This is a genomic window from Lactiplantibacillus dongliensis, assembly GCF_005405105.1.
GTDB lineage: Bacteria > Bacillota > Bacilli > Lactobacillales > Lactobacillaceae > Lactiplantibacillus > Lactiplantibacillus dongliensis.
Map to the genome: position 1 here is coordinate 1 of NZ_BJDK01000011.1, position 81,944 is coordinate 81,944.

Consider the following 81,944-nt stretch of genomic DNA (forward strand, 5'->3'; position numbering starts at 1 on the left):
AGCCCCCGGTAAAATACCGAGAACTCGCCGTTCAAAAAGCAGCTTAACAATTTGTCCAATTTTAAGGGTTCACTTCATGACGGTACAGCCGCATCAGGTCTTTTTTGGTAAAACGATGGATCGCAGGCTAATCGTGCAACGTCATCATCGCATTACTGGTCATTGACGATATCGTTAGCACGTTCGATTAGCGCGACAAATTGTAATACACTGTCCGTTTGCGCATCGGTTAAGCCTCCCATTTTAAATGAGAGGTCATCAGAAAGTCCCAGTAAATAATCCGCAGAGGTGTCTAAAATTGTGCAGATTTCCACTAGGGTTGCTAAAGCTGGGTAGGATAAGCCTTGCTCGTAAGCCGAGACGGTTCCTTTGCTGACCTCTAAGCGCTTCGAGAGGTCTAACTGTGTAAGGCGCTTGGCCTTGCGCATGGCTTTAAGTCGTTCACCAAAAAAATCTAAATTCATGTGATTTCACCCTCCGTACAGGGTAACAAAACAATGTACGGAAAATTATTGTACTAAGTACATGTAATATTGATGCTTTTATAGTAATTTGATAATATTAGGGGTATGGGGTATTGATTTAGTTAGTATTTTCAAGAATAAGGATAAGTTGAAAGAAGGGAAAACATGCAAGTAGAACACTTTAAACTCAAACCAGCTTGGATAATCGGCATCGTTGGTCTTATTGTGGTGATCGGCGTCGGCGTCATGTTATTACGACCGAAAAAGTTGACCGGGAGTTACTCCACGGACGTTACCGTGCTGTTTGCAACGTCCAAAGACACGATGAAATTCACACGGGATAATCAAGTCGTCGAGTATTCAGACGGCGAGAAGACGAATACGGGGACTTATAAAATTGATGGCGACCAGCTGGTACTTAAGCTTGGTAAGACTGATATTTCAGCTAAGTTGGCTAAGGATAATCAGTCCTTTAAGATCACGTCTGCTAGCGGGATGACCGCTTTCGCTAAAAGGCTGACCTATAAGTTGGACGACTAGTTTTAATGACCGTGGCTGTACCACTAGGAGGAGTATCAAGCGTGATGACTACGTTGGTGGCTGGCGCGGGATTAGTTGGGGGTTAATCAGTTTAATGCGAACGCGGCGACAACGTATTTGTCATCAGGTTACATACAAGTCAGCAAACAACGAAACAGCAATTTTGGTATTTTAGGTTTGACAGGGATACATCGTCAGTACAGACATTTCAGTTGATGAAAAATTTTAGTAAAAAGGATGGCGTTATAGTCATGAGTAAGGAAGATATTTTAAAGTTTTTGGGAACCAAGCGGGCGTTAACCGCGGATGTTCAAGATGCTCGGCACGCCCGGTATGTCGCAGAGACCAATTATGAGCAGATACGTAAACAAGCTAAACACCGTTTGATTTGGGCGATTGTTGGAATTTTTATTTTACCAATTGTGGTCGTTGCAATCAGTCCAATACTCAGTGCAGTGGTCTTCTGGGGTGGCATTGCCGGGACTATTTATTTAGCGTATGTGCAACATGGACAGAAGCGTCAAGCGAGTGACCTGATTGAGCAAGCTAATCAACAAATTAATGCGGCCATGGCAGTACCAGCCTATGTTCAAGGAATGCAAGACTTTCCACAAAAGTTTTATAGTTATTGGACGATTGATCGTTTGATGCACTTGATTAGTGAGAATCGGGCAACCACGTTACAAGAAGCCTTTAACGTTGCTGAAACGCAAGACTTTCAAAATGACCAATTGTCGATGCAACAAGAAAATCTGGCAGTGGCCAAATCGACTAATTCGGCGGCTAATATTTCAGCGGTGGCGAATGTCTTTACAGCGTTTAACACCCGCAAATAAGTAAACAGGCAAAAGGAGTTTAGCTTTAATGAAACGACTGACTAAATTAAGTTTAATGGTATTAGGAATGACGGCCCTAATTGGTGGTAACTTGAACATGACTGCGCAGCCCAGTCAAGCGGCCAAACATAAGACGACTAAAAAGGTTAAGTGGCACAAAGGAACCCCGAAAGCGCTTCGGGGGAAGTATCAAACGAAGCATTTTGGTGCTGATTTAATGTCGCAGTACAAGATTGGCCCGAAGTCTGTCTGGTACTGGAGTTCAGGCATGCCGGTTGTAACGGGCTCACACGTTTATTATCGGTCTCTCGGTCACCATCGGTATATCCTTCGGTATAATGCTCACTGGGTTGGCGGCAAAGGTGGCGAGAAAAATCAGAAGTCGAGTTTTCATAAGATCGGTAAGAATTTTAAGGCTTCTGGCGATAAAATGATGTTTCATCCCTATAAATAAATCTGGACTATAAAAATTGGAAGTGTTAATAATGAAAGTTAAGCATGCACTGATTTCAACATTAGCTGTTTTGAGTGCCATGACGATGAGTCTGATCGTGACGACAACGACTGGTACAGCTGAGACTAAAGTTGCCAGTGTAATCAGGATGACTAGAATCAAACGAACTAAATACTATCCGAATGGCGGTCGTATTTATAAGCGCACGCAGTTAACCAAGAAAGCCCCGGCGTTCAAGTATGTGAAAACACGGCTATATGCGACTAAGTTAGCGAAACTAAAAAAGCCGAATGGTAAAAAGGCGACTTATTACTACGTTAAGAATAAGAAAGGCACGCTTAAAGGCTGGATCTGGCAAGGTTATCTGAATAAGAGTAAAGATTACGCGCAACGTCGTTCAGATTTTAGGCGGATCAAGGCGGCGGTTCAGTATCTTCCTGAGCCTAAGCAGACTAAAGGGATGCAGACTTACAATGAGCGTGTCAATGCAGATTTTGCCGTTAAAAGGTTCAGAATGAAGACGGCTTATAATCGCCAACCGCAAAATGTGCTTGGCATAGCTCCAATTGGAATTCCAGATATTGTCATTAATATGTATGCGTTTACACCGACTGGCTCCAAAGCGATTTTAGGGGCTTACGATACTTTTAAAGGACGTTTCAACAGTAAGACTAATGCAAAACTAGCGAAATTAAGAGGCCGGCTTTTAAAAGCAGTTTCTAAGTATAACGCCGCTGAAAATAGTCGTGACGATAATATTTATGTTACCAGTCAAGCCTTGGTTGATGCATTATATAAAGCAATTCAAACTTTAGCTTAGGGCTGAAGCGAATTAGTTAAAAAATTGGAGGAGTTACAAATGAACACAAAGAAAATTATGATATCAGCGTTAACGGTTCTAAGCGTAACGACGATGGGGGTGGCAGTTACTACAAATAAGACAACCACGGCGTTTGCCAAGGCGAAAGCCGCTAAGGTCGTTAAAACTACGACGTATAAGGCTAAGCATAAAGTGCATGTTCAGGGCGGTTGGATGTATGCCAACGCAAAGTTAACGCATAAAAAGTATCACCTGACTAAGCATTTATATACCAAGTTTTATGCTAGCAAGAAAGTTACGGTTCGCAAAACTAATGGTAAAAAAGTGACACTCAAGTACTTAACTTCTAAGAATAGTAAAGTAAAAGGCTACGTCTATGCCAATAATGTCAGAAATCAATGGGGTTATGGCAAATATAGCGTCGCGGCTTATCGGAAGAGAGCAGTTCGTGATATTAATCATGACCGGGCTACTCGGGGACTCAAGCCGTTAACGGAAACGAAAAAGTTAGATCAAATTGCGCAACGAAACAGTAATCGGATGCTCAAAGATGGGCGTAGTTTCAAGGTAAATGTAGAAGGTACGCCCCATGCTGGTTGGATTGTTGATGACTATTTGGCACCAAAATCTAACCCAATTGTTCATTATGAAAACGGGACACAGTGGGGTCAAGGCTCGGTTAACTCTTGGATGCGGCGGAGTGACCTTAATCGCGACATCGGCGCTATCCCATATCTGATGAGTGCTAAGCATACCCGGATCGGTTTAGGTGGGACGCAGCATGGACAAGCTATTTACATGTTTGTACTCTTGTCGAATGATTAATTGAAATGAATATAGAGGCCCTGATTATGAACAGATTGATTAAAAATCGTTACTGGGTAATGGTTTTTGGACTAACGGCAGTACTGGGTGTTGGTGTGATGATTAATTTAACACCGACAACGGCGCATGCTCAAACAGCAGCGAAGACCAAGTCGTTAAAAGTAGCGCCTAAAAGTTTACGTGGAACTTGGTACCATTATTATAAAGGTCACGGTTTGTATAAGGTGGTTATCAAAAAACATCGCGTTAGCCAGGGCCCTGTTAATGGCAAGCTAATAACGATACCAAGTCTAATGATTGATAAGTTTTATAAGAAAAATAAACGAACTATTTATGCGTTCAATAGCAAGACTGAGCCCACCGATGCGACGGCGTTTGTAAAATATACGAAGAAGATTAAGGGGAAAAAGCGGCACGTCTTAGTCATGCCACAACAAGGTGCTGGTGAGAAGCCCACGGTATTCACGCATTTTAAGGTCAAACGGGCTTATTTTGCCCCGTTATCAGTACAAACACATATGGCTTAGTGGGCTAAAGAAGGTTTAATAATGAAAAAGTTAATAACAATGACACTGGTGGTATTGGGGGCGTTGGCGACTTTTAGTATTGTGGCGATCCCTGCTGCTGCGAGTAATGATCCAGCCCCAGCGATTGGCACACCAACGATAGAAAAAATCACGCCTGGCTATCGACGCATCGAGATTTGGAAGATTGACAGTCGTTATAAGTATAAAGTTGCCAATAAACATGCCAAAACGTATCGGATCAGTGGGACGAAAAAGCAGACGAAGTTGAAGGTTAATCATTACCTAAAGAATTATAAAAAAGCGACGTGGACGCGCAAGAAGATTACCCAAATCAAGCATAAAGGCAAGTGGATGATGTACTACTATATCACTACAAAAAAACATCATGCGGGTGGTTGGGTCAAATTAACTGATGTTAGAGTAGTCAGTCCACGGCCATCTAAGGCACATGGGCACAATATGGCTGATTTTGATACTTGGTATCGAGGATTGTCTCAAGCAGGTCGTAACTGGTACCGGGGATTTGCACAAGCTGGTGGTGCGGCTGACCTGGATGTAAATGGTGAACAAGTACCCACACAATTTTAAGCTTTTTACAATCTAAAATACTAAGAAATATGAATAATGGTGTCGGTTTGATGCCATTGGAAAAACGTGATCCGTTGCATAAGTAACGGTTCTTAACACTTGATTGAAATAACCCGGTAAAGCCAAATTGGTTTTACCGGGTTATTTGTGGTGAGCTTTAGTCGTTAACTAGTTTTAATAATGATTTGCTAGATGGTAACCAAGGGTAGTCTTCAAGATCATCTTGTAAAATAGTGTTGTCATCTCGGGCAAATATTAAGGTTAGGGTTTGATCATTAGCGAAAATCCGTATTCGATCGACCTGCCGGGCAATTCGAGGTAGGTTATTTAATGATTGCCGATACCGCTTGAAAATTAGGTTAGTCGGTACGCCATGGCCACCTTTAGCCACTCGTTGACTGACCCGTTTAACGGCAATAGTTGGATCTGCTAGTGCAACGTAAAGTAGGGTTACGCTAAAGCCGAGATCATGGGCCATGTTGATATAGTTTTGTTGAGTGTGACCGTTGCCAGCTAAAGTTGTTTCTACGTGCAATGATTTTTTGGTATTGAGTGCAGCCCTAATTTTTTTAACTTCAATGCGCATCGCTGCTAAATTATCTTTAGGTACTCGCCAATCACCGTTTAGTTGTCTCAAAATTTCGTCAGCATTAAGTCGTAAGGTTTGACCAAATAAGGTTGGGTAGACTTCATAAAGCGTGCTTTTTCCGGCGCCGTTTACACCAGCAACGATAAGATAGTCTAACATCAGCGGATAAATGTTCTACGGTTGATGATTTTGAGTTGGCGTTTTTTTAAAGCGGCGTCTAATTGTCGCTTATAGTTGGCTTTTTTATGTGGATTGGTTTCATATAAAGTGCCATGCATGAGATTATCAATTGTAGTTGGCTGTGGTCGACTAATCGTCCTATTGGTTGAATTGCTCATTACAATCACCTAACTTTCTTGAAATAAGTATACAAGAATAGAGGTTAAAATGTAAGCAAACGGACTGATTGTTAGGTCTTAGCAGTCTATTCTTAGATTTAGTATTTAGAATTAACTGAGGGTCATAATTGATAAGCGAACTAGCTGTAATCTGATCGGTGTCAAAGTAATTCCAATGATTGGCAATGGATAAGTGAGTCGCTTATGTTAAAGGAAACATGTGGTGCTAAAATAACTAGCCAGTTAAGAATGTTAAAAATGAAAACGATCCTTGTAGGTGATTTACATTTAAAAGTGCGCTTGATTTTGCCGCTTGTCACTCAAGCCACGTCACAAGTTGGTCAAAACAAGTTATTTTGTTGGGTGACTATTTAGATGATTATAACTGTAACCAGGATGCCCAATTATACTGGGATGAACTAAATTTTCTAATTGACTGGAAGCGTCTGATGACGGCTACTGGGGTCAATGTGATTACGTTATTAGGCAATCATGAGGCGCCTTATCTAACTGGGAAATTACACAATTACTCGTTACACGCAGGCATCGAAAACAATGCTCGATCAATTGATGTTGCGGATACGGTTGCTGAAAAATTAATGACGTTAAAGGATTCCATGAGCTTAATTATCACAAACGTAAATTTATCCTGTTTCATTATCCAAATTTAGAGTGGAATGGTTATTATCACCAGGCCATCCAATTATACGGGTATGTGCACGATACGCGGACTAATTATTTTAATGGTCTTTGGGGGCCGAATGCCGTTAACGTTGGTGCTGATATGATTAATTATCGGCCGCTTAGTATCGATGAGGTAGTTGACCTCGTGAATCAGCGTGAAATGACCTGGTTATGATCATGCTCAGTAGTCTGGAACTTGTTTCCAGGTTTTTTTCATACAGCGGTCTTAAAGTGTAAAGAATACTTTACACATAGTGTCAAATGTGTTTTACTTTAAGTGTCAAGAACTTTTGACATTGAGAAGGTGGAAACGATGCAAAATAGCATTGCCGTTCGGCGGAAGAAGTTAAAATTATCGCAAGCAGAAATTGCTGAGTTAACTAAGGTGACTCGGCAAACGATTAATGCCATTGAAAACGATAAGTATGATCCATCGCTGGCCTTAGCCTTTAAGTTAGCCACAGTCTTAAATACCAAGGTAGACACGCTATTCGACTACCAGCCAAAGGAGGAGTCAAAATGACACGGGCACAAAGAATTGTTCGTTTAACCTTTTGGGACAATAACCTGACTGTTGTTCTCTTAGGAGGATTATTTTTTGGGGTGGCGATGCCGTCCTGGTTGAGCTTGATCATTGTTGCATTAATTAGTGCGAATCTCGGGGGGCTGTGTTGGTATCTGTCGAAGTACTTAGGCGTCAAGACATTCAAGGGGCTTTATTTTGTTGATGATGAACGAGATAAGGTGGTTGCGTTGCGCGTGCATAATGTGTGTATGAACACGTTGCTCAGTAGCATCTATGCACTGATGGCCATTGTCTTTGTGCTCATGGGATCAGGCTGGCACCTCACAGTAGTGTTATTTGGAAACATTATTTTAGGGTTACTGTTAGTTGTTATAGTTGTTAGTAATTGTCAGTATTACTACCTTTGGCATAAGTATGATAAAGCTTAACTGAGTTTAATAAATGAAGCGTCGTCAAAAGTCTGGAAAATACTTTCAGGCTTTTTTAATGCGCAGAAATCGGTTCGACTAGCGTTTTTTCAGAAAAGTCGGTATGATGGAGCTTAGGATTAGTCACGGGGGTCGTAGCCAAGTGCTATGGCTGTGAAAGGAAGATTTAATTATGGCAAACATTCAATGGTTGAATGGTACTCCGGCTCTGAGAAAAAACTAGGATCGATGATAAAATAGGAATTAATTGACCAAAAAAGCCCGTTTTAACGGGCTTTTTTAATACAATAAATTAAATGAATAGTGCGTACTAGTTTCTACAAAAACGTACTTGTTTGAGCAATGCTAAGCAATAATTAGCAAATTTGGGCACCTTTTTGGGCACACGGATTTACTGAATGGACATATGAAGACAAGACAATCTTTTTATTTTCTTGGGACGGCCAGTAGGTCAACCAGTTTCTCTATGGCTGCCAATGTTTCTTGGTCTGTGATCAAATCTAGTTTACTATCGATTCGTGTCTTAACGTGATTGCTATCAGGAAATGAAAAGATGGACGCATAATCGACTCCAAGGGCTGTAACAATTTTTTCAAGTGTGTCTAACCGAATATTTGAGCGTGAGCCACGTTCGATTCTCGATATGACTGATGCATCGATATCAGCACGTTCAGCCAACTGTTCTTGTGTCATTTTCTTTGCCAATCGTAATTGGAGAATCCGTTCGGCTACTTTACTTCCCATACTAGTATCCAATGAGCTCCCTCCCTATCTAGTATCAAGCGTAGTAAAACGGTAGAAAAGGAAACAGGGACAATAAGCCTATTTTTAATCTAAAAATTGACTTAATGACAACATTAGTGTTAAAATTTAATTGAAACATTAGTTTTACTCGATTATAATATAGGGGAATTATTACATTCAGAATAAGGGGGAGTGGGTCAATGAATAATACCAATGATAAAAAATTCGAGTGGTCGATCGAAGGAGATATATTAGCTGTATACCTACATAAATATCAAACTGACGGTCTTAATCACAATACAAGGACAGAGTATGCTCAACTTCTTGGAACTACTAACAGTGGACTAAAGGCACGTGTGAGACAAGTAACTGGAGTAGATGCTAACGATCCTAGTAAGGGATTAGCCAATCCGACAATCAATACTGTTACTGCCTCAAAGCTTCTTAATGAGGTGGATAATCAAGAAGCTTGGGCAAACTTTATTAATACACTGTGGCCTTAACCCGCCGCCACTAATCCCGATGCCTCAAATTCAGCCACTACTGACGCTGTGAGCCTCACTGCGACCCAACTACCGACCTCCAGCTCAGCCATATATCCTAAACTCGCACCAACGGCTACTGAGACTGCTAAGCCGGTAGCTAATTTCTTGAACCAATTGGATGCTGATACGAAGACCAGTCAAACGGCTACCGTTTATGAAGGGACCTTTCAACAGACGATGACCGGTGGTGAATTAGTGGGTCATCCCACAACTAGTTCAACTATTCGACGCATTGCCGTATCCGAAAATTATGTCCGGCAAAACAATCTGATTCATGGCGATGAAGTGCGCTTTGAATTACCGCACCCGAAAGACCCGGTCATTATTAGTAAAGAACGACCAGAGCATTCCCAAGCTAGTCGATATCGTGATATTGAAGTCACCGTTAAGCAACGTAATTATGTCTTATATGCGGATACGACCGTGACTGGCGAACCACTAGTCAAAGTCTCACCATTCAAAAAGTATCTGATTCCCAAAGCCTATGCGACCGCCACGGGGGTCACGTTAGGTGATGTCGTGACCTTGCGGTATAACACGACCGCTGAATATCCTAGTTTTCGCGTGGTGTGGCTCGACTTTAGTCATCGCCGCATGAGTCATTAATTGTTATGCTTTCAAACGGGCGTCCCGGAATACTCCGGGACTCATTGGGGGTAAACCCCCAATACCCCTTCCTTACCAAATGGCCCGGTGCTGCGCACCGCTGCCGTCCATGGGGCTAAAACCGCCCCATGCCCCAACTAATTCATGTAAGAAGAATCGTGGACCCGGTCGGAAAGTAGGGGAAACGTCAAAAATGAAAATCAAAAAGGGAGTTTTTAAAATGAAGAAGTTAAATCAAGTAGTTGTCGCCTTAATGGCTGTTGGGATGTTGGGTGGCACGATTATGCCTGCGGTCACAGCATCAGCCGCTAGTACCGGATATAGCCGGAATCGAAAAATTAGTACCCGGCATGCGACTTATCGGGTGAAAAATACTAAAGGCAAGACGTATACCATTACCGGTCCGGCTAAAAATGTAAAGCTAAAGACGAATCATTATTTGAAGAACTATAAGAAAAACAAGTGGATTCGGACAAAAATTACCCAAGTTAAACATCATGGCAATTGGCTAGTTTATTACTATATGAAGCCAGTTACCAAGAAGAAGCATACTGGTGGGTGGGTTAAATTAACTGATATGAAACCAGTTAAAACATATAAAGCTGGACCTCATAATGATGCGGATTTTGATACTTGGTATCGAACATTAAATAGTGATGGCCGAAATGCATATTCAGGATGGACTGATAGCGGCGCACTTGATGCTAATGGTGACCCATCTCAATTTCCATATAATCGTGAACAAACAAAAGCTTATTTACTTGGAATTAAAATGCGTTGATTATTACCAAACTAAAGTCAATTGACTTTGGTTTGGCCTGCGATTCGCCTACGCGAATCGCTATTATTGGAGCTATCGCCCCACACTCCATCGGGAAGATATGTCAGACCAAGTTTGTTTAGATACATTAGCTCAATTATAAGTATATTTTAACCAATTCAGTCAATTGGGGATTAACGTATCAACCGACCACAACATCATGAAGCTATTGATTTAAATCAGCCCGTATCACAAGCCATCTTTGATAATTAAGCAAAAGACCAATAATCACTATTTTCATTCAGCGATTATCGGTCTTTTATGCTACACAGCCCAAAACCGGGGGTGTGGACAGTCTCTCAACTTGAAAATCACCTATATCTATCGTATACTTACCTAGATAGCAGGGGTAAGACCCTAGATAAAGGAGGAGTACCTTATGGCAACTGTAAATAATGTAAATTCTATTACGTTAGAGCCAGCTGAAATGGAAACATTACTGTCGGATTTAAATAATCCAAATGTATCATATACAGGATTCACTGGGACTGCAACTCCTTTTGGTTCAGCTAGTGACTTAGACCGAATTGTTAAACAGAATATGTCTAGGTTGTCCAAAAAGTAGTGGCCTCGGATACGATTAGTCCCCAGACATTATAAATCTAACACACAAAATTATGACACTTTAATTGCATTCAAAAAATTTAAAGCTCCTAATCAAGGTTAGATAATATTTAAACTTCATTACTAAAAAGACCAATTCCATTATATAAGAATCGGTCTTTTATTTTATCATCTTGCTCTTCATCATTTTGTTGCTACAATGGCGGTGATAGGGGCTACTACACCTTTCAAGACCCATTCTGGGATAATTACCGGGTCTTGAAACCCACGATTCGCATACGCGAATCGCTAATCTTGGGGCATTCGTCCCACACCCCCATTAATTTACGTTTAATCAGTCAATCTTATCTATAACATTCTAATTTTAAGCGACCTATTCATAGATTTCTTTTTTTATGCTTTGAAAAACTGGGAGGTTTTAATATTGAACAGAAATTATCAATATCATGTGGTCAATGTTATTTATGATACTAAAATGAAAACTTATATGACCGGTGACCTCAATAAAACTTTTAGCAAACATGGCCAGTATCAGTCATTAGACGACTGGCTAAACACTTGTATTCCATCAAATGCAACCTTAATTAGTGTGACTGAATCTTTTAATAATATCGATATTGTTGAATATTTAGTGACCTATGCCAGTTAATTTCGCCATCTTAATCGTTATATCATTACTTTATAGGAGGATATTGTTATGGCAAAATTTTTAATTGTCGACCCTATTTGTATCATGGGCAAAAGTGATTGGAACCATGTTAATGTAATTGGTGACCAACTTTGTGATGAACAAGCTGAAGCCCAAATGACTGCCATTGAACAAACAAAATATGAAACTGCTTGTGAAGACCAAGCATTCAAAAACTTTTTCATGACTTTATCAGCCAATGTTACCGTTGGGTCTATTTTTAGTAATTATTTAGCTTATGTCACATCAATCAAAAACCACTCACCCCAAGTTCAAGTTGAAGGTCCGGCTTTTTACTTACGTAATAATTATCTGATTGCTAAATTAACACCCGCGCTACTAAATTATATTGAGCAAGTTGGCCCCAAGACATCTACGTTAACAAAATTAAATGTTCTAACTAATAAATCAACTAGTTTATTGGATACGTTAGTCCAAGGTCATTGCGCTCAGTTATTAACGGTACCTGATAATCAATCATCTTTTAGTTTAACAATTCCCGCTGACGGTGAAACGCGAACTTGGGACAATAAACAGCTTGTTTCTGACAAGACTGTTACTATTCAATGTGCCTAATTCAACCATCTTGTGCTTTCTCATTATCTCCGTTACAATAGCTGATAATGGGGGTCTACCAAAATGAGCCTCTTCTGGGAGGGCCATTTTAGACCCGCGATTCGCCTACGCGAATCGCTAACCTTGGGGCATTCGCCCCACACCCCCATCTAACTCATGTAAAAATTTTCGTTGACCTTTCTATTATCAACTTAAATTTTTACGTTCCATTTCCAGTCGGACCGGAATCAGACCGGCACCGGACTAATATGTCACCTTCAGACTACCTATAGAATGGACCGATGCAAAATGGCAAAATTGACGCTTTGGGACAATGGGGTAACGGGCTTAACCTTCACAGGGGCCATCACGTTAACGGCCTTTGACCCGCATACCCAAGATTTCACGTTACAACTACAGCGCCATGGCTTGCAGTCGCAATTGCCAGCTAAGTTTAAGCTCACGGATTTACCTACGTTTTCGATTGCCCGGCTGGATTTAGATGGCCAAACTATCTTACCCACGTGGCGTCCTAATCGTTATGGTCAACCCGCAGATGATAATGCCTTTCAAACAGTCACCTTAACTCATGATTTGATTATCATTCAAGTCGATGCCAAGGGGACCCCGGAATCGGTCTTTGACCGGTATACCCCATATGAAGTTGTTGGGCAATCCGGCCGGAAACAGCTACTTGATTATCAGCAAAGACTTAGACAAACTGTCTTGATTTAACAGAACTACATCTCATAACTAACAGATTTAACCGATCTCCATCAACTCAGGAGACCGGCTTTTTTTTTGCTGATTATTACTGTAAGATGAAGCCACAAATAGAAAAGGGAGCTGAGTATAATGAGATTTACTGCTCATGTCACATTTATTGATTCACCGGAGACCCAACAAAAACAAGCTAAAAGTTTGCAAAATCAGACGCCACTAAATAAGAAAACGGATTCTTTTCAGAAGTCTGTAAATACAACGCCAATAGATAGTACAGGTAATAAGGTGAAAAATAGTTAACACATATGTTTTATCAACTAGTTCCAACACAATTCTAGTTTTCCAAGTATGTACAAAATAAGTCATTAAAAAAACACGATTGGCTGTCAAAAAGTCATCGTGCTTTTTTTAATAACTGTATAATTATGATTAACATAATTTTTTAATAAAAAGCAGTAGCCTCGCGTACGCGAGGCTCTCTCTCTTGGGGTAAAGAGCACCCCACGCCCCGACTAATTCATGTAAACACTTCTATTAATTGGTTCCTTGCAGTCACTAGCATAAAGCTAAAGACAGTACTTGTCAAGTTCTCTTGCTGTTATTGAATAAGATATAGCTGTCCCTAAATAGTGTAGTAATGACCATTGAATTTTTTTAGAAAGCCTGAAAGGAGAGATAAAAGCGTCTAAAAAAACAGAGAGGTGTTTGCATAGAAATTAAGCTCTAATTCAAAGCGGGACAGATTATAAGCGCATAGCTAGGCTAAGAAGCCTTGCTATGCGCTTTTTTTGTTTATCTAATTTTGATGGCTAAGGTCACCTGGTACGGGTAAAACTCTTTTCTGTCCATTTTGAGTTGCAAGCAGAAGGGGTGCACTAACATGGGAAAACTGGAACAAGACAATATTAACCGGCTGGTTAGCGGGTTAGATAATAAGGAGTATTGGCAAAGAATTTTGAATAAACTTGATCGTCCACGTTTAAATGCAGAACGTCAGGACCGAAGACACAATACTATTCGAGGTGAAGAATACTTCAATGATGGTTATGAAGTGACGGTTTTTGACACAATTTATGTGGAACACCAAGATCCCGAAAGCATAATAATTCAGTGCGAGGAATCTCGTCAACTCTCAAATGCCTTAAGTAAATTAAGCGAGAAGGATGCTTTTGTTGTGCTGGAATTGTTTTTACATTTTAAAACGTTAACAACAGTTAGCCGTGAAATGGGCATAACAGTTCCAGCGGTCAGAAAAAGAAAAATTAAAATATTAGCGATATTACGAACTTTGCTGATAGAACAGGGATTCTGCCAGCCTTTAGAATGGTGAAAAAAAGTTTTTTAAACTTTTTTTCAAAAAATGGTATAAAAAGTGCCAAAAAATGTCCTGAGTAGTAGAGAGTAAAATAATTTGCTCAAAGAAGGGTGGCGATAATTCATGATGATTCATGTTCGTAGTCCGGCATGCATTCTTAGTCGACCGTCAAAAACTCACAAAATTAAAGGGGAAACAGCTATGAAAACACGTTTTAGAAAGTCCGGGTACTCAGATGCAACTGTTATTAAGTACATTGATCCTGAAAATCCGATTTATTTGCTAAGTACGGAGTCTGAAAAGCAATTCAAGTATGTGGACGGCAAACGTACTGATGAGGTGACGGGGTATCGTTCTTGGTACACGCAAGAAGGCTTACCACCTTTTATGGTTAAGTTTGAAAAAGACGTGAAGCTACCTAAGTATCTATCATTGGTTAAGTTCGAAAATTTACAAGGTATCGAAATTCGATACGATGTTTATTTTAAAGCTGACGATGTTACTGAGGTTAAATAATGCAAGCTGTAGAGCTAGCACAGTACTTGCTACAAGCTTTAAATATGGCTTTAGGTCAACTGATGCAAGGCGAAACGAGTTACACAAATAGTTTTGACATAAAAGTTATTAATGGTGGAATAATTTTTATTCCGCGACTTCCAGCCGGATATATTATCGATGATGAACTTTATCAAAAGATATTTTTGATTGCTAATGCAGCGCTATATCCACGGTACACGCTATTAAAGCAAAATTCGGCATACTTTGTGCCACTGAAAACAGATGACATTCATGTGCAACGCGGCCTTTTCTTTCCAATGAAAGTTGGTATATCGGAGCGATTGATCATTCCCAATTTGAGTCGATTTGTTGACACACTATCTGGTGATGTCGTCCCGATTATGAAAAACTTAACCGTCAAGTACGATAAGGTAACATCCATAGCTATTTGTGGAAATTCAGGCTCTGGGAAATCGTACGCGCTCACTTACTTTTTAAGTGTGCTAAAACCGATATCGGAATTAATTATTGTTGATCCGAAGTTTGATACACCTAGCCGATGGGCACGGGTGAATGAGGTTCCGGTGATTCATCCTCAGAAAAACCGATCGAAGTCAGACTTTCTTTCAGAAGTTAATTCAGCGCTAAGTAAGTGCTTAAAGCGGATCCAAGATCGACAGGAAATTTTATATGATGACCCTGCCAAAAGTTTTAAACATATAACCATTGTGATTGACGAGGTTTTGGCGCTGTCTGAGGGAGTCAACCGGGCTATCAAAGATTCCTTCTTTTCGCTGTTATCACAGGTGGCCTTGCTTGGCCGTGCGACTAGTGTTCACTTACTGCTGGTCTCTCAACGATTTGACCACACCAGTATACCTGTAAGTGTGCGCGAACAGCTGAATGTTCTATTGCAAGTTGGAAATATCAATAAGAAATCGACACAATTTTTATTTCCTGACCTTGATCCGGAGGGAATTGTCATTCCGATTGGTAAGGGGACTGGGTTAATTCAAGTTATTGATGCCGAGCATCCCTATCAGGTTTTACCGCTACTTTGTCCAACTTATTACACTCAGAAAGGGATCTTATGATGAAAAAAACACTGTTTATGAAGCTTTACCGACCGATATATATAGGCTTTTGGCTGGATATTGCCTTGCTGGCCGCATGGTTTATCCTAGAAATCTTTGCGTACATGCTAGCTAAGTCTGCCTTGGCTGGAACAACAAGTTTGGTTTCATGGGTTTCAGTGGCCATTGTTGCGACTGAAACTGTCGGTCTCGGCCTAATGCTTCTTCTGCTTTTTACAACCTTCATACTGTATGCAGACCGTCTCCCTGACGCGAGTATCTCGTGTACGACTCAATCAGTGAAGCAGACACTTAGTCTGCATCGATTTCTAAATCGTCGAGATGTAACCGTCACTCAATTAATAGTAGGCGTACCAGCCAACACTAAAAATAGTCGAGTAACGAGTGCATTTAATCGTGCGGTTAAAAAGAGTGTGGTAGATATTCAGAGCGATAAAGTAATAGTTTTGGTTCAGTTACCCTACACTCAACAGTCACAAGAAATTTTCAAGACTATTGACTCGCAGCTAAAAGAGTACCTTGCCAATCAAATGCCGGATTACTATTTCTCTGGGGCTACCCGTGATAGAAACGTACTTTGGTTTGAAGGTCGGAAGCGATAGATACCAATTGAGTGCGCCGCGGCTTACGAAGTAAGAGCCGCGGCAGCACTCTTTTTTTAATTAACTCTTATTGATCCTATGGGGGCTACTACGACCCCCCATAGGATCAATAATCAATAATCAGGGAGGAATAACATATGGTTAAAGACAAACGTTCAAATAAATGGGCATTCTTGATGTATCAAGAAAGTGCACCTGAAAATTATATGGAAGTACTAAACGGTATGCAGGTACCGTACATTCTTAGTCCATGGCACGACAAAGACGTGAATTTTAAGACTGGCGAGCTGAAAAAGGCGCATAAACATGGTGCGCTTTTCTTTGAAAGTTTGAAGAGCTACACGCAAGTTTCAGACTTGATTAGCGAAAAACTTAATGGTCCGACTCATGTCGAAGTTGTTATGTCTCCCAAAGGTATGTATGACTATTTTACCCACGCTGAGAATCCAGAAAAAACACCTTACAAAGTCGAAGATATCGAAAGCGGTGGCGGCTTTGAGTTGGATAAGTTTTTAGTAGAACAAAACTCCGACACATTTATGAATGACGTGGTCGATGTGATTGAAGACAAAGATATCACAGAGTTTGAAGATTTGGTTTATTACGCACGTGATAACGATTATGCTTTGCTATCACTGATTGTGGATCATACCTTCTTTTTTTCAAAGTATTTAGATTCACGACGCAACAATCCCAACCGTAAATCACGACTGGAAGTAGACGATGCAACAGAAGATCCAGCACATGATGACTAACGCTATGTTTAAAATATGGCACTTTACTGATGATATGCAATAAGTATTTAAAGAATGGAGATTATTATAATGAAAAAAATGATTAATGATGACGAACGTGCGGCCGTTGCAGCCTTGGTAGTTAACCTAGAACAACAATTGCGGCAGCTTACTCAATTTTCCGCACAGAACAATAAAGTTATTGCGCATACCATTACAAACGATAATGGTACTACCATGCCTGAGTATGCCGATCTCTTGAAAAATTGTGAGTCTCTGGAAGCCTTTGTGGAGGCTTTTCATGATCAGGTGCAAAATGACGTTCAATTCACGCTCCCGTACTCTGAATGCCCAACTCATCACGTTGAATTCTGAGTAATTTGAGGTAAGAAAAAATAAACTTATCAATGATTACTCTGTTACCGATGTTCAGACCGAACATATATGTATACCGAAACATAAACAAAAGAATGGAGAACTTAAACATGAATAAAAAGATGAACAGAAGCAATAACTCGAATGCTGATATTTTTGGAATCTCAATTCCTACTATTGAAGTATCTAAGACTAAGCTTGACAGTCATAGAACTGTTGCCATTGCCTTGTCTGAACTGGAACAGCAACTCGATTACTTGGCTAAGACAATGACGCGAAGCAATAAGATTATGAAACATTTAGTTACAAAGAACGGCAAGGCTATTAGTCCAGACTATGCCGACCTTCTGATGGACTATAGCGACTTTGCAGAATACCTGAACACTTACCGACTATCAGTTCACCATGATTGTCTAAATGCTAACTTTTTCTTACTTCTTGAAGGCAAGGCCTAAGGAGAGGAACTATGACGAAAGAAATTTTTGAAAATATAAAATTGTTAGAAGAAGCAGCTACTGAACTGCTTCAACTGGTTACTACAATCGCCGATGTTAGAGAAGAATTATCTAGCACCTTACCAAATGGCAAGTTAGTGAAGATTCCAACATTGTTGGTTTCTTTAGAAAGCCAACTCATGTCGATAGCGAATAAACTTGATGATTACGCCGATTATCTAACTACCGAATCGTTACCAACCAAAAATAATACAAAGGGGTAGAAAAGATGAAGATAACTTATGTTCCAGTTTCCAACTCACATGCTGAATGGGGAGATAAAAAAGCAATTATAAAGCGATATGAAGGGCTGAACATCTACACCCTAAATCGTTGGTTAACCGAAATGCGGAATAATCGACGATTTAGAAGCGGTGTTATTAACCCCACACACAAATTGGTCTGGATTAATTTCCAGACTTTTGAAGAATTTCTTTACTGGAAGCAGCACCACTATCTAAAGTAGCTCATAAAATGGTAAAATTGGAGGTGAGTCAATAAATCCTATTTTATCTTTTCTTTTACAGTGAGCTGAGAAAGGATAAAATTATGCATTTTGAAAAAAGAACACGAAAGAGCGGCACAGTTAATGTTGCCATTGAAAGCTTCACTGATCCATTAACAGGTAAACGGCGGCGAGCGACTGTTGTTTTTGAATCAGGAACGCCACGTGCAAAAGCTCAAGCACGTCGAGAACTTGATGATAAAATTTCGAGCATCATTGATGACTTAAACAAAACCCAAGATGAAAAGATTCAAAATTATACTTTCGGTGAGTTGCAGGAAGCATGGTTTAAGCAGTGGACTACTACTGTTAAGCCACAGACCGTTCAACGGGAACTGCTAGTCATCAATCGATTATCGAAGCTAATTGCTGATGATATCTTGATTAAAAAGATTACGCCATTGATGGTAAAGCAGTGTCTTGACGATTATCGACAGAAATACCACTCGACTTTTTCAACGATGCAGCATATCAAGTCAACTTTCAACAAGATCTTTGATTATGCCGTCTTATATAACATCTTGCCGTTTTCACCTTCACAGGTGGTCAAGCTACGTGCATCAGTTGATGAAAAGATAGCTAAAAAGGAGCGGTTAAACGATAAATTCTTGAATGCAGCTGAAATTAAAGCATTAATTTCAGAACTCAAAAAGAGACGTAACCCTTCATATCTTGACTTAGCGTTATTCTTGTTGGGAACGGGTTGTAGAATTGGTGAGGCAGCCGCACTTACGGTTGATAGCATCGATTTTCAAAAGAAAACGGTGACCATTGATCGTTCTCTACAGTCACATGACCTAACCGTTGATAATTACTACCTAGATACCACGAAGACACCTGCTGGTGAACGAGTTGAAGAACTACCCGACTTTGTTATAGAGGCTTTAAAACGGAGCATAGAGCGCAATAAGATGGTCGACCAGTTGCACAGTGAGTGTCCTAGCGACGCCTTTCATTTCTCTAAAGTAATTTTCAGGACTGAATATGGGTCACCAATCACGTCACATAGTTTTCGAGAACTATTGAGTAGAATCAGCAGTTACTTGCGAAAGAATTGTGAAGCTGTTTACGGATTCAAGTGGACAAAGAACGTTGTCCCTCACAGTTTCCGGCATATTCATGTTTCCATTCTTAGAAGTGACTCGTCCATTTCTCTGAAAGAAGTTCAAGAACGTGTAGGCCATGTGGAAGAAGAAACTACTGACGGCTATACACACCGTTTTTCACATTCACAAGCCAAGTCAGTGAAGGCAGTCGATGCTTTTGCTGATAAGATAGGTATCACCAACTAACTTTAGGTGCCCGAAACCGCCGGGACATATGACCACTTTTGGGCACCTTTTTGAAGATTACGATTATCAACGTGCTAAAAACGTTGATATATCAAAGGAGAGAACACTATGAGTACAATTCAATGGTATCCTGGGCATATGGCCAAGGCCATTCATCAGATTCAAGATAATTTACATTTAGTCGACATCGTTTTCGAACTTGTCGATGCGCGGATTCCAGAAGCCTCACGGAATCCTGATATTGAAAAAGTGATCCAACAAAAGCCCCATTTACTCATTATGACCAAAAAAGATTTAGCCGATCCTCAAAAGACGGCGGACTGGGTTGCACATTACGAAGCCCAAGGACAAACAGCTATTGCGGTCGATTCACGTAACCGGACAACGGCTAAGCAGATTACCCAAGCCGCAACTGAGATGTTAGCGGATAAGCTGGCTAAGATTGCGGCCCGTGGGATTACCAATCGACCGATTCGAGCGGTCTGCGTCGGAATTCCCAATGTTGGCAAATCGACGTTGTTAAACCATATTGTCAACAAGAAGATTGCTAAAGTCGGTGATCGACCAGGGGTGACGAAAGGCCAACAATGGCTTAAAGCGTCTAATAAACTGGAATTGCTAGATACCCCTGGGATTCTTTGGCCAAAATTTGAAGACCAAGTCGTTGGGACGAAACTAGCCGTAACGGGCGCAATTAAGGAAAACATCTATCCGAACGATGATGTGGCGTTATTTGCATTGAACTTCTTTAAACAAGTCTATCCCCAACGCTTAATCGAACGCTACCACGTGACCGATGATCAGTTGGCGTTAGAAAATCCAGAGCTACTCATTGCAATGACCAAAAATATGGGGATGCGCGATGATTGGCAACGGTTCTGTGTGGCCTTCTTACTCGATATCCGCAAAGGTCGGTTGGGTCGGTTTACCTTGGATTTAACAGGAGCGCAGCCGGATGCCTGAGTATACAATTGCCGAAGTGAAAGGCCTATTGGCGGCTCAGCCCACGCCTGAATTCTTACAAGCTGTTCAAGCAGATACCCGCAAAGGGGTGCAACTGGCTTACCGGCATTATTTACGGCAAGCTGAAAAGCAAGCAGCATTAGTGGCACGGTTTAATCAGCATATGCAATTTGAACGGCGCTTTTGGAGTCAAGGCGGGCAATACGTGGCCGGTATCGATGAAGTTGGTCGCGGGCCATTAGCTGGCCCCGTCGTTACGGCGGCGGTAGTCTTGTCACCAGATTTTGATTTAGTCGAAGTCAATGACTCTAAGCAATTAACGGCTAAGAAGCGTTTGGAATTAATGCCTAAGATTTTAGAGCAAGCCATTTCGGTAGGCTTAGGGGTTGCCAGTGCGCCGGTGATTGATCAACTTAATATTTATGAAGCAACGCGGGTGGCGATGAAACAAGCCGTCGAGAATTTAACGGTGCAACCAACGCGTTTGTTAGTTGATGCGATGCAGATTCCAGTGCCCATCAAACAAACCCGTTTGATTAAAGGTGATGCCAAGAGTGCCAGTATCTCAGCGGCTAGTATTGTGGCCAAAGTGGCACGGGACCACCTGATGGAAATGTATGATCAAGTCTATCCTGGCTATGACTTCGCTGACAATATGGGTTATGGGACGGCCAAACATTTAGCTGGCTTGAAGCAATTTGGGATCACCCCAATTCACCGCCATTCATTTTCGCCAGTGCGTGACGCGGAATAACTGACCAATTACGGAGTTGTCACTGAAGAGGTGACCAACGATGCAATTACGCAGTTTATTGATTCGTCTGCACTTAGCTGAAGGAATCGGCTATGCGGGCACGACTAAAGTTTTACGGCAATGTATCCGGCACAAGACGGTTGTCACCACGGTGACTGAAATCTTAGCTTGGGCGCAGTTACCTGGACCCGCGGCGGCTAAGCTGGCGGCGGACTGGGATAGTCCCCGGTTCCAACAAGCCATCCAGCAACATCAAGCGATTGATATTTTAACCATCCTAGATGCGGACTATCCAATCACGTTAATGGAAAGCTACCAACCACCCTTAGTCTTATTCTTAAAGGGTAATCGTAAGTTGTTGCAGCAGCCACAGTTAGCAGTCGTCGGCGCGCGGCAAGCGACGCCCTATGCCCGTCGGTGTTTAAGTCAGCTACTGACGCCCTTAGCCGAACAACCGTTAGCCATTACTAGCGGGTTAGCGGCGGGGGTCGATGGCGCGGCCCATCAGCTAGCCTTACAATTAGGACTACCGGCGATTGCGGTGATCGGTACGGGGTTGGATGTGAGTTATCCGCGGGTCAATACGGACTTACAAGCACGAGTTAGTCAGTTAGGTTTGTTAATTAGTGAATATCCACTTGGTAGTCGCCCGGCGCGGCACCATTTCCCGATGCGCAACCGAATTATCGCTGGCTTGTGCCACACGTTATTAGTCGTCGAAGCCCGTGAACACTCGGGAAGTCTGATTACAGCTAATCTCGCTCTACAGAACAATCGCAATGTCTTAGCCGTCCCCGGCGCCATCGATGCCGCCTTGTCAGTTGGGTGCAACCAATTGATCGCTGCAGGGGCCAAACCGGTCTTAAATTACCGACATATAATAGAAGAGTTTTCACCAATCATTTGACAAGCGTTTACTTTTGAAATATGATTACATGGATTTGCAAAAGCAATGTACCAGAATAATCATGATCAAAAGCGTAAGGAGCTGATCAAGTGGCTGCTAGTACAACGAAACCGAAGCAAGCGGCAGGAAAAAACGCCGGCGCCAAGAAGCGTCCGGCTAAAAAGACCGCTACTAAGCGGCGGACCCGGGCAACCGGTAAAAAATTGGTGATTGTTGAATCGCCATCCAAAGCAAAAACGATTGAAAAATATTTAGGCCGATCCTATAAGGTCGTGGCCAGTTTAGGCCATATCCGCGACTTACCTAAAAGTAAGATGGGCGTGGATGTTGAAAATAATTATGAACCCCATTATATTTCGATTCGGGGGAAAGGTGATGTGATTAAAGGCTTACGGAAAGAGGCTAAAAAAGCCAAAGCCGTTTACCTCGCATCTGACCCGGACCGTGAAGGGGAAGCCATTGCGTGGCATTTATCTTATCTACTCGGATTAGACCCGAAAGATAAGAATCGCGTGGTCTTTAACGAAATTACCAAAGATACGGTTAAGAATGCCTTTAAAGAACCGCGTTCGATTGATATGGACTTAGTTGATGCCCAACAAGCACGGCGGATTTTAGACCGCTTAGTTGGGTATTCGATTAGTCCATTATTGTGGAAGAAAGTCAAAAAAGGCTTATCCGCTGGTCGGGTGCAATCCATTGCGTTGGATTTGATTATCAAACGTGAAAATGAAATCAAAGCCTTTGTGCCTAAAGAATATTGGACGATCGAAAGTGAATTCAAAAAAGGTCGTTCTAAGTTTATGGCGAGCTTCTATGGCGTCCGTGGCAAAAAGCATGCCTTAGACAATAATGAAGCCGTTCAAAAAGTCTTAGCGCAGTTGGACCGCAACGGCAAGTTTGACGTCACGAAAGTAGTTAAAAAGGAACGTAAACGGTTCCCAGCCCCGCCATTTACCACGTCAACGATGCAACAAGATGCCAACCGGAAGTTAAACTTTCGGACACGCAAGACGATGATGGCGGCGCAACAACTGTACGAAGGGATTAACGTTGGTGGAAAAGAAGGCAGTGTAGGGTTAATTACCTATATGCGGACCGACTCCACTCGGATCTCGTCGATTGCTAAGCATGAAGCCTCTAAGTTCTTGCATGAAGAATACGGTGGCGAGTATGCGGCAACAAAGCCAGTTAAAGGTAAGTTGCCAGAAGGCGCGCAGGATGCCCATGAAGCTATCCGGCCGTCATCAGTCTTCCGGACGCCGGCTAGCATCAAAGAATACTTGTCAAAAGACCAGTTCCGGTTATACCAATTGATTTGGTCGCGCTTTGTGGCTAGTCAGATGACGCCGGAAGTCTTAGATACAATGGCAGTGACGATTGATCAAAACGACGTTCAATTCCGGGCAAATGGGTCAAAGACCAAGTTTGCTGGGTTTACGAAGATCTATGATAAGACGGAAAAGAATAATGTCTTACCGGATCTGAGTGAAGGCGATGCCTTGGCGTTGAGTAAGACTGATCCACAGCAACATTTTACCCAGCCACCGGCCCGTTATTCGGAAGCCAACTTAATCAAGGCGTTGGAAGAAAACGGTGTTGGTCGGCCCTCAACCTACGCCCCCACCTTGGATACGATTCAACGGCGCTACTACGTAAAATTAGAAGCACGTCGCTTTGTGCCAACTGAGTTAGGCGAGATTGTCAATGATATTATTCAGGAATATTTCCCGGATGTCGTCAACGTTGGGTTTACGGCAACGTTAGAAGAACAGCTGGATGCGACAGAAGAAGGCCAAGAAGATTGGGTCAAAGTTGTCGATACGTTCTACCAGCCCTTCTCTAAGGAAGTCGAAAAAGCTGAAGCCGGGATGGAAAAGATTCAGATCAAAGATGAATTAGCCGGCTTTAACTGTGATATTTGTGGCGCCCCGATGGTCATTAAGATGGGCCGTTATGGTAAGTTCTATGCCTGCTCGCGTTTCCCAGATTGCCGCAATACCAAGCCAATCGTTAAAGAAATTGGCGTGGTTTGTCCGCAATGTAAGAAGGGGCAAGTTATTGAACGGAAATCGAAGAAGAACCGGGTATTTTATGGTTGTTCACGTTTCCCAGATTGTGACTTTGTCTCCTGGGATCAACCGATTGGCCGAGATTGTCCCAAAGATGGGCACTTCTTGGTTGAGAAGAAGGTCAAGGGCGGTAAGCAGGTCCTCTGTCCAAATGGAGATTATAAAGAAGACGTTCAAAAATAAAGCAAAGCAGTCCGCTAACGATGGTTGGCGGGCTTTTTTTAGGAATTAGCTCAAGTTTGGATTTGTGTAATCGCTTTATATCCGGTATGATGGCCACAGTGCTATCAAGGGTACGTTTAATTAGAAAAGAGGAATTTAACTATGGCATCAATACCAACAGTTAACGTGATTGGCGCCGGCTTAGCCGGTTCAGAAGCGGCATGGCAGATTGCAACTATGGGCGTCAATGTCCGCCTTTATGAAATGCGGCCGACTAAAATGACGCCGGCGCATCATACGGAACGGTTTGCGGAACTCGTTTGTACGAACTCGTTACGCGCGAACCAACTAAGTAACGCGGCCGGCTTGTTAAAAGCCGAAATGCGCCAACTAAATTCCGTCGTCATTCAATCGGCGGAAGCGCACGCGGTACCAGCCGGGGGCGCATTAGCCGTCGACCGGGACACTTTCTCCCAAGAAATTACCGATCGCTTGACGAGCTTACCAAATGTGGAAGTGATCAATCAAGAAATGACGACCCTCCCTGAGGGGCTCACCGTAGTTGCAACCGGGCCACTGACGGCGGCGTCCATGGCGCAGTCGATTCAAGCGTTTAACGATGAAGACGACTTGCATTTCTTTGATGCGGCCGCGCCTATCTTGACTAAAGACTCGATTGATTTAGATAAAGTTTACTTAAAATCACGCTATGACCGTGGTGAGGCAGCTTACTTGAATTGCCCGATGACCGAAGCTGAATTCGACGTCTTTTATGAGGCGTTGATTCATGCCGAAATGGCTGAAGCCCATGATTTCGAAAATTCTGAAGTCTTTGAAGGCTGTATGCCGATTGAAGTAATGGCACAACGCGGCCGGCAGACGATGTTATTTGGTCCGTTGAAGCCAGTTGGTCTCGAAGATCCTAAGACAGGCCGCCAGCCGTTTGCCGTGGTGCAATTACGGCAAGATGATGCTTCTGGTGACTTATATAATATCGTAGGGTTCCAGACGCACCTTAAGTGGGGTGAACAAAAGCGCGTCTTTAGCCTGATTCCTGGGCTAGAACACGTGGAATTTGTCCGGTATGGCGTGATGCATCGTAATACCTTTATGAAGTCACCAAAACTACTCTTACCGACCTACCAGACGCAACAACGGCCAGACCTGTTCTTTGCTGGTCAGATGACCGGTGTTGAAGGTTACATCGAAAGTGCGGCGAGTGGGATTGTGGCGGGGACGAATGCGGCCCGGTTAGCGCTTGGACTAGACCCAGTTGTCTTTCCAAAAGACACGATGATGGGAGCGATGGCCCATTACATTACGCATACCAATGCCAATCATTTCCAACCGATGAATGCTAACTTCGGTATCGTGCCGAAACTTAAGCAGCGGATTCGCGATAAGCGGGAACGAAACACGGCTTTATCGGAACGAGCCCTAGCTGAACTCGCAGATTTTAAAGCCACAACGTTAAATTTGACTAAAGTTGACCAATAATCAAGGCGCTTAATTGTGTTTTCCTCCAGACTTTGCTAAAGTAGCAACGTATGGAGGTTTTTTGAATGGAAGCACAATACTTGGACCTATTTTTAAAATATATTCGGGTGGAACGGCAGTATTCGGAAGAAACTGCCCAAGCCTACCGTGAAGACATCCAAGCGTTTACGGATTTCTTAACGGAGAATGGCGGCGCTAAGGCCTATGCGGACGTTGATCATTTAGATGTGAACGTTTACTTAAGTGCCTTATATGACCGGCATTTGACACGGAACTCCATTGCGCGGAAAGTCTCCAGCTTGCGGTCGTTTTATAACTTTTTAGTCAAAAACGACTTGGCCAAGTTAAACCCGTTCGTCTACGTGCAACTAAAGAAGCATGCCGCGCGCTTACCGCGATTTTTCTATCAAAAAGAATTGGACATCTTGTTCAAGACTGTTTATGCCGATGACTCACTGATGAGTACGCGGAATGTGGCGTTGCTAGAAGTCTTATATGGGACTGGGATTCGTCTCAGTGAATGTGTAGACTTACAACTTAGCGACGTCGACTTCGACCTCAAGATGATGCTGATTCGTGGGAAGGGCGATAAAGAGCGGTATGTGCCCTTTGGCCGCTATGCCGCCCATGCGCTGCGACAGTATTATGAGAGTTGCCGGACGCCGGTAATGGCTAACTATCATCAGACCCACCAGACCGTGTTCATTAATCGGCATGGTGGTGCGATTACCGGTGGTGGGATTGAATACGTGCTCAATCAGATTGTTAAAAAGAGCAGTCTGACGGCAGATATCCATCCCCATATGCTCCGGCATACGTTTGCCACGCAGATGTTGAATAACGGGGCTGACTTGCGGACGGTCCAAGAATTATTGGGCCATACCAGTTTGTCGACCACGCAGATCTATGCGCATGTCACTAAGGAACACCTCCAACAAGATTACCGCAACTTTTTCCCCCGTGCGACGCGGGAAAATAATTAAAGGAGCTTATTATGCCAGTAAAATTTGAAGCAACAACTATTTGTGCCGTTCGCCAAAATGGTCATAATGCCATGGCTGGCGACGGTCAAGTTACCATGGGCGAAAAGGTCGTTATGAAAGGCACCGCCCACAAGGTTCGGCGTATCTATAATGATCAAGTCGTCGTCGGCTTTGCCGGCAGTGTCGCCGATGCGTTCAACTTGGAAGATCGTTTTGAAAAGAAACTCAATGAATATTCCGGTAACTTACAACGGGCCGCGGTGGAACTCGCCCAAGAATGGCGTAGCGACCAAGCCTTGCAAAAGCTGGAAGCGTTATTGATCGTGATGGATAAAGATGAAATGCTACTGGTTTCTGGGAGTGGTGAAGTGATCACGCCAGATAATGACGTGTTAGCCATCGGTTCTGGCGGCAACTTTGCTTTAGCGGCTGCGCGGGCGATGCAGGAACATGCCAAAGATATGAATGCGCGTGAGATTGCGGAAGCTGCAATCAATATTGCGGGAGACATTGATATCTTCACGAACCATAACGTTATTTCAGAAGCTTTATAAAAAGGAGCAATCTAATGGAACAAATCGATAAAACCCCTAAACAGATTGTCGCCGCCTTAGATAACTATGTCATTGGTCAAGGCGCGGCTAAAAAAGCGGTTGCAATTGCCTTACGTAACCGGTATCGGCGGATGGAATTGTCCGCTGATATGCAAGAAGAAATTACCCCTAAAAACATGTTAATGATCGGACCAACCGGGGTCGGGAAAACTGAAATTGCCCGCCGATTGGCTAAGATTGTGCAAGCACCCTTTGTAAAAGTTGAAGCGACGAAGTTTACCGAAGTCGGCTATGTGGGTCGCGATGTCGAATCGATGGTGCGCGATTTAGTCGATATTTCGATTCAAATGGAAAAGGCCCAAGCCTACTCCGGTGTGCGGGCTTCCGCTGTGCGTGAAGCTGATAAGCGTTTAGTGAAGTTGTTAGTCCCAGTGGTGAAGAAAGAAAATAAGAGCCGCGGCAATGGCAATGACTTCCAGAATATGATGAACATGTTGAGCCAGATGCAACAAAATGGCCAAATGCCTAATATGGATGCTAATCAGGATGAAGAAGTCAGCGATGACGTGCGCAATCAACGATTATCGGTCAGTGACCAATTAAAGAGCGGCCAACTGGAGAATGCGGATGTCACGATTGAGATGGATGATCCCCAACAAAAAGCGGCCGGTAATAACAATATGCTCGGCCAAATGGGCATTGATCTGGGTGATACCCTGGGGTCAATCATGCCCAAGAAGCGGATCAAACGGACGATGCCCGTTAGCGAAGCCCGCGAAATCTTAGTTAAGGAAGAATCTGAAAAGCTGGTTAACAGCGCTGATATTTATCACGATGCGATTGTCCGTGCTGAAAATACCGGGATTATCTTCATTGACGAAATTGATAAGATTACCGGTGGCGGCCAACAAAGTTCCGGTGAAGTTTCCCGTGAAGGGGTTCAACGCGATATCTTACCAATCGTAGAAGGGTCGCAGATCTCAACGAAGTATGGTCCCATCAATACGGATCATATCTTGTTTATCGCTTCCGGGGCCTTTGCGGAAAGCAAGCCTAGTGATTTGATTGCTGAATTACAAGGACGTTTCCCAATTCGCGTGGAATTAGATGACTTGTCTAAAGATGATTTCGTGAAGATCTTGACCGAACCCAAGAATGCCTTGATCAAGCAATACATTGCCTTGATTGGAACGGATAATATTAAAGTAACCTTCACGATTGAAGCGATTGAAGCCATTGCGGCGATTGCCTACAAGGTGAACCACGAAACTGAAAATATCGGGGCCCGGCGGTTGCATACCGTCCTAGAGAAATTGCTAGAAGAATTACTCTATGAAGGTCCCGATATGGAAATGGGCGAAGTGACGATTACTGAAAACTACGTCAATGAACGGATCGGCAATATCGCTAAGGATAAGGATTTGAGTCGTTACATTCTTTAATAAAATGACTAAAGGAGCTGGGGTTCATGACAGTTGAGTTGAAAAATGACTACCTCACCGTGCAGATTAATGAAGCCGGTGCGGAATTAAGCAGTGTTAAGGCCAGTGATGGTTTGGAATATATGTGGCAAGCCGATCCGAAATTTTGGGGTCGCCATGCGCCCGTTTTATTCCCAATCGTGGGTCGGTTAAAGGATGACCAATATACAGTTGCCGGTCAGGCTTACCCAATGGGACAACATGGGTTTGCTCGCGACCATGACTTTCGGGTGGTCAGTCAAACTGATACGACGGCAACGTTAGAATTAACGGACAGCGCTGAAACACGCAAGATTTATCCGTTTGCGTTCCGGTTACGGTTGCACTATACGTTGACAGATCATGAGTTGACAGTCGGGTATGAGGTGCATAATCCCGCTAATCAGGACCTGTACTTCTCCATCGGCGGACATCCAGCGTTTAACGTGCCGTTAGCGGCTCCTGAAGGCGACTTAGCGAACTATCAAGTCACAGTCGCCCCCAAGCAAACGTATCGGCATATCCCGCTACAAGCGCCATATAACGATATCGCCAATAGCACGACTATGGATCTAACCAAGCCGTTGCCATTAACGCGGGAGTTATTTAAAGACGATGCGGTGATCTTAGACTTGAAGCATCAAGAAACCACGCTACTACTTAGCTCCGACTTAAATGATCATGGGGTGGCCATGACAATCGACGATGCGCCATACGTTGGCATGTGGTCACCATATCCCAAGCAAGCGCCGTTTGTCTGCTTAGAACCATGGTGGGGCATTGCGGATAACGTCGACGCTGATGGTCAATTCAGCCATAAAATGGGCATTAACCAATTGGCAGCTAATCAAACGTTTAATGCGCATTATGCGGTGAAATTCTTCTAGAATCTTAAAAAGGTGATGATGGTGGACAGCGACTGGCTGGCTGCAATCATCACCTTTTTTATATGTTTTTTTATAGCTGGTATATGTAAAGTGTTACTTTAACTTTGTTCAATAAAACTAACACCCACAGCTCTCAGCTTACCGAAACCCACGAAAAAAGTCACCTCAAATTTGAGATGACTTTTTTGATTACGCTTGATGCTGACGATGTCGCCAGCCGAGACCGAAGTGGACCATTGATTCAGTTCCAGCTTTAATCCGGGTGATATTGGCTTTGTGACGATAGAAGATAAAGATGGTTAGGATAACCGCAATGACCGATAAAATCCAATCTTGGTAATAGAAAATGGCAATAAGACTGACGAGTGAGAGTGATGCCATACTAGCGACACTAACCATACTCGTGACGTAGACCAAGGTAAACATGATGGCACTGGCAATTAAGAAGAAGTGCCAATTGTAGGCCAGTAAGATCCCAGCACTTGTCGCGACGGCTTTGCCGCCTTTAAAGCCAATAAAGATGGAGAACGTATGACCTAAGATAGCGGCGAGTCCAATCAGTAGCGCATTGACGGGAAGGTGTAATAGGGCTGGTTGTGCCGCTGCGAGCGTGCCCTTTAAAATGTCCATCGCCATGACGATGGTGCCCGCCACGGGTCCCAGCACGCGGTACGTGTTGGTCGTGCCAATGTTACCGCTGCCGGCTTGGCGAATATCAGTATGAAAGAAAAGCTTGCCAATAATGACACCCGAAGGAATCGAGCCTAGTAAGTAGGCGACGACTAGCATGATTATAATTTGCACATTAGGTTCCTCCTGCAATAGAGTCAACCAATATTTTAGCATTGTTTGGTCGGTGATGGGTCAGTTTTGACTAAAAAATTTGACAAGGGGCCGATAGTTGCTTACAATTAAGCGAACGTATATTCGGTGTTGTCAAAAACAGCATTTTAGTTGATTAGCTCAGCAATCAATGCTAACTTAGTGGACGATTCAAGTGAAATTGAGTCAAAACGGGTTGCTATTAAGACGAGTAGGCGCTTAAAACTCGCCTGATAAGCATAAAAATTAGTAAAGTTGTTAAAAAATTAATTTGCTGTGCTATAATTTAATCTGCACGGTTTTAGCTAACCGCGGTACTAGCGCTAAGTAAGCGCCTTACTGATAATCGTTAGTTAAAATCTGAAGGCGACCAAGTGAAGGAGCAAATAATGAATGCCAAAGAAAACACAAAAGTACGATGACTCCTCAATCCAAGTGCTTGAAGGCTTGGAAGCTGTTCGTAAACGGCCTGGGATGTATATCGGTTCTACGGATGGTCGGGGGTTACACCATCTGGTCTATGAAATTGTTGATAATGCGGTCGATGAAGCCTTAGCTGGTTTCGGTAAAGAAATCAACGTCACGATTCATGCAGATAATAGCATTACAGTTGTTGACCATGGTCGGGGGATGCCCGTGGGGATGCACGCTTCTGGAATTCCCACACCCGAAGTTATTCTGACGGTGTTACATGCTGGGGGTAAGTTTGGCCAAGGCGGTTATAAAACGTCTGGCGGTCTGCACGGGGTCGGTGCCAGTGTCGTTAATGCGTTGTCGACTGAATTGGTCGTGACCATCATTCGTGACGGCTATCGATACCAGGAGACGTTTAAAGATGGCGGTCATCCAGTTGGCACCTTAGAAAAGAAAGGGAAGACCAACAAGCCGACTGGGACGACGATTACCTTTAAGCCAGATCCTAGTATCTTTACGACGACCGTGTATAACTTTCAAACGTTATCAGAACGGTTACGGGAATCGGCGTTCTTACTCAAGGGCGTCAAGATTACGTTAACTGATGAACGGGAAAACCAAGCGCAAGCACAAGTTTTCCATTATGAAGACGGGATTAAAGAGTTTGTTGCTTACTTAAACGAAGATAAAGATACTCTAGGCGATGTGATGTTCTTTGACGGCACTAAAGAAGGGGTCGAAGTTGAACTAGCTGCCCAATATAACGATGGATACTCCGAAAATTTATTGTCATTTGTCAATAATGTGCGGACGCCTGATGGTGGGACCCATGAAGCCGGATTTCGGAGTGCTTGGACTAAGGCTTTTAATGAATATGCCCGCAAAGTAGGCTTGTTAAAGGATAAGGACAAGAACTTAGAAGGTTCCGATGTTCGGGAAGGCTTATCAGCAGTCATCTCATTGCGGATTCCAGAGAATTTATTGCAATTTGAAGGCCAGACCAAGGAAAAGCTTGGGACGCCGGAAGCCCGGACTATCGTGGACAACGTGATCAGTGAGCAATTGCAGTTCTACTTAATGGAAAACGGTGAATTTGCTCAGATGTTGATCCGGAAGTCGACTAAAGCGCGTGAAGCCCGGGAAGCTGCCCGGAAAGCTCGGAATGAAAGTCGAAACGGTAAGCGTAAGCATAAGCAAGAACGACTTTTATCGGGTAAGTTGACGCCAGCCCAATCTAAGAATGCCAAACGCAATGAACTCTTCTTAGTCGAAGGGGATTCGGCCGGTGGTTCCGCGAAGCAAGGGCGTGATCGGAAGTTCCAAGCGATTCTGCCATTACGTGGGAAAGTCTTGAACACTGAAAAAGCCAAGTTACAAGATATCGTCAAGAACGAAGAAATTAATACGATGATCTACACGATTGGCGCGGGCGTTGGCTCCGAATTTGATATTAAAGCCAGCAATTACGATAAAGTCATTATTATGACCGATGCCGATACCGATGGGGCACATATTCAGATTCTGTTGTTGACGTTCTTCTATAAATATATGCGCCCGATGATTGATGCCGGCAAGATCTATATTGCCTTACCACCGTTGTACCGCTTGCAGAAGAAGCAAGGGAAACAATTGCGGACGGAATACGCCTGGACCGATGAAGAACTAGCGTTGCGGACGAAGACGTTTGGTAAGGGCTATGCCTTGCAACGGTACAAGGGACTTGGTGAAATGAACGCAGAACAACTGTGGGAAACGACCATGGATCCGGACAAACGGACTTTGGTGCGGGTGCGGATCGATGATGCGGCTTTAGCTGAAAAGCGGGTCACCACCTTAATGGGTGATAAAGTTGAACCACGACGCAAATGGATCGAAAGTAATGTCCAGTTCAGCTTGGATGAAGATGGGTCAATCCTAGATAACCAAGCTGTGACATCAGCGCATGAACAAGCCGATGCTGAATTAGCGGATCAATTAAAGAAGTAAGGAGGTCGCACAATGGCAATTGAACAACCTAAAATTCAAGAATTAACTTTAGAAGACGTCATGGGCGATCGATTTGGCCGTTACTCGAAGTATATTATTCAAGAGCGGGCACTGCCAGACATTCGCGATGGCTTAAAACCCGTGCAACGACGGATCTTATATGCCATGAATCAGGATGGTAATACCTTTGATAAGGCCTTTCGGAAGTCAGCGAAATCAGTTGGGAACGTCATGGGGAACTTTCATCCGCATGGGGATTCCTCAATCTACGAAGCGATGGTTCGGTTAAGTCAGGACTGGAAGCTGCGTGAACCCTTAATTGAAATGCATGGGAACAATGGCTCGATGGATGGTGATCCAGCGGCAGCGATGCGGTATACCGAAGCACGTTTGAGCAAGATTGCCGGAACGATGTTGGACGATATTGATAAAAAGACTGTTGATATGGTCTTAAACTTTGATGATACCGAGTATGAACCAACCGTGTTGCCTGCCCGCTTCCCGAACCTATTAGTTAACGGGGCGACCGGGATTTCAGCGGGTTATGCCACGGAGATTCCACCGCACAACTTAGGAGAAGTCATCGATGCTGTCTTATTTTTAATGAATCATCCTAAAGCCGAATTAGCCGATTTGATGGACTTTGTCAAAGGACCGGATTTTCCAACCGGCGGAATTATTCAAGGCTTAGATGGTATTAAGAAAGCCTATGAGACGGGTCGTGGGCGAATTGTCGTACGGTCACGGACGAAGATCGTCCCCTTAAAAGGGAATAAGTCACAGATTGAAGTTAGCGAGATTCCTTATGAGGTGAACAAAGCCCAATTAGTTAAAAAGATGGACGAAATTCGCATTATGAAGAAGATTGAAGGAATCGCGGAAGTTCGTGATGAAAGTGACCGTAAAGGGTTATCTGTCGTCATTGAGTTGAAGCGCGACGTCAATGCAGAAGGTATTTTAAACTATTTGTTTAAGAATACTGACTTACAAATTACGTATAACTTCAACATGGTGGCGATCTATCATCAACGACCAGAGCACGTCGGTCTGAAGACGATTATTTCAGCTTACTTGGAACATCAACGGGATGTGATTACCCGGCGGACGCAATTTAATTTGCAAAAAGCCGCTGATCGGCAACATATCGTTCAAGGCTTGATTAAAGCGATGTCGATTCTGGATCAAGTCATTGCAACGATTCGTGGCAGTAAAGACAAGAAGGACGCTAAGGCGAACTTAGTGGCGGACTATGCCTTTACAGAAGCGCAGGCGGAAGCGATTGTGACGATGCAATTGTATCGGTTAACTAACACCGATGTGACTCAGTTGCAAAAAGAAGCCGATGAATTGGCTAAGGCGATTGCGGAATATCATGCGATTTTGGAAAATCCGAAAGAATTGGACAAAGTCTTACGGCGTGAACTTAAAGCCATTCAAAAAGCCTATCCGAGTCAGCGCTTAACTGAGATTCAAAATGAAATTCAAGAAATTAAAATTAAAACCGAAGTTGTGGTCCCTCAAGAAGACGTGGTCGTGATGATTAGTCATGATGGCTATATCAAACGGACCAGCTTGCGGTCGTATACGGCTTCGGATGCTGAGGACAATGGGTTAAAGGACGAGGACTTCCCAATCTATTTGGCGAAGAACAGTACCTTAGACCATTTGTTCATGTTTACCAACTTAGGCCACTTGATCTATCGGCCGGTGTATGAGATTGCCGATGCCAAGTGGAAAGATACCGGTGAGCATATTTCGCAGACCATTGGTTTAGCGGCGAATGAACAAATTACGTGGGTCTTTGCTTTCCCAACCCTCAAAGAGAGCGGTAAGTTCTTAGTTGCCACTAATGACGGGTACATTAAGCAAACGGACTTTACGGATTACACGCCGGGCCGGACATACAAGACACGGGCCAGCCAATTTATCAAGTTGAAAAACGAAGCTGCCAAAGTTGTGACCGTAAACTATTATCCAACGGTACCAACGGGGAGCTTAGTCTTAGTCACGGCCCATGGATATGGGTTACGCTATGACTTAAGTGAAGTCCCAACCATTGGTGCGAAAGCAGTCGGTGTGAAGTCGATGGATCTGCGTGATGACACGATTGTCCGGGCCGCCTTGGCGACTGACAATGACTTATTAGCCATGATCACCCAACGTGGGTCCTTTAAGAAGATGAAGGTTGCGGATATTCCCGTGACTAGCCGAGCACGGCGGGGAGTTCAGGTCTTGCGGGAACTGAAGAATAATCCGCATCGTGTGGCCGATTACGTCTTGGTTCCTAAAGGACAAACTGGTGTGGCACTAGAAGTGGTGACTGATCGCTTGAAGCATCATTCCATTTTAGTTGACGATCATCCAGTCAGTGCCCGGTATTCCAATGGCTCGTTTGTCATTGATACCGACATTGAAGGGACGCCGGTTAGCATGCAGCCGCATCCGATTCCACTGACGGTTTAATAAAATGGTTACAAGACTTGCAAGGGCGGCGGCATTAGCTTAGACTGAAATTGTGGTCAGTTAAGATTAATAATTAGTTAAGGTTTATTTGCCGATAACAATTGCTTGCTTTCGGCCTGGATTTTGTTTATATTATAGGTATCATAAGATGGCTATAAGACGAAAGGAACAGGTAAACGCACATGAAAACAACGCAAGAAAGTATCTTCTCATCAAAAACGTTAACGTATTTCTTACAATTGGCTGAAACAATGAATTACACGCAAGCCGCTCAAATTTTAGGCATCACCCAACCAGCTTTGACGCAACAAATTAAAAAGTTGGAACGGACAGTCGGGGCACCGTTGTTCTATTCAGTTGGTAAAAAGTTACGCTTATCAGATGCTGGCTACACGATGTTGAATGCCACACACAGTATCTATGACGTGTTAAATAAAGCCACTGACGAAATTCAACAAACCACGAGTGCGACACAAGGGACGATCAGTATTGGGATTTTAGCTTCAATTGAAGACCATGTCTTTGAAGACTTTGCCATCAAGTATTACGAAGCTAACCCCAATGTCATCATTTCATTCCATATGTTGACTAGAAAAGAAATCTGGGAACGTTTGGAAAATAACCGGATTGACTTAGCTGTCATGTACTTACCAGATGAAAGTATCAAGAACTGGAAGCCATACCAATCAAAACGGATTATTCAAGATGACTTACTGTTCATTACCAGTGATCCTAAGCAAGCCAAGAAGAAGCGCATCAAATTTAAAGATACGACGAGTGAACCATGGGTCATGTATCCGGAAAATTATTACTTGGATCAAGTCATTAAGGAATCTTACAAGAATCAATTGGCCGACTTACCAACCGCAGTCGCACGCTTTACCACGCCACAACAGATTTACCGGTTCGTGGCCGCGACTGGCACGAATACGGCTTTGCCCAATTCCTTCATGGTTGCTAATCCAGCGACGGATGAGTTACACACGGTCTCATTTGAACCGGCCATTAAATTTGATTTGAACTTTGTGTTCCGAAAAGATAAGGATCAAATTCCGCGGATCAAGAATTTCTTGGATGAATTTGATAATTACTTACGGGCCGAAGACTATATTTCACGGTTACAAAAAATTAATCAAAAATAGTTGCTAAAGGAGTTTTGTGCTAATGAGTAAGGAATTAATTTTTGGTCATCAAAGTCCTGATACGGACGCCATTGTGGCCGCAAAGGCATTATCATATTTAGAAAATAAACTGGGGGCTGACACGGAAGCCGTTGCTTTAGGTGAACCTAATGAAGAAACCCAATTTGTTTTAAAGCACTTTGACGAACCAGCACTGCGGGTCATCACTAAGGCAGCGCCAGAAGTCGATTCAGTAATGTTGGTTGACCATAATGAACCACAACAAAGTGTTAGCGATATTGCTGATGTCACGGTTTCACACGTGGTTGATCATCACCGGATTAACAACTTCAATACGGCGCAACCATTGTTCTACCGAGCAGAACCACTTGGCTGCTGCAGCACAGTCATCTACAAGATGTTCGCTGAAAATGAAGTTGAAATTCCAGCTAAGTTAGCCGGTTTAATGTTATCAGCTATTATCTCGGATACGTTATTATTGAAGTCACCAACCACCACGCAAACTGATGTTGATGTCGTTAAAGACCTGGCTAAGATTGCCGGGATCGACTATCAAGCATATGGCTTAGAAATGCTTAAGGCTGGGACTAACTTAGCAAGCAAGAGCGAAAAAGAATTGATTGATGCTGACGCTAAATCCTTTGAATTGAACGGTTCAACGGTTCGAGTTGCCCAAATCAATACAGTTGACTTGCCAGAAGTCTTTGATCGCCAGGCTGCTTTGGAAGCTGCTGCTAAAGCTGAAAACGCTGCTGAAGGTTATGACTTATTCTTAATCTTGGCAACCAATATCTTAGATAGCAATTCTGAATTATTAGTCGTTGGGGAACCAACTGCACCCGTTGAAACTGCCTTTGGTAAGAAGATTGAAAATAATCGTTTGAGTTTACCAGGTGTTGTTTCACGGAAGAAGCAAGTTGTGCCACCATTGACTGACGCTTTTAACGCTTAATTAACTGATTTTTTGAAAAGACATCCAATTTGGGTGTCTTTTCTTGGTAGAGCAAAAGCGTACGTATAATCGTACGCTATGTGATATAATATCGGTAGTAATTGAAGATGAGGTGAGAAAATGGCAGAAGCAATGGATACGTATACGCCTACTGGGGCACGTAAAAATATTTATAATTTGATTAGAGGTGTTGTTTCTAATCATACAACTATCCAGATTGCGAGCTCTCCAGATGAAGCTGTAGTAGTTGTCAGCAAAGATGATTGGAATGCGATGCAAGAGTACATTGAATTATTAGAAAACGGCGTGATTGATGAAGTGAATACTCGAATGGCTGATGCTAAAGCTCATCCAGACACTGCTTTTGGTGATCCTCTATGATTTTTGAATCGCTAGATGAAATTGAAAAATTACCGGTTAAATATCAAGTCATTCCTTATAAAAAAGTAGTGACTAAAGATTTGCCTAAATTGGATAGACTGAATTTGCGTTCTGATTTTGATGAAATTGTAGAGATATTGAGAAGAAAGCCCCAAGCACACTTACGACATAATGAAAAACTGTCCGGATATACTAGTCAGGGGCAACGTTCAATGCGAATTAATCAAAAACATCGAGTTGTTTTTTCGATTGGCAAGACTGAAGTTTTTATTTGGTCAGCTTGGGGGCACTATACAAAAAGATAGTTTTGAGCAATGGCTTATTTAATTGCCATTGCTTTTTTAAGCAAAATAGTTGCCTTTAAATCTAGTTGCAGTATGATTAATGAGTGAAACGGTTGTACACAATTTAATTTTATGCTGAAAGGATTTGATCAGATGGCAGATAAGGCAGATGATTTACGACAACGGTTGACCCCAGAGCAATTTGCGGTAACGCAAACGGCTGCGACGGAAGCCCCGTTTAGTGGTGAATATGATGACTTTTATCAAGCAGGAATTTATGTTGACGTGGTTAGTGGTGAGCCCTTATTTAGTTCGTTAGATAAATATGATGCTGGTTGTGGCTGGCCATCTTTTACCAAGCCCCTTGCCGAACAGCAGATTAAGCGCCATGTTGATCATGCTTTGGGAATGACGCGGACGGAGGTTCGGAGCGCTAAAGCTGCTTCACATTTAGGCCATGTCTTTACGGATGGTCCGACGGCTGCGGGTGGGCTGCGCTATTGCATTAATTCAGCAGCCCTAAAGTTCATTCCAGTAGCTGAATTAGCGGCTGCTGGTTACGGTGATTATGTCGCATTATTTCAAAATAAAAAGGACTGAGGTTAATGGCAACAGCGATTTTTGCCGGTGGCTGTTTCTGGTGTATGGTCAAGCCGTTTGATAGCTTGCCGGGAATTGAAAAGGTGGTTTCAGGGTATACGGGCGGTTCGGTACCGAACCCGACCTATGAACAAGTGGCTAGTCACACGACTGGCCACACTGAGGCGGTTGAAATTACGTTTGATCCGACTGTGATTAGCTATGCGCAGTTAGTCGAGATCTATTGGCGCCAGACAGACCCGACGGATGCGGCTGGTCAGTTCCAGGACCGTGGCGACAGTTATCGGCCGGTTATCTTTGTGAATAGTGACGCACAACGGCAGATTGCGACCGCGTCTAAGCAAGCTTTAGCTGCTAGTGAGCAGTTTGATCAGCCAATCGTGACGCAGATTGAGGATGCACAGCCATTTTATCCCGCTGAACCAGAACATCAAGAGTTCTATCGTCGGAACCCATTTCGTTATCAAATTGAAGAAATGGGCGGTCGTAGTAAATTCATTAAGCAGCACTGGTTAAATTAAAAAGCGATTCGGCTCTAGATAATTCTGAGCTGAATCGCTTTTTTAGCAGCTTGATAAGCCGCTAAAGCGTCATAAAATGATTGTTTAATGGAATCACGGATATTTAAGTAAGTGATGTAGTCTGATAACTCATGGACATTACTAGTTAAAGGAAAGTCAAAGTCCGAATGAGCGTAGCAAGCAGCCGAATAATATGGGCCATGTTGGTTAACAAAGGGCTCTAGCCAGCGATAAAAGTTCATCAAGTCATCCTCTCAAAAGTTAATATCACTAGTTTACCGACGATAAAGCCTGTTGTACAGCGATTTGCATTGATTTAATTAAGCTGCAAATAGTTTGTAATCTAACCGCAACACCCTGTTAATTAATTGCAATGTTTAGCTTATCTTTGCTGCCGTAAAGCGCGTAAATCTTGTTGTCGTAGTAAGTTCTGATAGTACCCCAAACTAGTCAAATCGAAGTGTAACGTTTGCATGATTTCGGCTGGGTCAGTTGAACGGTGTTGGCGTAAGTACCATAATACAAAGCTTTGATACAGGCTGGTCGGTTTTAAAGGTAAGCCTAAACGTTGCCCATCGCCCGTTAAATACTTATGTAATGCGGCTAGTGTGAGATGGGGATCATCACCACGTTGTCGCGTTTTTAAGAATAAATCTTTAGTTGCAAATTGGGCTTGCAATGGCTGGATAAATTGGTTAAATTTAGATAGGAACGTTTGTTCTTCACTCGAAAAATCAAGCTGCGTCAGTTGTTGATAAAAATTTGGTGCCAACATGGTGCTGACCGGATAGCCTTTACAAGTTAATAGTAAGAATAACCGAGTATACACGTGTAGATCATCATTTGCTAGCAATGCTGGCAGTTGTTCCGGCCAATCCGCGCTAGTCTGTGTGGCAGTTAATGGCTGACCCTTGATAGCAAACGTTGGTAATGTTGTAATCACGCGATGTTCAAATAAATAGTTAAAGTACACGTTTAAATTCGATAGATTTTTATTTAACGTCGACTGCTGATATGCGCGTTGCGTTTTCAGCATATCTAAGTAAGCTTGAATGTCATTTTCAGTTAAGTCGGCGAGTAAACCGCTAGCAGCGAAAGTTTGATTAAAGTGTTGCTCGTAATTAAAAAAGTCTGCTAATGTTAATTGGTATTGATCAATGGTCTTAGGATGTTTGCCATCGGTAGTTAGGTGTTTGATGAAGCTTTTTTCATAAGGAAAATGCGTTGACATGTAGGTGTCATCCTTTCTATCTGTATATCGTTACTTTAACTTAAACACAAAAACAACCAAAAAACAAGCCACTAGCCTAGGTGCTGAGAAACGCATTCTAAGGACAAGTTCAGCATTAAAACGTATCCTTGATCATCTAATGATACGAGAACACAGATATGAAAAGACGTGATTTTTAGACAAATTTATGGATAGCATAAAATTCAATGAGTTGTTGATAATGACAATCGTTAATAATATAACGCAACTGATAGCTAGCCGTTGTTATTATTCGCCAAGTTGTTTGCTTTTAGATCATAAATAATTAGAATTCTGTGGTCAGCAAAATGACAAGATTAACAGATAAATAAAGCCTACAAGCAAAATGATAAATATCGCGACAACAAAACTTAATCGAAACTGACAGACAAACAATCGTCAAATTGATGTCGAACACAAAAGAGCGTTTAAAGAAGTGGCAAGAGAGGCAAATTAGGTCGTGGGGGAGCTATTTTCTTTTTACTTCTACTTTGTATAATATATATTATGTAAACTAGAATATGATATAAAATGAACACGGCTCAAATTACGGTATCCCCCGTGTTCATTGGATTGGTTCGTTCTATATAACTGCAAAATGCGTAGTTAATGGTTATTTTTGCAAATTGCACAATTATTTGTTAACTAGCGTAGGAATTTATAACAGATTGACTAACAAGTTTGGCTGTTTTTGTTGCTGATTTTTCTAAAGTGTTTGAATTTTAACCAAGCTCGCTGTAAATGTAACGTTGACAGATATTTGATTGAGCCAATTCACTGAGCTTATGTGGTGCTAATCTGTTTGCGGTTCGTTACCAGTATTTATATATGCACCCACAGTTGCCGAATGTGTAAACCTTATTTTTACTTGTTATTATTGATCTTGAATCTCTAAATTGCGTTGAACTGATTGCTGTGGAGCAAATGGAAATGCTAGTTGCAGCTTCAACAGTCATCGTGAATTGTGGCAAAACCTAACTGCTGAAGCTGCTTTAAAATATTCATAAAGGTTCACTGTTTTACAAAAAAAGCTCGGCGCCCTTGGGCAAACCGAACTGGATTCTTAATTAATCATCGTAACTAATTTGATAACCAATTGCAATTGTTGAATAAAATGGATAAATTGCAACAATTGTTGGTCGGTCAAATACTGTTAATACTCAGATTGTTACCCAATCATACCGCTTGAGAAACTTATCTGATTTATGTTGTGGTGCAGATTCCATAGCAGTTTCCTTAGCTAGATGCAATTTGAAATTTGCATCTAAGTTTAACAATAACTGACTGGAAATTCCCATAACAGATTCAATTCTTAAAGCCAGTATCTCGTTGATAAAACGTTTACGTTTAAGAATATCAGATATATTCTTTTGACTAACACCTAATCGGTCAGCTAAATCAATTTGGGTAATCTGATAAAATTCCATGGTTTCTTTAATTAAATCAGCTGCTGAACTGGTATGATACCGTCGAATAGTATTTTCACGATGTAGCATTGTCTTCAACTCCTTAGTGATAGTCTTCAATCTGTGTGATCTGAACGGTTACGATTTCTGATTTTTCAACGGAAAGCTGGTCATTTTTATCATAGCCCTCAAAAATGATACGAAAATTTTTGCTGACATCAACTGCAAATTTACCCTCTAAATTATTATGTAGTCGATGACAAGGGGTGGCGGATCAGACGGTATCTGCTGCAAGGTATTTGCAGCGTCAAACTCATCAAGCCGCATTTGAATCCTCTTAGCCCGATCATGGCCAAAGTTTTTAACCAGTAACCGTGGATCATTCAAAATCTTATCAAGCTTTAGAAACAAAGTCTTAGTTTCAACAGCCATTATTAATCTATCCTGCTATCATTTAGTACAAAAGCAATGATAAACGACCTACTACGCGTTTATCATTGCTTTTGAAATACTTGATGGTAATAAGCTTAGTTATGTTTCCGGTTCAATGTGACAAAGCCCCAGAAACTGCTTAATAATCCTAATAACAAACCTAAAAAGCTGAAGTTGATCGTTGATTGTTCCTCAGTTTGTGGCAAATGAGTGGTGACCGCTGATGTTGTCGACTTCTGATTGGCTTGGTGTAAGTTTACTTTAGCAGGAACAAGTTCGTTATCACTAACGTTTTGACTACCCTGCCGTTTCAACGTAACTGGTTTTGTTACGGACTGAGTCGCTTTAGCGCCCTGCTTAGCTGGTGCCACGTTAATGACTGGTTTTTTAACCGGTGCAGTCGTTGCTAACACCGACGTCACTTTAGTCGGTGTGGTTGGTTGATCAACATTAGTTGGCTGTTGTGCCGGTGTTTCAATCACTGGTTGGTTAGGTGTCATTATGACGACATGCCCTGGTTGCTGGATTATTGTAGCTTGTACTGTCAATTCTACAATTTTAACGATCTGATTGTTGCTAGCATCAGTGTACCGGTAGCTCACTTGATAAGTACCTGGTTGTGTTAAATCAGGCGCTGCAACAGCTCGACCATCTTTAGTATACGTAATTGCTAAGTCCGCGGCCGTCAACGCCTTTCCAGTCGCATCGGTCCCCTTGCTGAAGTTCGTCAAAGGTGACCAATTAGTCCCTGCCGTGATAGTGATGTCAGCGGCATTTAAAGCCAAACTGGCTTGTGATGGTAAGACGTTCAGTGTGGTGGTTGCCGTGGTTGGATTGCCATCTGGATCAAGATACGTATAGGTAATCGTGTGCTTGCCAACTAATAAAGGCACTTTTGCATGATATTTCCCCCATAGATAACCTAATCTAACGCTTAAAAGCTACCTGATTTATTAGTTCAATAGAATTAATATTATTAATGAATTAGCGCTGTTAATTCATTGAATTAACTTTAGTGTAGGCTTTTATATAATTAAAATCAATTTAATTATTAACGCCCTACTTAATGTTTTAGGTTAAATGTTTGAGAGACACATCTATTTTTTTCGTCAAGATTTGGTAATGCTAGATCATCTTAATTACGCCTGAGTCTTGCTAGGTGGCTATTTGAATGATGTTAAGATTTCACTTGACTGTAACGCCACGTTACAGTTTAGAATGAATAAATATCGAACTTAAGCAACCCAAAAACGTGGAAGAAGGAATTTGAAATGTCACATCCTAATAAAAAATTTAAGCATGTCCAAGAATGGCTTGGAGTGCCTTATGGTATTGCTAGCCGGTTCCAAAAAGCACAGCTAGTCCCCTTTAACCCCAACGATGATTATCGTCAAAGCGGACCAGCATCGGTGCAATTAACAGATCCAGCTTTTATAAATGCTGACAAAGGTGAAAGCGAAGATTGCCTAAATCTTAATATCTGGGCACCAGAAGATGTTCAAGAAAAACTACCAGTGGTTGTTTATATTCACGGTGGTGGTTGGACGTATGGCGCTAACTCGCAAGATACGTCCGATTTATCTGGCTTAGTCGCTAGCGGCAAAGTGATTGGCGTTTCGCTTAATTACCGTTTAGGACCACTTGGCTGGCTTGAGCTATCTCAATATGGCGGGAAATTTAAGGATGCTAGTAATTTAGGCTTGCAAGATATGGTCCTAGCTTTAAAGTGGATTCACCAATATATTGAGTCATTTGGCGGTGACCCCAACCAAGTGACACTTACCGGTCATAGTGCTGGTTCGTTTTCACTGTTAACCCTTTTAGCTGTCCCTGAAGCTGACGGATTATACAACCGATTAGCCGCATTTTCTGGTTATGCTGCCCGCTATATCCCAGCTTGGTGGGCTGAAGAATTAGCCGATCAAGTATTAAAGACCCTCAACTTTACGTCACCGGAACAATTATTAACGGTTGATGCCAAGGCGCTAATGACTGTCGTTAACCAGGTATTACCAACTGACGTTTTGAAACGTGGTAATTTAAATACGATTTCAATTGGCATTGTCGATGATGAGTTTTTACCCAATGGCGTTTTAAAGACGCATCCGGCCGAGGTGATTAAAAGTGGCAGCCATAAAGATGTTGATTTAATCATCACGTCAACCACGGCTGAAGCAAGCTGGTATGCAGCTAATATTCCGGATAATGTTGATCCCAAAACCATCGAAGCCGTCATTGATGAGATGGTTTATGATTGCCATATTCCACGCAAACAAGCTGAGGCTATCGCTTTACATTGTGGCGCTGGTGAAGATTCTCCGCTTAATGTCAGAACTCGTTTCTTTACCGACTATAATTTCACCTTACCAGCTATTCGCGAAGCGCACGATCATGCGCAAGCTGGTGGCCGTGTCTATCAATTAAGTGTTGGCCCCGCTGCAGGCTCACCAGCTTATCATGGCACTGATATGTATGGGATTGTCGGCCAGGATGCCCCCGATGCGAGTCAAGAGCAGCTCGACCGGGATCACTTTATTAGCCAAGCTTTACTTAACTTTGCGACTGGTCAGTATAAAAAGTTATGGTCGCCAGTGAAGGCCGATCAAATAATGATCAAAGATATCGGTCAACGGCCTTATCAAGGCATTGACCATGCCAAAACGGTGCTACAGCTATTTAAAGGCATCGCTCGGCCATAATAAGCAGTAAAAAGGCGGGTAACCAACGCCTTTTTATTTAGCCAAAAAAACTTTCAAAAGAGAGGCATAAGTTTTGACAAAAAAGTTTTCATTCTTTTCAAAAGACATTGTTTGCGTGATGTTCGCTACCTTTTTTTACCAATTTAGTATTCAGGCAGTTAACCCGCTAATGAATGGCTATGCGCGTCGTTTAGGGATTAGTAGTACTTTTGCTGGCATCATTGTGGGCGTTATGAGTGTCACGTCATTATTATTAAGACCATTTTCTGGTAATTTAACTGATCGAATTTCTAAATATCATTTAGCCCTCATCGGTGGTAGCTTGTGTGCGATTAGTGATCTCGGTTACCTTTTCACTTTCAACGCTCCTTGGCTATTAACTTTTAGAATCATCAATGGCTTAGGCTTCGTCCTATGTACGGTTTGTCTAGCAACTTGGATGGCATTCTTAGTGCCACGCCAACACCTTGGCGCCGCGATGGGCTATTATGGCTTGCTAAACGCGCTTGCCATGGCGATTGCCCCGGCCCTAGCAATCAGCACCTATCAACTACTAGGCTATAAATTTGTGATCATACTGGCGGCTTTGAGCGCTGCCGCCATGGTCATTGTCATCCAATTAATCGATGACCGGGCTAAACCGGTAGTTGCATTAAAAGGCCAACATTTTAAAATTATTCAACGAGATGCCTTACCAGTCGCAATGATTTTCTCGCTATTGTCGATTCCCTACTTTGTGACCCAAGCGGATATTGTGATGTATGTTCAAGAACGTCATTTGACGATTGCCGTCAGCCTATTCTTTTTATGTTACTCATTTGCTTTGATTATCATTCGGATACTATTAAAAAACTATTTTGATACGATTGCATTTGGCATTTGGTTTTCTATCTGTATTGTGGCCACAATTGGTTATATTTTCCTATTAACCGTGATGCAAAACAATATTGAAATGATCTTAGCAGCGGGGTTAATGGCAATCGGGTTTGGGGTGATGGTTTCGGTTTCCCAATCGACGGCCCTCTTATTAGCGCCCATGGAAGAACAGGGACTGGCTAACGCCACTTATTATTTAGGCAGCGATATCGGCATGTCACTCGGCCCCATCATCGGTGGAATTCTACCAACGATTTTACCACTCAAATTCTTTTACCCAGTGATGTTACTGATCATCCCTTTAGCAACAATACTTTATCTATGTCATCGGCGACAGCTCAATGCCGCGGTCCAGTACAATTAAAACGACGTTATTTCAAAATTGATGACGGTGATCGATTAAAAGTCCGTTACTATTAGATTCAGAATCTAGATAGTAACGGACTTTTAAGTTATCAAAATGTTAAATTGTTGTTGTCATGCTGACGTTTATCGCTAAAAACGGTTGTCCTTTTGCCCACACGCTTGATCTAATTCAGTTTGTTTTATAGTAAAACCAAATCTCGTTTATGCTATAGTAAAAAACACATACTATAACACGTTTAATGTTAGTCAAAACTGCCGTCTGCCAGTTAGCTTCAAAACTGTTGCCCCAACTGGCGTGGCAAATTTAATCTAACTAGCACCAAACCGTACTGTCGTGTCACGTTACAACCCAACAGGAGGACTTAGATGCTTAAAATAAGTGAAATGGCAGAGCTAGCTAATACTACTCGGCGAACCTTAATTTATTATGATCAGAAAAATATCTTTAAACCGAAGTATAAAACTAGTACTGACTACCGTTACTATGATTATAGTCAACTGTATGACCTCTTATTCATACTAGGACTCCGTAGCTTAAATCTATCCTTGTCTGAAATTAAAGCAATCAAAGACCAGCCACAAGCCAGCCAAACGGCCTATTTGCTCAATGCCCAGAGCAAAGTAAATAAAAAAATTGCTGAATTCGTTCGAATCCAACAAGTTCTTGAGAAGAAAATTGAAAAGCAAGCTAGCCTGGATCATGAAGTACTTTATAAACCAGTCATTAAGCAACGCCCGCAGATTACGTTTTGGTGTTCACGCCAAGCGGTTAATGATACCGAAGCCGAAGTCGCCCAACTTTATGCTGAGTTTTACAAGCAATTAGACACATTGACCATTATGGATACAACCAAATCTGGATACCTAACCAATTTATCAATTGATAATCTAGCTGGATATGATGAAGCTACTTTTAGAATGATCAAAGAAGTCGGTAGCGTTAAGCATAAAAGGCTGATTCCAGTTTTAAAGAAAGAGGCTGCTAATTATGCGTGTGTTTTAGTTGATAACACGACTACTGGCATCCATCGTGGTTTAAATCAGTTAAAAACGTTTTGCCGACAACAACACTTAAAAACTGATGATTATTTGTGGCAAATCAATTCTGGTGACCTTGCTATGGAAAATGGCGTTTCTAAATACATTTGGCTTGATTTTACAATTCTTAATTCGGTAGATGACGCATTGATCGCACTAAACTAAGTCATATCAGATTAACCGCAAAGTAAAAAGTTAGCGTGCTGTTTCCCTAATGTTTTTCAAGCGATGGCGTTTAACCGTAGCTATCCCGCAAATGATTAAAAAGATTAGCGGCAAGTACAAGATAATATGGTACCGGCCTTGGACTTCCACCAGCATCGCACTTAAAGTAAAGCCATCCAGCAATAACGCACTAAAGAAGAAATAATTATTCAAATGCTGATTGTGACTGGCTAGTAAGGCTAGTCCTAACAGGACGCTAACCAAGGCTCCGACTAGCATCAAGTCAAAGTAGCCAAATGATAACGCGACCAGTAACGGCTTAAACTGATACCAAGCATGCCCCAAGCTAGTTTGATGTTTGGTATGGCTGAGGTTATACAAGACCCAGTTGTAGCCGTAGTCTTCGGCCATCAGTTTTTGCATCTTCAAATTGATGAATGACCCCCACCGCCCCTGCCGATTGAGCTGGTGAATATTGTGATCGGTTGTCTTAAACATCTTGGCGGCAATTTTGGCATAAGCGCCATTGGCTGTTGGGGTTACTTTCAAATCATGCGTTACTTGTGTCATTAGCTGGTCGTCATATTGGCCACTAGTCTTCTCATCCGTCCCAGTAGCGAGGCTATAAGCGGTACTAACATGGCTAGGCGCTAAGTTGACGCCATACATCCAGTTATATAATGTTGACGAGCCTGCAAATAGTAAGATGGAGGCGCCGATAAAGACCAGCAGTTTCCGTAACGTTGGTCGAAAATGCCGTAGTGGCTGCAGCAATAACCATAGGCTTAGTATTAGCAGCCCAATTAGCCAGACCGTCATAATTGGCCGCAGCATATTAGCCGCAATCGTTGCGACCCAAGCTAGACCTAGATTGAGCCACTGATCATTACTAGTCGCCGTTTTGATGGGTTTGAGCGCATTGGTTAGGCCGAGCATACTTAGCAAGAAACAGGTCAAAAATAGCGGTTCCGCACCGTTTAATAGCGTGCTATACAGCCAGTAAGCGGGAATCGCGTAAAACGTCAATGCTGCGACGATCCCTAGTCGGCGGGATAACCAACGTGAGCCGAGTTGGTAAAGTAGCAGCATATCTAACCAGGTACAGCCAATGTTGATCAACTGACTGACAAGATAGGATTGTCCGAAAAAGGCCGTGCCGAGACTGAAAAAGTTGGCAATATTTAAGGCGTGCGGGAAAACGACATAGCTACCTAATAAGCCATGCTGGAACATCGCCTTCCAGGTCATTCCTTGGGCACTATATGCCGCTAAAGCATGGTAATTCCAAAAATCCGAGGTGGGGGCAATTTTCAACCCCCATAGCAAAGGGACTTTAATCAGGGTTAAGCTACCGAAAACGAACATTAACCAACTGGTCTTTTGCCGGACTAACCAGTGAGTGACGCCAATAATGCCGAGTACTAATGCGATTGCTAGGATAATGCCGATAACTAGTCCGGCTGACCAAGGCAGCTTTAGGCTGATGGCCGCCCGATTAGTAGCAATTAACATCCAAGCTAGTAAGCAGCCCGCCACTAGCAAGACCAGTGCTTGACCACTTTTAACCAAGCCTCGTTTAAGCATGCTTACGCCCCCTGTCGTTTTAGACCAGCATACGCTCGCCCGGCGCCATGCCGGGTCTTGGTCCAATTCGTCTGGCCGCCGAGTTGCCGGGCAATGGCCGCGTATGGTGTTAAGCCAATAATGAGCAAATAACCTTGAAAACTAATACTGTCCCATAGTGCTGGCCAGAATTTGGTCGCTTGCTGAGCATCGGCGGAGTTACGTTGAAATAGGATGGTTAGGATGAGACAAGCAAACAAGGCAATTAAAATAACGGTTATTAAAGCCACGTGATGCCAGCCGGTGACCCAATCTTGTAGGCTTCGCATGATCAGTGTGATGAGGGTCACCAGACTCGTGACTGGGACGATGCAGCCCGTGATCGGCATCAAAATCCAGAATGTCGTATCAATGCGCTGGAACCAATTCAGATTCTTGGAACGCCATAAGGCTGGTAAGTAATGCATACACTGCACCGCGCCTTGGCACCAGCGAACCCGTTGTTTAAAGAACGGGCGTAACTTTTCAACGCCTTCTTGCTGGACCACGATCGTATGCGTAAAGCGTACTTGGCGTCCGAGTAGCCAGGTCCGCAATGTAAATTCCAAATCTTCTAGCAAACGATCGCCCCACGGATTGACCAGGGCTAAGGACAAACGGACAAATTGCCCGTTACCACTGGCGATGCCTTGACCCAATCGATTACGCAATTGTTGGGTCGCACTATTGACGCACATGAACTCAAAATTTTGCATCCGAGTTAGCCAGTTAGGCTGGTTATAAATACTAACACCAGTCTGGAGCATCGCTATTTTAGGCTGTTGTTCAAAGTTGGCGACGACGGCCGTTAAGTCCTGACTAGTCATAAAAGCATCGGCATCCAGCACCCCAACAATCGTTTGTTCTGGGTCGGCGTCTTTGGCCAGGGTGTGCTGTAAATACTGAATCGCTGTATTAAGAACGGCGCCTTTACCCTGCTTTTCGTTACCGGCTCGATGCAAGACTTGTAAGTAAGGTGAATCAGTCTGCGCTAACTCGCTAAGACTGCGATCAGTCGAATTATCATCAACCGCAATAATCTGTGCTTGAATCGTTTTGGGCAACTGATCCAGTTGCGCTGACAACTGGGTGATCGTTTTTTGAATGATGGCAGCTTCGTTTAAAACGGGAATAATCAAGTACAAGCGCATCGGCTGCTGGCCCTTTTGGGGTGTTGTAGTCGGTTCTCGATAATGATTGACTAACATAATATTAAATAAGAAATACAGATAAAAAAGACTCGAAATCGTAATCGCTAAATTTATAATGACGTGCATCAACAATCTCCCCCATATCCTGATAAACCTTGGTCTAATCAACTCTCAAATATGATTCATTTAATGAATTGCGCCTATTATACGGATATTGGGGCCAAAAACACCAGTATTCGGCGTCTGAAAACACGCTGAACTAACTGGTCATAAAAAAGGCCCCATCACGTTAATGATGAGGCCTTGGCACATTAATTGGTTGGTGCTTGGCGCAGTTGCGCTAATTGTTTTAACACAGCGGGCAATTGGGCTTCGCTGTAAGCTGGATTATTCGCAGCAAATGGCAAGCCACCGACCGCAATCGTTTGTTTGAGGAACATATTAAAGGCCGTTGATAAGTTCAACCCGAGGGCATCGTAAATCAACGCTGCTTGTTGTTTATCTTGTTCATTAACCCGGAACGAAACTGCAATGTTTTTGGGATTATCCATGACCATCACCTCAATCTAATCATACTAAATGTATAGTAATTGTCAATACACTAGTTCAGATGAGAATTTACCGTTCTTTTACTGAGACTTTACATGGCGATGGTAGCGTTGGCCTGGCTCGTTTCGTTATGCTCATTAAAACGAATAAAGAAGGTCTTTCAATGGATAAACAAACGACGACTTTATTAGGCTTAGCACTCTTACAACCAGTTGGCATTGCCCTAGCCCGAACGCACCTGCAAACGCCGATGGTCACTCATTACGGCTTCTGGGGACAAGCAATGGCGTGGCAATTACCAGCCAGCTTACCGTTAGCTTTATTGGTCGGGATTCTCGGACCACTCCTACTATTAGGCTTACGCCAGTTACCACTTAATCAGTGGCTGGATTTATTGGTGTTACCGGGCTTACCGACTAGTCGTTACTTACTAATGATGTTGGTTACCGGTTGGGATGTTTTCCTAATCAGCACACTTTTCTGGCAGTCGGACGGGATCAACACGGCTCGGATGGTCTTTACGACAGCGATCCTGTGCTTGCTCGGACTAAATAGTCTCGTCTTTATCTGGGCTTGGTGGCATCGCGTCGTGAAATAACTAGTTAATCTAGATGCTTGATCATTAATAAATCAGTCTGGACATCGTCGCCCATCACAAAATGATGGGAACTGAACTGGTGAAAGCCCCAGTGTGCTTGGTAGAACTGTTTGGCGGGTTCGTTGTGCTCCCAAACGCCAAGCCAAACGGTCGTTTTATGTGCGGCTTGGGCTAAGTCGATAGCTTGTTGAATCAATACGCTACCGAGGCCTTGGTGTTTGAAGGCTGGTAAGATATAAATTCGTTCAACTTCTAAGGCATCCGGTCCCATTGCTTCCGTTTGCGCGGTGCCGGTATTGAGCTTTAGGTAACCGACGTGGTGCCCGTCACGGACAATAAAGAAGAATTGGGAGTTAGGGTTTTGTAATTCAGCGGTTAATTTAGGGAGATTATAGGCACTATCTAAGTAAGCTTGCATGTTGGCCGCGGTATTGGCCGCTGCGAATGTTTCACGATAAGTTGTGAGACTCATGGCTTGTAAGGCGTTCACATCTTTAACTGTTAGAGCTTCAAGTTTAGGGGTTGACATTAAAAAGACCTGCTTTCAAATTTAGTATGGGCGGTGGCCGCCTTGTTTAACGGTAGTCCAATCAGCGGTCACCCGCTCGCTGACTTTCGCTAATAAGGCTGCTAACTGGTGGGCTTCATCGATCGATAAGTCCGCCAGCGCCACCTGATTGGAATAAGTATTTTCACGTTTGAGCTGCGGATAACGGGCTAATCCAGTCGCGGTGGGAAAAAGTTCTTTGTTTTTGCGATTGATTTTAGCGGCGTGTTTTTCAATCAAGCCTTGCGTCACCAGTTTTTGGACCGCCCGATTAGCCGTTGTACGGTCCACTCGCAATTGCTGGGCTAAGTGTTCCGTGATGATGCCAGGTTGTTCGCAGATGCGGACTAAGTAGAGGTATTGGCCCTTGGTTAAGGCCAAAGCTTGAAATTCAACGTTGCTGATGGCATCCAAAGCCCGCGCAATCGTCCCAATTTGGCGTAAAACGTCTGGTTGCGTCATCATGGTCACCCTCCTTTGATTAGAATAAAATCCAGTTTACAATTATTTTGCTGTACTTGCAATAAAAATATTAATAATTAGTGCCAGTTAAGTGGTCGTCAGCTAAAGTCGCACACAAAAAGACAGTCAGTAATTTAAGCAGATCATCTGCTTAGATCACTGACTGTCTTTTTAATTAAGCGCATCATTTTAAATTAGTCATTAATTTATGCACGAGCTTGGTCATGGTCGCCCATTCTTCATCACTGAGTTGAGCTTTGTCGACCAAAGTTTCTGGTAAATCGCTAATGGCGGCTCGCTTAGCGCGACCGGCCGCGGTGATGGCGACTTTAACTTGACGTTCATCGGCTTCACTGCGATGACGACTAACGAGACCGTCTTGATCCATCCGTTTGAGTAATGGCGTCACGGTCCCGGTGCTGAGGTCGAGCCAATGACCAATGGCTTTGACGGTTAGTGCGGGTTGCTCGCTTAGAAGCACTAAGACGAGGTATTGCGGATAAGTGATGGCTTGCGCGGCAAGTTCCGGTTGATAAGCCCGTTGAATTGCCCGCGAAGTCACATACATTAAGAAACAAAAATGATCTTCTAATTTACGCATAGCGTTGAGGGGACCCTCCTTTAAAACGGGTAAGTGTAATTATATAACACTTGCTGCTTTTATACAATTCAATTGTTAACAACTAATCAACTGATTACTGAACTTAATCAGCTTGTATTATAGCATCCCCAAGCCTGCAACCTAGTAGCGAGTGACTTGAATCCGGCGATTTAGTTAGTATTTTACAACTTAGATTGAAAGGAATTTGTGTTAATTAATAGCGACCGATTGATTTTAGTTTGGTGATGCCTTATTTTGGGCTGGCCTGCTGGCACGTCTAACTCAAAACCCCCGCTAAGCTTAATTTAGCGGGGGGTTTGAGTTGAATCAGTGGTCGTTGTCAGTTCAACATGCCGAATATTGTCTAATGCGATTAGCTGCCAACCAGCTAGCACAATATTTGTTTCGTAATAGCCCGTCACTAGCCCCACGACATCGGGCAATAAGTGGCCATCACGGTCGCGTTCGTTCAGTTGGATGCTGACCGGCTGGTTTTTAAGATAGGCCTGTTGCAGGTAATCAGTCTTGACAGTCAACGACTGAACTGGCTTTTCAGGATAATGTTGAGCCTGCTGAGCCCGTTGCTTTTTTAAGGCGCTAGTATGATCACTTAAGTAGAACCCTTGCCACTTCACCATACCGCGGTCTTGGTAAACATGGTCGAAGAACTCTTGGACGACCTGAATATCAAATGATGATTTAGCCTTACTCATAGCCATGCTTCTTTCTTTGAATCAGCCGTTGACTTTGCGGCCAATATTGGTCGGTAAAACCGTCGTATTCGATGGTGAGTTGCGTCAGCTGCTGCAAGTCGTGAACGACCGTTTCCAGGTAAGCCAGCTCATAGGTTTTGATCGTATGTAACGGAATTGACCGCAACCGTTGCCATTTACGCTGGTGGTTGAAAAAGACGTTGTAGTAACCGCCGTAATGATTGTCAACAATCTGTAGCCAGTAACGGCTTTGACTGACCGGCTTAAATTGCGCGGTTAAGCGGTCGTTAATTATGCGGACATCTTTATTCATAAGCATTTCCTCCATTATGGCCCCCGACAAGTGATGCTCGGCGAATCGCAGTGCCACCAGGTAATAGACTGCTGGTGTAGACTAACTTGGTGAAGCCGAACCGGGCGCGAACATGATCGACGACTAAGGCGATGCGGTCAGCTTTGACTTGTTGCTCAACGCCAGTGAATAGGCTCAGTTGTTGGCCCTGTTTGGGGCTAAGCTTGGATGCATAGACAGCTAAGTTGCGAATGGCTTGACCATCCCAATGCTGCCGAAAGAGTCGCAATAAGGTCTGGGTCAAGACGGGATCACGATCGGTCGGGTCGATGCGCACTGCTTGGGTCCAACCGGCCCGGCCATCAGTGGGACTAGCTGCATAGGCAAAGCCGACTGACAAGGAAACGGTACTCGTTAATTGGTGATGATGTCGCAACCGCGAAGCCACTTGTTCCCCGACTTCTTTAATGACCGTTTCAATTTCCTTGGGTTGGGTATAATCTCGCGGTAAGACTTGTGAATTACCGAGACTGGCTTCTTTGGGGCCGGTCTGTTCGCTAACTTGCGAGCGGTCGATGCCCCACGCTACGGCGAAAAGCTGCATACCTATGAGACCTAGTTGTTGCTTAAGTAAGTACGGATTAGCATGCGCTAAGTCGTTCATATTATAGATGCCCAGCCGATTGAGCCGGTTAGCCGTGCGATGGCCGATACTCCAAACACTCGTTAGATCCTGGACGGACCAGATTAGTTGTGGCACGGTATCATAGTGGATTTCACCGATTAAATCGGGGGTATGCTTGGCGTATAGGTCTAAGGCTAACTTAGCTTGCACGGGATTGTCACCGATGCCAACGGTGGTGTAGAGGCCCAATTCGTGGCGAATCGTGTGTTGAATTCGTTTGGCGACAGCGCGGGGGCTATCACCGAAGAGATGCCAGGAATGGGTTAAATCCAGAATTGATTCATCGATCGAATAAGGCAGTAAATCACAGTCAGCGACAAAGCGGTTAAAGATTGCGTTGATTTGCAAGTTACGTTTGATGTATAGGTTCATTCGCGGCGGCACAACAACTAATTGCGGGTCATTCGGTAAATCTCGTTGACGGGAGACGTTGGCTTGCAAGTGGTAAAGCTTTTTGGCCTCTGGGGACGTTGCCAACACTAAGCCGCCATTTGTATTGTCAGTTTCAGACATCACCACTAGTGGGACCTTCAATGGATTATAGCCGCGTTCGACACATTCACAACTGGCATAAAAGGATTTGTTATCAATTAAAAAGTACACGCCGTGCGGTTCTTGTCGATAATCTAAAGTTTGCATTGCCCCAACCCCCTATCGGTTAATTGCTTTTATTATACACGAACGTGTGTTCTTTTGAAAGTAAAAACTTTTATCAATCATCTTTGCTATTAAAAACCAGGTCAACAGAAATAGTGTATGGCTATTGTATGTTCATTAGCTATACACTACTGTAAACAAGCACCACCCCGATCTTAATAGGTTTATTCGTCCATTGAAATGCCCGGCTTTAACGGCTATACTTTAAATAAAATTAGTCTAGTCAACTGTAAATCGTTAAGTGAACTAACATAGTTTTGGCAACTAATAAGGATTTGATTAAGATGTCATTAGCACAATTAGAAACGGTGCTTTTATGGGCGACTTTAGTGATTGCAATTGTTTTCGTTGGAACTGTTGTCTTCTACTATTGGTATTCTCGTAAAAGCTCTAATAATTACTTAGAAAATGACGCCATTGAGCTGCGGTACTTTATCCAAAAGCAAGTCGACTACCGGGGCCAAGTGACGGGGTATGAATGTCTCTTGCGGCAGCATGATCCCGATGGGTCGTGGTCGTTACCGAAACAACTGGATTCCCTGCCCTTGCAACGGGTTATTTTTTTACTTGATGATACTTTCAAGTCATTGCCCGAGGAACCGATCACTTTATCAATCAACTTAGAATACGATCAAATCATCAGTCCGGATTTTCGGTATTTTGTTCGTTGGGCGTTATCGCGGATTGAACCGATGCATTTGGCGATTGAGTATACGCCACAGTTTCAACCCAAACGGATCAACAAACCATTGTTTCGACGCCGGATTCGCGAAGCCCGGCAATATGGGATGACCTTTGGGATTGATAACGTGGGCTCTAGTTTGGACAGTCTGAAAAATATTGAATGGATGCTAAGTGATATTGATTCACTCAAGTGTTCCATGCGGAGCTTCCGTAAAGACGACCCGTCTGTCTGGCTAGATTTAAACTTACAGTTTTGGAACAAACTCTCAAAAGAAAATCATATTGATTTGATCCTCATGGGGATTGAAGATGCGGCGGATGAAAAATTAGCCGAACAGTTAAAGATTGATATTCGGCAAGGCTACCTATTTGGCCGGCCAATTAATCCGGATATTAATGCAAAGAAAGGTGACGTTAATGGCGAAAACTAAAGCAACTGCGACTGAGCAAGCAGATGAACGGGCACGCCAGCAGCTTTACACCGATGCTTACTTTGAACACGGTCACTGGGGGTTAAAGCTTTGGCAGACATTGGTAGGCTTACTCGGTTGGGTCGCGGTGGTCATCCCGATAACGGTGACGGTCCTCTCAATCTGGTCGACTTACGATCCACGGGTCTTGCGAATTTGGTCCTATCAAGAAGGCGTTTTTGAATTTAAATTTATCGGGATTCTACTGCTCTTCTCATTTGTTTTAACGTCATTATTCGCAGTGACGATGACGATTATTCAAAACCGTAAGCGTGATCGCGTCGTTGAACAATGGCCGACGTATAATCCAATCAACCAGAAACGCCGACAAAAAGCGTTAGCCAAGTTTATGGATAATCGCTTTGGCGATGCAGAATCGCGGGAAAATACCCGTTACTATGAAGTGAAACCAGAACAAAATCTAGATACCGATGAGATTCAAAAATTATACGATGAACACGACATTAACGATTTAGACTAAACAGGAGTTATTAATGGTAAATATTTTTATTAATCATATCTTAGAGGCAACACTGGGCCAGACGTTATTGAACGTCTTTTTATTGATCCTATGTTTATATCCGGTGGTTGGCTCTTTTTTTTGGTTCGCGGGTGCGTTATCATATCGGTTTTTGAAGACTAATAAACGGGATACGGATTGGCAGTTGATTCCACCAGCCAAGCAGCCATTGATTACCATTATGATTCCCGCGCACAATGAAGAAGTCATGATTGAAGAAACGATTACTTACCTCTTTGAAGAACTTAATTATGAGAATTTTGAGGTCCTGGTGATGAACGATGGGTCAACCGACCGCACGGCTGAAATTATCGCGGCGTTACAGACTAAATATCCACGGTTACGAACGGTTAAGATTTTAAAAAATAAAGGGAAAGCGCACGCCTTTAACATCGGCATGTATTTTGCCAAAGGTGAGTATATCTTAAGTAACGATGCGGATACGATTCCTGAAAAAGATGCTTTGATGAAGTATATGAATTTCTTCGTGCACGACCGGGATATGAATACTTCCGCGGTGACGGCTAATATGGACGTTCAAAACCGGACGAAATTATTAGGCAAATCGCAAACGGTCGAATTCTCAAGTATTGTTGGTGTTATCAAGCGTAGCCAAACGTTGATTAATGATTCTATGTATGCTTATAGTGGTGCTAATACGTTATATAAGAAGAGTTTCTTGATTGACGTGGGTGGTTTTCGGCAGAATCGAGCCACCGAAGATATCAGCATTGCTTGGGATCACCAAATGGTGGGCGCAGTGCCCCGCTTCGCGCCAAATATTGTCTTTCATATGAATGTTCCCGAAACTATTCATGATCTTTATAAGCAACGCAAACGCTGGGCCCAAGGCGGGACTGAAGTCTGGTTAACGAACATTAAAAAGTTCATCTTTCATCCGATTCAACGGCGGTACCAGATTTCGATGTTCGTGGACTCCACGTTATCGATTATCTGGTCGTTCTTCTTCGTGATTACGACGGTGATGTTCATCGCGTTGATGCTTTATTTCTTGTTTACGGGTAATTATGAACGGATCTTCCATGGCCTGATGATCTCATTTGTCTTTGTGACCTTTGAATTAATGGCCGGATTTATGCAACTACTGGCCGCATTGCTACTAGACCATCGCGGCGCTAAGCTGAAATACTGGTTCTTTGCCCCACTATATATGTTGTTTTATTGGATGGTTAATCCGGTGACGGTGGTTATGACGTTTATCCCCGCACTAAAGACCATCCTGGGCTTTGGTTCCGGTACCTGGGTTAGTCCGGAACGGAAGTCGTTACAGAAAAAGTGAGTGTGTTTTTAAGGTCTGAAGTAGGCCACATATACAAAGGAAGAGGCTTTCCAAAAGGAGAGCCTCTTTCTTTGTACTATAAACTTTCAATCAATCAGTCGTTTTCTTGTGTGCTATATATGAAATGTAAGCTTGTTCCTTAGGTGTTAACTGATTTATCTTCCCCGTTACTAAATTCTTATCAACGATTGCAATAACGTCAAATAGTTGTGTTCTTAAGGTGTTAGATTTTCCCTGCTGATTTTGAAGATTAAGCAAGGAGAGTGGGATAAAGTGTTAGTCCTCTTCGTTAAGTGCAATACCCTAGTTTTTAGCAAGTGATCATAAGTTAATCTAAGAAATGAGCCATTGCTGGTAAGTTCTAACTTTGCTTCATTTAATTCTTGAATCGCTGTAATAATTTTTAATTTTTGAAAAGTTGAACCATCATTTTTTACTTTAATAAAGTCCATCGAAAGTTTGTTGTTAATTGCCTTATCCCAAAATCTACTAGCACCACCTTGATACGTAACACCACAGAGATGCGTAAAGTTATTCTTAGTGAACCTGACATCTAGCCATTTAATACTACTTCCGTTTTTATAGAAAAAGTAACGTGATTTTCCAATTAAATTTTTGAAAATAAATTGTTGTGCTTGATATATTTTGGGAAGTTCATTAATAAACTGTCGTTTTTTTTTGGTGTCAAACTATGAATGTTTGCGACGTTTGGCTTGTCTGACTTGTTTTTGGTCATACTTCTCCTCATAAGAAAAGGTCATTGACACCAGTTAACCTGATGTCAATGACCTAATGAAAAACAGGTTTTTTGTCCCCAGCGGACGGGGCTAGCAGCAGAACCACTAGCAAAATTATCTGGTCTTTAGGTTGCCTGACCAACCAGAAGCTTAAACACTTCTGCTTACCTTCTACATGTAATATACAGTGTTTCGTTTCGAGAGTAAACGGATTTGGTTTAAAAAAACAGAACTATTTAGTAAGTATGAGTCAAATGAAAACAAGAAATTCAACCTAAAATCTTTTCACTAGTCAAACCGATTGAGCAGTCGCTTTGACCAGCTTTCACGGTTGAAAATTGCTATACTTGTATTAGGAAATTTACAGAATGGTGTGTGAACAAGCTTGGAAAAATTACGACCTTCATTTTTAGAGGTGTCAATTGCCACCTTGAACTTTTTAGCCAATATTGGCATCGTCTTACCGTATGTTTTGATTCTATTCAAGTATCAACAGACCCACAGCGTTAATTACCTCGTGGCGATTATCGTCTTTTACGTCGCGCGGGCAGCCAGCATCTTTTCGACTAAGCGCTTGAATCTGAAGTCGAGTACCTACCTGTTAATGTGTCTGTGGTTAGGCGTGATTGGTAGTGTGATTTATAGCGTCACCAGCAATCTCGGCTGGCTAATTGCCGGGGTACTTTGCTTAGGTTATACATCCGCGAACATCTGGCCCTACTTCTTAACGATTAAGCTGCATCTGACTACAAATACTGACTTTAAGTTAAAACGCTTGTATTGGGTCATCTTTGCAGCCTTGGCGTTACTGTTTGTGGCGGATTTCAAGTTTGATTTGCAATATCGGCTTGCCTTCGTGATTTTAGCTATTTTATTTCTAATTACCATACCAGCGGGTCGGTTGTTAAATCAATTTTCATTAGCCTTTTACGACCGCCAAGCCCCAACCAAACGGGCACCGCTTAAATTATGGCGTATCGGGCTATTTGTCATCCTATTCGGTGCGATGGGCTTGTTGACACTCTTACGGAAAGCCAGCTTGTCGATTGCCCTGCCGTATGTCCTAGCTGTGGTGGTCCTCGCGATTGTGATCTTAAATATTGAACTAGCGGCGGACTGGCGGGCGATGCCGGCCAACAAGTTACGCATTGTGAATCGAGGCTTTCTAGTGAGCTTGGTCTTGCTCTATAACAGTTTCTTTGCTTACTTTATCTTGGGAAAAAACGGGATGTACTTGGCTTTTGCGATGTACCTACTAGGGTTCGAAGCGGGCCGACCGCTGTTTAAGTTGATTGGCCATCAGGTCGATGCACATGCGCAACGCGATGCCCGGCTAGCCCTGATTGGCGGTCATTTACTCATTTTGACCACGATACCAGTCTTGTATCTGATTGGCTTGCTACTGATTGCGTTGTACGTTGGTTATGAGAATCCAGCGATTAATACGAGTGTTTATACCGATAAAGCGAATGATCCTGATTTAGCGATTATTAATAAGTATCGCTTTTCAACGTATGGGGGCTTGTTATGTCAGTTATGCTTCTTTGGCTTACTAGTGGCCACCAGTGCCATCAATCAATTGAAGCTAATGGCTTTCTTCAATCCTAACAGCCCGGCTTTAAAGCTGACTTACCTACACACGTTAACGTGGCCGCTAGTTAGCTTATCATTATTAATGTCAATCATGACAATTTATGGACAACGGTTCTTTAAACGTCAATCACACGCGGCATAAGTGAATTAAATTAGGAGGTTGAAAGCATGATTTTAGTAGCGTTAGCGGCGATTATCCTACCGCTCGTTTTGTTAGGCGGCCTGAATCTGCCCGCCACTCGTGGCATGAGTATTAGTGCCGTAGTCGTCGTGATCTTAGGGATGCTTTTTTGGCACCTGTCACCAGCCGTCATCGGCGCGTCCGTTTTACAATCGCTCCACAAGTCTTTACCGATTCTATGGATTTTGTTTGGCGCCTTATTAATGTTGAACAGCTTACGGGCAACCGGGGCGATTGATCGGATTAATCAGGGATTCAAGGCCTTATCCGCGGATATGCGGCTGCAAACAGTGTTAGTTGCTTTCCTATTTGGCGGGCTAATCGAAGGTGTCTCTGGTTTTGGGACGCCCGCGATGGTGACGGCGCCCTTGCTGATTGCTTTGGGCTTTTCTCCAATGGCCGCCGTTATTTTAGCCTTAGTTGCGGATTCAACGCCCGCCGCTTTTGGAGCGGTCGGTACGCCGTTAACGGTGGGGTTAAGTAATGTCACTGAAAAGGCTGATTTATTGAATTTAATTGGTCAGCGTATCACCCAACTAGATTTACTCGTTGGTGCTTTAATGCCGGCCCTACTGATTTTTATCTTGGTTTGGAGTTTTGGCCCTAAAAAGCATCGGTGGCAACAATGGTTAGCGGTCTTACCATGGGCGTTAGTGATCGGCTTAGTGTATAGTGTGGTCGCCCTCATCACCGCAACGGTAATCAGTTATGAATTTGTGTCAATCATTGCCCCATTTGTCACCCTGATTGTCGCGATCGTCAGTCTGCACTATCACTGGCTATTACCGCCAGCGGTGCAAGCGACTCCTTGGCAGACCGCAACGGCGCAACCGACCGCGCCAGCGACGTCAACTAAGACAGCTGGGTCAATGTCATTGTTAACCGCTTGGGCACCTTACCTATTAGTCGTTGTGCTATTGTTAGCGTCCCGGGTGCTACAACCATTGAAACTTTGGTTGACCAGTCATCTGAATCTGTCTTGGACACAGATTATGGGCTTTAAAACGATTAATTCTGACTGGGAATTGTTATATTCACCAGGCACGATTCTAGCATTGGCTGCGTTGATTGGCCTGTTCATTCAAGCCCGGTCACTAAAAGCTGCTCTACCAACCGCTAAAAAAGTGGTGTCATCGATGGGTAATACCGCCATCGCCTTAGTGGTCACACTGATCTTGGTCCAAGTTTTCACTAATTCGGGCTTGAACAGTGCCAACTTACCTAGCATGCCGATGTATATCGCCAAATTTGTGGCTAAATATTTAGCCGGCATTTGGATTATTATCGCCCCATTCTTGGGTGAACTAGGATCGTTCGTGACAGGTAGTACGACCGTCTCTACCTTGACATTCGGCCAGATTCAGGCTGATATTGCGGCTAATGCTCACTTAAATGAACCGGTTGTGTTAGCCGCTCAATTGATTGGAGCGGCAGCTGGGAACATGATCTGTGTGCATAACATTGTTGCAGTCAGCTCGGTCGTTGGTTTGGATGGTCAGGAAGGCACCATCTTACGAAAGACGATTCTGCCAGCGTTAGCGTATGCGGCGCTGATTGGGGTTGCAGGATTGGTTTTGATTAAATTGATATAGGTTTAGACAGAACAGCAGCCATGCGTATCAACGTATGACTGCTGTTTTATCTATGCTGGCTAGCTGCTACCAGCTGACTCGTCACTTTTTTGAATAATGGTACGAAAAATGACCGCCCCGCTACCTATTCTTAGATAACGGGGCGGTCATTTTTAGCTTAAATCAGCTAGTATCGTGTTTAGGGTTTCTTAGCGAATTTGAACATTGCGACTAAACTGCTTAATGCTAAGCCAGCGATGCCCATGATTGAAAGCGGTGTTGTTGTGTTCTCATCGGTTTGCGGCAAGGTTGGTGAGACTAATGAGATCGGTTTAACCGGTGTGACTTTAGCTGGGCTTGGTTGTCCTGCTGGAGTTGGGATCACCCCAGCATCTTCCGATTGCGTGGGTTGTTCTGGTTCAGTTGGCGTTGGTTGGGGCTTGGTTTCAGGACTAGTGCCATCGTTGCCATTGTCAGAACTGCCATGACCACCGCCGTTACTATTGCCGCCATTATTGTTACCGTTATTCCCGTTGTCGCCACCACCGGTAGTCGTTCCTAGAACGGTGACAGTCACGGCTTTAGCAGTCACGTTACCGGCCGCATCGGTGTACGAATAGGTAATTGGATATTGTCCAGCTTGTGCGGGATTTACTTGCCCGGTAACGGTAATTGCAGCCCAAGCAAGCGACTGCCCATGCTCGTTAGTACCACTCACAAACCCAGCCTGTGGTTGCCAGGTATCACCGATGTGTATCGTTTGATCAGTGGCATTGACAGTGGCTTGGCTTGTAACAGTGACTAACGTGGTCGCCTGGTGTCGGCCTAATTTGTCGGTAAATTGATAACTGACGAGATAGGTTCCGGGAGCTGTTAACTGCTTCGTTAAAGCGGTCGCTGCCGTGGCAGTCCGTGTTTTAGCATTAGTCACAGTGATTTGTAAATCAGTGGCTGTCAATCTTTGACCGTTAGCGTTAACCGCCGTCTTTAGATTAGTCTGCGGTTGCCAATTGGCGGTGGTGACCAATTGCAAGTGAGCTTGTTTGAGCAGAATTCCCGCCACCGTTACCTTAGCAGTGGCGCTAACGGCATGATTGGCGGCATCCGTGTACGTATAAGTGATTGGATAGTTGCCGGGAGTCTGAGTGTCTGGTGTACCAACGACTTTGACCCCTGGCGATGTTAGCGTTAAGGCCTTCCCGTTTTCGTCAACCGCATTGAAGTTATCACTGGCTTGCCAGGTGGTCCCCAGTTTGATGGCGGTGTCTTTAGGCGTGACTTTAGCTAAACTGAACACTGTTAGTGGCATTTCAACAACACTAGCATCGTCGCCAGTTAGTTGGTAGTGAACGACATACTGACCGAGTATTCTGAAGTTAGTGACGGTGTGGCCTTGATCATTAACGATGGTCGCTGTAACCCCAGTTGTAGTGACGGTATTTCCTTGGGCATCGACAGCTAGTTTAACGTTGTTGAGTGGTTCCCATGGCGCGGTGGTACTGAGCTGCTTTTCAGTTTCGTTTAGGATTAAGCCGGTGACGATGATTTTTGATTTGCGAATCGCTTGGAAACCAACGGAATCAGTGAGATTATAAACGACGGTATAGTTACCCGGAATCTGAGTATTGGGCTGGTCATAAACTGATAATTGAGGCCCCATGGTGGCTTGACGACGGTCTTTCTTAAAGGTCACATTGCTGCCATCATCATCGGTTGCACTGATTAGGTTGTTGCTAGGCTGCCATTTTGAGTTGACACGGATGGTACTATCTTGAACTTCTAGATTACTTTGTTGTTGATAGGTGGTAGCTGGTCCGCTACCCTTACCGGTGTATGGTTTGACTAGTTCTTCAGTTGTATAAACTTGGTGTGTTTTAGTGTCAAACCACTTACCAGTATACTTATTGCCGTTATGAACGTCTTCTTTTGAAAATGCGTATAGCCCAGAGGTTTGTGGTTTAATATTGTCTTGCGCATCTTGATCAAAATAGTAGCTATCCAGAGTCAACACTGAATTGGCACCTAATGTGATTTTTAAGGGTGAAGTAGCCAACATCCCAGGCATTTGCGAAACATTAGTCATATCGAAATTTGAAATGTCAATCGCAATTGATTGATTGGGTGCCGTATCTTCAAACATGCTGTACATATCAATAACTTTGCTAGTATTAAAAGTTGAGACGTTTAAATCTTTGAGATTAGTTAAGCCGTTAAACATGTAGGACATATCGGTTACTTGACTGGTATCAAAATTGGTTAAGTCAAGATGTTCTAGTTGTTCATCGGACATAAATAAGCTAGACATGTCAGTCACATGACTAGTGTTTAATTTTGATAAGTCTACTTTAACTAAATTGACATTTGAAGCTAACATTGCAGCCATTCTGGTAACATTACTTGTATTAAGTGGTGTAAGATCTAGATCCTTAATAGATGTTAACCCGAAAAAAGTACTTTGCATGTTAGTTACACGGTCGGTTTTAAAGTGTGATAAGTCTAAGCTAGTTAATGATTCATCGCGTGAAAACAGGTAGCCCATATTAGTAACTTGACTTGTATCGAATTTATCTATGTCATTGATAGTCGCTAATGAGGTCATGTTTGAGAAAAGTCCAGAAGCATCTTTCCCAGCGACCACTGGTCCTTCAAATGTAATCGTCGTGATATTATTAGTCTCAGTTCCCCATGGAAGTGGTGTTGCGTCTCGTTGACTTGCTACCTCTGGTTCTGTGCCTAGATCGTCAGGTTGCAGCATATTCCAAATATTGGTATCGGCTAACTTACCTTCACCAATATGCAAGATCTGATCATCATCGACCCACCACTCACTAGTACCAAAAATACCTTTATCACGATTGGTTTTATGGTCATGAGGATCGATTTCCTCACCAGTATAAATCTTGACAGGCTTTTGGTAATCATCATATTGTTTAACATCATTTGGAATAGCTTCATGATCCCCTTGGTTGGCATCATCAGTCGCCGGAGATTCAGGTTTGTCAGTGTCATCGGTTATATTACTAACTGGTTTTTCTGGTGCCGTTTGTGTTGTTGGTTTGGAATCAGCCGGATTGGGTTTATTACCGGCTGGTTGGTCAGGTGTTGTTGGTTTAGGCGTGTCTGGATCTTTAGCCGGTTGTTTAGCTTGTTGACTAGTATCGACGGTTGGTTGCTTATCGCTCGGTACAGCTGGTTTGGTGGTCGGGATATTGTCCGCCACTCCTGCATCTGGTTTTTCCGGTGCTTTAGCTGGTTGCTTATCCGGCACAGTCGCTCTTAAAACAGCCGTCTTCCCCGGTTGGTCAACCGAGGATTTAACGGTCACTGGTGTAGGCGCCACAGTGGGTTTGACGGTATCCGCTTGCCCAACAATGGCGCCGGCTTGCCAAACTAAGGCGGTTATTCCCGTAATCACCCATAACTTACCTTGCTTATACAACTTAAAACGAACTTTTCGATCATTAGACTTTAACATTCGCAAATATTCCTCCTAAGAATAGAATCGTTTGTAAATTGTTAAGCCTTCCCCTATGTGGCTAATTATAAAATAAGTCTTTTAAAAATGTGTCGATTTCGTCACGCAAATTGAAAATAGTTACGCCCGTTTCCAAGAAAAAACCGACTTTTAAACCTGCAAAAGTCGGCGATATCAGCTAAAATAGACCTAGCAGTTAATCTAAATTAACGAATAATGGGGGTGTCCGATTGAAAGTCTTACTTGTACCAGATATCCGTTTGGGTGACCGCATCATCGGCCCCACACCGGATCAAGCGTCTAATCGCGCTTTATTTCAACGTTATGCGAAACGCCTCCAAGCACAACTTGGTATCGGCTTCCAAGTTTACGTTGATCAAAGTGAAGGCTACGACCTCTTGAATGCGCGTGACTATGATACGGATACTTGCTGGATACTGGCTATGGCTGCCTACCAGGCGTTAACAACTGATATCTTTGCCCATCACCGCATTATGGCACTAACCGATCAGGCGGTGATTCTAAAGGATACGACGGCAATTGTGACGCAGCTACAGTCACCGACGAATTGAGGGCTAAAATTTTAGTGATATTGGTAATAAACGAAAGATAAGCAATTGAGGTACGTACGCTAATCACGTACGTTATAATCAAACTATCAAAGTAATTGGGAGGGCTTCAATGATGCAAGAAACATATACACCAACCAGTGCACGTAAGGATTTTTATCAGCTCTTAAAGCGGGTATCAACTGAGCATCAACCGATTACTATCCAACAGAAGAATGAAGATTTGGATGCTGTTATTATTAGTAAAAATGATTACGATGCTTTGCAAGAAACTTTGTATTTGGCAAGTGTTGGCACGTTATTCAAAGTATCACAACGTGAACGTGATCATTCTGATTTTACTGATGTGGATGATATTGATTGGGATAGCTTGTGATGTATCAAGTTAAAATTAAGAATTCCGCTAAGTCTGATTTAAAGAAAATCAAGCAAGCGCATTTAATCCTTAATTTCCAAGCGATTATTGACCGATTAAAAAAAGATCCATATTTTCCTAATCAGAAAATGGAAAAGTTAGTACCACCTGCTGCTGGCAAATATTCTCGGCGACTAAATATACACCATCGTGTTGTTTATAGTGTTGAGGACCAAACGAAAGTAGTTACTATTTTGCTTGGGATCATTATGATCGACGAATATGAATTGGTAGCTAAGTCATAGGTAGTTATTAAAAAGATGTTCAACCTCAAAATAGGGGCTGAACATCTTTTTATGCTTATTGATAAATTTCTAGTCGATAGTCTGTCTACGGCGCATCACGGATTCAATCAGCAGTAGCATCACAAACCAAACGATTGAGCCAATCACGGCCCAACGGTTCACGCTGTCGAAACACAACACCACCGTCACAGCAATAAAGAAGACCAACGTGGCAATGTTTGACATTGGGAACAACGGCAGTTTGAACGGATTCTGACGGCTATCAGTCGTTCGTTTATAGACGTAGTGACAGACGAGTAACGAACACCAAACGATGATGAAGTTAGTCGTTGCCACGTTTGAGATCAAGGTAAAGACCGTGCTAGGAATAACGTAGTTTAACACCACGATGACTAGTAAAATCAATGATGAGAAGACCAATGAGCGTGCAGGCACATTATAGCGGTTAACCTTCCCCATCCATTTCGGCGCATTTTGACCATGCGCCAGCGTGAAGAGCGTCCGACTAGTACTAAAGATGGCACTGTTACAAGCGGACAAGGCCGCCGTTAAGACGACGAAGTTAATAATGCTGGCCGCCGCTTTAACGCCGATATCACTGAAGACTTGCACGAACGGTGATTGTGTCGTCGCGATTTGGTCCCAAGGATAGATTGACATAATAACAAACAAGGCGCCGACGTAGAAGAATGAGATTCGAATCGGTAAACTGTTAATAGCGCGAGGTAATTCAGTTTCCGGATTCTCAGCTTCACCTGCCGTAATCCCGACCATTTCAATCCCGGTAAAGGCGAAGATGACTAGCGAAAATGACGTTAGAAAGCCGCCAAAGCCCTTTGGAAAGAACCCGCCGTGACTAACAAGATTGGTGACACTAACCGTTTGACCGCCGACATGCGCTGAAGAGCCGATCAGGATGGCGCCGGTGACGATTAAAGCAATAATTGCCACGACTTTAATCATCGAGAACCAGTATTCCAGTTCGCCAAAGGCACTGACGGATAGCAGATTAAAGACCAGCAGAATCAAAATAATAATCAGCGGTGTCACCCATTGTGGAATCCAGGGGAACCAGTAACGGATATAGATCCCGCTGGCGGTCAAGTCGGCCATTGCGAGACTGATCCAGCAGAGCCAATACGTCCAGCCAATCGCAAATTCGAATTTTTTCCCTAAGTAAAGGTTGATAAATTCCAAAAATGAATGGAGCTTGGTGTTAGAGAGCAGTAATTCACCTAGTGCCCGCATCATTAAGTAACAAAACAAGCCCCCAATGGCGTACGCTAATAAGATCGATGGCCCGGCTTGCCGAATCGCTGACCCCGAACCGAGAAATAACCCGGTCCCAATCGCCCCACCTAAGGCAATCATTTGAACGTGACGGCGTTTTAGCTTACGTGCAAGTTGTTGATTTTCCATATAGCCTCAACTTTCTATTAATTCAATGTTTTTTTCCAAGGCGTTAACGCTATGAGATAGCAGTTCTGCCCGGCTTTTATAATTCTTAGCATTTTTTCATATTGTTCCATTTTATGCTAAAACGCCTTGGTGAGCAAATTAATTCACCACTTTAATCAGAAATAATTGCTAGGATTGCGTTAAATCAACTGATTTTGATTGCCAGTTTTAGCTAAATTTGGTATGTTTAATCTAATCTTGACCGTTAGCTAGACTTAATAAGGAGTTTATCCATGACTAATCAAAACGATCATTTTCTGAAACGCTTTTTTAAAGGTGTCATTATTGCCTTGGGCTTTATTTTACCCGGGGTTTCTGGCGGGGTCTTAGCCGCCATTCTAGGTATCTACGAACGACTGTTAGGCTTTATGGCACACTTCCGCCAGCGCTTCAAGCAAGACTTCTGGTACTTTGTGCCGGTGGGCCTAGGCGGCATCGTTGGGATTGCCCTATTGTCGGCACCGCTAGAATTTTTGTTAGCTAAAGCCCAAGTGATTGTCCTATGGGGGTTCGCAGGGGCAATTATCGGTACCCTACCGTCACTCATGCAGACGGCCAGTGCCAAAACGCCGCGGGATACGCTTGATTATTGGTGGTTTTTCGGGACTTTACTAATTAGTAGCGGGCTGCTCTACTTCATGAGTGATATTTTTGGCCCCTTACCAGCTAATTTCGGCGGTTTCATTGTTGCGGGCGTCTTGATTGCCCTAGGCGTGTTAGTGCCTGGCCTAAGCCCATCGAACCTGTTACTGATTCTTGGTCTCTTTACACCGATGCTTACGGGCTTCAAACGATTTGATTTACTCGGAGTTTACTTACCGATTGCGTTAGGCGGAATCTTAGCGATGGCGTTGTTCTCAAAAGCGATGGATTACTTATTACGCCGGTTTCATTCGCGGGTCTATCACTTTATTTTGGGCATCGTGGTCGCAAGTACCATACTGATCTTAGTGCCGAACCCACAGGCTGCTGAAAGTATTTCTTATGCCGGCGCCACGCTCAGCACTTATCTATTCAGTGGCGTGGCTTTAGTTGTGGGTGGGTTACTCGGTTACTGGATGAGTCGTTTAGAGCTCAAGTACAAGTAAATCAGGGTTGCTTGGTTTGCAGCCGGCGTAATTCGTTGAGTTGTGATTGAATCTCACCTAACATCTGCGTTTGCATCTTTTGAATCTCCAACAAGTTGGGAGTGTCTTCTTGAATAACATGGTCGACTTTGGTGTGTAAGACGCGGATCTCCTCTTCAGACTTTGAATTGACCCGAAAGTCGTTGACCGCCTGTAACCGGTCATATTCAGCGGCTCGATTTTGACTCATCATAATTAACGGCGCCTGAATTGCGGCTACCATACTAAGAAATAAGTTCAGTAAAATAAAGGGATAGGGATCAAAATGCAGTCCGAATAATTGCAAGAGATTGACGAACATCCATAGCAACATAATTCCGATGAAGATAATAATAAAAGCCCAACTCCCGCCAAACCGGGCCACCGCATCGGCAACTTTCTGCCCGAATGTTAGTGAATTCTCTAATTGGCGGTTAACATCAACGACCTGATACGTATTTTTCGCTAGAATCTGCGTTAAACGGTGGTTGATTTTTTTATTGGCTTGATAGTCTTTCTGGATCATTTGATCCATCTTGGCCATCCGGTAATGAACGAGGTGTTCACTGCAAATAAACTGATCCGCCGTGGCCTGCGGGTAGTCACTTAAAATAGCGGCTTGTAATTGGGCGTCCAGATCGCCAATCAGCATGCCGTCAGTAAATTCTGCCGTGGTTTGGTCGACGATGCAAGGTAACTTTAAAGTTGATTTCAGCATGATAATCCCCTCCCTTTGCCGCTGATTATAGGCGTATCGGTAACATAGTGCGACGATTAAAGCTAGTTACGAGCAGTTAGCGAACGAACTAATTTTGGTCACAAAAAATCGCGTTTGGGAATAGCCCAACGCGATTTTTTTAAGCTTGTAATTCATCTAACAACATCATCGTTTGATAATGGCCATCATCTAAGACGGCGATTGTTTCTGGATATGCCCGATCGTAGTTAAATGGTAGATCAAATTCAAAGATCGAACCTTGTTGATCATCAAAGACCGCCGTGACTTGCCCATGCCGAACAATCAATGCGAATTGTAAGACCCGCGGCAAGGTGACGACGCCTTGTAAGTCGTCATCAATGATGCCCCAGATGCCGTCAATGATCGCACTAGGTAATTTTGCGACCAGTCCAAAGGTCGCGTAACGTTCAGCAGTTTGATCAAACATCGTGACCACCTCACTTCAAGTTCAGGAATTAATTGTTGCGGACGATGACCGCAACTTCCTTTTCAATGCGAATAAATAACCCTTGGGAATCTTTACGAAAGTCATCGGCTAAGTTAGCACTAATGGGCTTAATGGCGCCAACGACTTTACCAGCCATACCATACAGATCAATGGCATCGTGGTTAGTGTTCCATTTGACCGTCCAATAGTGACCTTCGAGGGCCTCATCGGTATAATACTGCACACCAGCTAATACGGCATCGTTAATGACGCTTTCTTCATCCGCGGTTTGTCCGTTATCGAGTTCCCACTTTAATTTTTGATTAACTTCAAGCATATCGCCAGGAATTAAATTTTGCACGTTGCATGCCTCCACTAAACACTTTAATAAATTTGATTACACATGATGCTAGTTGAAATTGCCGCCTACCGGTTGGTTCCTAAAACGCTGGAACGCCATGGGCCATTTTGAAGCCAAAGCCCGGTCTTCAAAACTGGCCTTGACCTAAGTCCGAGCAAACCACTCGTACTAAGGTCAACGACACGGCTGAGCATTTTAGGAACCAACCTCTCGGCTAAATGACTGAACTGAAACTAATCAATCATTAATTCTTTATTTCCCGTTAACTAACGCCGGGCGGGCCAGAATTGGCTCAGTGGTGTCGTTTATCTTGGTCGGTGCTTTTCCGACTTAGATAAAGCCCGGCTTGGAAGACCGTTCTTTGGCTTCCAAACGTGGCCACCACGTTCCAGCCGATTCTGGACCAACCAGAGTGACAATTTAAACTAACTAGCACCAAGCATAAGTTTAATTATACCTAGGTTTCATACTCAATCATAACATAATGCCTGCTTTACTGAATATTTCAGGCCCTAAGTGGTTATTTAGGTTGAAATTTAGTCCGAACTTCCGCTGCAATCTCCCGCATCCGAGTCGGTGTGTCAGCTTGTGCCAGGCGGTAACCGATATAATATGGTGACACGTTGAATAGCGGATCAATCTTGCAGACAACCCGATCACCCACTGGGTAAAAGAATAAATTGTAACTGTCGCATCGGCCTTTGAAGTAATCGTTCAAGGTATATTGAACGACTTTTTGAACCGCATCGGCCAATTGGTCATGGTCTGCCCAAGCAGTAGCGACGTTGAATTCGACGAAGCCCATTACGGGTTGGTCGGAAACGGTCACGCTGAGACTGCCGTTAGTCACCACCGGATAGCCGGATAAGTTAGCGGGAACAACGTTGCCATAACCATCAACATCGTCTAACCCCACAATCTGCATATGCGGATGACGTAAACTTCCCCCAGAATGTGGGCCAAAGTTTTTATATAGCAGTACGGATTCAAACCGGTTGCTGGCGATAACTTCTTGCCAATGCTTTAAAGCAAACCCAAAAACGGCGCGGTTCTGTTCAGTTGAATATGTGGCAATATCGCCATCGTGATCGGCCGTTTCAATGACGATCGTCTGCCAAGTGGCTTGTAAGGTTGGAAATTTGTTCATTAGCCAAATGCGGTCCGCATCTTGGGCTAGCACCGCCGTTAACGTCGTTGGGTCACAGAATGGACAGTTATTGTGGGGATGGCGGATATTTTCGGGCTTGTTTTTCGCAATGTTGGTATCAAAAATCAATGGATGGCTTTGCAAGGTAATTCCTCCTAAATACAATAAGAAACGGCCTGCCAAGGTTGGCAAACCGTTCGTTAACAAACTTAAATTAATGCATGGGTGTTGGTGCGGTATCACCCGGGCCAAAGGTCGCATTCGACATGGTAATCCAGACCACGAACTCGTTAGAGGCTAGGCGCCAATACTGCGGATCAGAGGCCGGTGGTATGGGCTGTTCAAATAACGCCACTGCGAGCGCATTAGCCGCATTATCAGCGGCTTTTTGTACACTAGCACCAAACGTCTGCGCGGCAGGCACATCTGGAAAGCGGACGCCCCAATAAGTGCCTTCATCCCGAAAGATGCCCGGATATTTTATGTCCATCTGTTGATTCAAACCCACCACTCCGATTCTAAAGCTTTACTGTTAGTATACCGAGTTTTAAGTTGAAAAAACAGCCCTGCTCTGAGGTTTTAAGCTTTTTTACCAGTTATTTTGTGGTGACTTTATAATAAGTCCCGTTCTTGTCGCCATTGACAACGGTGTAGTCCCCTTTATGCGATTCACCGTACTGAATGGCCGATGACTTGGAACTAAATGTCTTCGTCGAATTTGTCGTGGCACTACTGCTGTTTGCTTGGCTACTACTACTGCTAGTTGTCGAACTGGCATGACTACTGCTAGTGGCCTGGCTGCTGGAACTGGCAGTACTAGTACTGTGATGATTGTTGTTAGTCGCTGGTGTCGTATGACTGGAGCTAGCGGCTGGCTGTTGGGTTGTCGTCTGTGACTGCGTTGTCCCAGTTTGACGATCATCGGTACTGGTAGTACCATCCGTTTGCGCGGTATCCGTCCCATCATCGGTCGTGGTGTCGGCAGTGTCATCACTGTCGCTATCACTGCTGGATTTCGAATGCTTCTTCTTAGATGAAGACTTTTCTTTACTGCTGCTAGTGACACTTGAACTAGCGGTGGTTTTAACCAGATCTTGACTGGTCGAGGCCTTGACAAAATAGACAATGGTCCCACCAAGTGCAATCACGATTAGCGCTAGGAGCCAGAGTGACAGATGCCGTCTCTTCTTAGGTCCCTTAGGTGGTTTGGTCCCCTTAGGCCCAGTTGGCATTGGCGGTTTCTTTGAAGCTTTAGGTTGCGACCGCTTGCGACTAGACGATTCTTGTCGGGCTTTTAAGCGCGACATGCGCGTCGGCTGTTGTTCAGGCATTAACTATCGCACTTCCTTTCTTGCTTCCGCCAGTTTACCATATTTTTACAAAAATGTCTTAGTGCCTAGCGAACTAACGCGTAAAGTTTGGCTGCAAACTGGTCCGCATCAATGGTTGCCCGTTGGTTGGCGAAGTAAACGATGGCGCGGCGGTTGCCTTCAGTCGCATACATATAGCTGTCATAGCCGTTGTCAGCGCCATGGTTAGATTTGGTGCCCGCCGCATAATGATACATTCCGCCAGCGTAACGAACTTGATAATGATGGCGTAGTTGCCGGTACTGGTTGCGGGTCAACAACTTACCATTGCGCATACCGCACATGATCTTGTAATAGTCGTGGGCGTTCGTATACAAGTTCCCGGCACCGACGAGACTGGAGAATAGGCGCCGTTGGTAAGCGCGCGCATGGTAGTTTGTCCCTGATCGATAACTGACCGCGGCCGTCAACGGCTGCTTCGCCGTATATTTATCGGTCGTATGCGTTAGCTTGAGCGGCTTAATCACTCGAGTCTGTAAATTGTGCTGATAAGACTTGTGCGTGATCTTGGTAATGATCCCCGCTAACAAGGTGTAGTTGGCGTTGGTATAGTGATACGTCGTTGCCCCAGTTGACGTCAGTTGCTTTAGTGTATAACGGTAAGCCTGTTGTTCTGATAACACCGTGCTGGGCGTTGTTTCGGCCATCTGGATACCGGACGTATGATCAAGTAATTGCCGCACCGTAATCCGAGAGCTATAGGCCACTTGCGGATAGTAGTTGCTTAACTTAGTCGTCATCTTCAACTTACCTTTCGCAATGAGTTGTTGAATCATGGCGCCGGTAATCGCTTTTTGGAGCGAAGCGGTTGGATAAATGGTGTGCTGATTATTCTTAAGTCGTTTTTTGTGATTAGCATCGCCAACGTAGATTGTTTGCGCTTTGCCAGCATAGTCTTTAGTTAACATGATTTGGCCTTTAAAATGGTACTTCTTAGCCAAGGCCCGCGCTTGCTGAGCGACACTATTCGCTTGAACGGCAGGCGCGACGGTACTGGTCGCAGCCGTACCTAGTATGGTCACGGCTAAGCTTAGTAAGCTAAGTTGCTTAATTAATTTAAACGTTATGATAACTGGTTCCCCCTATATTTTACTAATTACCATCATAAGCACTTTGATTAGTGAAGGCCAGTGAAAACGGGGTTTGTTGATAAAATGTAATACGGTTGCAATGTTGATTAGATTCAACAAAAAAAGCAGTGCCAGCGTTTAGACTGGTCACTGCTGATTTAATTAGGCTGCCATACTGGCGGCGGCTTGATCCGCTTGATCAAGGGCAACTAAATTTTGATAGTAATTAGCAAAGGTCCCATACCGATATGGGACTAACCATAATAGGCCGATGCCCATAGTCATACCACATAGTAAAGCCCAACCGATGAAGCTCAATTGTAAAACAAAATATTCCATTTTATGCCCACGCATAAGTTGCCGGCTCTTAGTAATGGCTAAGGTCAGCTTAGGTCTAGGTTGACCAGCTGGCGTGGCTGCGACGAGGTCTTTATACACAAAATAAGTTTGTGAGTACGCAAAGGCCTTGATGATACCGGGGACGATTAATAACAGGCTCCACAGTGTTAGGAAAATGGCTTGTAACACGACTAAGCCCACTGTTGGCCAGGCGTATGGCCGCGTGAAGCCGACCGTTGAATCACTAACAGGGTGAATCTCACGACTAGGATTACGGACCCAGTCGAGCATTGAATACATTGTCCCAACCATGAATAATTTAAACACACAGTAGAAGACGAAATTAATGATTGCCCCCACGGCTAAAACGCCCAAGACGGTCGCGATGAGTCCCCAAGAAATAGTTGTCATGGCCGACCACGCTTGTGAGGCCCCTTGCTGAATATCCGTCGAGTGACTAGTTAAGCTGGTGCCCCCTGATTTCGCTTGGTCCGTATAATTCGCGGCTACACTGAAGATGGATAACAAGCTGACCACGATACAGAGTAAAATGGCGTCCTTCCAGCGTCCCTTAAATAGTTGTTTGATTTCTGTTTTTAATGCTGCCCGAGTTTTCATTCGGTCTCAACAACTCCCTTTTTTAATCTTTTTTATATGATACCATGCCACCGGTCTGAGCCAAAATCGGGTAAAAAAAAGCTCTGAACAAAATTGCTCAGAGCTGATTGTTAAAAGTGTTTTTCCATCACGACAACTGGAGCGCCGTCTTCATCATAAGGGCCAGCTGTAACCGCATAACCACAACGTTCATAAAACGTCTGGGCCGTTAGCTCGCCATGAATCAAGCCACTGGTGTAACCGTGATTTTGGGCCCAAAGTTCGGCCCGCGTTAATAATTGCTGACCGATCCCTTGTCCACGATGATCCTGACGCGTACAAACGCGCCCAAACCGCATGACATGGTGTAATTGTGGCTCTAACCGCAACGTGGCTACAGGTAAGTCTGGCGTTTCGTAAGCCACAAGATACAAGCGTTCGTCGTCATCTTTATTATCGAATTCGACGTTGGCTGGAATCCCGCGTTCTTCCACGAAGACTGCCTGACGTAACGCATAAGCTGCCGCACGATTATAAGTCACATTTGAAAATAAATACGTCATTTTAATACGCCTTATCAATATCTTTCAACCAGGCTAACGCTAACGACTTGTCACCTAAATGGGTCCCGATAACCGGGCCGAAATAGGTAATGTCGATTGGCATGTCTGGGTATTTTTGTTGCAACTTGGCTTTCCAGGCTTGCGCAGCATCCAAGTTATTGCCTTGAACGATAATCGCTCGCAACGGATAGTCGATCTTAGCTTGGGCTTCCGCAAATAAATGCTCAACACGAGCTAATGCCTTTTTAGTAGAACGAACTTTCTCGAAAGCCACAATTTCGTGCTTATCATCAAAGGTCAAGATGGGCTTAATCCGTAGCACACTGCCGATAAATGCGGAGGCGTTGGATAAGCGGCCGCCACGAACTAAGTTTTGTAAATCATCCACGATGAAGTATTCGCCCATTGAATCACGCAAATCATCAAGCCGAGCTAAGATTTCTTCAACTGTATATCCGGCTTTGGCCATCTTGGCGGCTTCGATTGCTAAGTAACCCATTAAACGTACCGTAATCTGAGAATCATATGGATAGAGCTTAATATGATCCACCTCGTCACGTAGGTTTTCAAGGCTATTGATGAAGCCAGAGATCGTACTTGCTAAATGAATACTGATGACCGCATCGTACCCTTGGTCACCCAGCTTGTTATAAAATTCAATCATTTCACCAACAGGTGGTTGGGAGGTACTGGGAAAAGACTTAAAGGACTTCATATTTGCGTAAAAGTCTTCCGTCGTAATGTCGACGCCTTCCTGATACACTTTTCCATCTATAATGACCGGAATTGGGACGACATGAATATCGTTGTCGGCAACTTCTCGCGGTGTTAAATAGCTGGTGCTGTCAGTAACAACAGCAATCTTCATGACACACACCTACTTCTCATCTAAATTGATAACCACAATCTTAGCATAAAAGCTAGTTTGAAACCAGCTTGTCAACATCGGCCAAACGTGGCTTAGGGTGCTAACGTCCGGTCAACTGATTTATTTAAGCGGTTTAATAAAATTCGTAAGAGGTTTTGTTCATCTTGGGGCCATTTATCGAATACGGTTGCTTCATACTTGGCGTAGTCAGCATTAATCACCGCCGCCGCATTTTCACCAGTCGGTGTGACCGAATAGATTAATTGCCGCCGATCACGTCCAACGGCTTCCTTGCTGAGTTTTTCTTTTTTGACTAGGCTTGCTAGTTGTCGACTTAACGTTGACGTATCGAGCTGCATTTCAGCGGCTAGCTTTTCTTGGGTATCAAAGCCCGCTTGTAATTTTAAGAGTAGTTGCCATTCTGCCACGGTGACGCCTTGGGCTTTGGCAATTTGTTTCAGCATGGCGGTCTGTTGTTTGGCAGTGTCCGCCAACGCGGCTAAACTTGATTTCATCATAGGTCCCCCTCGTAATTAGAATTCACTTTGTATTATACAATATGCAATCCTTTCTTAAAACCCGTATTTTGTTAAAAAACGGGTTAAGTCGGTTTATGTATGTAACAATTAAATTTTTGATGCCGTGGCTGTAAAATCAAGCCAGTTGCGACATAAAACTTGTTTAAACGCTGTTACCCCATGTATACTAGTAAAGGTTGACTGTTTTAACGACAGTCGTGGACGAAACTAATTAATGAAAGCGAGTGATCACATGTCTTTTGATGGACTATTTACCCATGCCATGGTCACCGAATTACACGAAAATTTATTGAATGGGCGCATTACGAAAATTCATCAGCCCTATCAAAATGAACTGATTTTAACGATTCGCGCGAATGGTAAAAATTGGCCGTTACTGTTATCCGCAGACCCCACTTACCCGCGGATTCAAGTGACTCGAATTCCATATGTGAACCCAGCCGTGCCGACGAACTTCGCCATGATGATGCGGAAGTATTTGCAAGGGGCAATTATCACTGAGATTAAGCAAATGGCTAATGATCGTGTGGTTCACTTGACCATTACAACGCGCAATGAGTTAGGTGATGCCGAACAACTGACCCTAATTATTGAAATTATGGCGCGACACAGTAACGTGATCTTGGTTGATCAGCAGACTAGCCGAATTTTGGACGTTATCAAGCACGTTGGTGCGGACCAAAACCGCTATCGGCTCTTATTGCCCGGCGCCACTTATATTGAGCCACCTAAGCAAGATAAGGTTGATCCTTTTACCCCGAATACGGATTACTTGGAGTTAGTTAAGCAGTATCCGAATGAAGATGTCCTGGCTAAGCAGTTGCAGCAACATTATCAGGGTCTTGGTCGGGATAGTGCCTTACAGTTTGCCAAGGAGCTGCACCAAACCGGTGACTTAAAAGCGCATTATCAACATTTCTTAGCGACTTTTGATGACCCGCAGCCGACCTTGTTAACGTTGAAAAATAACAAGACGATGTTTGCAGCTGGCAACTACTCAGCTTTCGGGACCAAGACACGCCAATTTGACTCTTTGAGTGCCCTGCTTGACTTCTACTATCAAGACGCGGCTCAGCGTGAACGAGTTCAACAACAAGCTGGTAATTTGATTCGGGTAGTTCGTAATGATTTGAAGAAGAACCGCAAGAAATTCAAAAAGCTGCAACAAACGTTGGCCAATACTAAGCAAGCTGACGAGCTCCGTTTAAAGGGCGAAATCTTAACGACTTACTTATATGAAGTGAAACGCGGGATGACCGAAATCACCTTGCCGGATTACTATCATGATAACCAGCCGCTAAAGATTCAGTTGTCCAATCAACTCTCACCGTCACGTAATGCACAAAAATATTTTTCGCGTTATCAAAAGCAAAAAAATGCGGTCATCTACGTTGGTGAACAGCTAAAATTGACGCAAGCTGAAATCGATTATTTGGATAATATCCAAACACAAATCGAACTCGCCGCGCCAGCTGATATTGTGGAAATTCGTGAAGAATTAACACAACAAGGCTATTTGAAACCAAAGAAGACTAAGAAGAAGCAACGCAGTTCACGCAAAGTTAGCCAACCGCAACAGTTCTTTGCGACTGACGGTACCGAAATCTCTGTTGGTAAGAATAACCGTCAAAATGATCAATTAACGTTGAAGACGGCGCGGAAAACGGATTATTGGTTGCATACGCAGAAGATTCCGGGTTCCCATGTGATTATCCATGCCGAGCATCCAAGTGAACAAACATTGACGGAAGCTGCTAACTTAGCCGCTTACTTCTCTAAAGCTCGTGAGTCAGCCACGGTCCCAGTTGATTATGTACAAGTTAAACGAATTCGCAAACCCAATGGCGCTAAACCGGGGTTTGTGATCTATGAAGGTCAAAAGACTTTGTACGTTTCTCCAAGTGCTGATTTAGTGGATCAATTAACACCTAAAAAGTAAATTTTAAAGCTGGTCAAGTTGTGATAAAACAAGTTGATCAGCTTTTTTAGTGACTTATTTTTCGTTAAGTCTTCATAATGATGTTTTTTCAATATAGGATCACTTATGTTTTTATTAAAGCGTCCAAGAAAGTTTAAAGTCCCCACCAATTCCCCCTTTTATCTCTAAATCTAAGGTAGGCTAAGACTACTTAGAATTCAACGGAGGTGGTTCGATGCGCTGGGAACCTTTATTACTTATTTTATTAATGGCAGGTTTGAGTGGTCTGCTGATCCTGATAATTGGTCGTCGACCGCGCTGGCTAGCGTTGCTGAAGCTCGCCTATTTTACCGGTTTAGCCGCAATTTTGTTTACCCCGATTTCGTTTTCTGGGACGTCCCTCTATATTATGCCGATTGGGATTGGTCGCGTGAACTTAACGAATTTAAGCTTTAGTAATCTAGGCTTTTTAGAAAACATTATGCTGACCTTGCCACTGGGCTTGCTATTGAAGTGGACATGGTCACGCCTGTCGTTATTTGGGGTTGGATTTATGGGCTTAATGGCTGGTAGTAGCATTGAAATCACGCAATACTTTTTATCTCAGCATTATTTAATTAATCGTAGTAGCGATATCAATGATATTTTAGCGAATGCTTTGGGGATTTTGATTGGCGGATTAATCATCACTAGTTATTTACAGCTAACAACCAAACATCGTCGATTAGTATCATAATCATATCAAGAAGCCACCTAACATAAGGGTGGCTTCTTGATATGGTCTGCAGTAAGCTGGTGGCTGGTTTTTGAGTTGTTGTTTGTTTTTAGTTAAAGTAAGATGTTACGTATGTAATATCTTAAAACCAATTAATCGCATAATGCTATCCTGAAAATTTTCTGATCCTAAATTTTAAAAGTAATTCTAAATTCGCCCTGATAGTCATTAACTAAGTGCCTCGGCTTTGACTATTTGTTTCCTCTTCTAGCCTTCTAACTTTTGAAGTTACAACTAAGCACTCCACACAACGTTTTTATACCCCCTGGGGATTAAAAATAATATAACTATATTATACTCGTTTAATGCAGGCTTTTGTATATTTATTTAAATACTGATACACAAGCGTATTTGTTTACTATTCTGATAAACATTTCTCTTTAGCAATGCGTTGACAGTTTCAATAAACAAATGTATATTAAAGCTCATTGAGAGGTGAACACCTATGGACCTAGCTAAACTAACCCTAGCTGACCTAAAAAACGGCTGGCATTCGGTCGCTAACGAACGCCAGTGTAACTACTGCCCTGCTAATTGGCTAATTGAAACACCCGTAACTGAGATTGAAAAGCACTTGCAACTGGTACATGGCGGCAATTTAAATCAGCTCATTCATTTGACCAGCCGCTATAATACACTGACAACTAAGCAACAAGATTTACTAACGGCATTTGCCACCGATATTAAAGACCAAGCTTTAGCGAAACAATTACAAGTTGCCGCGGCGACGATTCGGCATCAAAAATTTACATTTCGCGAAAAAGCCAAACAGGCGAAACTTTACTTGGCCATCTACGATCAAGTCTTTGATCCACAGACCGCCCCTGACCAGCTCATTGATGTCCCTGAGCAGCCTAGTCAACCAGACGACCGTTGGCTGATTACCGAAGATGAAGCGGCACAGACGTTACAGCATTATTTCGATTTCTTACAAGAACCCTTACGGTTAAAACGGTGGCCTAAGAAGCAAAAAGTCATCATCACCATTCTGACGCGTATTATTACTGAGATTCCAGCTGAACAGCCCTTAACAGAACCAGACTTGAATGCTTACTTACAACCGATTTACTTTGACTACGTAACCGTACGCCGCTACTTGATCGACTACGGCTTTTTAAAACGAACTGCTGACGGCCGCAACTACTGGCGACCGTCTGAAAGGAATTAGGGCTTGTTTTAAAAGTTAAAATGCATATTGCTTCGTTCGCTTTTCTAAACCTGATATATTATTAGAAAAGAAAT

The 81,944-nt window shown here is 43.3% G+C and carries 91 protein-coding genes; 60 read left to right on the plus strand and 31 right to left on the minus strand.

Features of this window, described 5'->3' with window-relative positions; genetic code table 11:
* Nucleotides 1-152: 152 nt before the first annotated feature.
* Nucleotides 153-464 (minus strand): helix-turn-helix domain-containing protein, encoded by a 312-nt coding sequence (locus tag FFM80_RS05380; RefSeq protein ID WP_137639863.1) that lies wholly within the window; start codon nt 462-464, stop codon nt 153-155.
* A gap of 165 nt (nt 465-629) precedes the next feature.
* Here FFM80_RS05380 and FFM80_RS05385 point away from each other — a divergent pair, with 165 nt between their 5' ends.
* From FFM80_RS05385 to FFM80_RS05415, 7 genes are all read left to right on the plus strand, one after another.
* Nucleotides 630-1,004 (plus strand): hypothetical protein, encoded by a 375-nt coding sequence (locus FFM80_RS05385; protein WP_137639864.1) that lies wholly within the window; start codon nt 630-632, stop codon nt 1,002-1,004.
* A 251-nt stretch (nt 1,005-1,255) separates the two neighbouring features.
* The gene (locus tag FFM80_RS05390) at nt 1,256-1,840 is read left to right on the plus strand and encodes a hypothetical protein (RefSeq protein WP_137639865.1); all 585 of its coding nucleotides are present in this window, start codon (nt 1,256-1,258) and stop codon (nt 1,838-1,840) included.
* 28 nt (nt 1,841-1,868) lie between these two features.
* Nucleotides 1,869-2,294, plus strand: coding sequence for a hypothetical protein (locus tag FFM80_RS05395; RefSeq protein WP_137639866.1), 426 nt, complete (start codon nt 1,869-1,871; stop codon nt 2,292-2,294).
* 31 nt (nt 2,295-2,325) lie between these two features.
* A complete protein-coding gene (locus FFM80_RS05400) occupies nt 2,326-3,114 on the plus strand; it encodes a hypothetical protein (protein ID WP_137639867.1) in 789 nt (262 codons plus the stop codon).
* A 39-nt stretch (nt 3,115-3,153) separates the two neighbouring features.
* On the plus strand, nt 3,154-3,939 hold the full coding sequence (locus FFM80_RS05405) for a CAP domain-containing protein (RefSeq protein ID WP_137639868.1): 786 nt from the start codon (nt 3,154-3,156) through the stop codon (nt 3,937-3,939).
* A gap of 26 nt (nt 3,940-3,965) precedes the next feature.
* Nucleotides 3,966-4,466: a hypothetical protein gene (locus tag FFM80_RS05410; RefSeq protein ID WP_137639869.1), complete on the plus strand. Its 501-nt coding sequence runs from the start codon at nt 3,966-3,968 to the stop codon at nt 4,464-4,466.
* A gap of 21 nt (nt 4,467-4,487) precedes the next feature.
* The gene (locus tag FFM80_RS05415; protein WP_137639870.1) at nt 4,488-5,054 is read left to right on the plus strand and encodes a hypothetical protein; all 567 of its coding nucleotides are present in this window, start codon (nt 4,488-4,490) and stop codon (nt 5,052-5,054) included.
* A 157-nt stretch (nt 5,055-5,211) separates the two neighbouring features.
* On the opposite strand, the gene FFM80_RS05420 is transcribed toward FFM80_RS05415, so the two are convergent.
* Complete coding sequence (locus FFM80_RS05420) at nt 5,212-5,802, minus strand: ATPase (RefSeq protein WP_137639871.1); 591 nt, start codon at nt 5,800-5,802, stop codon at nt 5,212-5,214.
* 628 nt (nt 5,803-6,430) lie between these two features.
* Between FFM80_RS05420 and FFM80_RS05425 the strand changes: the two genes are divergently transcribed.
* The 3 genes from FFM80_RS05425 to FFM80_RS05435 all read left to right on the plus strand — a co-directional run bounded on the left by FFM80_RS05425 (nt 6,431) and on the right by FFM80_RS05435 (nt 7,619).
* The gene (locus tag FFM80_RS05425) at nt 6,431-6,652 is read left to right on the plus strand and encodes a hypothetical protein (protein ID WP_349732522.1); all 222 of its coding nucleotides are present in this window, start codon (nt 6,431-6,433) and stop codon (nt 6,650-6,652) included.
* A gap of 326 nt (nt 6,653-6,978) precedes the next feature.
* Nucleotides 6,979-7,188 (plus strand): helix-turn-helix transcriptional regulator, encoded by a 210-nt coding sequence (locus tag FFM80_RS05430; protein ID WP_137639872.1) that lies wholly within the window; start codon nt 6,979-6,981, stop codon nt 7,186-7,188.
* Entirely contained in the window at nt 7,185-7,619 is a 435-nt protein-coding gene (locus FFM80_RS05435; RefSeq protein WP_137639873.1) for a hypothetical protein, read from the plus strand. Before FFM80_RS05430 ends, FFM80_RS05435 begins: the two co-directional genes overlap by 4 nt.
* Before the next feature lie 426 nt (nt 7,620-8,045).
* Here FFM80_RS05435 and FFM80_RS05440 read toward each other — a convergent pair whose 3' ends face one another.
* Nucleotides 8,046-8,375 (minus strand): helix-turn-helix domain-containing protein, encoded by a 330-nt coding sequence (locus FFM80_RS05440; RefSeq protein WP_223877305.1) that lies wholly within the window; start codon nt 8,373-8,375, stop codon nt 8,046-8,048.
* A gap of 188 nt (nt 8,376-8,563) precedes the next feature.
* On the opposite strand from FFM80_RS05440, the gene FFM80_RS05445 reads away from it, so the two are divergent.
* The 26 genes from FFM80_RS05445 (at nt 8,564) to FFM80_RS05570 (ending at nt 30,012) form a co-directional block, all read left to right on the plus strand.
* On the plus strand, nt 8,564-8,866 hold the full coding sequence (locus tag FFM80_RS05445) for a hypothetical protein (protein WP_137639874.1): 303 nt from the start codon (nt 8,564-8,566) through the stop codon (nt 8,864-8,866).
* Nucleotides 8,867-9,013: 147 nt separating this feature from the next.
* Nucleotides 9,014-9,514 carry a hypothetical protein gene (locus FFM80_RS05450; RefSeq protein WP_137639875.1) on the plus strand — a complete coding sequence of 167 codons (501 nt, stop codon included), beginning with the start codon at nt 9,014-9,016 and terminating at the stop codon, nt 9,512-9,514.
* A 220-nt stretch (nt 9,515-9,734) separates the two neighbouring features.
* Entirely contained in the window at nt 9,735-10,295 is a 561-nt protein-coding gene (locus FFM80_RS05455) for a hypothetical protein (RefSeq protein WP_137639876.1), read from the plus strand.
* A 418-nt stretch (nt 10,296-10,713) separates the two neighbouring features.
* A complete protein-coding gene (locus tag FFM80_RS05460) occupies nt 10,714-10,899 on the plus strand; it encodes a hypothetical protein (RefSeq protein WP_137639877.1) in 186 nt (61 codons plus the stop codon).
* Nucleotides 10,900-11,322: 423 nt separating this feature from the next.
* Nucleotides 11,323-11,547 carry a hypothetical protein gene (locus tag FFM80_RS05465; protein WP_137639878.1) on the plus strand — a complete coding sequence of 75 codons (225 nt, stop codon included), beginning with the start codon at nt 11,323-11,325 and terminating at the stop codon, nt 11,545-11,547.
* A gap of 48 nt (nt 11,548-11,595) precedes the next feature.
* On the plus strand, nt 11,596-12,162 hold the full coding sequence (locus FFM80_RS05470) for a hypothetical protein (protein WP_137639879.1): 567 nt from the start codon (nt 11,596-11,598) through the stop codon (nt 12,160-12,162).
* Nucleotides 12,163-12,450: 288 nt separating this feature from the next.
* A complete protein-coding gene (locus FFM80_RS05475; protein ID WP_137639880.1) occupies nt 12,451-12,876 on the plus strand; it encodes a hypothetical protein in 426 nt (141 codons plus the stop codon).
* 868 nt (nt 12,877-13,744) lie between these two features.
* Nucleotides 13,745-14,194, plus strand: a complete 450-nt coding sequence (locus tag FFM80_RS05480) for an RNA polymerase sigma factor (RefSeq protein ID WP_137639881.1) — start codon at nt 13,745-13,747, stop codon at nt 14,192-14,194.
* A gap of 186 nt (nt 14,195-14,380) precedes the next feature.
* On the plus strand, nt 14,381-14,695 hold the full coding sequence (locus tag FFM80_RS05485; protein ID WP_137639882.1) for a hypothetical protein: 315 nt from the start codon (nt 14,381-14,383) through the stop codon (nt 14,693-14,695).
* On the plus strand, nt 14,695-15,771 hold the full coding sequence (locus FFM80_RS05490; RefSeq protein WP_137639883.1) for a P-loop NTPase family protein: 1,077 nt from the start codon (nt 14,695-14,697) through the stop codon (nt 15,769-15,771). Before FFM80_RS05485 ends, FFM80_RS05490 begins: the two co-directional genes overlap by 1 nt.
* A complete protein-coding gene (locus FFM80_RS05495; RefSeq protein WP_137639884.1) occupies nt 15,768-16,373 on the plus strand; it encodes a hypothetical protein in 606 nt (201 codons plus the stop codon). Before FFM80_RS05490 ends, FFM80_RS05495 begins: the two co-directional genes overlap by 4 nt.
* Before the next feature lie 137 nt (nt 16,374-16,510).
* The gene (locus tag FFM80_RS05500) at nt 16,511-17,128 is read left to right on the plus strand and encodes a replication protein (protein ID WP_137639885.1); all 618 of its coding nucleotides are present in this window, start codon (nt 16,511-16,513) and stop codon (nt 17,126-17,128) included.
* 69 nt (nt 17,129-17,197) lie between these two features.
* Nucleotides 17,198-17,482, plus strand: a complete 285-nt coding sequence (locus FFM80_RS05505; RefSeq protein WP_137639886.1) for a hypothetical protein — start codon at nt 17,198-17,200, stop codon at nt 17,480-17,482.
* A gap of 110 nt (nt 17,483-17,592) precedes the next feature.
* The gene (locus FFM80_RS05510) at nt 17,593-17,937 is read left to right on the plus strand and encodes a hypothetical protein (RefSeq protein ID WP_137639887.1); all 345 of its coding nucleotides are present in this window, start codon (nt 17,593-17,595) and stop codon (nt 17,935-17,937) included.
* An 11-nt stretch (nt 17,938-17,948) separates the two neighbouring features.
* A complete protein-coding gene (locus FFM80_RS05515; protein ID WP_137639888.1) occupies nt 17,949-18,200 on the plus strand; it encodes a hypothetical protein in 252 nt (83 codons plus the stop codon).
* A gap of 5 nt (nt 18,201-18,205) precedes the next feature.
* Nucleotides 18,206-18,442 carry a DNA-binding protein gene (locus FFM80_RS14625; RefSeq protein ID WP_137639889.1) on the plus strand — a complete coding sequence of 79 codons (237 nt, stop codon included), beginning with the start codon at nt 18,206-18,208 and terminating at the stop codon, nt 18,440-18,442.
* An 83-nt stretch (nt 18,443-18,525) separates the two neighbouring features.
* Nucleotides 18,526-19,773 (plus strand): tyrosine-type recombinase/integrase, encoded by a 1,248-nt coding sequence (locus FFM80_RS05525; RefSeq protein WP_137639890.1) that lies wholly within the window; start codon nt 18,526-18,528, stop codon nt 19,771-19,773.
* A 108-nt stretch (nt 19,774-19,881) separates the two neighbouring features.
* Nucleotides 19,882-20,736, plus strand: coding sequence for a ribosome biogenesis GTPase YlqF (ylqF, locus tag FFM80_RS05530; protein ID WP_137639891.1), 855 nt, complete (start codon nt 19,882-19,884; stop codon nt 20,734-20,736).
* Nucleotides 20,729-21,490, plus strand: a complete 762-nt coding sequence (locus tag FFM80_RS05535) for a ribonuclease HII (RefSeq protein WP_137639892.1) — start codon at nt 20,729-20,731, stop codon at nt 21,488-21,490. The genes ylqF and FFM80_RS05535 overlap by 8 nt, the downstream gene beginning before the upstream one ends.
* Before the next feature lie 40 nt (nt 21,491-21,530).
* Nucleotides 21,531-22,397, plus strand: coding sequence for a DNA-processing protein DprA (dprA, locus tag FFM80_RS05540; protein WP_137639893.1), 867 nt, complete (start codon nt 21,531-21,533; stop codon nt 22,395-22,397).
* Between the two features lie 89 nt (nt 22,398-22,486).
* A complete protein-coding gene (topA, locus tag FFM80_RS05545) occupies nt 22,487-24,652 on the plus strand; it encodes a type I DNA topoisomerase (RefSeq protein ID WP_137639894.1) in 2,166 nt (721 codons plus the stop codon).
* A gap of 141 nt (nt 24,653-24,793) precedes the next feature.
* Complete coding sequence (gene trmFO, locus FFM80_RS05550) at nt 24,794-26,128, plus strand: methylenetetrahydrofolate--tRNA-(uracil(54)-C(5))-methyltransferase (FADH(2)-oxidizing) TrmFO (protein ID WP_137639895.1); 1,335 nt, start codon at nt 24,794-24,796, stop codon at nt 26,126-26,128.
* A gap of 65 nt (nt 26,129-26,193) precedes the next feature.
* A complete protein-coding gene (gene xerC, locus FFM80_RS05555; RefSeq protein WP_137639896.1) occupies nt 26,194-27,111 on the plus strand; it encodes a tyrosine recombinase XerC in 918 nt (305 codons plus the stop codon).
* Between the two features lie 11 nt (nt 27,112-27,122).
* On the plus strand, nt 27,123-27,665 hold the full coding sequence (hslV, locus tag FFM80_RS05560) for an HslVU peptidase proteolytic subunit (protein WP_137639897.1): 543 nt from the start codon (nt 27,123-27,125) through the stop codon (nt 27,663-27,665).
* Nucleotides 27,666-27,679: 14 nt separating this feature from the next.
* Complete coding sequence (gene hslU / locus FFM80_RS05565) at nt 27,680-29,107, plus strand: ATP-dependent protease ATPase subunit HslU (protein WP_137636242.1); 1,428 nt, start codon at nt 27,680-27,682, stop codon at nt 29,105-29,107.
* Between the two features lie 26 nt (nt 29,108-29,133).
* On the plus strand, nt 29,134-30,012 hold the full coding sequence (locus FFM80_RS05570; protein ID WP_137639898.1) for an aldose 1-epimerase family protein: 879 nt from the start codon (nt 29,134-29,136) through the stop codon (nt 30,010-30,012).
* A gap of 189 nt (nt 30,013-30,201) precedes the next feature.
* Here FFM80_RS05570 and plsY read toward each other — a convergent pair whose 3' ends face one another.
* Entirely contained in the window at nt 30,202-30,816 is a 615-nt protein-coding gene (plsY, locus tag FFM80_RS05575; protein WP_137639899.1) for a glycerol-3-phosphate 1-O-acyltransferase PlsY, read from the minus strand.
* Between the two features lie 411 nt (nt 30,817-31,227).
* On the opposite strand from plsY, the gene parE reads away from it, so the two are divergent.
* The 8 genes from parE (at nt 31,228) to msrA (ending at nt 39,577) form a co-directional block, all read left to right on the plus strand.
* Nucleotides 31,228-33,234: a DNA topoisomerase IV subunit B gene (parE, locus tag FFM80_RS05580; RefSeq protein WP_137639900.1), complete on the plus strand. Its 2,007-nt coding sequence runs from the start codon at nt 31,228-31,230 to the stop codon at nt 33,232-33,234.
* Between the two features lie 12 nt (nt 33,235-33,246).
* Nucleotides 33,247-35,697 carry a DNA topoisomerase IV subunit A gene (gene parC / locus FFM80_RS05585; protein ID WP_137639901.1) on the plus strand — a complete coding sequence of 817 codons (2,451 nt, stop codon included), beginning with the start codon at nt 33,247-33,249 and terminating at the stop codon, nt 35,695-35,697.
* A 182-nt stretch (nt 35,698-35,879) separates the two neighbouring features.
* Entirely contained in the window at nt 35,880-36,839 is a 960-nt protein-coding gene (locus FFM80_RS05590) for a LysR family transcriptional regulator (RefSeq protein ID WP_137636247.1), read from the plus strand.
* Between the two features lie 22 nt (nt 36,840-36,861).
* Nucleotides 36,862-37,791, plus strand: a complete 930-nt coding sequence (locus FFM80_RS05595; protein WP_137639902.1) for a manganese-dependent inorganic pyrophosphatase — start codon at nt 36,862-36,864, stop codon at nt 37,789-37,791.
* Between the two features lie 120 nt (nt 37,792-37,911).
* Nucleotides 37,912-38,172 carry a type II toxin-antitoxin system Phd/YefM family antitoxin gene (locus FFM80_RS05600; RefSeq protein WP_223876846.1) on the plus strand — a complete coding sequence of 87 codons (261 nt, stop codon included), beginning with the start codon at nt 37,912-37,914 and terminating at the stop codon, nt 38,170-38,172.
* Nucleotides 38,169-38,477, plus strand: a complete 309-nt coding sequence (locus tag FFM80_RS05605; protein WP_137639903.1) for a type II toxin-antitoxin system RelE/ParE family toxin — start codon at nt 38,169-38,171, stop codon at nt 38,475-38,477. The genes FFM80_RS05600 and FFM80_RS05605 overlap by 4 nt, the downstream gene beginning before the upstream one ends.
* Nucleotides 38,478-38,609: 132 nt before the next feature.
* Nucleotides 38,610-39,056, plus strand: a complete 447-nt coding sequence (gene msrB, locus FFM80_RS05610) for a peptide-methionine (R)-S-oxide reductase MsrB (protein ID WP_379853078.1) — start codon at nt 38,610-38,612, stop codon at nt 39,054-39,056.
* Between the two features lie 5 nt (nt 39,057-39,061).
* Nucleotides 39,062-39,577 (plus strand): peptide-methionine (S)-S-oxide reductase MsrA, encoded by a 516-nt coding sequence (gene msrA / locus FFM80_RS05615; protein WP_137639905.1) that lies wholly within the window; start codon nt 39,062-39,064, stop codon nt 39,575-39,577.
* 14 nt (nt 39,578-39,591) lie between these two features.
* On the opposite strand, the gene FFM80_RS05620 is transcribed toward msrA, so the two are convergent.
* The 4 genes from FFM80_RS05620 to FFM80_RS05640 all read right to left on the minus strand — a co-directional run bounded on the left by FFM80_RS05620 (nt 39,592) and on the right by FFM80_RS05640 (nt 43,557).
* Nucleotides 39,592-39,819 carry a YozE family protein gene (locus FFM80_RS05620; RefSeq protein WP_137639906.1) on the minus strand — a complete coding sequence of 76 codons (228 nt, stop codon included), beginning with the start codon at nt 39,817-39,819 and terminating at the stop codon, nt 39,592-39,594.
* A gap of 140 nt (nt 39,820-39,959) precedes the next feature.
* Nucleotides 39,960-40,808 carry a phage integrase N-terminal SAM-like domain-containing protein gene (locus tag FFM80_RS05625; RefSeq protein WP_137639907.1) on the minus strand — a complete coding sequence of 283 codons (849 nt, stop codon included), beginning with the start codon at nt 40,806-40,808 and terminating at the stop codon, nt 39,960-39,962.
* Between the two features lie 1,178 nt (nt 40,809-41,986).
* The gene (locus FFM80_RS05630; RefSeq protein ID WP_137639908.1) at nt 41,987-42,322 is read right to left on the minus strand and encodes a helix-turn-helix transcriptional regulator; all 336 of its coding nucleotides are present in this window, start codon (nt 42,320-42,322) and stop codon (nt 41,987-41,989) included.
* Nucleotides 42,323-42,759: 437 nt separating this feature from the next.
* Entirely contained in the window at nt 42,760-43,557 is a 798-nt protein-coding gene (locus tag FFM80_RS05640; protein ID WP_137639946.1) for a bacterial Ig-like domain-containing protein, read from the minus strand.
* 378 nt (nt 43,558-43,935) lie between these two features.
* Here FFM80_RS05640 and FFM80_RS05645 point away from each other — a divergent pair, with 378 nt between their 5' ends.
* The 3 genes from FFM80_RS05645 (at nt 43,936) to FFM80_RS05655 (ending at nt 47,808) form a co-directional block, all read left to right on the plus strand.
* On the plus strand, nt 43,936-45,363 hold the full coding sequence (locus FFM80_RS05645; protein WP_137639909.1) for a carboxylesterase family protein: 1,428 nt from the start codon (nt 43,936-43,938) through the stop codon (nt 45,361-45,363).
* 73 nt (nt 45,364-45,436) lie between these two features.
* A complete protein-coding gene (locus FFM80_RS05650; protein WP_137639910.1) occupies nt 45,437-46,603 on the plus strand; it encodes an MFS transporter in 1,167 nt (388 codons plus the stop codon).
* 368 nt (nt 46,604-46,971) lie between these two features.
* On the plus strand, nt 46,972-47,808 hold the full coding sequence (locus tag FFM80_RS05655) for a MerR family transcriptional regulator (RefSeq protein ID WP_137639911.1): 837 nt from the start codon (nt 46,972-46,974) through the stop codon (nt 47,806-47,808).
* A gap of 30 nt (nt 47,809-47,838) precedes the next feature.
* Here the strand turns inward: FFM80_RS05655 and FFM80_RS05660 are convergent, their stop codons facing one another.
* From FFM80_RS05660 to FFM80_RS05670, 3 genes are all read right to left on the minus strand, one after another.
* Nucleotides 47,839-49,392, minus strand: coding sequence for a hypothetical protein (locus FFM80_RS05660; RefSeq protein ID WP_137639912.1), 1,554 nt, complete (start codon nt 49,390-49,392; stop codon nt 47,839-47,841).
* Between the two features lie 2 nt (nt 49,393-49,394).
* A complete protein-coding gene (locus FFM80_RS05665) occupies nt 49,395-50,687 on the minus strand; it encodes a glycosyltransferase family 2 protein (RefSeq protein ID WP_137639913.1) in 1,293 nt (430 codons plus the stop codon).
* 185 nt (nt 50,688-50,872) lie between these two features.
* A complete protein-coding gene (locus FFM80_RS05670; protein ID WP_171001043.1) occupies nt 50,873-51,112 on the minus strand; it encodes a type II toxin-antitoxin system RelB/DinJ family antitoxin in 240 nt (79 codons plus the stop codon).
* A 161-nt stretch (nt 51,113-51,273) separates the two neighbouring features.
* On the opposite strand from FFM80_RS05670, the gene FFM80_RS05675 reads away from it, so the two are divergent.
* Nucleotides 51,274-51,708: a hypothetical protein gene (locus FFM80_RS05675; protein ID WP_137639915.1), complete on the plus strand. Its 435-nt coding sequence runs from the start codon at nt 51,274-51,276 to the stop codon at nt 51,706-51,708.
* A 4-nt stretch (nt 51,709-51,712) separates the two neighbouring features.
* Here FFM80_RS05675 and FFM80_RS05680 read toward each other — a convergent pair whose 3' ends face one another.
* The 6 genes from FFM80_RS05680 to FFM80_RS05705 form a co-directional block, all read right to left on the minus strand.
* Nucleotides 51,713-52,237 carry a GNAT family N-acetyltransferase gene (locus FFM80_RS05680; RefSeq protein ID WP_137639916.1) on the minus strand — a complete coding sequence of 175 codons (525 nt, stop codon included), beginning with the start codon at nt 52,235-52,237 and terminating at the stop codon, nt 51,713-51,715.
* 21 nt (nt 52,238-52,258) lie between these two features.
* Nucleotides 52,259-52,720 carry a MarR family winged helix-turn-helix transcriptional regulator gene (locus FFM80_RS05685; RefSeq protein ID WP_307722453.1) on the minus strand — a complete coding sequence of 154 codons (462 nt, stop codon included), beginning with the start codon at nt 52,718-52,720 and terminating at the stop codon, nt 52,259-52,261.
* Between the two features lie 181 nt (nt 52,721-52,901).
* Nucleotides 52,902-53,318 (minus strand): MarR family winged helix-turn-helix transcriptional regulator, encoded by a 417-nt coding sequence (locus FFM80_RS05690; RefSeq protein ID WP_137639917.1) that lies wholly within the window; start codon nt 53,316-53,318, stop codon nt 52,902-52,904.
* Between the two features lie 305 nt (nt 53,319-53,623).
* A complete protein-coding gene (locus FFM80_RS05695) occupies nt 53,624-54,031 on the minus strand; it encodes a hypothetical protein (protein WP_137639918.1) in 408 nt (135 codons plus the stop codon).
* On the minus strand, nt 54,024-54,344 hold the full coding sequence (locus FFM80_RS05700) for an acetyl-CoA carboxylase (protein WP_137639919.1): 321 nt from the start codon (nt 54,342-54,344) through the stop codon (nt 54,024-54,026). The genes FFM80_RS05695 and FFM80_RS05700 overlap by 8 nt, the downstream gene beginning before the upstream one ends.
* Nucleotides 54,337-55,647 carry a Y-family DNA polymerase gene (locus FFM80_RS05705; protein WP_137639920.1) on the minus strand — a complete coding sequence of 437 codons (1,311 nt, stop codon included), beginning with the start codon at nt 55,645-55,647 and terminating at the stop codon, nt 54,337-54,339. The genes FFM80_RS05700 and FFM80_RS05705 overlap by 8 nt, the downstream gene beginning before the upstream one ends.
* 302 nt (nt 55,648-55,949) lie before the next feature.
* Here FFM80_RS05705 and FFM80_RS05710 point away from each other — a divergent pair, with 302 nt between their 5' ends.
* From FFM80_RS05710 to FFM80_RS05720, 3 genes are read left to right on the plus strand one after another with little or no spacing between them, the layout of a single operon-like run.
* Nucleotides 55,950-56,780, plus strand: coding sequence for an EAL domain-containing protein (locus tag FFM80_RS05710; RefSeq protein ID WP_137639921.1), 831 nt, complete (start codon nt 55,950-55,952; stop codon nt 56,778-56,780).
* Nucleotides 56,767-57,300 (plus strand): hypothetical protein, encoded by a 534-nt coding sequence (locus FFM80_RS05715; RefSeq protein ID WP_137639922.1) that lies wholly within the window; start codon nt 56,767-56,769, stop codon nt 57,298-57,300. Before FFM80_RS05710 ends, FFM80_RS05715 begins: the two co-directional genes overlap by 14 nt.
* 13 nt (nt 57,301-57,313) lie before the next feature.
* Nucleotides 57,314-58,639: a glycosyltransferase family 2 protein gene (locus FFM80_RS05720; RefSeq protein ID WP_137639923.1), complete on the plus strand. Its 1,326-nt coding sequence runs from the start codon at nt 57,314-57,316 to the stop codon at nt 58,637-58,639.
* 215 nt (nt 58,640-58,854) lie between these two features.
* On the opposite strand, the gene FFM80_RS14805 is transcribed toward FFM80_RS05720, so the two are convergent.
* Complete coding sequence (locus FFM80_RS14805; protein WP_171001044.1) at nt 58,855-59,301, minus strand: PBECR4 domain-containing protein; 447 nt, start codon at nt 59,299-59,301, stop codon at nt 58,855-58,857.
* A 460-nt stretch (nt 59,302-59,761) separates the two neighbouring features.
* On the opposite strand from FFM80_RS14805, the gene FFM80_RS05725 reads away from it, so the two are divergent.
* Nucleotides 59,762-61,111, plus strand: a complete 1,350-nt coding sequence (locus tag FFM80_RS05725; protein ID WP_137639924.1) for a hypothetical protein — start codon at nt 59,762-59,764, stop codon at nt 61,109-61,111.
* A gap of 26 nt (nt 61,112-61,137) precedes the next feature.
* A complete protein-coding gene (locus tag FFM80_RS05730; protein WP_137639925.1) occupies nt 61,138-62,742 on the plus strand; it encodes an L-lactate permease in 1,605 nt (534 codons plus the stop codon).
* Nucleotides 62,743-62,920: 178 nt separating this feature from the next.
* On the opposite strand, the gene FFM80_RS05735 is transcribed toward FFM80_RS05730, so the two are convergent.
* The gene (locus FFM80_RS05735; RefSeq protein WP_137639926.1) at nt 62,921-66,196 is read right to left on the minus strand and encodes a BspA family leucine-rich repeat surface protein; all 3,276 of its coding nucleotides are present in this window, start codon (nt 66,194-66,196) and stop codon (nt 62,921-62,923) included.
* Between the two features lie 230 nt (nt 66,197-66,426).
* Between FFM80_RS05735 and FFM80_RS05740 the strand changes: the two genes are divergently transcribed.
* From FFM80_RS05740 to FFM80_RS05750, 3 genes are all read left to right on the plus strand, one after another.
* Nucleotides 66,427-66,768, plus strand: coding sequence for a hypothetical protein (locus FFM80_RS05740; protein ID WP_137639927.1), 342 nt, complete (start codon nt 66,427-66,429; stop codon nt 66,766-66,768).
* 112 nt (nt 66,769-66,880) lie between these two features.
* Nucleotides 66,881-67,141, plus strand: a complete 261-nt coding sequence (locus FFM80_RS05745; protein WP_137639928.1) for a type II toxin-antitoxin system Phd/YefM family antitoxin — start codon at nt 66,881-66,883, stop codon at nt 67,139-67,141.
* Nucleotides 67,141-67,425, plus strand: coding sequence for a Txe/YoeB family addiction module toxin (locus FFM80_RS05750; RefSeq protein WP_137639929.1), 285 nt, complete (start codon nt 67,141-67,143; stop codon nt 67,423-67,425). The genes FFM80_RS05745 and FFM80_RS05750 overlap by 1 nt, the downstream gene beginning before the upstream one ends.
* Nucleotides 67,426-67,494: 69 nt before the next feature.
* On the opposite strand, the gene FFM80_RS05755 is transcribed toward FFM80_RS05750, so the two are convergent.
* Nucleotides 67,495-68,844 carry an amino acid permease gene (locus FFM80_RS05755; RefSeq protein ID WP_137639930.1) on the minus strand — a complete coding sequence of 450 codons (1,350 nt, stop codon included), beginning with the start codon at nt 68,842-68,844 and terminating at the stop codon, nt 67,495-67,497.
* Between the two features lie 257 nt (nt 68,845-69,101).
* On the opposite strand from FFM80_RS05755, the gene FFM80_RS05760 reads away from it, so the two are divergent.
* The gene (locus tag FFM80_RS05760) at nt 69,102-69,971 is read left to right on the plus strand and encodes a DUF368 domain-containing protein (protein WP_479686888.1); all 870 of its coding nucleotides are present in this window, start codon (nt 69,102-69,104) and stop codon (nt 69,969-69,971) included.
* Nucleotide 69,972: 1 nt separating this feature from the next.
* Here the strand turns inward: FFM80_RS05760 and FFM80_RS05765 are convergent, their stop codons facing one another.
* The 11 genes from FFM80_RS05765 to FFM80_RS05815 all read right to left on the minus strand — a co-directional run bounded on the left by FFM80_RS05765 (nt 69,973) and on the right by FFM80_RS05815 (nt 77,985).
* On the minus strand, nt 69,973-70,707 hold the full coding sequence (locus FFM80_RS05765) for a DUF1003 domain-containing protein (RefSeq protein ID WP_137639932.1): 735 nt from the start codon (nt 70,705-70,707) through the stop codon (nt 69,973-69,975).
* A 139-nt stretch (nt 70,708-70,846) separates the two neighbouring features.
* Nucleotides 70,847-71,155 carry a DUF960 family protein gene (locus FFM80_RS05770; protein WP_137639933.1) on the minus strand — a complete coding sequence of 103 codons (309 nt, stop codon included), beginning with the start codon at nt 71,153-71,155 and terminating at the stop codon, nt 70,847-70,849.
* Nucleotides 71,156-71,183: 28 nt separating this feature from the next.
* Complete coding sequence (locus FFM80_RS05775; protein WP_137639934.1) at nt 71,184-71,516, minus strand: hypothetical protein; 333 nt, start codon at nt 71,514-71,516, stop codon at nt 71,184-71,186.
* Nucleotides 71,517-72,036: 520 nt separating this feature from the next.
* The gene (locus tag FFM80_RS05780) at nt 72,037-72,807 is read right to left on the minus strand and encodes a DUF4931 domain-containing protein (RefSeq protein ID WP_137639935.1); all 771 of its coding nucleotides are present in this window, start codon (nt 72,805-72,807) and stop codon (nt 72,037-72,039) included.
* 70 nt (nt 72,808-72,877) lie between these two features.
* Nucleotides 72,878-73,165, minus strand: a complete 288-nt coding sequence (locus FFM80_RS05785) for an RNA-binding protein (protein WP_379853079.1) — start codon at nt 73,163-73,165, stop codon at nt 72,878-72,880.
* 94 nt (nt 73,166-73,259) lie between these two features.
* A complete protein-coding gene (locus FFM80_RS05790) occupies nt 73,260-73,994 on the minus strand; it encodes a hypothetical protein (protein WP_137639936.1) in 735 nt (244 codons plus the stop codon).
* A 65-nt stretch (nt 73,995-74,059) separates the two neighbouring features.
* Entirely contained in the window at nt 74,060-75,055 is a 996-nt protein-coding gene (locus tag FFM80_RS05795; RefSeq protein WP_137639937.1) for a serine hydrolase domain-containing protein, read from the minus strand.
* Between the two features lie 210 nt (nt 75,056-75,265).
* Nucleotides 75,266-76,060, minus strand: coding sequence for a DUF975 family protein (locus FFM80_RS05800; protein WP_137639938.1), 795 nt, complete (start codon nt 76,058-76,060; stop codon nt 75,266-75,268).
* A gap of 110 nt (nt 76,061-76,170) precedes the next feature.
* Nucleotides 76,171-76,602 (minus strand): GNAT family N-acetyltransferase, encoded by a 432-nt coding sequence (locus FFM80_RS05805; protein WP_137639939.1) that lies wholly within the window; start codon nt 76,600-76,602, stop codon nt 76,171-76,173.
* A 1-nt stretch (nt 76,603) separates the two neighbouring features.
* Nucleotides 76,604-77,470 (minus strand): DegV family protein, encoded by an 867-nt coding sequence (locus tag FFM80_RS05810; protein ID WP_137639940.1) that lies wholly within the window; start codon nt 77,468-77,470, stop codon nt 76,604-76,606.
* Nucleotides 77,471-77,562: 92 nt separating this feature from the next.
* On the minus strand, nt 77,563-77,985 hold the full coding sequence (locus FFM80_RS05815; RefSeq protein WP_137639941.1) for a MarR family winged helix-turn-helix transcriptional regulator: 423 nt from the start codon (nt 77,983-77,985) through the stop codon (nt 77,563-77,565).
* A 256-nt stretch (nt 77,986-78,241) separates the two neighbouring features.
* Between FFM80_RS05815 and FFM80_RS05820 the strand changes: the two genes are divergently transcribed.
* From FFM80_RS05820 to FFM80_RS05830, 3 genes are all read left to right on the plus strand, one after another.
* Complete coding sequence (locus FFM80_RS05820; protein ID WP_137639949.1) at nt 78,242-79,948, plus strand: NFACT RNA binding domain-containing protein; 1,707 nt, start codon at nt 78,242-78,244, stop codon at nt 79,946-79,948.
* A 214-nt stretch (nt 79,949-80,162) separates the two neighbouring features.
* Complete coding sequence (locus tag FFM80_RS05825; RefSeq protein ID WP_137639942.1) at nt 80,163-80,663, plus strand: VanZ family protein; 501 nt, start codon at nt 80,163-80,165, stop codon at nt 80,661-80,663.
* 484 nt (nt 80,664-81,147) lie between these two features.
* Complete coding sequence (locus FFM80_RS05830; RefSeq protein ID WP_137639943.1) at nt 81,148-81,870, plus strand: DUF2087 domain-containing protein; 723 nt, start codon at nt 81,148-81,150, stop codon at nt 81,868-81,870.
* The last annotated feature ends 74 nt before the right edge of the window (nt 81,871-81,944 follow it).

Excerpts from the sequence above, each read along its gene's own strand:
- FFM80_RS05410 (WP_137639869.1), top strand. The coding sequence starts at position 3,966 with ATGAACAGATTGATTAAAAATCGTTACTGGGTAATGGTTTTTGGACTA.
- FFM80_RS05405 (WP_137639868.1), top strand. The coding sequence starts at position 3,154 with ATGAACACAAAGAAAATTATGATATCAGCGTTAACGGTTCTAAGCGTA.
- FFM80_RS05420 (WP_137639871.1), bottom strand. The coding sequence starts at position 5,802 with ATGTTAGACTATCTTATCGTTGCTGGTGTAAACGGCGCCGGAAAAAGC.
- FFM80_RS05620 (WP_137639906.1), bottom strand. The coding sequence starts at position 39,819 with ATGAACTTTTATCGCTGGCTAGAGCCCTTTGTTAACCAACATGGCCCA.
- FFM80_RS05805 (WP_137639939.1), bottom strand. The coding sequence starts at position 76,602 with ATGACGTATTTATTTTCAAATGTGACTTATAATCGTGCGGCAGCTTAT.
- FFM80_RS05495 (WP_137639884.1), top strand. The coding sequence starts at position 15,768 with ATGATGAAAAAAACACTGTTTATGAAGCTTTACCGACCGATATATATA.
- msrA (WP_137639905.1), top strand. The coding sequence starts at position 39,062 with ATGGCAACAGCGATTTTTGCCGGTGGCTGTTTCTGGTGTATGGTCAAG.
- FFM80_RS05490 (WP_137639883.1), top strand. The coding sequence starts at position 14,695 with ATGCAAGCTGTAGAGCTAGCACAGTACTTGCTACAAGCTTTAAATATG.
- FFM80_RS05730 (WP_137639925.1), top strand. The coding sequence starts at position 61,138 with ATGATTTTAGTAGCGTTAGCGGCGATTATCCTACCGCTCGTTTTGTTA.
- FFM80_RS05590 (WP_137636247.1), top strand. The coding sequence starts at position 35,880 with ATGAAAACAACGCAAGAAAGTATCTTCTCATCAAAAACGTTAACGTAT.
- FFM80_RS05430 (WP_137639872.1), top strand. The coding sequence starts at position 6,979 with ATGCAAAATAGCATTGCCGTTCGGCGGAAGAAGTTAAAATTATCGCAA.
- FFM80_RS05810 (WP_137639940.1), bottom strand. The coding sequence starts at position 77,470 with ATGAAGATTGCTGTTGTTACTGACAGCACCAGCTATTTAACACCGCGA.
- FFM80_RS05710 (WP_137639921.1), top strand. The coding sequence starts at position 55,950 with ATGTCATTAGCACAATTAGAAACGGTGCTTTTATGGGCGACTTTAGTG.
- FFM80_RS05690 (WP_137639917.1), bottom strand. The coding sequence starts at position 53,318 with ATGCGTAAATTAGAAGATCATTTTTGTTTCTTAATGTATGTGACTTCG.
- dprA (WP_137639893.1), top strand. The coding sequence starts at position 21,531 with ATGCAATTACGCAGTTTATTGATTCGTCTGCACTTAGCTGAAGGAATC.
- FFM80_RS05800 (WP_137639938.1), bottom strand. The coding sequence starts at position 76,060 with ATGAAAACTCGGGCAGCATTAAAAACAGAAATCAAACAACTATTTAAG.
- FFM80_RS05695 (WP_137639918.1), bottom strand. The coding sequence starts at position 54,031 with ATGAGTAAGGCTAAATCATCATTTGATATTCAGGTCGTCCAAGAGTTC.
- FFM80_RS05600 (WP_223876846.1), top strand. The coding sequence starts at position 37,912 with ATGGCAGAAGCAATGGATACGTATACGCCTACTGGGGCACGTAAAAAT.
- FFM80_RS05645 (WP_137639909.1), top strand. The coding sequence starts at position 43,936 with ATGTCACATCCTAATAAAAAATTTAAGCATGTCCAAGAATGGCTTGGA.
- xerC (WP_137639896.1), top strand. The coding sequence starts at position 26,194 with ATGGAAGCACAATACTTGGACCTATTTTTAAAATATATTCGGGTGGAA.
- FFM80_RS05765 (WP_137639932.1), bottom strand. The coding sequence starts at position 70,707 with ATGCTGAAATCAACTTTAAAGTTACCTTGCATCGTCGACCAAACCACG.
- FFM80_RS05735 (WP_137639926.1), bottom strand. The coding sequence starts at position 66,196 with ATGTTAAAGTCTAATGATCGAAAAGTTCGTTTTAAGTTGTATAAGCAA.
- FFM80_RS05415 (WP_137639870.1), top strand. The coding sequence starts at position 4,488 with ATGAAAAAGTTAATAACAATGACACTGGTGGTATTGGGGGCGTTGGCG.
- FFM80_RS05755 (WP_137639930.1), bottom strand. The coding sequence starts at position 68,844 with ATGGAAAATCAACAACTTGCACGTAAGCTAAAACGCCGTCACGTTCAA.
- FFM80_RS05660 (WP_137639912.1), bottom strand. The coding sequence starts at position 49,392 with ATGCTTAAACGAGGCTTGGTTAAAAGTGGTCAAGCACTGGTCTTGCTA.
- FFM80_RS05665 (WP_137639913.1), bottom strand. The coding sequence starts at position 50,687 with ATGCACGTCATTATAAATTTAGCGATTACGATTTCGAGTCTTTTTTAT.
- FFM80_RS05705 (WP_137639920.1), bottom strand. The coding sequence starts at position 55,647 with ATGCAAACTTTAGATTATCGACAAGAACCGCACGGCGTGTACTTTTTA.
- FFM80_RS05475 (WP_137639880.1), top strand. The coding sequence starts at position 12,451 with ATGGCAAAATTGACGCTTTGGGACAATGGGGTAACGGGCTTAACCTTC.
- FFM80_RS05700 (WP_137639919.1), bottom strand. The coding sequence starts at position 54,344 with ATGAATAAAGATGTCCGCATAATTAACGACCGCTTAACCGCGCAATTT.
- FFM80_RS05480 (WP_137639881.1), top strand. The coding sequence starts at position 13,745 with ATGGGAAAACTGGAACAAGACAATATTAACCGGCTGGTTAGCGGGTTA.
- FFM80_RS05655 (WP_137639911.1), top strand. The coding sequence starts at position 46,972 with ATGCTTAAAATAAGTGAAATGGCAGAGCTAGCTAATACTACTCGGCGA.
- FFM80_RS05825 (WP_137639942.1), top strand. The coding sequence starts at position 80,163 with ATGCGCTGGGAACCTTTATTACTTATTTTATTAATGGCAGGTTTGAGT.
- FFM80_RS05595 (WP_137639902.1), top strand. The coding sequence starts at position 36,862 with ATGAGTAAGGAATTAATTTTTGGTCATCAAAGTCCTGATACGGACGCC.
- parE (WP_137639900.1), top strand. The coding sequence starts at position 31,228 with ATGCCAAAGAAAACACAAAAGTACGATGACTCCTCAATCCAAGTGCTT.
- FFM80_RS05505 (WP_137639886.1), top strand. The coding sequence starts at position 17,198 with ATGAAAAAAATGATTAATGATGACGAACGTGCGGCCGTTGCAGCCTTG.
- FFM80_RS05535 (WP_137639892.1), top strand. The coding sequence starts at position 20,729 with ATGCCTGAGTATACAATTGCCGAAGTGAAAGGCCTATTGGCGGCTCAG.
- FFM80_RS05380 (WP_137639863.1), bottom strand. The coding sequence starts at position 464 with ATGAATTTAGATTTTTTTGGTGAACGACTTAAAGCCATGCGCAAGGCC.
- FFM80_RS05425 (WP_349732522.1), top strand. The coding sequence starts at position 6,431 with ATGACGGCTACTGGGGTCAATGTGATTACGTTATTAGGCAATCATGAG.
- FFM80_RS05680 (WP_137639916.1), bottom strand. The coding sequence starts at position 52,237 with ATGTCAACCCCTAAACTTGAAGCTCTAACAGTTAAAGATGTGAACGCC.
- ylqF (WP_137639891.1), top strand. The coding sequence starts at position 19,882 with ATGAGTACAATTCAATGGTATCCTGGGCATATGGCCAAGGCCATTCAT.
- FFM80_RS05770 (WP_137639933.1), bottom strand. The coding sequence starts at position 71,155 with ATGTTTGATCAAACTGCTGAACGTTACGCGACCTTTGGACTGGTCGCA.
- FFM80_RS05745 (WP_137639928.1), top strand. The coding sequence starts at position 66,881 with ATGCAAGAAACATATACACCAACCAGTGCACGTAAGGATTTTTATCAG.
- FFM80_RS05790 (WP_137639936.1), bottom strand. The coding sequence starts at position 73,994 with ATGCCTGAACAACAGCCGACGCGCATGTCGCGCTTAAAAGCCCGACAA.
- FFM80_RS05445 (WP_137639874.1), top strand. The coding sequence starts at position 8,564 with ATGAATAATACCAATGATAAAAAATTCGAGTGGTCGATCGAAGGAGAT.
- hslV (WP_137639897.1), top strand. The coding sequence starts at position 27,123 with ATGCCAGTAAAATTTGAAGCAACAACTATTTGTGCCGTTCGCCAAAAT.
- FFM80_RS05750 (WP_137639929.1), top strand. The coding sequence starts at position 67,141 with ATGTATCAAGTTAAAATTAAGAATTCCGCTAAGTCTGATTTAAAGAAA.
- FFM80_RS05485 (WP_137639882.1), top strand. The coding sequence starts at position 14,381 with ATGAAAACACGTTTTAGAAAGTCCGGGTACTCAGATGCAACTGTTATT.
- FFM80_RS05390 (WP_137639865.1), top strand. The coding sequence starts at position 1,256 with ATGAGTAAGGAAGATATTTTAAAGTTTTTGGGAACCAAGCGGGCGTTA.
- FFM80_RS05715 (WP_137639922.1), top strand. The coding sequence starts at position 56,767 with ATGGCGAAAACTAAAGCAACTGCGACTGAGCAAGCAGATGAACGGGCA.
- hslU (WP_137636242.1), top strand. The coding sequence starts at position 27,680 with ATGGAACAAATCGATAAAACCCCTAAACAGATTGTCGCCGCCTTAGAT.
- FFM80_RS05400 (WP_137639867.1), top strand. The coding sequence starts at position 2,326 with ATGAAAGTTAAGCATGCACTGATTTCAACATTAGCTGTTTTGAGTGCC.
- FFM80_RS14625 (WP_137639889.1), top strand. The coding sequence starts at position 18,206 with ATGAAGATAACTTATGTTCCAGTTTCCAACTCACATGCTGAATGGGGA.
- FFM80_RS05395 (WP_137639866.1), top strand. The coding sequence starts at position 1,869 with ATGAAACGACTGACTAAATTAAGTTTAATGGTATTAGGAATGACGGCC.
- msrB (WP_379853078.1), top strand. The coding sequence starts at position 38,610 with ATGGCAGATAAGGCAGATGATTTACGACAACGGTTGACCCCAGAGCAA.
- FFM80_RS05510 (WP_137639887.1), top strand. The coding sequence starts at position 17,593 with ATGAATAAAAAGATGAACAGAAGCAATAACTCGAATGCTGATATTTTT.
- FFM80_RS05470 (WP_137639879.1), top strand. The coding sequence starts at position 11,596 with ATGGCAAAATTTTTAATTGTCGACCCTATTTGTATCATGGGCAAAAGT.
- FFM80_RS05525 (WP_137639890.1), top strand. The coding sequence starts at position 18,526 with ATGCATTTTGAAAAAAGAACACGAAAGAGCGGCACAGTTAATGTTGCC.
- FFM80_RS05605 (WP_137639903.1), top strand. The coding sequence starts at position 38,169 with ATGATTTTTGAATCGCTAGATGAAATTGAAAAATTACCGGTTAAATAT.
- FFM80_RS05670 (WP_171001043.1), bottom strand. The coding sequence starts at position 51,112 with ATGGATAATCCCAAAAACATTGCAGTTTCGTTCCGGGTTAATGAACAA.
- FFM80_RS05570 (WP_137639898.1), top strand. The coding sequence starts at position 29,134 with ATGACAGTTGAGTTGAAAAATGACTACCTCACCGTGCAGATTAATGAA.
- FFM80_RS05500 (WP_137639885.1), top strand. The coding sequence starts at position 16,511 with ATGGTTAAAGACAAACGTTCAAATAAATGGGCATTCTTGATGTATCAA.
- FFM80_RS05815 (WP_137639941.1), bottom strand. The coding sequence starts at position 77,985 with ATGAAATCAAGTTTAGCCGCGTTGGCGGACACTGCCAAACAACAGACC.
- FFM80_RS05630 (WP_137639908.1), bottom strand. The coding sequence starts at position 42,322 with ATGCTACATCGTGAAAATACTATTCGACGGTATCATACCAGTTCAGCA.
- FFM80_RS05385 (WP_137639864.1), top strand. The coding sequence starts at position 630 with ATGCAAGTAGAACACTTTAAACTCAAACCAGCTTGGATAATCGGCATC.
- FFM80_RS05625 (WP_137639907.1), bottom strand. The coding sequence starts at position 40,808 with ATGTCAACGCATTTTCCTTATGAAAAAAGCTTCATCAAACACCTAACT.
- FFM80_RS05720 (WP_137639923.1), top strand. The coding sequence starts at position 57,314 with ATGGTAAATATTTTTATTAATCATATCTTAGAGGCAACACTGGGCCAG.
- FFM80_RS05455 (WP_137639876.1), top strand. The coding sequence starts at position 9,735 with ATGAAGAAGTTAAATCAAGTAGTTGTCGCCTTAATGGCTGTTGGGATG.
- FFM80_RS05830 (WP_137639943.1), top strand. The coding sequence starts at position 81,148 with ATGGACCTAGCTAAACTAACCCTAGCTGACCTAAAAAACGGCTGGCAT.
- FFM80_RS05820 (WP_137639949.1), top strand. The coding sequence starts at position 78,242 with ATGTCTTTTGATGGACTATTTACCCATGCCATGGTCACCGAATTACAC.
- FFM80_RS05435 (WP_137639873.1), top strand. The coding sequence starts at position 7,185 with ATGACACGGGCACAAAGAATTGTTCGTTTAACCTTTTGGGACAATAAC.
- trmFO (WP_137639895.1), top strand. The coding sequence starts at position 24,794 with ATGGCATCAATACCAACAGTTAACGTGATTGGCGCCGGCTTAGCCGGT.
- FFM80_RS05685 (WP_307722453.1), bottom strand. The coding sequence starts at position 52,720 with ATGATGACGCAACCAGACGTTTTACGCCAAATTGGGACGATTGCGCGG.
- FFM80_RS05515 (WP_137639888.1), top strand. The coding sequence starts at position 17,949 with ATGACGAAAGAAATTTTTGAAAATATAAAATTGTTAGAAGAAGCAGCT.
- FFM80_RS05675 (WP_137639915.1), top strand. The coding sequence starts at position 51,274 with ATGGATAAACAAACGACGACTTTATTAGGCTTAGCACTCTTACAACCA.
- FFM80_RS05460 (WP_137639877.1), top strand. The coding sequence starts at position 10,714 with ATGGCAACTGTAAATAATGTAAATTCTATTACGTTAGAGCCAGCTGAA.
- parC (WP_137639901.1), top strand. The coding sequence starts at position 33,247 with ATGGCAATTGAACAACCTAAAATTCAAGAATTAACTTTAGAAGACGTC.